Here is a 115,343-nt window from a genome sequence, read left to right on the forward strand (position 1 = left end):
GACGAGGAGCTCCAGCTGCTCACCGTCCACGGGGTGCTGCACCTGCTCGGCTACGACCACGAGGAGCCGGACGAGGAGCGCGAGATGTTCGGGCTCCAGAAGCGGATCCTGGACGACTGGCGGGCCGGTCGCGGACTGTCCGGGATCTCCCCGGCGCCGACCACCCACTGAGGGCCGGCCGTCTGTGAGTGGTGAAAGTACGAGCTTCCTGATCGGAGCTCTCCTGCTGGTGGTGGCCGGCTGGCTGGCCGCCTGCGCCGAGGCCGGCATCTCGCGGATCTCCCGGTTCCGCGCCGAGGAGGCCCACCGGGCCGGCCGGCGCGGCGCCGACCGGCTGCTGGCCCTGACCGCCGACTCCATCCGCTACCTCAACCTGGCCACCCTGATCCGGGTGGCCTGCGAGATGGCGGCCGCGGTCCTGGTCACCGTGGTCTGCGTCCGGACGTTCGACAAGACGTGGCAGGCCGTGCTGACCGCGTTCGGCGTGATGGTGCTGGTGTCCTTCGTGGCGGTCGGCGTCTCGCCCCGCACGATCGGCCGCCAGCACCCGCTGACCACCGCCACCGCCGCCTCATGGGTGCTGCTGCCGCTGGCCCGGATCCTCGGCCCGATCCCGCGGCTGCTGATCCTGATCGGCAACGCGCTCACCCCCGGCAAGGGGTACAAGGAGGGGCCGTTCGCCTCCGAGGCCGAGCTGCGGGCCCTGGTCGACCTCGCCGAGCAGGACGACCTGATCGAGGACGAGGAGCGCCGCATGGTGCACTCCGTCTTCGAGCTGGGCGACACCATCGTCCGCGAGGTGATGGTGCCGCGCACCGACCTGGTGATGATCGAGCGGCACAAGACCGTCCGCCAGGCGCTCACCCTGGCGCTGCGCTCCGGCTTCTCGCGGATGCCGGTGGTCGGCGACAACGAGGACGACGTGGTCGGCATCGTCTACCTCAAGGACCTGGTCCGGCGCACCCACATCAACCGGGACGCCGAGTCCGAGCCGGTCTCCGGCGTGCTGCGCCCGGCGGTGTTCGTCCCGGACTCCAAGCCCGCCGCGGACCTGCTCCGCGAGATGCAGCAGATGCGCTCGCACGTGGCGATCGTGATCGACGAGTACGGCGGCACCGCCGGCCTGGTCACCATCGAGGACATCCTGGAGGAGATCGTCGGCGAGATCACCGACGAGTACGACCGGGAGATCGCCCCGGTCGAGGACCTCGGCGACGGCTCGTACCGGATCACCGCCCGGCTGCTGGTCGAGGACCTCGGCGAGCTGTTCGGCCTGCAGCTGGCCGACGAGGACGTGGAGACCGTCGGCGGCCTGCTCGCCAAGCACCTCGGCCGGGTGCCGATCCCCGGGTCCTCCTGCGAGATACCGATCCCCGAGGACGCCGGCAGCACCCTCCTGGCGATCCGGCTGTCCGCCGAGAGCGCGGCCGGCCGGCGCAACCGGATCGGCACCGTGGTCGCCACCCCGGTGCGCGAGACCGAGGACGAGGAGCCGGCGGAGGACGCCGAGTAGCCCCCTCGACACGACCCGCACACCCGTCATCGGGACGAAGCGGCCCACAGGGACCCCTCCCGCGGGCCGCTTCGTCCTTGTGCGAAGCCCCGGTCCCGCGCGCTGCGCTTGCCTCGTCCCGGCGGGGTTCCGACGATGAAGTCATGGCACATCAACTGCGCGCCGAGTACGGCGCCGAGGGGCCGAGCGGCGGAGTCCGCCGCTGGCACGTCGTGCGGGACACCGACACCGCGCACGGCATGTGCGGTGCCGAGGTCGCCCCGGACGCCGAGACCCGGCCCGAGGAGGACTGGGGCACCGGTCTGAACTGCTGCCAGCAGTGCGGCTCGCTGTACCTGCACGAGGTCCCGTTCCTCAAGAAGGACTGGGCCACCGACGCGTGGAGGGCCCGATGAAACTGCAAGACGAACTCCCCGTCGACCACAAGCTCGGCCAGGTCTACCGCTTCGGCGCCGGGCTCGGCGGGATCTTCCTGGTGGTCTTCGGCATCCTCGGCCTGACCGGCTCCAGCCCGGGAACGTTCGACACCACGGGCAAGGAGGTCATCGGCCTCTCCAGCAACGGCGCGCTCAGCGTGCTCTCCCTGGTCGCCGGCGGCATCCTGATCATCGGCGCGATCATCGGCGGCAACATCGCGTCCAACATCAACATGATCATGGGACTGCTGTTCATCCTGGCCGGCTTCGTCGGTCTGATGGTGCTCGACAGCAGCGCCAACCGGCTGGCGTTCAAGATCCCGAACGTGCTGTTCAGCTTCATCTTCGGGTTCGTGGTCGTGACCTTCGGCATGTACGGCAGAGTCAGCAGCCACCTGCCCAAGGACAACCCGTACTGGAAGAAGCGGCACGCCAGGGAGACCATGCCGTCCGGACCGCCGACCTTCGTCAAGATCATGCGTCCGGGCCCGCCGAACCCGACCGGCCACTGACGGCCGCCGGCCGGCTGTCCATCCCGGCGACCGGCTGCTGAGACCGCTCCACCCCGTCGAGGCCGCGCCGCCTATGCTCGGGCCTCATGAGTGAGCTCACCGATCTGGACCCCGAGGACAAGAAGATCATCACGCTGGCCCGCTCCGCCCGCGCCCGCAACGGCGTGGCGGAGGGGGCCGCGGTGCGTGACGAGACCGGCCGCACGTATGTCGCCGGCACCGTCGCGCTGGAGTCGCTGCGCCTGAGCGCCCTGCAGACCGCGGTCGCGATGGCCGTGGCGAGCGGCGCCCGGAGCCTGGAGGCCGCCGCCGTGGTCAGCGACGCCGAGACGCCCGCCGACGCGGACCTGGCCGCCGTCCGCGACCTCGGTGGCGCCGGCACCCCCGTCCTGCTGGCCGGCCCGGACGGCACGCTGCGCCTGGCCGCCGAGGCGCGCTGACCGTCCCGCCCGTGGGCCCGCCCCGGGGCTGGGGTGGGCGGGCCCGGGCGGGGGCGCGAGGTGGACGGGTGGGGTTGCACTGGGGCGATAATCTGATTACCGAGTGTCGCTGGGGGAGGGGACATGGGGGTACTGGCATTCTTCGCCGGACTGCTGCTCACCGTGATGGGACTGGGTCGCTGGCACGAGACCGGCTCGCCGTGGTGGCTCGCCGGGTCGATCGCGCTGCTGATCCTGGTGCTGGTCGGAGGAATGACCGGAGGCAAGAAGGCCGGCTGACCCGGCGGGCTCCGGTGATCAGGGAGAATGGTGGCCATGAGTAGCCCTTCCTCCCCGTACCGCTCCGGGTTCGCGTGCTTCGTCGGCCGTCCCAACGCGGGCAAGTCGACCCTGACCAACGCCCTGGTCGGGACGAAGGTCGCGATCACCTCCGACCGCCCCCAGACCACCCGCCACACCGTGCGCGGCATTGTCCACCGGCCCGACGCCCAGCTCGTCCTGGTCGACACCCCCGGCCTGCACAAGCCCCGCACCCTGCTCGGCGAACGCCTCAACGACCTGGTCCGCAGCACCTGGGCGGAGGTCGACGTGATCGGCTTCTGCCTGCCCGCCGACCAGAAGCTCGGCCCCGGCGACCGCTTCATCGCCAAGGAACTCGCCGAGATCAAGAAGACCCCCAAGGTCGCCATCGTCACCAAGACCGACCTGGTCGACTCCAAGCGCCTCGCCGAACAGCTGATCGCCATCCACCAGCTCGGCCTCGAACTCGGCATCGAATGGGCCGAGATCATCCCCGTCTCCGCCGTCGGCGACAAGCAGGTCGACCTCGCCGCCGACCTCATCACCAAGCTGCTCCCCGAAGGCCAGCCGCTCTACCCCGACGGCGACCTCACCGACGAGCCCGAGCAGATCATGGTCGCCGAGCTGATCCGCGAGGCCGCCCTCGAAGGCGTCCGGGACGAGCTGCCGCACTCCCTCGCCGTGGTGGTCGAGGAGATGATCCCCCGCGAGGGCCGCCCCGCGGACCGCCCCCTGCTCGACATCCACGCCAACGTCTACATCGAGCGGCAGAGCCAGAAGGCCATCGTCATCGGCGCCAAGGGCTCCCGCCTCAAGCACGTCGGCACCACCGCCCGCAAGCACATCGAGGCCCTGCTCGGCACGCCCGTCTACCTCGACCTGCACGTCAAGGTGGCCAAGGACTGGCAGCGGGACCCGAAGCAGCTCCGCAAGCTGGGCTTCTGACTCATCAGGGGCTCGGGGAACTGCGAGGCCGGCCACGGGGGTGGCGCGCGTAGCGAGTGGCTGCGGCGCCGTACCTTCCGCCTCGCGCAGTTCCTCGCGCCCCTGATCGCTCGCTCTACCGCCAGGGAAGGGTCCGGCCGATGAAGTTGCACGTCCACGAGTGGGGCACCGGCGAGCGGGTCGCCCTGCTGGTGCACGGCCTCATGTCCGACCACCGTGCGTGGCGGCGGGTCGGGCCGGCGCTGGCGGAGCGCGGCTACCGGGTGATCGCGGTCGACCTGCGCGGTCACGGCCGCAGCCCGCGCGGTGAGGGTGCGACGCCGGCCGAGAAGTACAGTCCGGCGCTGTTCGCCGAGGACCTGGTGGACACCCTGCCCACCGGTGCCGAGCTGGCGATCGGCCACTCGCTCGGCGGGCTGGCCCTGCTTGACGCGGTCGAACGGCTGAAGCCGGCCCGCGCGGTCTACTCCGACCCGGCGTGGCGCTTCGCCAGGGCGGAGGGGGTCGACCCGCGGCTGTTCGTGGAGTTCAAACACGCCTCGGGCGGGCAGATCGCAGCGCTGAACCCGCGCTGGGAGCAGGTCGACGTGGAGGTCGAGCTGGCCACCCTGGCGGTCTGGGACTCCGACTCGGCGCTTGGCCTGTGGGCCCACCACGCCGACTCCGGCCTGCCGGCCGCGCCCGCCGTCCCCTCGCTGGTGCAACTGGCCGACCGGAGCTTCCTGGTCGACCCGCAGGACGCGGCCGTGCTGCGCGGGCGCGGCTTCGAGGTGCGGACCGTGCCGGGAGCCGGCCACACCGTCCAGCGTGACGACTTCGACGGCTTCATGGCGTCGCTGGAAGGCTGGATCTGAGCCCGGCCGAGCCGCCCGGAAGCCCCGCCGATGAGCTGACGGATCGTCAACTGCGTAGGTCCAGTGCGCGACTTGTGGAGAAATAGCGCACCGCCCGTTCATGCGTCCCGTGTCCGTCGTTCATGCCTCGGCATTCACGAATCCCCCCGGGGCCGAGACGGTCTCTTCCGGCCACCGAGCGCTCCGGAAGGGGAGGACCGGCATGGGACAGCCGAGATTCCTGATCGTCAGCAGACCCCCGCACTCCGATCCGACCCGCACCGGGACGGTGTGGCGCCTGCTCGGCGCCAACAACCGCCACCTCGGGCAGGGCGAGCAGGCGTTCGCCGACGTCGCCGCCTGCCTGGCCGCGATCGGCCGGATGCAGCGCGGCCTGGACCGCAGCCGGCAGGTGATCGCCGGCGTCGAGCACGGCCAGCTGTGGCGCTGGCGGCTGGAAATCGACGGTGAGTCGATCGCCAGTTCCACCCGCGCCTACCGGCGCCAGCGCGAATGCCAGTACAGCCTGGGCCTGTTCCTGGCCGGCGCCCGCAGTGCCGAGCCGGGGCCGCGTCCACCGGCGCTCGCCCCGCACCCCGTACCGTCCGGGTCGCCCGCCCGGGGCGGCCTGCTGCGCGGGAGCGGCGGGTGACCGCCACCGAGGTCCCGGTCCGGCCCGACGTCGAGCGGCCCGAGCCGCGCCGCGTGCTCACCACCGTCCCGGACGTGGCCGACCGGCTCTTCCTCGGCTGGGCCCGGCTCAGCGGCGGCTTCGTGCTGCTGGTGATGCTCGGCGTCGGCGGCTACCTCGGGGTCCGGGCCACCCGGGCGCTGTCCACCGCAGGCCTGTCCTTCCTGACCGTGGAGAACTGGAACCCGGACGGCGGCCGCGGCCAGTTCGGCATCGCCGCGGTGCTCACCGGCACCGTGCTGATCGGCACCGTCGCGGTCTGCCTGGCCCTGCCGCTGGCCCTCGGCAGCGCCCTGTTCATCAGCGAGTACGCGCCGCGCCGCTTCAAGCGGGCGCTGATCGGTGTGGTCGACCTGATGGCCGCGGTGCCCAGCGTGGTCTACGGGGTGTGGGGCTTCGTCCTGCTCCAGTACCAACTGACCGGCATCGCCCGCTGGCTGGCCACGTACCTGGGCTGGATCCCGCTGTTCGCGGTGACCGGCGACGTGCGCGTGGACGACCCGGTCACCCCGCCGCTGATCTACACCGCCTCCAGCCTGATGGCCGGCACCGTGGTCGCCTTCATGATCACGCCGATCATGTGCTCCATCATGCGCGAGGTCTTCGACCAGGCCCCGGCCGGCGAACGGGAGGGCGCGTACGCGCTCGGCTCCACCCGCTGGGGCATGATCCGCACCGTGGTGCTGCCGTTCGGCCGCGGCGGCATCATCGGCGGCACCATGCTCGGCCTCGGCCGCGCCCTCGGCGAGACGATCAGCGTCTACCTGATCCTCTCCATGCACTTCGAGATCCAGCCGCACATCCTGCAGACCGGCGGCAGCGCGGTCGCCCCGCTGATCGCCCTGCGCTACGGCGACTCCAGCGACTTCGCCGTCTCCGCGCTGATGGCCGCCGGCCTCACGCTCTTCCTGCTCACCCTGGTGGTCAACTTCGCGGCGGCCGCCGTGGTGGCCCGCAGCCGATCGGGGGCCGCCTCATGACCGCACCGACCCTGTCCACCACGGTGGTCACACCGCCCGAGCCGCCCGAGCCGCTCCAATCCCCGCTTCGGGAGGAGCGGCGCAGCACCGGCGGCCGCCGCGCCTCGGACCGCTGGGCGCTCGGGGCGAGCGCACTGGCCGCACTCGCCCTCACCGGCCTGCTCTTCCAGCGGATCGCCCCGTTCAGCGGCGCCGTCGGCTTCACGGTGTGCCTGTGGCTGTGCTGGCTCGGCCTGTACGCGCTGGTGCTGCGCGACGAGGGCGGGCTCGCCGTCCGCGACCGGCTGGCGTCCTTCACCGTGCACAGCATCGCCGGACTGCTGCTCGGCATCCTCGTCTGGATCGCGTGGTACGTCACCCAGAAGGGCTGGGACGCGCTCTGGTTCCATCCCAACTTCTTCAGCCAGGACCTCTCCGAAGCCGGCCCGTCCGACCCGCTCGACCGCGGCGGAGCCCTGCACGCCATGGTCGGCACGCTGACCCAGATCACCATCTCGCTGGCCATCACCATCCCGCTCGGCCTCAGCTGCGCGATCTTCCTGAACGAGGTGCCCGGCCGGTTCGCCCGCACCGTGCGCACCCTGGTCGAGGCGATGACCGCGCTGCCGTCCATCCTGGCCGGCCTGTTCGTCTACGCCGTCCTGGTGATCACCTTCGAGTTCCCCCGCTCCGGCTTCGCCGCGGCCGTGGCGCTCTCGGTGATGATGCTGCCGATCCTGATCCGGGCCTCGGACGTGGTGCTGCGCCTGGTCCCGGGCTCGCTCAAGGAGGCCTCGTACGCGCTCGGCGCCGGCCGCTGGCGGACCGTCTGGACGGTCACCCTGCCCAGCGCCCGCTCGGGCCTGGCCACCGCGGTGATCCTGGCCGCCGCGCGCGGCATCGGCGAGACCTCGCCGGTGCTGCTGTGTTCCGGCTACACCAAGAACCTCAACCTCGACCCCTTCTCCGGTGCCCAGGCCTCGCTGCCGCTGATGGCCTTCACCCTGATCAAGCTGCCCTCGGACCTGCACAAGGCGCGGGCCTTCGGCGCCGCGGCCGTGCTGCTCGTCCTGGTCGTGGTGCTCTTCGGGGTCGCCCGCCTGGTCGGTGGGCGCGGCCCGGGCGAACTCTCCGCCCGGCAGCAGCGGCGCCGGGCGCTGCGCTCGGTCGAGGACTTCCGGCGGATGCACCCCATTGTCGCCCAACCCCCCGGGAAGGAACCTGTGTTGAGGGGCGCCCTGGTCCGTACCACCACCCTGCTCGCCGCGCTCGCGGTGGCCGCGGGCTCGCTGCTGCTGGGCACCGCGCCGCGCGCCGCGGCCGAGGACTACCGCCGGATCAGCGGCGCCGGATCCACCTGGAGCTCCAACGCGATGGACTCCTGGGTCTCCAACGTCCGCCAGTACGGCATGACCATCGACTTCGACGCGCAGGGCTCCAGCTACGGCCGCAACCAGTTCAAGAACGGTGCCACCGACTTCGCGGTCACCGAGATCCCGTACGGCCTCAACGACGGCGGGCAGTTCGACGCGCCGCCGCCCTGGCCGTCGGCGTACCTGCCCATCGTGGCCGGCGGCACCTCGTTCATGTACAACCTGAAGATCAACGGCACCCGGGTCACCAACCTGCGGCTGTCGGGCGAGTCCATCGCCAAGATCTTCACCGGGAAGATCACCCGCTGGAACGACCCCGCCCTGCAGTCCGACAACCCCGGACTGAAGATGCCGGACATCCCGGTCCGCCCGGTGGTCCGCTCCGACGGCTCCGGCACCACCGCCCAGCTCACCACCTGGATGAGCAGGAAGCAGCAGGCGATCTGGGACGACTACTGCGTCCGCTCGCCGCGGCACGCCCCGTGCGGGATGACCTCGTTCTACCCGCTGCTGTCCGGCTCCACCTGGCAGTCGCTCGGCACCTCGGTCGCGGTCGCCAACGCGGTGGCCAACGACGCCAACGTCGGCGCGATCACCTACGTCGAGTACTCGTACGCGCTCAACAGCCGCTTCCCGGTGGCCAAGATGCTCAACTCCGCCGGGTACTACGTGGAGCCCAACGGCAAGAACGTGTCGGTGGCGCTCAAGCAGGTGCGGATCAACTCCGACCTCACCCAGCAGCTCGACGGCGTCTACGACAGCCCCGACAAGAGCGCCTACCCGCTCTCCAGCTACAGCTACATGGCGGTGCACACCTCGGAGGTCGGCACCTTCTCCAAGGAGAAGGGCCACACCCTCGCCGCCTTCGGCTACTACTTCCTGTGCGAGGGCCAGAAGCAGGCCGACGGCCTCGGCTACTCCCCGCTGACCCCCAACCTGGTGCAGTCCGCCTTCGAGCAACTGGCCAAGGTCCCCGGCAGCGAGGGCCGTGCATTCGACGCCGGACACTGCACCAACCCGACCTTCGGTCCGAACGGCAGCAACCCGTACGCCGACAGTGCCGACCCGCCGAAGGACTGCGACCGCAAGGGCACCGGCAGCCAGTGCGGCACCGGCACCGGCGGCGCCAAGCAGGAGACCCCGGTCACCGCGGGCGGCTCCGGCGGCGCGGGCGGAGCCGGATCGGGCGGCGGCGCGGGCGGCACCGGCGGTGGCGGCGGTGCGGGGGCCACCGGAGGTGCGGGCGGTGCCGGGACCGGCGGAACCGGGGGCACCGGGGCAGACGGCGGCGCCGGAGGCACTGCGGGCGGCGGCGACCCGGCGCTGACCGGCGGCGGCAGCGGCGGCACCGGTGGCGGCGGGCAGCAGTACAGCGGCGACGCCGTGCAACTCGCCGCCGGCGGCGGCAGCGGGCTGCGGTACGCGCTGATGGCGATCGCGGGCGCCCTGCTCGGCGCGCTGATCGTGCTGCCGCCGGTGATCGCCGGACGCTCCGCGCGGGCCGCGTACGCCGCCGGCGACAACGCCCAGGGCTGGCAGCCGCCGGTACCGGGGCAGCGCCCGCCGGGCCCCGCGGGGCCGGTGATGCCCTGGGGCGGGCCCGCGGTGCCTTGGGGTGGTCCGCCGGTGCCCTGGGGCGGGCCCGCGGTGCCGTGGGGCGGTGGGCCGGTTGCGGGTCCTGCGCCACAGGGTGGTCCGGTGCCCGGCACTGTGCCTGTGGCGGGCGGCGTGGCGGGCGAGTCCGTGGGCGAGTCCGTGGCCGAGGGGGAGCGGTGAGCGGCAGACGTACCGCGACGGGGCGGGCGCTGCGGACGGCCGGGGTGCTGGGGCTGCTGCTGGCGGCGCTGGCCGGGGCGTCACTGTCCGCCGATCCGGGCGGGCCCCCCGTACGGGTGGCGCAGGCGGCGACCGCGAGTCCGCAGATCCCGGTGGACCCGCTGCCCGGCGGGCCGTCGGCGATCGACCCGGCCCCCGGCGCGCCGGCGTCCGCCGGGGCCGCACCGACGGCCGGGCCCGGTACCGGCGCGGGTACCGGTGGCACCGTCGCGGGTGTCAGGGCGGCGGCGGCCGCCGGTGGCGGGGACGCGGTGACGGTCACCGGGCACGGCGAGTTCGCGGGTCTGGAGGTGACCGTCGGCCAGACCACCCACCTGGTCAACCAGGTGGTCGCGGTCACCTGGAGGGGCGCCCGGCCGACCGTGCCGAGCCCGATGGTGTTCGGCCGGAACTACCTGTCCCTGATGCAGTGCTGGGGCGACGGCGAGGGGCCGGACCGCACCCAGTGCCAGTACGGCGCGACCAAGGGCGACAGCCGGGGCGGCGCGTTCGTGCCCAGCCGGCAGCTCAACTACGGCCGCACGCTGGTCGATCCGGCCGAGCCGATCAAGCCGGCGCGGGAGAACCAGAACGTCTACGTGCCGTTCCGCCCGGTCACCGGCGAGCCGGACGAGACCCAGGGCAGCAGCCAGTACTACGACATCCAGTCCACCAACGAGGTGCCGTTCGCACCGACCCGGGCGGACGGCACCGGCCAGGCGTTCTTCGAGGTGCAGACCGGCATGGAGGCACCGGGACTGGGCTGCGGCCAGACGCCGAAGGACCAGCCGGGCCCGTTCACCGAGGGCCGCAGGTGCTGGCTGGTGATCGTGCCGCGCGGCTCCACCGAGGTGGACGGGCAGCCGCCGAGCGGCCAGTCCGCGCAGCTGCAGTCCTCGCCGCTGTCCACTACCAACTGGGCCAACCGCCTGGTGGTGCCGCTGCACTTCGAACCGGTCGGCCTGTCCTGCCCGATCGGCTCGATCGAACGTCCCACTGCGGGCACCGAGTTGGCGGCCGAGACGGTCTGGCGCTGGCAGCCGGTGCTGTGCGGCCGGGCCGGCGGGATCTTCAGCTACACCCAGGTCACCGACGACCTGGCCCGCAGCCGGCTGGTCCGCGGCGACCCGGGCCTGGTGTACGTGGGCGGCCCGCTGCCCAAGGACGAGCAGGCGGACGGCCGCACCCCGGTGTACGCGCCGCTGGCGATCTCCGGCCTCACCATCGCGTTCGACGTGGAGAGCCAGTCCTACTCGCTCACCCCGCCGGAGACCCGGCAGCAGGACGGGCAGCGGATCCCGGACATCTCGCTGACCCCGCGGCTGGTCGCCAAACTCCTCACCCAGAGCTACAAGTACGCGGTGAACCCCGGCGACCCCGACGTCCCGGCGGGCAACCCGCTGGACCTCACCTCCGACCCGGAGTTCCTCGACCTCAACCCGCGCTTCGCCACGCTCTACTTCCCCTCCCGCATCCCGGACCTGCTGCTGCCCTCCGGCGAGGGCGACGCCGCCCGGCTGCTGTGGCAGTGGATCCTGGCCGACCCGGACGCCAAGGCCTTCCTGCGCGGCGAGACCGGCACCAGGTGGCACGACACCGTCAACCCGCATTTCCGGCTCGACCAGGTGGAGCTGCCGCGGGCCAACTACCCGAAGCCGGACTCCTACTGCCAGGCGTTCCCGGACGATCCGACCGGCCGTCCCGACTGGTGCAACCTCGACGGCCACCCGTACGCCAACACCATGCGCGAGGCCGCCCGGGCCGCCGCCCGCGGCGACACGCTCGCCAAGTCGGTGTGGGACGCCACCACCATCCCCGGCTCGCTGAAGAAGGCCGCGCCGCAGGCCCAGGGCATGCGCGGGGTGCTCGCCCTGGTGACGACCGCGCAGGCGGCCCGGTACGGGCTGAACACCGCCAGACTGCGCAACTCCTCCGGCGCGTTCGTGGCACCCGACGACCAGGCCCTGCTGGCCGCGGCGGCGTCCGCGCCGGCCGGGCCGGTCGACGGCGTGAAGGTGGTCGACCCGGCCGCCGTCCCCGCCGCCGGCTACCCGCTGACCAGCATCACCTACGCCGCCACCGTGCCCTCGGCCCTCGACCGCGACAGCGGCAGGTCGTACGCCGAACTGCTGCGCTACGCCATGGGCGACGGCCAGCAGCCCGGGGTCGCGGCCGGCCGGCTGGCGGCCGGCTACGCGCCGCTGCCTCAGGCGCTGCGCACGCAGACCCTGGCCGCCGCCGACACCATCGAGCAGCGGGCCGGCCTCCCGGAGGCCACGGCCACGGCCACTGCGCAGACGGCGCATCCGGCCGGGCCCGGCTCCACCCCGGCCCCCGCGGCCGGCGGTGGACAGGGGTCAACCGGGGGCGCCTCGTCCGGCGGTGGCGCGGGTGGCGCCGGCGGCGGCGAGGAGCCGGCCGCACCGGCGCCCCAGCCGCCCGCCCACACCCCGACCACGCTCGCCCCCGCCCCGCCGGCCGCGCCGGTGGCCCGGACCGCCGGAACCGACGTCGGGGGCCTGCGCTACCTGCTGCTCGGCGCCCTGCTCGCCGGGATCCTGGCGGCCGCCGCCGGGGTCCTGGTCCCGCGCCTGCTGCGCGCCAGGCGGCACTGAGCCGAAGACCACTTCCTGTCCCGTCCCTCCTCACGCACCTGCGCCACCGGCCCGGGGCTCGGCTCCGTGCTGCCCGAAAACCGCACTCTCACAAGGGATTTCCACCCATGAAGCAGCTCAGCAAGCGCACCGTCGCCAAGTGCGTCACCGTGGTCAGCGGCCTCGGCCTGCTGGTGGCGGGCGCCGGCACCGCCCAGGCCGACCCGAGCGGCGCCCCGCAGTACCGGCAGCTGGCCGGTGTCGGCTCCGACACCACCCAGGGCGTGATGAACGCGATCGCCAACACCGTCACCCTGGGCGGCCAGAAGATCATCGGCTCGTACGACGCGGTCGGCACCACCACCGTCAACACCAAGGCCGCGGCCGCCTGCCAGGGCCTCACCCGCCCGAACGGCTCCGGCGCCGGCCGGACCGCCCTGCTGAACGAGCTGAACAAGGGCAACGGCTGCCTGGACTTCTCCCGCTCCTCCAGCCTCAACCTGGCGGCCGCCACCCCGGGCCTGACCTACGTGCCGTTCGCCGTCGACGGCGTCACCTACGCGGTCTCCGCCGGCAGTTCGCTGCCGCTGGACCTGTCCACCGCCGACCTGCACGCCATCTACAGCTGCGACCCCGGCTATGTCGGCACCGCGCCCAACTACTCCATCCACCCGCTGCTGCCGCAGGCCGGCTCCGGCACCCGCAGCTTCTGGGAGTCCACCGTCGGCATCACCGAGGCCGACGTGGCGGCGGGCAAGTACCCGTGCGTCGCGGACACCAAGGGCGGCAAGAAGATCGAGGAGCACGACGGCCGCGTGCTGGACACCACCTCGCTGGTGCCGTTCTCGATCGCCCAGTACATCGCGCAGAGCGCCAACACCATCGCCGACCTGCGCGGCACCGCGCAGCTCGGCAACATCAACGGCGTCCCCTCGCTGCTGCTCAACACCGGCGCCGCGGCCACCCGCGACGTCTACAACGTGATCCCGACCGGCAAGGTCGCCACCAGCCCGTGGAGCGATGCCTTCGTCGGCTCCAACTCGCTGGTCTGCCAGCAGTCCTCGGTCATCAAGCAGTACGGCTTCGGCACCAACCCGAACTGCGGCGACACCTCGCGCACCACCGGCTGATCACCTTCCACCCTTCTCGACGAAAGGCACGTCCCACCGTGAGCATCCGCATCCCGCGCACCGTCGCGCTCGGCGCCGCCACCCTGCTGGCCGCCGGCTCCGTCTCCTTCCTGGGCTCCGCCTCCGCGTACGCCGCCGACAGCCCGACCATCGGCACCGCCACCGTCAACCCGGCCACCGGTTCCGACACCGAGCTGATCAACCTGGTCACCTCGGCCACCTGCCCCGGCGGCACCAACCTCCAGGCGCTGGTCTTCGGCCAGGGCTTCCCGGCCACCGGCTACGGCGTCACCCCGAACGGCTCGCAGTCCATCTACCCGCCGGACGCCCAGGGCCGGATGAGCATCCCGCTCAGCGACACCATGGCGAGCTTCGCGCAGAAGAACGGCTTCACAGCGCTGAGCGGCAAGTACGAGTTCCACGTGCGCTGCCAGGCGAAGATCGGTGCCACCTACTTCGGCGACTTCGTCGGCGCGGTCTGGTTCACCAGCCCCACCTCCTACACCTCGACCGACCCGAACGCGCCGGTCGTCCAGGCGACCACCACCACCGTCACTCTCACCCCGAACGGCTCGGCCACCGAGGGCGCCGACGTCACCCTGAACGCCGCGGTCAGCCCGGCGGCCGCCGGCACCGTGCAGTTCCAGGACAACGGCGCCGCGCTCGGTGCCCCGGTCGCCGTCTCCGGCGGCCAGGCCGCGCTGACCGTCAACACCCTGGCCAAGGGCGCGCACACCATCACCGCCGTCTTCACCTCCACCGACAGCGGCTTCTCCGGCTCCACCTCGGCCCCGGTCGCGTACACCATCAGCCCCAAGGGCGCCGCGGCCACCACTACCGCGCTCGCCGTCACCCCGTCCGGCTCCGCCACCGCGGGCACCGCGGTCCAGCTGGCCGCGACCGTCTCCCCGGCGGCCGCCGGCACCGTGCAGTTCCTGGACAACGGCACCGTGGTCGGCGCCGTGCCGGTCACTGCGGGCTCCGCCCAGACCTCGCTCACCACCCTGGCCGAGGGCGACCACTCCTTCACCGCCGCCTTCACCCCGGCCGACGCCACCCAGTACGCGGCGTCCGCCTCGCAGGCCGTTCCGTTCACCGTCACCCCGGTGGTCACCCCGCCGAACCCGGGCGGCCCGACCCCGCCCGCCCCGGTCTCCGAGACCATCACCACCACGGTCGCCCCCGGCGCCCTGGTGATCAGCGTCGCGGGCGCCAACGTCACCCTGCCGCCGCTGACCCTGAACAACGACTCCACCCGGTTCGCCGCCACCGGCCCGATCCAGACCGTCACCGTCACCGACACCCGCGCCGGCGCCCCCGGCTGGTCGGTCAGCGGCCAGGTCGCCCCGTTCACCTCCGGCGGCAACAGCATCAACGCGCAGAACCTCGGCTGGGCGCCCAACCTGGTCTCCAAGGGCGACGGCCTCAAGGTCACCCTCGGCGGGGCGGTCAACCCGGCCAACGCCGTCGAGGCGAACGACGCCGGCGCGCTCGGTCTGAAGTCCGCCCGCACCCTGGCCACCGCGACCGGCCTCGGCACCGCCAAGCTCGGCGCCGACCTCACCCTGCTCGCGCCGACCTCCACCCAGGCCGGCACCTACCAGGGCGTGCTCACCCTGACCGCCATCTGACGGTCGGTCCGCCCCGGCGCGATCGCCGTGCACCTCGCCGCGATCCGCCGGGGCGGCCCCGGCCGCCGGTACCGCTGAACGTGTGTACCGCTCTACGCCCGCACCGCACCTCCGCTTCCCAGCGCTCCCGAGGATGACGCCGCCGATGCGCCGATGGCTCCTGGTACTCCTTCCTGCCCTGCTCCTGCTGCTGGGCTCCCGATCCGCGTACGGCGCACCCGCCTCGGCACTCACCGACGGGGCGCAGCCGCAGACTTTCGGCATCCAGCCCGCCACCGCCACCGACCCGGACGGACGCGGCACCTTCGGGTACTCCGCGACCCCCGGCGCGCTGGTCAAGGACCACGTCGCGGTCTGGAACTACAGCGAGCAGCCGATCACCCTGCGGCTGTACGCCGCGGACGCCTTCAACACCGACACCGGCGGCTACGACGTGCTGCCCGAGGGCAAGCCCTCCACCCAGGCCGGCTCCTGGCTGCGGACCTCCGTCGCCTCGCTCGAACTCCCGGCCCGCTCACGGCAGATCGTGCCCTTCACGCTCGCCGTCCCGGCCGACGCCGCGCCCGGCGACCACGCCGCCGGCATCGTCGCCTCGCTGCGCCGGGAGACCAAGGACGCCCAGGGCAACACCGTCACCGTGGACCAGCGGGTCGGTTCCCGGGTCAACATCCGGGTGGCCGGCGACCTGCGGCCCGAACTGACCGTGGTCGGCGCCACCGCCCTCTACCACCCGAGTGCCAACCCGTTCGCGACCGGCCGCACCACGGTCCGCTACACCGTCCGCAACACCGGGAACGTCCGGCTCGGCGGCAAGCAGGCCGTCCGGGTGACCAATGTGCTCGGCACCGTCGCCACCGGCGGCGCCCCCGCCGACCTGCAGGAACTGCTGCCCGGCAACTCCGTGGACTACCGGGTCGAGGTCTCCGGTGCCTACCCGACCCTGCTCGGCACCGCCGGCGTCACCATCGACCCGCTGCCGATCGGCGGCGACCGCGACCCCGGGCTCAGCAGCACCGTGCACAAGCAGCGGTTCGTCGCCGTCCCCTGGACCATGCTGCTCCTGCTGCTGGTCCTCGCCGGTCTCGCCGCCCTGTGGTGGTCGCGCCGCCGCACCCGCCGCCGCCTGCTCGCCCTGCCGCCCGTGCCGATCGGTGCCGTCACCGCCGGCGCCGCCCTGGCCGCCCTCCTGCTGCTCACCCAGCTCCCCTACGCGCCAACGGCGTTCGCCGACACCGGGTCGAACGGGACGCTCGCCTTCGACTACCCGACCGGGCACGACGACGATGCGATCGACCTGCTGACCTCCGGCCCCTGCCCCGACCCGGCGGCCGACTACCTCGGCGTCCGGATCACCGGCCGGGGCTTCCCCGCCGAAGGCGTCCCGCTCACCGGCACCACCGCCGTCTCCGCGTACCGGCCGGCCGGCAACGGCGGCTTCGTGGTGCCGCTCGCCAACACCCTGCGGGTGGTCGCCAACCGCAGCGGACTGGCCGCGCTGAGCGGCCCGTACACCATCACCGCCAGCTGCCGGGGCAAGGTCAACCCGGCTCCGCTGCGGGAGTTCAGCGGTGTGGTCACCTTCTCCTCGCCGAGCACCTGGACCGCTGCCTCGGTCGCGCCCGACGGGATGATCCACGCGGCCGGGTCCGACCCCGTACCGGTGGCCGCCCGTGCGCCGAAGCCCGCCGCGCAGCCGGCGTCGGCGGCGCGGTCCGGTCCGTCGCTCGGCTCCTGGTCGGCCATCGGCGCCGGGGTGGTGCTGCTCGGGTGGGTCGGCGTCCCGTACCTGCGGCGGCGGTTCGGGCGCAGCCCGGCCTCTGCGGGTGCTGCGGCGGAGGCCGGTCCGGCGGCTGGGGAGCCCGGGACGGCTCCCGCGGCCGAGCGGTCCGAGGTGGTGGGATGACCGTCACCGACCTGCCCCCGGTCGGCCCCGCCGCGCCGTCCACCCGCTCGCCGTGGGCTCCGCCGCCCGAGCCGCCCCGGCTGCCCGTCGTCGCCCGTCCGCGGCGCCGGGTGCTGCCGGACGGTCCCCAGCTGCTCGGTGCGGCGCTGGCGATCCTCGCCGCGCTGCTGATCGGCCTGGTACTGGAACTCGGCCCGCTCGGCTCGCTGAAGCACCTGCGCGACCACGAGACCGGCTACGCCGAGCTGCGCGAGAGCCTGGCCAAGGGCACCACCCCGATCGGCCAACTCGACCGCGACGGGAAGCCGGTGGAGCCCGGCACGCCGGTCGCCCTGCTGGAGGTGGAGCAGCTGGGCCTGCGCGAGGTGGTCCGGGAGGGCACCGGCGGGGGAGTCCTGCAGTCCGGGCCCGGCCACCGCCGGGACACCCCGATGCCGGGCCAGGCGGGCACCAGCGTGCTGCTCGGCCGGCAGGCCGGGTACGGCGGCCCGTTCGGCGAACTCGGCGATCTGCGGCCCGGCGAGACCTTCCGGGTCACCACCGGGCAGGGCCCCAGCGTCTTCCGGGTGCTGGACACCCGCCGGGTCGGCGACCCCGTCCCGCCCGCTGCGAGGAGCGGCGCCGGACGGCTGGTCCTGGTCACCGGAAGCGGCCCCGACTACGCACCCACCGGCACCCTGGTGGTCGACGCCGACCTGGTCACCGACGTCCGCCCGGCCAACCCCCGGCCGTTCGGCCCCGACGCGCTGCCGACGTCGGAGACCGCGATGGGCACCGACGAGGGCGCCTGGATCCCGCTGGTGCTGTGGGGTGAGGGGCTGGTGTTGGCCGCCGTGGGCCTGGCCCTCGCCTGGGCGCGCTGGGGCCGCCGCCCGACCTGGATCGTCGGGGTTCCGGTGGTCACCGCGCTGGCTCTGGCGGTCGCCGACCAGGTCGCCCGCCTGCTGCCCAACCTGATCTGAGCCCCTGCCCGCGAGGACCCCGAGGAGCACCCGAATGACCGGAACCACGTCCATGCCCGCCGCCGACCCGACCGCGGCGCTGCTTTCCCCGGCCGGTGCGCCCTCCCCGGCCGGCGCACTCGACGCCCGGTCGGTGTCGGCCTGGTTCGGCGAGCGCAAGGTCCTCGACCGGGTCTCCCTGGAGATGCCGGCCGGCCGGGTCACCGCCCTGATCGGCCCCTCCGGCTGCGGCAAGTCCACCTTCCTGCGGATCCTCAACCGGATGCACGAGCTGGTCCCGGCCGCCTCGCTGGCCGGCGAGGTGCTGCTGGACGGCGAGGACGTCTACGCCCCCGAGCGGCGGCTCACCGAGGCCCGCCGCGACATCGGCATGGTGTTCCAGAAGCCCAACCCCTTCCCGGCGATGTCGATCTACGACAACGTGGTGGCCGGTCTCAGACTGACCGGCATCCGCGCCTCCCGGGCCGAGAAGGACCGGCTGGTCGAGGAGTGCCTGACCAAGGCCGGCCTCTGGCGCGAGGTGGCGGACCGGCTGCGCCAGCCGGGCGGGGCGCTCTCCGGCGGCCAGCAGCAGCGGCTGTGCATCGCCCGCTCGCTCGCTGTGCGGCCCAAGGTGCTGCTGATGGACGAACCGTGCTCGGCCCTCGACCCCACCTCCACCCGGCGGATCGAGCAGACCATCCGCGAACTGGTCGACGAGGTCACCATCGTGATCGTCACCCACAACATGCAGCAGGCCCAGCGGGTGTCCGACCGCTGCGCGTTCTTCCTGGCCGAGCAGGGCACCCCCGGCGCCGTCGTCGAACACGGGCCCACCGAGGCGATGTTCACCGCGCCCGTGGACCAGCGCACGTCCGACTACGTCAACGGGCGGTTCGGGTAGTGGTTCCGTCATCGAAATGCAATGCAGAGGCAAAGAGATCCGTGCATATGATCTGCCTGTGAATCGCGAGGTCATCGACGGAATCCCTGTGCTCTGGGCGGACGCCCCCGGCCCCCTGGAGGCCACCCTGATCTTCGGGTGCGGCGCCCGGGACGAGACGATGCGCACGCTCGGCGTGACGCACCTGATCGAGCACCTCGCGATGAGCACCCTGCCCCGGCTGCACCACGACCACAACGCCTCGGTCGACCTGGCGCTCACCCAGTTCACCTGCTCCGGCCGCCCCGAGCAGGTCGTCGACTTCCTGGCGAAGGTCTGCGCGGCGCTCACCGCGCTGCCGCTGGAGCGGATCGACCAGGAGGCCGGCGTCCTCGCCGCCGAGGACGGCCGGGTCGCCGATCCGCAGACCGGCGAACTGCTCTCGCACCGCTACGGGGTGCAGGGCGTCGGCCTCGCCGCCTATCGCGGACCCGGACCGGACCGGATCCCCCTGGAGGCCGTCCGGGAGACCGTCGACCGCTTCTTCCATGCAGGCAACGCCGTTCTGGTCCTCACCGGCCCGCCGCCGGCCGGCCTGCGCCTGCCGCTGCCCGGCGGCGAGCGGCCCGACCGCTCCGCCGCCCAGCCGGTCCTGCACACCGGCCCGTCCTGGCGTCAGGAGGACGTGCCCGGCCCGGGCCTCGCCCTCCACGGCGACCTCGACGACTTCGCGCTGGCGCTCGCCACCAAGGTCCTCGGCCAGCGCCTGCGGGAGACCGTCCGCCACCAGCACGGCCTGTCCTACGACGTGGACGGCGGCGTGGTGTTCACCGGCCCCGGCCACGGCGAACGCACCATCTGCCTGGACGCCCGCGAGGGCCAGGAGCAGCGGGTCGCCGAACTCCTCTGGCAGGAGACCCTCCGGCTGGCCCGCGAAGGGATGACCGAGCAGGAGCTCGCCGAGGAGGTGGAGGCCGCCCGCGAGGCCTGGCAGGACCCGCGCGCGACCCCGTACGAACTCGGCGAGGCCGCGGCCGAACTGCTCTTCGACGGGCAGTACCAGGACGTCCCCGGGCGGCTGGCGGCGATGGAGAAGGTCGGCCCCGAGCCCGCCCGGCAGGCGCTCGCCGACGCCCTGCGCACCGCGCTGGTGGTGGTCCCGTGCGGCGTCGAACTCGACGTTCGGCTGCCGGACGGTGCGCCGCTGCCGGCCCACCGCTGCGCCGGGCAGACCGTCGAACTCCCGTCGGGTGGGCAGGTGTTCCGGCCCTCGCTGAAGGACCGCCTGCTCTCCTCCGAGGCCCGCAGGACCCGGCTGGTGGTCACCGAGGCCGGCCTGTGGCTCAAGGGCGTGGACGGCGTCCACCACGTGGCGTACGACGAGGTGGTCGCCGTGGAGATGCGCGGCGCCGGCCGGGTGGTGTTCGGCCGTTCCACCTGCTTCGTCCCGGTGGTGCCGGAGCTGTTCGCCGGGATCGGACCGGCGGTGCGGGCCATCGACGCCGCCGTCCCGGTGGAACTCCGCTACCCGGCCTCCGCCTTCCGCCCGGCCGGCTGAGCCGCGCCGTCCGCCGCTGCCGCTTCTGTCGCTCGTTCCCCCCGCACTGAGAGAACCGCCGTGTCCACCTACGCCGCCGTCACCGCCGTACCCGCCGAGCAGGTCCTGACCGCGCTGGGAAGCTCCAAGCTGGGCGGGTACCTCTACCGGGGCACCCCGGACGCGCCCGGCACGTCGGTGCTGTTCGACCCGCCGAAGCCGCGGTTCGGCCGGATCTCCCGCCGGCGCCTGGTCGCCCCGGCCTCGAACCTGGCCTTCGAGCTGCAGGCCCCGGTCTGGCTGATCGAGTCCACCGAGGGCGGCGCCGGCGCCACCGCGTGTTACGCCGACGGCGGCTGCGACGGCCTCGGTTGGGCGGCCGACTGGACCCCGCCCGCCGATCCCGCCGAACTCGCCGCCCACCTCGCGGACTGGAACGAGTACTGCGGCGCGATCGCCGGCAAGGCCGGACTGGCCGATCCCGCCGCGCTGGCCGCCATCCGCAACGACCCCGCGGCGGACGGCACCCGGACCGGCTCGGACGAGCTGCTCCGCCGGCTGTGCGCGCTGGTCGGCGCGCCGCCGGTGGTGGTCGGCCAGTCGCTGTTCCGCCAGGCCGGCCCGGCCGGGCGGGAGTTCACCCGCTTCGAGGCCCGGGGCCACTGAGCCGGCCGGGTCCCTCGCCCGGATGGTCGACCGGGGGCCGGTGCCGTCCGCTCCTCCCGGTCCGTCACGCCCCGTCGCGGAGCACCAGGCCGACCAGCTCGCGTTGGGAGTCGGTCAGTTTCGGGTCCGAGCAGTACACGGTGCGCCCGTCGACGGTGATCTCGTAGTGGAAGCCGTCGGGCACGCCGTAGGAGGGCGCGCGCAGCCCGCCGGCCACCGCCTCGCGGGCCAGCGCGTGGACGTGCGGAGCGTCGGGGCGCTCGGCGGTGTCCAGCTCCGCTCGCACCGCGCGGCCGGCGAAGCCGCCGGTCCGGGTCACCTGGATACGCATGGTTGTCAGTGTGCTACGCAGTGATGGGCTTTGCCGAGGCTTTTCACAGACTCCGCGCCCACCGGACAGCCGTCTCACTGGGTGGAATGGTGGCCGAGTTCACTTCGTGACCCGGGAAGGTCCGGTTACAGTGGACGACATCATGCGTTACGGGCTGCTTCTTCTTAGCTGCCGCGGCGAGGGCCTGTAGTCCCAGACAAGGCCGGCTCCCTCGCCGCGGGGAGTTGTCTTGCGCCCTTTCTCGATGCGGCGCATTCCGTCGGCCGGTCGGTGTCCTTCTCCCGACCACAGCCCGCAATCGACAGGGAAGCCGAGAGTCTCACCCATGACCGAGCAGTCGTCCGTCGCCCGCGCGTTCATCGACCGCCCCACCCCGATCACCGCCGCCTCCGTGCTGCAGAAGCCCTCGGGGATGCCCTTCCACCGCTACGTACCCTTCGGCACCGTCGACCTGCCGGACCGCACCTGGCCGTCCAAGGTCATCACCCAGGCCCCGCGCTGGCTGTCCACCGACCTGCGCGACGGCAACCAGGCGCTGATCGACCCGATGTCGCCGGCCCGCAAGCGCAAGATGTTCGACCTGCTGGTGCGCCTGGGCTACAAGGAGATCGAGGTCGGCTTCCCGTCCTCCGGCGCCACCGACTTCGCCTTCGTCCGCTCCCTGATCGAGGAGGGCGCGATCCCGGAGGACGTCACCATCTCGGTGCTGACCCAGGCCCGTGAGGACCTGATCGAGCGCACCGTGGAGTCGCTGAAGGGCGCCCCCCGGGCCACCGTCCACCTGTACAACGCCACGTCGCCGCTGTTCCGCCGGGTGGTCTTCAAGGGCAGCAAGGACGACATCAAGGCGATCGCCGTGGACGGCACCCGCCTGGTGATGGAGTACGCCGAGAAGATCCTGGGCGACGAGACGGTCTTCGGCTACGAGTACTCGCCGGAGATCTTCATCGACACCGAGCTGGACTTCGCGCTGGAGGTCTGCGAGGCCGTGATGGACGTCTGGCAGCCCGGCGAGGGCCGCGAGATCATTCTGAACCTGCCGACCACCGTCGAGCGCTCCACCCCGAACGTCTACGCCGACAAGATCGAGTGGATGTCGCGGAACCTGTCCCGCCGCGAGTTCGTCTGCCTGTCCACCCACCCGCACAACGACCGCGGTACCGGCGTGGCCTCGGCCGAGCTGGCCATGATGGCCGGCGCCGACCGCGTCGAGGGCTGCCTGTTCGGCCAGGGCGAGCGCACCGGCAACCTGGACCTGGTCAACGTCGGCATGAACCTGTTCTCGCAGGGCGTCGACCCGATGATCGACTTCTCCGACATCGACGAGATCCGCCGCACCGCCGAGTACTGCAACCAGATGCCGGTGCCCGAGCGCCACCCCTACGCCGGCGACCTGGTGTACACCTCCTTCTCCGGCTCGCACCAGGACGCGATCAAGAAGGGCTTCGACGCCCTGGAGGCCGACGCGGCCGCCGCCGGCGTCCCGGTCGGCGAGTACACCTGGGGCGTCCCCTACCTGCCGATCGACCCCAAGGACGTGGGCCGCACCTACGAGGCGGTCATCCGGGTCAACAGCCAGTCCGGCAAGGGCGGCATCGCGTACGTGCTGAAGCACGACCACAAGCTGGACCTGCCGCGCCGGATGCAGATCGAGTTCTCGAAGATCATCCAGGCCAAGACCGACGCCGAGGGCGGCGAGGTCACCCCGGCCGACATCTGGGCCGTCTTCCAGGACGAGTACCTGCCCACCCCGGAGAACCCGTGGGGCCGGATCGCCCTGAGCGGCTCGCGCAGCCTGACCACCGAGGACGGCCGCGACGCGCTGTCCACCGAGGCCGTGGTCGACGGGCAGCCGATCACCCTGACCGGCACCGGCAACGGCCCGGTCTCCGCCTTCGTCAACGCCCTGGCCTCGATCGGCGTGGACGTCCGCGTCCTGGACTACGCCGAGCACGCGCTGAGCGAGGGCGGCGACGCCCAGGCCGCCGCGTACGTCGAGTGTGCGGTCGACGGCAAGGTGCTGTGGGGCGTCGGCATCGACGGCAACACCGTGCTGGCCTCGCTGAAGGCACTGGTCAGCGCCGTCAACCGGGCGCAGCGCGGCTGACCCGTCAGCGGGTCGTACGGCGGACCGTACGACGGGGCCACCCGGGCGGGTGGCCCCGTCGCCGTTCCGGGCCCGGTCCGGGGCCTGCTCGGGTGCTGGTTCCGGCGCCGGCGAGGTCTGACCGAGGTCCGACAGTCGATGTGTCCCGCGTCACAAATTTTCGCATCAGCACCCGTTCGGGGTGCTGACACCCGTCGGCAACCGTGGCAACATCGACGCACCGGATTCGGGGTCGGTGGGACGGCCCCCGGCGTCCGGTCGCGTGACCTGCCCGTTGACGTGCAGGCCGCCTGCCATGTCTGGGGAGTGGCGCCGTGACAGGGTTGTGGGGTGTCCGTCCTCGGTGGCGGACTGACGTTCTCGGTGAATTCTTCTGCCCGGGCTGCGGCGGCGACCGCAACTACCGCCGGCAACACGGCCGGCGGTGGCTGCGGTTGTTCGGTACCCCGGTCCTGCCGCTCGGCCCCGTGATCGGCAGTGTGCAGTGCACCTCCTGCCAGGGCCGGTACGGCACCGACGCACTGGAGCAGCTCACCTCCGTCCGCCTCGCCGCGATGCTGCGGGACGCCCAGTACACGATCGCGCTCGCCGCGCTCGCCGCCGGCGGCACCGCCAGCCGGTCCGGCCGGGACGCCGCGTGCACGGTCATCCGGGAAGCGGGCTTCGACGACTGCGGAGAGGCCCAGGTGCTGGCCGCACTCGCGGCGCTCTCCGGCAGCAGCAGCGGCGAGCCGATGGACGTCGCCACCGAGGGCAGCGGCCTCGCCGTTGAACTCCACGCCGCCCTCGAACCCCTCGCGCCGCACCTTGCCCTCCACGGCCGGGCGCGGCTGCTCACCCAGGGCGCCTGGGTGGCCCTGGCCGACGGCCGGTACCTGCCGCAGGAGCGCGCCGCGCTCGGCGTGGTCGGCCGCTGCCTGAAGCTCTCCGAGGCCCAGGTGGACGCGCTGCTGGAGGCAGCCACCAGCGCGCGCCACTGACCCCCACAGGCCGGGCCCGACTCCCCCCTCCCGGGCCCGCCGTGACCCGCACCGACGGGCGCTCCCCCCACGAGCCCAGGGTGCGGGCTCACGGCTGCCCGCCCACGGCGGTCGCTGCGCCTCCTGCTCGGCTGCTCCGTCTCCTGCCTGGCTGCGGCGGCTGCTCCGCCCCCTGCTCGGTCGCCTGGGCTGTCGTACCCGTGGGCGACAATGGGGGCACCATGAGTCTCTTCCGCGACGACGGCATCGTGCTGCGCACCCAGAAGCTCGGCGAGGCCGACCGGATCATCACCCTGCTGACGCGTCAGCACGGCAAGGTCCGTGCGGTCGCCCGCGGCGTCCGCCGCACCAAGTCGAAGTTCGGCGCCCGGCTGGAGCCGTTCTCCCACGTCGACGTGCAGTTCTTCAGCCGGGGATCCGACCTGGTCGGCCGTACCCTGCCGCTCTGCACCCAGGTGGAGACCATCGCGCCGTACGGGGCGCCGATCGTCTCGGACTACAGCCGCTACACCGCCGGTACCGCGATGCTGGAGACCGCCGAGCGCTTCGCCGAGAACGAGGGCCAGCCGGCCGTCCAGCAGTACCTGCTGCTGGTCGGCGGTCTGCGGACGCTCGCCGCCGGCCTCCACCAGCCGCATCTGGTGCTCGATGCCTTCCTGCTCCGGTCGCTCGCCGTCAACGGGTACGGCGCGAGCTTCACCGACTGCGCCAAGTGCGGCCTGCCGGGACCCAACCGCTTCTTCTCGCTCCAGGCGGGCGGCGTGCTGTGCGGGGACTGCCGGGTGCCCGGAAGTGCCGTACCCTCCCCTGAGACACTGGTACTGCTCGGTGCGTTGCTGTCGGGGGACTGGCAGACGGCCGACGGCTGCGAGCCGCGGTACTGGCGCGAGGGCAGCGGGCTGGTGGCCGCCTATCTGCAGTGGCACCTGGAGCGGGGCATCCGCTCGATGAGATACGTGGAGAAGTGAGCATGGCAGCGCGACGGCTGTTCGGCAGCAAGCAGCGGGCGTACCGCACCCCCGAGCCCCACCCGAGCGGTGCCCGGCCGCCGAAGCTCCCCGGTGAGCTGGTGCCGAACCACGTCGCCGTCGTCATGGACGGCAACGGCCGCTGGGCCAAGGAGCGCGGCCTGCCCCGCACCGAGGGCCACAAGGTCGGCGAGACGGTCGTCCTCGACGTGCTGAAGGGCTGCCTGGAGATCGGGGTCAAGAACCTCTCGCTGTACGCGTTCTCCACCGAGAACTGGAAGCGGTCGCCCGAAGAGGTGAAGTTCCTGATGAACTTCAACAAGGACGTGATCCGCCGCCGCCGCGACGAGATGGACGCCCTCGGCATCCGTATCCGCTGGGTCGGCCGCATGCCCAAGCTGTGGAAGAGCGTGGTCCAGGAGCTCCAGGTCGCCCAGGAGCAGACCAAGAACAACGACGCCATGACGCTGTACTTCTGCGTCAACTACGGCGGCCGGGCCGAGATCGCGGACGCCGCCCAGGCCATCGCCCGCGAGGTGGCGGCGGGTCGACTCGACCCGTCCAAGGTCAACGAGAAGACCTTCGCCCGCTACCTGTACTACCCGGACATGCCGGACGTGGACCTCTTCCTCCGCCCCAGCGGCGAGCAGCGGACCTCCAACTACCTGCCGTGGCAGTCGGCGTACGCCGAGTTCGTGTTCCAGGACGTGCTGTGGCCGGACTTCGACCGTCGCGACCTGTGGCGCGCCTGCGAGCAGTACGCGCGGCGCGACCGGCGCTTCGGCGGCGCGATCCCCAACGAGGTGGCGCCCGAGGTGCCGTCGCAGCGCTGAGCCCGCAGCGTTCGGACGGCGGACGGCGGACAGCGGACGGCCCGGGTCGGATCGACCCGGGCCCCTCGCGTTCCTGCGGTACTTTCTCCGAGCGCTTGCTCAGCCCTGCTTCCGGGCGCACTCGCCGCAGGTGCCGAAGATCTCCAGGGTGTGCGCGATGTCGGTGAACCCGTGCTCGGCGGCGACCGCGTTGGCCCAGCGCTCGACGGCCGGACCCTCGACCTCCACCGTGGCGCCGCAGTGCCGGCAGACCAGGTGGTGGTGGTGACCGCTGCTGCAGCGCCGGTACACGGCCTCGCCGTCGGCCGTCCGGAGCACGTCCACCTCGCCGGCCTCCGCCAGCGACTGCAGGGTGCGGTAGACAGTGGTCAGGCCGACCGAGTCGCCCCGGTGCTTGAGCATGTCGTGCAGTTCCTGAGCGCTGCGAAAGTCCTCGATCTCGTCCAGAACCGCCGCGACGGCGGTGCGCTGCCGAGTCGACCGTGCGCGCGGCGACGGGCCTGCCGTGGTCACCGTGGGTCCTCCTGCTGCTCGAGTGCTGTCGCACATCATTGTGCCAGCCCCGGACTTGTCGAAGGATCCTCCGCGCGGGCCGCTCCACCGTCCGCGCCGGACGCCGTCGCTGTGGTCCGCTGCTCCGGCAGGGCCACGTCGCACACGGCGGGGCCGGTGTCGGCGGCGGCGCGGTGGCGCCGGCGTGCCAGCGGTGTCGCGGCGGCGCTGAGCAGGGCGAAGGCAGCGATGGCGAGCAGCACGATGCTCGGACCCGACGGCAGGTCGGCCTGGTACGAGCCGGCCACGCCGAGCACGGCGACGGTGACGCCCAGGGCGACGGCGGCGGCCTGGGTGGCGGCGAAGGAGCGGGTCAGCTGCTGTGCGGCGGCCACCGGGACCACCATCAGTGCGGAGACCAGCAACAGGCCGACCACCCGCATCGCCACCGTGACGGTGACGGCCGCCATCACGGCCAGCAGCAGGTTCAGCAGCCGGACGGGCAGACCGGTGACGCGGGCGAACTCCTCGTCCTGGCAGATCGCGAAGAGCTGGCGGCGCAGGCCCAGGGTGACCGCGATGACCACGGCGGCGAGCGCGGCGATCACCGTCAGGTCACCCGGGGAGACGGTGAGGATCGAGCCCCACAGGTAGCTCTCCAAGCTGCCGCTGCCAGCCTGGGCGCTCACGCTGACCAGCAGCTTTCCGCAGGCCATGCCGCCGTAGAAGAGCATGGCGAGGGCGATGTCGCCGCGCTGGTTGCCGCGCGAGCGGACCAGTTCCATGACGATCGCGCCGAGCACGCAGACCAGCACCGCCATCCACACCGGGCTGGTCTGGAAGAGGAAGCCGAGGCCGACACCGGTCAGCGCGACGTGGCCGATGCCGTCGCCCATCAGGGCCTGCCGGCGCTGCACCAGGTAGATGCCGACGGCGGGGGCGGTGACGCCCACCAGCACGGCGGCGATCAACGCCCGCTGCATGAAGTCGTACTGGAGCATCTCGATCATGCCAGCAGTCCCTGGGAGGTGCGGTGGTCGTCGGCGTGGGGGTGGACGTGGTCGTGGCCGGGCAGCGCGTGCTGGCCGACGCCCTTCGGCGGGGGACCGTCGTGGGCGACGCAGCCGTCCCGGAGCACCACCGCCCGGTCGATCAGCGGCTCCAGCGGGCCGAGTTCGTGCAGCACCAGCAGGACGGCGCAGCCGCGCTCGACCTCGCGGCGCAGGATGTCGGCCAGCACCTGCTGGCTGTCCACGTCCACGCCGGCCATCGGCTCGTCCATGATCAACAGGTCGGGTCGCGCCACCAGCGCCCGGGCGATCAGCACCCGCTGGTGCTGGCCGCCGGAGAGGTTCGCGACGCCGTCGCCGGCCCGCTCCAGCATGCCGACCGCGGCCAGCGCCCGGTCCACCGCCTCGCGGTCCCGGCGGCGGAACGGCAGCAGGCGGTGCTGGGTCAGCCGCCCGGTGGAGACGACCTCGCGCACGGTGGCCGGCACCCCGCTGGCGGCGGTGGTGCGCTGCGGCACGTACCCGATTCGCTGCCAGGCGCGGAACCGGCCGTACGGGGTGCCGAACAGCTCCAGGTCGCCGTCGTCAAGCGGGACGGAGCCGATGACGCTCTTGACGGTGGTCGACTTGCCCGAGCCGTTGGCGCCCAGGAGGGCGACCACCTCGCCGGGCCGGACGGTCAGGTCGATGCCGCGCAGCACCGGTCGGCCTCCCACGGAGGCGACGGCGTTGCGGAGACGGACCGCCTCCGGCGCGGCACCCTCACCCTGAGGGGGCCGCGCCTGGTCGGAGTCCGCTGCGGAGATGACAGCGCTCATGGTGTTTCGGGTTCCCGTCAGCCGGTGGTGCCAGGGGTGGTCTGGGCGGTGGGCGTCGCCTGCGCGGTGGTCTGCGCGGTGGGGGAGGCTTGCGTCGTGCCCGCGGTGGTCTGGGCGGTGGGGGAGGTCTGTGTCGTGCCCGCGGTGGTCTGGGCGGTGGGGGCGGACCGGGCGCCCAGGGCGGCCTGGAGGTTGGCCAGGTTCTGCTTCATGACCGAGAAGTAGTCGTCCTTGCCCGGGTTCTTCACGCCCTCCAGCGGGTCCAGGACGGCGGTCTTGAGGCCGAGGTCCTTGGCGACCGTGTCGGCGAGCTTCGGGCTGACCAGGGTCTCGAAGAAGATGGTGGTGACGCCGTTGTCCTTGGCGGCCTTCTGGATGGAGGCGAGACGGGCCGGAGTGGGCTCCGCCTCCGGGTCGACGCCGTTGATCGCGATCTGGGTCAGGCCGTAGTGGTCGGCGAGGTAGCCGAAGGCGGCGTGGCTGGTGACGAAGGTCTTCGTCCCGCTGTTCTGCAGGCCGTTCCGGAAGTCCTGGTCGAGCGCGGTGAGCCGGGTGACCAGGTCGTCGGTGTTCTTCTGGTAGTCGGCGGCGTGGGCCGGGTCGGCCTTGGCGAACTCCGCGCCCACGCTCTTGGCGACCGCCGCGTAGCGGCTCGGGTCGAGCCAGATGTGCGGGTCGCCGGTGGTGGCGTCGGCGTGCTCGTGGCCGGCCTCGTCGGTGGTGCCCTCGTCGAGGTGGTGGTCGACCAGCGGGGAGGCGGCGGTCGCGTCGATCACGTGCTTGCCGCCGGCCTGGGCGATCGCCTTGTCGACGGTGGGCTGCAGGCCCTTCAGGTAGATCACCGCGTCGGCCCGCTGGACGGAGGCGACCTGCTTGGCGGTGAGTTCGAGGTCGTGCGGCTCGACGCCGGCCGCGGTGAGATCGGTGACCTTGACGTGCTCGCCACCGATCTGGGTGGCGAGGAACTCCATGGGATAGAACGACGCCACCACGTCCAGCCTGCCGCTGCCGTCCTTGGCGCTGCTGTTGCCGCCGCAGGCGGTGAGCGTGAGCGCGCTGACGAGGACGGTGGCGGCCAGGGCTATGGAGGTGGTGGGGCGACGTCGGATCTTCATGACAACCATTCTCATCTTATGTGGAAATGATTGTCAACTTGCATGTGTGGGGAGTGCGGAATCGATTTGAACCCATGACCCGCATCCCCGGTAACCTGAGGTATTCGGGTGCGTGCAACCAGCCGCGCCCTGACCGTGCCGTCGTGTACCGAGTACCGACGTCGTACCGAAGAGAGCACTGTGGCCGCCGACAAGATCGACACGATTGTCAGCCTGAGCAAGCGCCGTGGCTTCGTCTACCCCTGCAGCGAGATCTACGGCGGCACCCGCGCCGCCTGGGACTACGGTCCGCTGGGTGTCGAGCTCAAGGAGAACATCAAGCGCCTGTGGTGGCGTGCGATGGTCACCGCTCGGGAGGACGTCGTCGGTCTCGACTCCTCGGTGATCCTCGCCCGCGAGGTCTGGGAGGCGTCGGGCCACGTCGCGACCTTCAGCGACCCGCTGACCGAGTGCCTCTCCTGCCACAAGCGCTTCCGCGCCGACCACCTCGAGGAAGCGTACGAGGCCAAGCACGGCAAGCTCCCGGTCAACGGCCTCGCCGACCTCAACTGCCCGAACTGCGGCAACAAGGGCGCCTTCACGGAGCCCAAGGAGTTCTCGGGCATGCTGAAGACGCACCTCGGCGCCTTCAACGAGGGCGACCCGGCCGGTGTGGCCTACCTCCGCCCGGAGACCGCGCAGGGCATCTTCACCAACTTCAAGGCCGTCCAGACCACCTCGCGCAAGAAGCCGCCGTTCGGCATCGCCCAGGTCGGCAAGAGCTTCCGCAACGAGATCACGCCGGGCAACTTCATCTTCCGGACCCGCGAGTTCGAGCAGATGGAGATGGAGTTCTTCGTCAAGCCGGGCGAGGACGAGCAGTGGCACGAGTACTGGCTCGAGCAGCGCTGGAACTGGTACCGCGACCTCGGCCTGCGCGAGGAGAACATGCGCTTCTTCGAGCACCCGAAGGAGAAGCTGTCCCACTACGCCAAGCGCACCGTGGACATCGAGTACCGCTTCAACTTCGGTGGCAGCGAGTTCTCCGAGCTCGAGGGCATCGCCAACCGGACCGACTACGACCTGTCGGTGCACAGCGAGCACTCCGGCCAGGACCTGAAGTACTTCGACCAGGAGTCCGGCGAGCGGTACTTCCCGTACGTCATCGAGCCGGCAGCCGGCCTCAACCGCGCCATGCTGGCTTTCCTGCTCGACGCTTACTTCGAGGACGAGGCCCCCAACGCCAAGGGCCAGATGGAGAAGCGCGTCGGCATGCGCCTCGACCCCCGGCTCGCCCCGGTCAAGGTCGCGGTGCTCCCGCTCTCGCGTAACGCCGACCTCTCCCCGAAGGCCCGTGGCCTCGCCGCCGACCTGCGCCAGGCGTGGAACGTCGAGTTCGACGACGCCGGCGCGATCGGCAAGCGCTACCGCCGACAGGACGAGATCGGCACGCCGTTCTGCGTCACCGTCGACTTCGACACCCTCGAGGACAACGCCGTGACCGTCCGCGAGCGGGACACCATGGCGCAGGAGCGCGTGTCGCTCGACCAGGTGAAGTCGTACCTGGCCGCGCGCCTGATCGGCTGCTGACGACGCCTGCTGCGATGCTCACCGGCTCCCCACCGCCCCGGCGGTGGGGAGCCGGTGGCGTTCGGTGGCGCAGGCGGCGTGGCGGCGCACAGTGCTGGTCATTGGCTCATTGGCGAGCGGGTGATCAAGGTGTTCGGGTCGGCCCGGGGTGCCGCCGGGGCCCGGGACCCGGGGGTACGGGCGCGCGCTGGTAGCGGGCCGGGTGGGAGGGCGTGGCGGCGGGGTAGGGGGGGCGGTGGGGATCCGGCGGGACGGATCAGCGGCGGCCGCGGGAGCGGGGTCGTGCCGGGGCTTCGGTCGGCAGGCCCAATGCGCGGAGGGCGGCGAAGGCGCTTCGGGCGCGGCTCTCGTCGATGCCGTCGACCGCGGCCAGCAGAGCTCCGTACAGGACTGCCTCCCCTCGGATGGCACTGGCGAACGCGCCGACGTCGACCGCGGAGCGCAGGCGGACCACCGCTCCGACCAGTTCGGCGCCCAGGCTCCGATCCAGCACCAGTGCTGTTGCCGCGAGTTCGCCGGTCTGCCGGCCTGCTGCCTGCCGGAGCAGGCTGCGGACGTCTTCCTGGCGGCCCGCCTCGCGCAGCCGGGTCGCCACGTCGGCCAGTTCCGTGGGCGGCGCGGACGCCCACTCCCACAGCAGGGTCTGCGCGTCCGCGGACTCTCCGGCACGCTCCAGCGCGGACAACAGGGTGGGCAGGGCGGCCGCCGGAACGTCCCACATCGCGTGAAACAGTTCCGCCGCCTCGTCGATCAGTCCGCTCTGACGGAGTTCGGCGAGCGTGCCGACCGCCTGCTCGGCGGGCCCGTACGCGGCCGAGCGGGCCAGATAGCCGGATGCTCCCGAAGGACCGTCGGTGCGCAGCAGCTCGATCAGCTGCGCCACCTCCACCGGCGAGAGCGTCACGGCCGCCTGCGCGACGATCGCCGCCGATTCCTGGGCTGCGCCGCGCCGGTGCAGCTCGCTGACGCGCTGGACCAGCGTGCGGAGCTCCCCGAATGTGCGCGTGTGCGGTGGCGGTGGTGGTGGCGGTGCCTGCGCTGCGGAAGGACCGCTTGCCTGTGTGCCGGTGTTGCCGTGCCCCGCACTGACCGGGTGTTTGGGCGTCGGGCTGTCCCGACCGGAGGGCGTCTCCTTGATCCAGCTGAAACGGGCGCCTCGCACGGGGGCTGCCGTCACCGCAGGTACGGTCGGCGCTGTGGTCTCCTCGTAGCTGGTGCCGAACCGCGCGCCGATCGGTCGCCGGCGCTGCTGCGGTGAGGCCGTACCTGCCGGGGTGCTCTCCGTGGCGGGAGGGTGTTGGCCAGTCCCCGTGCCCGTGCCCGTGCCCGTTGCGGACGCGAGGCGGTGGTGATCGGCCTCCGGGCCGGGTTGGCCGGCCGAGAGTCGCTCGGCCTGGAGCCTGTCCTCCATGGCCAGCAACCGGTCGCTCAGCTCCAGGCAGCGGGCGCCGAGTCCCTCTCGCAGGGTTTTGGCCTGGGCGAGTTGACTGAGTAAGTCCGGGTTGGACTGGGGGACGGAGTGACGGTATTCGCCACTCGGTCCGGGTGGTCGGGAGGGGCCGCGGCCCCCCTCGACCGTCAGCGACCCGCCCCTGATCGCCTCCGCCAGCCGCCGCTCCCGTTGCGTCGCGAACTGGCGTGCTCGCAGCAGTTGGTCCAATTCCGCTCGCAGTGATTGGACTTCGGCCGCCGTTGGCCCAAGCTCCTGAATCGTCATCGCGCCCCGCCCCGACCTCTGTGTCGGAGGCTTCCCGACCTGCCTCCGCCATCGACTGATGGACATCCTGTCGTCGCGAGACGGCGGGGACGTTACGGGAGTGAGTCCGGACCTTTTCGAGTTGTGCGCCGATTGTGCTGCTTCGCAAGGAAGTTCGAGTCGTTCGGGGTCGTGCTCGCGGCGGCGAATCCCGGTGCCTGCGCGAGCGTTCCGGTCCTCAGCCGGCTGCCGCGAGCCGAGCGCGAGCCTCCATCAGCGCGAAGCCCAGCAGATTGAGCCCTCGCCACTCCGCAGGGCGGGTCGCCCGATCGTTGTCGGCCGCCAGACCGATGCCCCATACCCGGTCGAGCGGGCTGGCCTCGACCAGAACCCGGTTCGCCGTGCCGAGCAGGTACTCGCGCAGTGCTTCGTCCTGGCCGAACTTGGCCACGTTGCCCCGCACGACCAGGTCGAGGCGCTCGGCGACCCATCGGGTCTCCTCGAAGCCGCGGACCAGACGACCGAGCTTCTTGGCCTCGGCGGGCGTCCTGGCGTTCAGGATGCGCGGGACGATCTCCTCGTCGCCGAAGAGCCGGGCCTTGCCGGCCATCATCCAGTGCTCCGCCGTCGCGTAGTCGACGCCGTCAACGGTGAACGGGGACGGCCACCACTGGCTGAGTGATCCTGCCCCGATCCTTCCGTCCCGCTCCGGCCGGTGACCCCAGAAGAGCAGGTACTTCGGCTGTGCTCCGTCCGCCACCAGAGCGGCGAGCTCCTCGCGCGTACGGACCTCGGTCGGTGTGGTGGGTCGGATCGTCGTCATACCGCCATGGTGTCATCAGGCACTGTCAGCGGGCTTCCAGATTTTTGCTCGTCTGCGCCGGTCGGGACCGGACCGGACTCGTCTGTCGGGACCCGACCGTCGGGGTGCCGGCCGGTCGGGCCGACCGCTTGCCGGGCTGGGGGCGCCCGGCCCCCAGCCGGACTCCGGCTCAGCTCAGCCGAGTTGTGGCGTACACCTCGATGGCGTCCCGCTGGTAGGTAGCCAGGCCGGGGGCGATCGCCTCGTACGCCGCGCGCCACTGCTCGTTGTCCACACAGGCGCGCCCGATCGCCCGGTGCTCCTCCGCGGAGACGGCGTGCATCTCCGCCAGCGCCCGGTACTGCGCGTCGATCTCGGCCTGCACCTCGTCGGCGTCGACGGGACGGCCGGCTGCCATGAGCTCCGCCAGCCGGATCATCTGGGCCGTTCGCTGGCGCTGGCCCGCCTCGACCTCGGCCTCGCTCATCGTGGCGACGCGCTGCTCGGTCGCCTCGGCCAGCTCCGGGAAGTCCCGCAGGCTGTCCTGGTACATCTCGGGTCGAATCCCCTCGAACAGGTTCTCCGGGCGGTTGATGCTGGTCATTGGGTTGCCGTCCTTCCTGGACTGTTCCAGTTCGGCGATCGTGCGGGAGACGGTCTCGGCGAGGCCCTGCAGCCGGTCCCGCTCGGCGAGCAGACGGCTGCGGTGCCCGCGCAGCGCGTCGAGTTCGTCGACCTGCTCGGCCAGGACCCGGCCGATCTCGGTGAGCCCCACACCGAGTTCACGCAGGACGAGGATCTGCTGCAACCGAAGCAGTTGCCGCTCCTCGTAGTAGCGGTACCCATTGCTGCCGATCCATGCCGGCGGCAGGAGGCCGACCTCGTCGTAGTGCCGCAGGGTCCGGGCCGTCACACCCGACATCCGGGCGACCTCCGCCGTGGGCCAAGCCATCGCCGTCTCCCTCACGATGCTCCACCGGGCCGGTGTTTCCGGCCCTGTTCTGGACGGTAGAGGCTGCCGCAGCGGCAGCTTCAACCCCGGTTCCATCGTGCCGTGATCGCCCTCGCGACCACGCCGACTAACCGACCGAGCGGGGGAGCCGCAGGCTGAGGTGGACGATGACCAGGGACCCCGCGGCCTGAAGGGCGAGCACCAGGGCAAGGGCGTGAGCCATCCCGAAGGTCGGGGTGAGCGAGATGAACAGGGTGCCGAGCGTGGCCACACCCAGTGCGAGGCTGGACTGCTGAGTGGTCGCCAGCACACCGCTGCCCACACCCGCCCGCTCCAGCGGCACCCCGGAGAGGACGACTCGGAAGAGCGGCATTCCCACCAGGCCCTGACCGATCCCGGCGAGCGCGACGCCGGGAAGCATCCGCAGGGCCGAGAAGCCTGTCCAGTCGGTCATCACGGTGGTGAACAGGGTCATCAGACCGATGCCCTGAACCACCGCGCCGACGGTGATCACCCGGCTGCCGAAGCGGCCGACCAAGCGAGGACCGGCCAGCGAGGCGGTGAAGTAGCCGACTGCCATCGGGACCAGGGCCCAGCCGGCCGCGATGGGGTCTTCGTGCAGCCCCTGCTGCAGCACCAGGGCGACGACGAACATGAAGCCGCCGAATCCGGTGAAGTAGGGCACGGCCACACCGAGGCCTCGCCGCATCTCCGGAATGCGCAGCAGCGACAGCGGCACGAGCGGGACCCGCCCGGCCCGCTCGGCGGACCGCTCGACGGCGAGGAAGGCCGCGGCGAGCAGCGGGAAGGCGGCCAGCAGCAGCCAGGTCCACAGCGGCCACCCGACGGCCCGCCCCTCCATAAGGGGGACGAAAAGGGCCAGCAGTGAAGCCGTCAGCAGCACTGTGCCGGGGATGTCGATGTCAGCTGCCTGAGGTGCCCGGCTCTCCGGCACGTAGCGCAGGGCCAGCACCGCCGTGAGCAGGGCGAACGGCACGTTCAGCAGGAAGACTGCCCGCCAGCCGGTGCCGAAGAGGTCGGCGGAGACCAGCAACCCGCCGAGCACCTGGCCGATCACCACCGAGATCCCGCCGACGGCGCCGTAGATACCGAGCGCTCGGGCGCGCTGCCGACCGGTGCTGGTGGCGGTGATGGTGGCCAGGACCTGCGGAAGCAGGAGCGCGGCCGATGCGCCCTGGGCGACCCGGGCGGCGACCAGGGTTCCTGCGGTGGGCGCGACACCGCAGACGAGGGAGGTGAGGGCGAAGGCGGCGGCTCCGGCGACGAAGAGCCGCCGGCGTCCGAAGGCGTCGCCCAGTCGTCCGCCGACGACGAGCAGAACGGCGAAGGCAATGCCGTATCCGGCCGCGATGAGCTCCAGGACGGCGGGGCCGGCGACCAGGTCGTGGTCGATGGTCGGCAGCGCGACGTTCACTATGAAGAAGTCAAGCATCGGGAGGAAGGCGCCGAGGAGGACGGTGACCAGGCCGGCCATGCCGAGGTCGGGCGTGGCGGGACGGGCCGGGGCGACGGTCTGCGGGTGCGCAAGTTGTTGGGTCACGGCTACTACGATCCAGGCTCCCTCAACCTGGTACCAGAGAGTGTTTATCCAGGTATAACGACTACCTGGCAATAGGCTCCGAGCTGGAGCATGCTGGGGTCATGGCCACCTCTGTCGATGCGACCGCCCCCTCCGCCGCACGCCGCCACGAACTTGCCGCGTTCCTGCGCAGCCGACGTGAGCGCATCTCGCCCGAACAGGTCGGACTGCCGGCCACCGGGCGCCGCCGCACTCCCGGTCTTCGACGGGAGGAGGTCGCGCATCTCGCCGCGGTCGGGGTCACCTGGTACACGTGGCTGGAGCAGGGACGCGACATCCAGGTGTCCACCCAGGTGCTGGACGCGGTCGCCCGAGCGCTGCTGCTCGACCGGATCGAGCGGGCGCACCTGTTCGTCCTGGCCGGAGCCGAGGATCCGTCACCGGTCAAGGAGTGCGCCACCGTCTCGGCCCCGGTGCGGATGTTGATGGAGCAGCTCGATCCCTTCCCCGCCGCGGTGATCAGCAGCCGGTACGACATCCTGGCGCACAATCGGGCGTACTCCTGGTTGGCCGGCGACCTTGACGCCGTACCGATCGAGGACCGCAACATGCTGCTGATGGTCTTCACGGACACTCCCTTCGCCCGGCATCTGGTGGATCTGGAGGCGGCGAGGGCCGGGGTGGTCGCGCGCTTCCGGGCGGCAATGGCGGACCATGCCGCGGAACCGAGCTGGAAGGCCCTGGTCGGGCGACTCAGGAAGCTTTCTCCCGCCTTCGCCGAGGCCTGGGAACGCCACGAGGTGGCGGCCATGGTCAACGGGCTGAAGCAGTTCGTGCTGCCCGGGACCGGGCTGCTGCAGTTCGAATACACCAACTTCTGGCTCGGTCCGCGCACCGGCACCCGAATGGTGGGGTACGTGCCGCAGGACGAGGCGACCCGTGAGGAGTTGGAGCGGCTCCGGGACGCGGCGGTGGCCGACTGAGCCGCTGGCCCGCCGAGGGACACCGGCCCGCTGAGCGCCAGCGACCAGCAGAGCAGGCCGAGCGGCAGCTCCGCCCCGACGGCCATGACCGTCGCAGCGGCCAGCTCCGTGCCCGGAGCCGCCGATGCCAGGTCGCACAGGGCATCGCCCACCAGCAGGGCGGCGGCGAGAGCCGCTGCCGCGCGGTGCCGACCGTATCCCTGGCGTAGCTGCAGCCCGGCGGTGATCAGCACCGCTGCCTCGACCACATCCAGCACTGCCCAGGCCCGGCCGTCCGGAAAGCTGGCCAGCAGAGCGGCCCAGGGCAGCAGCAGGAATCCGCAGGCAATCAGCAGACGGTGGGGGCCACCCAGCCGAGCGAGCACGGGCCGGAGGTGTTCCACCACGCCTGTCGAGCCTGCACGACCCGCCTCGCCTGTCCGTGCGGAGGCCCGGAGCGCTCGCATCTCTCGGACCGGCCACCGCATCACGGGTGTGCTCACGATGCCCGCCGGGATCGCCGCCGAGCCGAGCCACCGCACGGCGACGTGACCTGCACCCCGTGGAAAGTCCCGTCGACACAGGCGAACCAGAACCGCCCGTCGACCGGGACGACTCGGGCCGCACACCGCCGCCTCCGCACACCTCGTCGGAGGAACGTGACCGTCGGCGGCAGCCCGGACGCCGGCAGTCGCCCCCAGGCAAAAGCGGCCCGGCCGCCCTCGCCCACTCGACCGTGGTGACCACGCAATCGCCCCCCGGCCTGCCGGACTCCACGGAGTAAGCCACCCCTGGCGAGCGCACTCTCGGTCAGGACGTCCACCAGCTCACCCTGCTCGTACACCTCGATCGCACGTCGCCGCCCCCGCGGACGCCGGACCCGGACCAGCCACGGACCGACGGGCGCGAGGAGGTCGACCGACCCCGCTGCCGGATCCATCGGCCAGGAGCCGTGGCGCACCAGGCCGTCGGCTCCGTCGGCAGGGCCGACGCCGTCCGCCGGACTGCCCGACCGAGGGTCCGTCAGGCCACTGTCACCGCAGACCGTGTTTGCGTTCGTGTTCGTATTCGTGTTCGTCATGACGTCAAGACTGGTCAGCGGACGCGGCGATGTCGGTAACCCCAAGATCCGTCTTTGGGGTGTACCTAGCTACACCCCAAAGACGGATGCCGACGCCATGGCAGCCATGATCACGGGACCTCTACGCTGAGCGCCATGATCCAGTCGAACCTCCGCCAGGTCCTCGCACGGAGCGCCGAGCACGCTCCGTGGTCGGACGCTGCCCGACGGGATTCGGTGTTCATCGCGGCAGGCGTCCCGCTCGGCCTGCCCGTGCTGCTCGCGCTGCTCGAACCGAGGAGCTTCTGGCTCCTGGCCGTCCTCTCGGCAGGGTGCCTCGATCTGCTGACGACGGCCCAGCGCAGCCGGCTGCGCAGCCTGCGGGGAGTCGAGGTGCCGAGCCGCCTCCCCGCCGACGCCGGGTGGGCGGCCCGCCTCAGAGCCGGATTCACCTGGCGGCAGGCCGTCTACCACCTCCTCGTGGCCCCGGCCCAGTCACTGCTTGGCGGCGCGCTCCTGGGGCTCTGGGGTGCCGGGCTGGTGCTGGCGACCGTCTTCGGCTGGGCCTGGTTGATGCCACCCGGCAGCCCGCTGCGCTCCGGCTTCGGATGGTCGGTCACCAACGGCTGGATCACCGGTGCGGGTCTACTACTTCTCCTCTTCATGCCGTGGCTGACGGCCGGGTTCGCCGCACTGGAGCTGTGGGCCGCCCGGGCCCTCCTCGGTCCCAACCGGGCCGAGGTCCTGGAGCGCAGGGTGGAGGATCTTGCGGAGAGCCGCGCCGGCGTCGTCGATGCTGCCGACGCCGAGCGCCGCCGCATCGAACGCGACCTGCACGACGGCGCCCAGCAGCGCCTGGTGGCCCTCGCCATGAACCTCGGCCTGGCCCGGCGGACCTTGCGTGACATACCGCCCGAGGCCATGCAGGTCATCATCGAGGCGCACGAAGAGGCCCAGGCTGCCATCGACGAGCTCCGCGATCTGGTCCGCGGCCTGCACCCCGTCGTCCTGGAAGACCGCGGCCTGGACGCAGCCCTCTCCGGTATCGCCGCCCGCAGTCCGGTCCCGGTCCGTCTGAGCGTCGATCTGCCACGACGGATCTCCCCGACCGTGGAAGCAGTCGCCTACTTCACCGTCTCCGAAGCCCTGACCAACGCAGCCAAGCACGCCAAGGCGTCCCGGGTCGACCTCAGCCTCCGCCAGAGCGCCGACCGACTGCACATCACCATCACCGACGACGGCATCGGCGGCGCGGACACCGCCAGAGGCACCGGCCTGATAGGTCTGCGGCGACGCGCCGCATCCGTCGACGGCACCTTGTCCATCACCAGCCCCCGCGGGGGCCCGACCACCATCACCATGGAGCTGCCGTGCGAGCTGTGATCGCGGAGGACTCTGTCCTGCTGAGAGTGGGCCTGGTCAAGGTGCTCGAAGCCGTCGGCTACGAGGTCGCTGCCGCAGTGGGAGATGCCGATGCCCTCCTGACCGCCATCGAGGAGCACCGGCCGCAGGTGGCGGTGATCGACGTCCGGATGCCACCGGGCTTCACCGACGAGGGCGTCCGCGCAGCCCTGGTGATCCGCCGCCAGTGGCCGGAGGTCGCGGTGCTGATGCTCTCCCAGTTCGTCGAGGAGCGTTACGCGGCCGACCTCCTCTCCACCAACACGAGCGGTGTCGGCTACCTGCTCAAGCAACGGGTGGCCAACGTTGACGACTTCGTCGAGGCGCTCCAGCGAGTTGCGGACGGGGGCACGGCGCTCGACCCCGAAGTGGTCGCCCAGCTCCTGCTCCGCAAGGACATCGACCCCCTGCGTCGGCTGACCCCGCGCGAGCGGGACGTGCTGGGGCTGATGGCCGAGGGACGGTCGAACACTGCCATCGCCGAGTCGTTGGTGGTCAGTGACAGCGCAGTCGCCAAACACATCAACTCGATCTTCACCAAGCTCGACCTGCCACCCGCCGACGCCACCCACCGCCGAGTCCTCGCCGTCCTGCGCTATCTGGAGGTGGGGTAGTGGCAGCCGACGAGACCGTTCCCCCGCCCCGCAGCCACACCACCGACAACACGCCAGGCGGCGGGCAGCACCACGACGCGGCCGGCGGCGACCACCATGGCTCCGCCCGAGCGACCGCGCCAGGTCCGTTCCGCAGGTCCACGGCGGGTGGTCCCGACTCCACCGACGCAGCCGCCGAAGTCCGCGACGCCGGCCGCAACGGCTGGCGGACCCTCGGAGTCCTGGTCATCGTCTTCGCCGTCCTGTCCGGTGGTGCAGTCGCCTGGGCCCAGTTGAGCCAGCAGCAAGCCCGCGACGAGCGGACCTACCGCCGAGGAGCCCTCGCCACCGTTGAGGTCGACTCGGGCGCGGCGACGGTGTCCATTCGCGCGGGCAGAGCCGACCAGGTAGTGGTGGACCAGCGGGTCGGATGGTCGCTGCGCCGTCCTTCGGTCTCCCAGCGGCTCGAGAACGACACGCTCAAGATCTCGGTGAGGTGTCCCGCACCGACCGAGGTGATCGGTTGTGCGGTCATGCTCGACATCGAGGTTCCGGCAGATATGGCGGTCCACACCACGAACGGGTCCGGCCGGACCGAGATCCAGCGGCTCACCGGCGACTTCGAGGCTCGGACCGGTTCGGGTCAGCTGGATCTCCAGGGGTTGAGCGGGACGATCTGGGCGAAGGCAGGCTCCGGGCAGATCATCGGTAGTGAGCTGACAGCGGAGCGGACGACGGTGTTCAGCAACTCCGGTTCCCTCACCTTGGGCTACGCCAGGGCTCCCCGATCGGTCACCGCCCGGCTCGCCTCCGGACCACTGATCATCCACCTTCCCGACGATCGGACGACCTACCGCGTCGACCTCACCACCGCGAGTGGCCGGCGCGACGTGGACCCGTCGGTTCCCGGCGCCGACTCCGCCGACGTACTGGACATCGCCGCAGCCTCGGGAACCGTGACCATCGACCGAGGTGACGACGATGGAGGCTGACCGTCCGGGCTCGTACGTCATCGCCCCGTCGAGCCCGGCGCCCAGCCCGCCCACAGATCCTGTGGCCGTCCACTTCGATTCGCCGCCGACCACTCCTTGCTGTGCGGCCTGGGGCACAGCTGACCTCCTCGAAGCGACAGCCGCAGGCCACTGCGCCGCGTGAGGGAGAATGGAGAGTCCCGCACGCCCGCCTTGGGGCCCGCCCCGTTGAGGATCTGCCACGCATGACCGCCACGACCGACGCGCCCTACCCCTCGCCCGCCACCACCACGGCCGCGCCCACCGCCACCACGCCCGCGGCCACCAGCGCCACACCCCCAGCCCCCGCCGAGTTCGCCCCACTGAACATCGGCCCGATGGAGGTCTGGCCGCCCGTCGTCCTCGCGCCCATGGCCGGCATCACCAACGCCCCCTTCCGCACCCTGTGCCGGGAGCAGAGCGGCGGCCGCGGTCTGTACGTGTCGGAGATGATCACCACGCGTGCCCTGGTCGAGCGGAATGCCAAGACCATGCAGTTGATCAAGTTCGACGCGAGTGAGAAGCCGCGTTCGATCCAGCTGTACGGCGTGGACCCGGTGACGGTCGGCCGGGCGGCCCGGATGATCGCGGAGGAGGACCTCGCCGACCACATCGACCTGAACTTCGGCTGCCCGGTCCCCAAGGTGACGCGGAAGGGCGGCGGCTCGGCCCTGCCGTACAAGCGGAACCTGCTGCGCGAGATCCTCCGCGAGGCGGTGGCGAACGCGGGTGCGCTCCCGGTGACGATGAAGATGCGCAAGGGCATCGACGACGATCACCTCACTTTCCTTGACGCGGGCCGGATCGGCGCCGAGGAGGGTGTGGCGGCGATCGCGCTGCACGGTCGTACGGCGGCGCAGCACTACGGCGGTACGGCTGACTGGTCGGCGATCGCCCGGCTGCGGGAGGCGGTGCCGGCGGAGATCCCGGTGCTCGGCAACGGCGACATCTGGTCGGCGGACGACGCGGTGCGGATGATGCGCGAGACGGGTTGCGACGGTGTCGTGGTGGGCCGGGGCTGCCTTGGCCGTCCGTGGCTGTTCAAGGACCTGGTCTCGATCTTCGAGGGCGACGTCGACTACGCGCGGCCGACCTTCTCGTACGTGGCGCGGGCGATGGTCCGGCACGCCCAGCTGCTGGGCGAGTGGCTGGGTGACGAGGCGCGCGGCGTGATCGACTTCCGCAAGCACGTGGCCTGGTACACCAAGGGCTTCTCGGTCGGGTCGGAGCTTCGGGTGAAGCTGGCCGGTGCGTCCTCGCTGGCGGAGCTGGGGGAGACGCTGGCGCTGGTCGACCAGGAGCAGAGCTGGCCGCTCGGGGCGGACGGGCCGCGTGGCCGTACGAGCGGCAACAACCGGGTGGTCCTGCCCGAGGGCTGGTTGGACGATCCGTACGACTGCGCCCGACCGGCCGAAGGTGCCGAATCCGATACATCCGGCGGCTGAGTTGGCCGTAGAGGCAAAATAGCCCTCCCCGACCCCCTCGCCATCTCGGCCCAGCCCTCTTGTCCAATCAGGCCAAGAGGGCTCCTTTTCGGCAGATTTCCATCACTCAGCGCACCCGCCCCATCAGCAGAATGCGACGGATGGCGCAGTTGAGCTACGCCCGACAGTTGAGATGCGCTCGTGACGCTTGCCACATATCGTTGCGATTGACGGTTGGTCAGCGGGGTTCGCCAAGGTGTACAAGTCGGGATCGCTTCCCGAAGGGGCATCGAGGCGGATCGCCGCGGCTGGCTGCAGGAAATCAAGCCGGTGAAACACGGCGGTTCGTCCGCCACTACTCTCTGTCCGGTTCGCGTGATCTTCGCGTGGCCATGCGTTCACTTCTTGAAGACTCCCTAGCGTCAGCCGGACGATTTCGGCAACAGAGGTAAACGCTCTGACGGGCATTCGATCTGTCGGGTCAGCGCCCATTCCGAGGCTCGTACGTGACATTCGTTCCCCTACGCAGCCTTCGAAATGGGTATGTTCTCCGGCGTCAGGGCAACCGTGTGCGAGGAGACCGACCCGTGGCGGCGCAGCAGAAGTTTGTTTACTCCTTCACCGAAGGAAACAAGGACCTCAAGGATCTTCTTGGCGGAAAGGGTGCGAACCTCGCCGAGATGACCAACCTGGGTCTCCCCGTCCCTCCGGGGTTCACCATCACGACCGAGGCCTGCAAGGTCTTCCTGGAGACCGGCAGCGAGCCGTCCTCCCTCCACGAGGAAATCAGCGGCCACCTGGTCGCCCTCGAGAAGCAGATGGGTAAGAAGCTCGGCCAGGCCGACAACCCGCTGCTGGTCTCGGTCCGTTCTGGTGCCAAGTTCTCCATGCCCGGCATGATGGACACCGTCCTGAACATCGGCCTCTCCGACGCGTCGGTGACCGGGCTTGCCGCCCAGTCCGGCAACGAGCGCTTCGCGTGGGACTCCTACCGTCGCCTGGTCCAGATGTTCGGCAAGACCGTGCTGGGCGTCGACGGCGAGCTGTTCGAGGACGCCCTGGACGAGGCCAAGCACGCCAAGGGCACCACCAACGACCTCGACCTCACCGCCGAGGACCTCAAGGCCCTGGTCGACACCTTTAAGGCGATCGTGCGCCGCGAGACCGGCCGCGAGTTCCCGCAGGAGCCGCGCGAGCAGCTCGACCTCGCCATCTACGCGGTCTTCCACTCCTGGAACGGCGACCGGGCCCGCCTGTACCGCCGCCAGGAGCGCATCCCGAACGACCTGGGCACTGCGGTCAACGTCTGCACCATGGTGTTCGGCAACCTCGGCGAGGACTCGGGCACCGGTGTCGCCTTCACCCGCGACCCCTCCACCGGCACCCAGGGCGTCTACGGCGACTACCTGCAGAACGCGCAGGGCGAGGACGTCGTCGCCGGCATCCGCAACACCCTCCCGCTGGCCGACCTCGAGCAGCTGGACAAGAAGTCGTACGACCAGCTGATGTCGATCATGAACACGCTGGAGACGCACTACCGCGACCTCTGCGACATCGAGTTCACCATCGAGCGCGGCAAGCTCTGGATGCTGCAGACCCGCGTCGGCAAGCGCACCGCCGCTGCCGCCTTCCGGATCGCCGTCCAGCTGGTCGACCAGGGCCTGATCGACCTGGACGAGGCGCTGCACCGGGTCACCGGCGGCCAGCTCGCCCAGCTGATGTTCCCGCGCTTCGCGCCCACCTCCGAGACCAAGCCGGTCGCCTACGGCATCGCCGCCTCCCCGGGCGCCGCGGTCGGCAAGGTGGTCTTCGACTCCTACACCGCGGTCAAGTGGTCGCGCTCCGGCGAGCAGGTCATCCTGGTCCGCCGCGAGACCAACCCGGACGACCTCGAGGGCATGATCGCGGCCGAGGGCATCCTGACCTCGCGCGGCGGCAAGACCTCCCACGCGGCCGTGGTCGCCCGCGGCATGGGCAAGACCTGTGTCTGCGGCGCCGAGGAGCTGGAGGTGGACACCAAGAACCGCAAGTTCACCACCGCCGACGGCCAGGTCGTCCACGAGGGCGACGTGGTCTCCATCGACGGCGCCAACGGCAAGGTCTACCTGGGCGAGGTCCCGGTGCTGCCGTCCCCCGTGGTCGAGTACTTCGAGGGCACCCTGCACGCCGGCGCCGACGTCCAGGGCGGGCTGGTCCAGGCCGTGCACCGCCTGATGGCGCACGCCGACACCCGCCGCCGGATGGTCGTGCGCGCCAACGCCGACAACGCCGAGGACGCGAGCCGCGCCCGCCGGTACGGCGCCCAGGGCATCGGCCTGTGCCGCACCGAGCACATGTTCCTCGGTGAGGAGCGCCGCAAGGAGGTCGAGCACCTGATCCTCGCGGACAACGACAAGGACCGCGAGCAGGCCCTGTCCTCCCTGCTGCCGCTGCAGAAGGGCGACTTCCTGGAGCTGTTCCAGGCGATGGACGGCCTCCCGGTCACCGTCCGCCTGCTGGACCCGCCGCTGCACGAGTTCCTCCCCGACATCACCGAGCTGTCGGTGCGCGTCGCCCTCGCCGAGGCCCGCCGGGACCCGAACGAGAACGACCTGCGCCTGCTCCAGGCCGTGCACAAGCTGCACGAGCAGAACCCGATGCTGGGTCTGCGCGGCGTCCGCCTCGGCCTGGTCATCCCCGGCCTGTTCGGGATGCAGGTCCGGGCCATCGCGGAGGCCGCGGCCGAGCGCAAGCTGGCCGGCGGCGACCCGCGCCCCGAGGTGATGATCCCGCTGGTCGGCACCGTCCAGGAGCTGGAGCTGGTCCGCGACGAGTGCGAGCGCGTGCTCGCCGAGGTCTGCGCCTCCACCGGTGTCCAGCTGGACATCAAGCTCGGCACCATGATCGAGCTGCCGCGCGCCGCGGTGACCGCCGGTCAGATCGCCGAGGCCGCGGAGTTCTTCTCCTTCGGCACCAACGACCTGACCCAGACCGTCTGGGGCTTCTCCCGGGACGACGTGGAGGCCTCCTTCTTCACGGCCTACCTGGAGAAGGGCATCTTCGGCGTCAGCCCGTTCGAGACCATCGACCGCGACGGTGTCGGCGCGCTGGTCAAGCTGGCCGCCGAGGCCGGCCGGGCCACCCGCCCGGACCTCAAGCTCGGTGTCTGCGGCGAGCACGGCGGCGACCCGGACTCGGTCCACTTCTTCCACGAGGTGGGGCTGGACTACGTATCCTGCTCCCCCTTCCGGATCCCGGTGGCGCGCCTGGAGGCAGGCCGCGCCGCCATCGAGACGGCGGGCAGCGACTCGCGCTGACACGAAGCAGCGCGGTCCCATCGTTGCCCGCATCCCCTCCGCAGGGGAGGGGCGTGCGGCGGAGCTCGGCGCAGGAGAGCCGCCGTACGTAGCAGTCGGGGCGGGAACGGACAATGGCGTCCGTTCCCGCCCCGGCGGCGTTCCACCCCGTGATGCCCTGCCCCGCCCCGGCGGCGTTCCACCCGGTGGTGTCCGCCCCCCGGCGGCGTTCTGCGCCGCTCCGGGCGCCGAACCGGCATGCTGGGGGCCATGAGTAGCCGCCCCCGCCGCACCGACCGGGACCGCCCCCGTTCCCGCCGCACCGCCCGGACCGTCCTCGCGACGCTCGTCGCCGCCCTCACGGCCAGTGCCGCGCTGACCGGGTGTGGCAGCTCGGGCGGTTCCGCTGCAGCCGGCACCGCGGCCACCGCGAAGGGCACCACGCCGAATGCCACGGCGGGCCGGTCCGCCAGCGGGGCGCCCAAACCGTCCCCGCCCGCGAAGCCCTCGTCTCCGTCCGGCTGGGTGCCGACCAACACCGCGCTCGCGGATGTCTGCCGCAGCAAGCTCCCCGACCAGGCCCGGGACACCCTCACCCTGATCGCCAAGGGCGGCCCATATCCGTACCGCTCCGACGGCATCGTCTTCGAGAACCGGGAGAGCCGGCTTCCGCGCCAGTCCACCGGCTACTACCACGAGTACACCGTGGTCACCCCGGGCTCCGACGACCGGGGAACCCGACGGGTGGTCACCGGCAGCGCCGGCGAGCAGTACTGGACGGGCGACCACTACGCCAGCTTCCAGGAGATCGACTCCCGCTGCTGAACACCCCGGCCCCACCCGCGGCGGCACGACATCCTCGGTGGGGGCGGCGTCGGCAGGTCGACATGATCGCGTCCATGCCGATCTTCACCGGTGCGACCGCCAGGTCCCGGACGTCGAGGCGCTGCGCCGCCACCTCGGGCTCGACCGGTTCGACCTGCTGGCCCATTCGGCCGGTGCGGGCCTGGCCACCCACTACGCGGCGGCTCACCCCGAGCGGACGGGCCGGCTGGCCCTGATCGCCCCGAGCGCACAGGTCATCGGCATCCCGCGGAGGCCGACGCCGTCCACCACTCCGCGGGCGCCTACGACCCGCCGGCGACCCGCACCGTCCTGGCCACTCGCCGCCCCCGTGCTGGTCCTCGCGGCCGAGCTGAACGGGCAGCCCCTCGCCGCGAGTGGCGGCCGAACCGGCCGCGGCCTTCCCGGTCGGCAGCTGCCTGGTCCGGCCCGGTGCCGGGCACTTCCCGTGGCTCGACGATCCGGCCCGCTTTGTCCGGACAGTCGCGGAATTCCATGGCGGCTGACGTCGACGGCTGCGATGCTCGGGCGCAATGACCCCGACAAACCACCCCCTTCCGACCGAGCACACAACGACACGAGCGACCACTCGACCGACCACCGGGCCGACCACTCGACCGACCACCCGCCCCGCCATCTGACTGCGGCCCTCGACTCCCTCCGGGGACTCTCCGTCGCCGACGCGCTCGGCGCTCAGGTCTTCGTCCCCGTGAACCGCCGTCACCTGGCCGCCCGTCAGGCTCCGCCCGGGCCGTGGCCATGGACGGACGACACCGAGATGGCCTGCTCCGTCCACGCCGCGGTCGGCGAACGCGGCACCGTCGACACCTTCGACCTCACCCACGCCTTCGCCCGCCGGCACGACTTCGACCGCGGCTACGGACCGGCCGCCAACCGGCTGCTCCGGCTGATCCGCGAGGGCGGTGACGCGGTCCGACTGGCGTCCGAACTCTTCGACGGCCAGGGCTCGTACGGCAACGGCGCCGCGATGCGGGTCGCGCCGCTCGGCGCCGCGTACGCTGCCGACCCGGCGGCGGTCGTCGGGCCCGCCGCCGCGACCGCCGTGATCACCCACACCCACCCGCAGGCGGTGGACGGTGCGATCGCTGTGGCGGTGGCCGCGGCCTACGCCGTTCGGGCCCGTACCGAGGACCTGGGCGGCGGTCCGGCCGGATTCCTCGGCCTGGTCGGCGGGCTGACGCCGCGTGGGGTGGTCAGGGACGCCATCGTCGAGGCCGCCCGGCTGCTGGACGCGGGGGCGGACGCCGACAGCGTCGCCCGGCTGCTGGGCAACGGGAGCCGGGTCAGCGCCCTCGACACCGTCCCGTTCGCACTCTGGGCGGCGGCCCGGCACCTGGACGACTACCCGACCGCGATCTGGGAGACCGTGTCGGTCGGCGGGGACGTCGACACCACCGCTGCCATCGTCGGCGGCATCGTCTCCGCCCGGACCGGCACCGACGGCATCCCGGCCGCCTGGCTCGCCGCCCGCGAACCGTTGCCCGACTGGGCCGTCCCGGCGCCCGGCGGCGTCACCGGTCCGGCAGGTCGGCGGCCGATCGAACTGCCCCGCCCGCTCCCGGTGCCCGACGGACAGTGCTGGACGGACGCGGACTGGCAGCGGATCCGTACGGGCGGATCGCATCGCGACTGGGTCGCGCAGACCGCCGAGGGCGTGATCCACCTGCACCACAGCGGGACCGGCCACGAGCTGCTGGCGGTACGGGTACAGCCCACCCGCGGGGGTTGGCGGCCCGTCTCGGCCGCGTACGAGGCCCACCCGGGCCGTTTCGACGGCGACCCGGCCGCACTCGCCGGGCGACTCCTCGCCGACCTATAAAGCCGACCTATAAAGCCGACCTGTGAAGCCGGCCTCTGAACGCCGGCCTCGGCGCGCCGACCGCTGAACGCCGACCGCTGTACGCCGACCTCCCGGCATCCGCGAACGGCGAGCCCCCGTGGAGCACGCCGACCGCCGGCCGGTCCAGATGGCCGGCCGGCGGTGCGGCTCAGACGGTGATCAGTGAGCCGCCGTGTCTAAGACACTCCTTGTTGAGCGGCGCCGGGTCCGGCGCGCTGGGGGAGGTGGCGGCGGCGATCCGCAGCTCGATGATGTCGCGGACGGCCGGCCACTCCTCGTCCAGGATCGAGTAGAACGCGGTCGACCGGACGACCCCGTCCAGCCCGCGTGAGTGGGCCCGGCGGACGCCCTCGGAGGTGGCGCCGAGCCGCTCGATCGCGGCCCGCGAGCGGGTGTTGCGGGCGTCGGCGCGCAGCGAGATGCGCTGCACCCCCCACGCCTCGAAGGCGTGCCGCAGCATGAGCAGCTTGGCCTCGGTGTTGATGCCGGTGCCCTGCGCGCGCGGGGAGAGCCAGGTGTTGCCGATCTCGGCGGCGTCCGGCACGGCTTCCAGCGGGTCGCCGTGGGGCACGCCGGGAGTCGGCGGCCACACCAGCGGGCCCTGCCAGTAGTCGAGCTCCAGGAACCGGGTCGAGCCGACCACCCGGTTGTCGGCAACGCTCACCGTCGCGAAGGGCAGTGACCGGCCGGCCGCCTGATCGGCCAGGGCACGCGCGATGTAGTCCCGGGCGGCTTCCAAGCCGTGCGGGACGGGGGTGAAGGCGTAGGTCGTACGGTCCTCAGCGCCTGCCTCGGCCAGGGCCGGGGCGTGGTGCTCGGCGAGGGGCTCCAGCCGCACGGCGCGGCCGTAGAGGGTGACGGGTACGGGCACGGATCCTTCGGTCCTTCGACGGTCGTCGGGGCCCACGTGCCGGGGTTGCGGCGCGAGGGCTGTGGTCGTTCGCCCCGGTCTCGGACCGGCCGGCCGCACGGCTACGCCCGAGGCTGGGACGTGCGGTGGGTCGGCGGCCCGGAGGCGGGCAGCGCGGTGCCGGAACGGACACGGGTCGACGGACCGGTCCGGCGGGATGAGCGAGGGGACAGTGTGCGTCCGCGAGATGGCCGAGAGAGGAACGAGATCACGAAGGGAAGCAGGCGGCCAAGTGAAGGCAAGGTGCGCAGAGAGTGGCTGGCCGCACATCGGACCGGGACGTGGCCGACGCCGTGACAGACGGCGTCGCGACGACGCGTCGATGCGAGGCAGCGAGAGGACGATACCCGCAAGAAGGCAATGCGTCACTTCGCGGCGCGCCATCGGGGGCGCGCGGGGCTTCCGGGCACGCCGCGGATCGTTCGATTGCGGCCGGAATGGTCGGTTCCGATCCGGCTGACACGCCCCCGACCTGCGGCTTCCGGGGGAGGTGAGAGGATTCGAGGGACGGGGTGAAGACTCTGGCGGGGACGGGAATGTCGGCGGCCTCCGCCACGCTGGACTGAGCAGGTCCGCGGACAGGGCGGATCCGAGACGACGACGAGACGGGAACGGGGTTGGGTGCGCTGTGCGTGATCCCAAGGAGCTGTACGAGCTGGAGCGACAGGGCGTGACCGCGCTGGCGGCCGCGCGGGCCGCCGCCGAGTCCGACAGCGGTCCGGTGCTGCTCTACCACTTCGAGGGCTTCATGGACGCCGGCGAGGCCGGCGGCCAGGTGGTCACCCACCTGCTGGAGCACGGCTCGCCCCAGGTGGTGGCCCGGTTCGACCACGACCGTCTGGTGGACTACCGCGCCCGCCGCCCCGCGATGACCTTCGATCGGGAGAGCTGGACGGCCTACGACCCGCCGGAGATCCTGCTCCAGTTGGTGCACGACTCGGTCGGCGCGCCCTTCCTGGTGCTCACCGGTCCGGAGCCGGACACCGAGTGGGAGCTGTTCGCGGCGGCCGTCGCCGAGCTGGTCGAGCGCTTCGAGGTGCGGCTGGCGGTCGACTTCCACGGCATCCCGATGGGCGTGCCGCACACCCGTCCGGTCGGCCTGACCCCGCACGGCACCCGCCTCGACCTCGCTCCGGGCCACCCGAAGTGGTTCGACCAGGCCCAGGTGCCCGGCAGCGCCCAGGCGCTGCTGGAGTACCGGCTCGCCGAGGCCGGCCACGACGTGCTCGGGTTCGCCGTCCACGTGCCGCACTACATCGCCCGCTCCGCCTACCCGGCCGCGGCCGTCACCATCCTGGAGTCGGTCCAGTCGGCCACCGGGCTGGTGCTGCCCGGCACCGAGCTGCGCCGCAAGGTGGACGAGGTCTACGCGGACATCGAGGACCAGCTGGCCCAGGGCGACGGCGAGCTGCGGTCCGCGATCCAGGGCATGGAGGGCCAGTACGACGCGGTCTCCGGCGCGGTGAGCCGGGAGAGCCTGCTCGCTGAGACCGCCGACCTGCCCTCGGCGGACGAGCTGGGCCGGCGGTTCGAGGAGTTCCTCGCCGAGCACGAGCGCGACACCGAGTAGGTGCGGCGCACGGGGCTGCTGGCCGCGGCGGCGCTGATCTGCCTGGCCGGGTGCAGCGGGGGAAGCGGGGGAGGGGCGGCGCAGCGGCCTGCGTCCGCCGAGCAGCCGGGCGAACCGACCGCGTCGAGCACACCAGCCGGCCTGAGCGGCCCGTACGTGGCGCTCGGCGACTCGTACACCTCGGGGCTGCGGATCCCGCCGCAGGTGGGGACGGTGCCGGGGTGCGGCCGCTCGGGGGCGGACTACCCCTCCCTGGTGGCCGGACGGCTGCATGTGACGTCCTTCACGGATGTGAGTTGCAGCGGCGCCACGACCACCGACCTGGCCTCCCCGCAGCGGACCGGCGACGGCACCAACCCGCCGCAGCTGGACGCGCTGTCGGCGGACACCGGGCTGGTCACGGTCGGGATCGGCGGCAACGACGCGGGCTTCCTGGCCGTGGTCGGCCGCTGCGCGGTCGAGAACGTCCGGCACACCCTCGCCGGTGCCGGCGCGTCCACTGGCGGAGGCGGCGGCGGCCAGGCGCCGTGCCGCAGCTACTACACCGACGGCGCGGGCCGCGGCGAGGTGGGGCGCAAGGTCGACACGGCCGGTGAGCGGCTGGGTGCGGCGGTGGCCGAGATCCGGCGCCGCGCGCCGCAGGCCAGGGTGTACGTGGTGGGCTATCCAGCCCTGCTGCCGGCCGATCCGGCGAGCTGCGCGGCGACGCTGGGTGCCGGCATGGCCCCCGGTGACGTGGCGTTCCTGAGCGAGCAGGAGCAGCGGCTCAATTCGGTGCTCAGGCAGCGGGCGGAGGCCGCCGGGGCGGTGTTCGTCGACACCTACAGCGGCTCCCGCGGCCACGACATGTGTGCGGGCGCGGCCACCCGCTGGCTGGAGCCGCCGCAGCCGGCGGCCGGGCTGGCGGCGCTCCATCCGAACGAGCGGGGCGCGGCGGCGATGGCCGAGGCCGTCCTGGCCGCCGTCGCGCACTGACCCCTACCGACTTCCCGCCTACGACCCCGACGGCCCCGGCCGCGGTGTCAGGGCAGGCAACCGCAGCGGGGCCGTCGGGGAGTCGGGGTGTCGGGGTGTCGTGGAGCCGGCGGGGACCCGGGCCGGGCGTCAGACCTCGGCGAGCCGGACGGCGTACACCGGGATCCGCACCGACTCGTCGTCCAGGCACTCGCCGGTCTCCAGGTCGAAGCGGTGCTTGAGCAGCGGCGAGGCCACGTACACCCGGCCGTCCGCGGTGGAGCCGAGCAGGCCGCGGGAGAGCACGTACGCGCCGGTGAACGGGTCGCGGTTGGCGGTGGCGTGGATCCGGTCCCGGGCGTCCCGGAAGACGGCGGCCTGGCGGCCGTCGGGCAGCAGGACGGCGACGCCCCGGCCGGGCAGGAGGAGGTCCAGGTCGCAGACGGCGGTCCAGCCGCGGCCGGCGAGCAGTTCGATCCGGGTCTGTACGGCGACGGTGGTCATCGGGCGTCCTCCAGGATCGACGCGGTGGCGCGGGCAGCGACGCGGGCGTTGTCGGGGTCGTTGTCGGGGTCGAGGGCGGCCAGCAGCTCCTCCTCGGTGGCGAGCAGCACCAGGTCGGGCTTGATCTGGTCGCGCTCGGGGGTGAAGCGGATGCTGGGGTCGGGTACCCCGGGGGCGTTGACGAAGGAGACGAAGCGGGCCAGGCGCTCGGGGTCGGCGAGGGTGGCGGCCCACTCGTCCTGGTAGTCGTCGACGTGGTGGCTCATCAGTTCCTCCAGGTCGGCGGCGATGCCGAGCGAGTCGTGGACGACCACGTCCCGGACGTGGTCCAGGCCGCCCTCGATCCGCTCCAGCCAGGTGGAGGTGCGCTCCAGCCGGTCGGCGGTGCGGATGTAGAACATCAGGAAGCGGTCGATGAGCCTGATCAGCTGCTCGTCGTCCAGGTCCTGGGCGAGCAGGTCGGCGTGGCGGGGGGTGGCGCCGCCGTTGCCGCCGACGTACAGGTTCCAGCCGTTGGAGGTGGCGATCACCCCGAAGTCCTTGCCGCGGGCCTCCGCGCACTCGCGGGCGCAGCCGGAGACGGCGGACTTGAGCTTGTGCGGGGAGCGCAGGCCGCGGTAGCGCAGCTCCAGCAGGATCGCCATGCCGACCGAGTCCTGCACGCCGTACCGGCACCAGGTGGAGCCGACGCAGGACTTCACGGTGCGCAGCGACTTGCCGTACGCGTGGCCGGACTCGAAGCCCGCCGCGACCAGCCGGCTCCAGATCTGCGGGAGCTGGTCGACGCTGGCGCCGAAGAGGTCGATCCGCTGACCGCCGGTGATCTTCGTGTAGAGGCCGAAGTCGCGGGCCACCTCGCCGATCACGATCAGCTTGTCGGGGGTGATCTCGCCGCCCGGGATGCGCGGCACCACCGAGTAGGAGCCGTTCTTCTGCAGGTTGGCCAGGAAGTGGTCGTTGGTGTCCTGCAGGGCGGCCTGCTCGCCGTCCAGGATGTGGCCGGAGGCCTCCAGCTCGGGGGCGAGCGAGGCGATGATCGAGCCGACGGTCGGCTTGCAGACCTCGCAGCCCTCGGCGTCCTGGCCGACCCGGCCGTGCTTGGCCAGCAGCTCCCGGTGGGTCGCGATCCGCTTCACCCGGACGATCTCGTACAGCTCGGCCCGGGTGTAGGCGAAGCACGGGCACAGGCCCTTGTCGACCTCGACGCCGCTGGCCTCCAGCTCCTCGCTGACGATCGAGCCGAGCAGCTTCAGGCAGGAACCGCAGCCGCTGCCCGCCTTGGTGCAGGTCTTCACCTCGGGCACCGTGGTGCAGCTGTGCTCGGTGACGGCGGCCCGGACCTGCCCCTTGGTGACGTTGTGGCAGTTGCAGACGACCGCGTCGTCCGGCAGCGCCGAGCCGCCGAGCGAGACCGGCGCGGCCAGGCCGGCCGGCAGCACCAGGGACTCGGCCGGGACGGGCAGCGGCTTGCCGGTGCCGGCCAGCGGGCGCAGCGAGGCGTAGGCCTCGGCGTCGCCGACCAGGATGCCGCCGAGCAGCGCCCCCTCGGAGGTGACCACCAGCTTCTTGTAGACGCCCGCGCGGGAGTCGGAGTAGACCACGTCGAGGGCGCCCGGGGTGGTGGCGAAGGCGTCGCCGAAGCTGGCCACGTCCACGCCGAGCAGCTTGAGCTTGGTGGACAGGTCGGCGCCGGTGAACGGCTGGGCCGACTGCGCGGCCAGCTGCCGGGCCACCGTCTGGGCCATCTCGTAGCCGGGCGCGACCAGGCCGTACACCCGGCCGTCGACCGCCATGGCGCACTCGCCGATGGCGAACACGTTCGGGTCGGAGGTCAGGCAGAACTCGTCGACGGCGATGCCGCCGCGCTCGCCGACGGTCAGTCCGCAGTCGCGGGCCAGCTGGTCGCGGGGGCGGACGCCGGCCGAGAAGACCACCAGCTCGGTGTCGAGCCGCGACCCGTCGGTGAACTGCATGCCGACTGCGGTGCCGTCCTGCGAGACCTCCACCGCCTTGGTGCCGACGCCGGTGTGCACCACCACGCCCATCTCCTCGATGGTGCGGCGCAGCGCCTCCCCGCCGCCCTCGTCCACCTGCACCGGCATCAGCCGGGGGGCGAACTCGACCACGTGGGTCTCCAGGCCCAGGCCGCGCAGCGCGCCGGCCGCCTCCAGGCCGAGCAGGCCGCCGCCGACCACGGCGCCGACCCGGGCGCCGGCCGCGTACCGCTCGATCGCCTGCAGGTCCTCGATGGTGCGGTAGACGAAGCAGCCCTCGGCGTCCTTGCCGTCCACCGGCGGTACGAACGGGTACGAGCCGGTGGCCAGTACCAGGGTGTCGTACCCGATGGTGTGTCCGGCGGCGGTGGTGACGGTCTTCGCCGCCCGGTCGACGGCGACCGCGGGGGAGGACAGGTGCAGCTCGTAGCCGTGCTTGTCGGTGAAGCCCTCCTCGGCGAGCAGCAGGTCCTCGGGGCTCCTGCCAGAGAAGTACGAGGTCAGCGCGACCCGGTCGTACGCGGGCCGGGGCTCTTCGGCGAGGACGACGACCCGGTAGCGGTCGGCGGCCCCCGCGTCGGCCAGGGCCTCCAGGAAGCGGTGGCCGACCATGCCGTACCCGACCAGGAGCAGCGTGGGCTTGGGGGTGGTCATCGGGCTGGTGTTCATCGGGATGGCCCTCCGGTGGTCGAGCTCTGCGTGGTGAGCAGGTGGAGCGGATGCGCTGACAGGGCCTCGTCGCCCTCCCAGGTGCCGGCGATCGTGCCGACCGTGTCCAGGTCGCCGAGCAGGACGCCGCCGACCAGGCGGTCACCGCCCTGCTCGTCGCGGCGGACGATCACCTTGCGGTAGGTGCCGCGGCTGGCGTCGGCCAGCCGGACCACCCGGTCCGCGGGCCCGGCCGGGGCGGTCACCCCGAACGCCGCCAGGTCCAGCGGCGATCCGCCGTTGAGGGTGAGCCGGGTGAGCAGCCGGCTGCCGGGGTACGCGGCGTCCTCGCCGCCCAGCACCCGGGCCAGCACGTCGGCCTGGGCCAGCGCCGGGCCGGCCAGGCCGTACAGCACGCCGCGGTGCTCGGCGCAGTCGCCGACCGCGTGGATGTGCGGGTCGTCGGTGGTGAGCCGGTCGTCGACGACGACGCCCCGGCGCACCGTCAGTCCGGCCGCCTCGGCCAGGTTGGTCCGCGGGCGGACCCCGACGGCGACCACCAGCAGTTGGGCCTCCAGTCGGAAGCCGTCCGCCAGTTCGACGCCGGTCACCCGGCGCCCGCCGTCGGTCAGCACCGAGCGGACCCGGCACTCGGTGTGCACCTCGACCCCGAGCTCGGCCAGGTGCCCGGCGAGCAGCCGGGCGGCCTCCTCGTCGAGGTGGCGCTCCATCAGGTGCTCGCCCTGGTGGGCCAGCACCACGGACACCCCGCGGGCGGCCAGCGCCCGGGCCGCGCTCACCCCGAGCAGGCCGCCGCCGACCACCACCGCCTGCCGGACCTCCGGCAGGTAGGCGTCCACGTCGGCGCAGTCGGCCATGGTCCGGAAGGCGAAGACACCGTCCGGCAGCCGGTGGCGCTCCCGCCCGGTCAGCCGGTCGTCGAACAGGCCGCGCAGCGCCGGCAGCACCGGGTTCGACCCGGTCGCCAGCACCAGGTCGCCGTAGCCGACCGCGGAGCCGTCGTCGCACAGCACCCGCCGCTCGGCCCGGTCGATCCGCACCACCCGGGCGGTGCGCCGCTCGACCCGGTCCGGCAGCGCGGCCAGCGCCGCCACCTCCGCCGGGAAGCGGCCCGCCAGCACCTCCGCCAGCAGCACCCGGTTGTACGGCCGGTGCTCCTCCTCGCCGAGCAGCAGCACCTCCCGCCCGCGCCCGGCGGCCTGCTGGGCGACCCGGTGGCCGGCCATCCCGCCGCCCACCACCACTACCCGCGTCTCGGTCGCTGTCATGCCCCCGAGCATGGTCGGCGGGTGTTTCCCGCCAGGTGCCCCGCTGTTTCACCACCGGAACTTCGGCCTCAGCGCGCCCGCCGGGCGGCTGTGAGCGGCCCGGGCGCCTCAGTCCGCCGCCTCCACGCGGTCAGTCCGCCGCCTCCACGCGGACCGCGCACGCCTTGAACTCGGGCATCCGCGAGACCGGGTCGAGGGCCGGATTGGTGTGGCGGTTGGCATTGGCCTCGCCGGGCCAGTGGAAGGGCATGAAGACGGTGTCGGGGCGGATCGCGGCGGTCAGCCGGGCGGGGGTGACGGTCCGTCCGCGGCGGCTCACCACCGCGACCCGGTCCCCCTCCCGCACCCCGAGGCGCTCGGCGAGCACCGGGTGCAGCTCCACGAACGCGCCGGGCGCGGCCTGGTTCAGTGCTTCGACCCGGCGGGTCTGCGCGCCGGACTGGTACTGCGCCAGCACCCGTCCGGTGGTCAGCCGCAGCGGGTAGTCGGTGTCCGGCTCCTCGGCGGCCGGCCGGTGCTGGACGGCGGTGAACCTGGCCCGTCCGTCCGGGGTGGCGAAACGGTCCAGGAACAGCCGCGGGGTGCCCGGATGGTCCGGCTCCGGGCAGGGCCAGAACACCCCGTCCTCCGCCGCGATCCGCGGGTAGCTGATCCCCGCGTAGTCCGCCGCCCCGCCGGCCGACGCCCGGCGCAGCTCCTCGAACACCTCCTCCGGCTCGGTCGGGAAGCCCTCCGGACGGCCGAGGCGCTCGGCCAGAGCGCGCAGCACCTCCAGGTCGCTGCGCACGCCCTCCGGCGGGTCCACCGCCTTGCGCCGCAGGACGACCCGTCCCTCCAGGTTGGTCATCGTCCCGGTCTCCTCGGCCCACTGGGTCACCGGCAGCACCACGTCCGCCAGCTCCGCCGTCTCCGACAGCACCACGTCGCTGACCGCCAGGAAGTCCAGCGACCCCAGCCGCTCCGCGATCCGGGTCGAGCTCGGCGCCGAGACCACCGGGTTGGAACCCATCAGCAGCAGCGCCCGCACCTCGCCGCCGAGCGACTCCAGCAGCTCGTACGCGCTGCGCCCCGGGCCGGGCAGGGAGTCCGGGTCGACCCCCCAGACCGCGGCCACGTGGGCGCGCGCCGCCGGGTCGTCCAGCTTGCGGTAGCCGGGCAGCTGGTCCGCCTTCTGGCCGTGCTCCCGGCCGCCCTGGCCGTTGCCCTGGCCGGTGAGGCAGCCGTAACCCGCGTACGGGCGGCCCGCGTTGCCGGTGGCCAGGCACAGGTTGATCCAGGCGCTGACCGTGTCGGTGCCCTTCGCCTGCTGCTCCGGCCCGCGCGCGGTCAGCACCATCCCGGTCGGCGCCCCGCAGAACAGCCGCACCGCCTCGCGCAGCTGCGGCAGCGGCACGCCGGTCACCGCCTCCACGTGCTCCGGCCAGTGCGCCATCGCCGCGTCCCGCGTCTCGGGCCAGCCCGTGGTCCGCTGCGCGATGAACTCCTCGTCGGTGCGGCCGTCCGCGACCACCAGGTGCAGCATGCCGAGCGCGAGTGCCAGATCGGTGCCGGGACGCGGCGCCAGGTGCAGGTCGGCCAGTTCCGCCGTCCGGGTGCGCCGGGGGTCGACGACGATCAACCGGCCCCCGTTCTCCTTGAGTTCCCGCAGGTAGCGGACGAACGGCGGCATCGTCTCGGCCGGGTTGCCGCCGACCAGGATCACGCACCCCGCCCGCGGGATGTCCGCCACCGGGAACGGGAGCCCGCGGTCCACCCCGAACGCCCGGATGCCGCCGGCCGCTGCCGAGGACATGCAGAACCGGCCGTTGTAGTCGATCGCCGACGTCCCCAGCACCACCCGGGCGAACTTCCCCAGCGCGTACGCCTTCTCATTGGTCAGCCCGCCACCGCCGAACACCCCGACCGCGTCCCGCCCGTACCGCTCGGCGGTCCCGGCCAGCCCGGCCGCGATCCGGTCCAGCGCCTGCGGCCACGACGCCGGACGGAGCTCCCCGTCCACCCGCACCAGCGGCGACGTCAGCCGCGCGCCCGGCGCCAGCACCGCCGCCGCACTCGCGCCCTTCCCGCACAGCGCCCCCTGGTTCACCGGGAACGCCGGCCGCTCCACCACCGTCACCGGCACCGGACCGTCGGCGGGTCGCAGGCCCATCCCGCACTGCAGCGCACAGTAGGGACAGTGGGTCTCGGTGGCGTCGCTCATACCGCCACCCTGCAAGCACCCTGTTTCACCCCCTTGGCCCGCACGTTACGTCCCCCGCACACCCGCCTCACGGACCGGCGGCCGAGGTGTGAGTTCTCCTCCAGGGGCTCGGGGAACCGCGACGCCCACCCCGGGACGGGCTGCTCACCCCCCACCCACCCCACCCCGTGAGCCACGGGAAACCACCCGTGACGCCCGGGCAACCACCCCGAAACAGCCCCCCGCCACGCTGATCACATGACCGTGACCCCCCTCGACGCCCCGCCCCGAACGCCCCGCGAGGCCCGCGAGGCTCGCGCGGTCCACGAGGCCCGCCACCCGACGCTGGTGCTCGTCGCCCACGGCTCGCGCGACCCCGCCGCCGGGGCCGAGATCCGCCGCCTGCTCGCCGCCGTCCGCCGGGCCGCCCCCGAGCTGGACGTCCGCCTCGCCCACCTGGGCCTCAATGCCCCGCTGCTCCCCGACGTCCTGGACGCCCTCACCGGCCCCGCCGTCCTGGTCCCGCTGCTTCTCAGCCGCGGCTACCACGTCAAGGTGGACATCCCGGCCGCGCTCGCCGCCGCCCCCCACCTGGACGCGGTGCTCGCCCCGCCGCTCGGACCGGACCCGCTGCTCACCGAGGCCCTGTACGCCCGCCTCGCCGAAGCCGGGTGGTCCGGCCAGCCGGTGGTGCTCGCTGCCTCCGGCTCCCGGGACCCGCAGGCCGCCGCCGACACCGATGCCCAGGCCGTCCTGCTCGCCGCCCGCCTCGGCGTCCCCGTCCGCCCCGGCTACGTGGCCGCCGGTGGTCCAGGCGTCGCCGCCCAGGTCGCCGCCCTCGCCGCTGAGGGCCACCCCGAGGTCGCCGTGGCCGGCTACTTCACCGCACCGGGCGACTTCGCCCGCCTCGCGGCCGCCGCCGGCGCGGGTCTCGCGTCGTCGCCGCTCGGTGCCCACCCGCTGCTCGCCCGCCTGGTCCTCGACCGCTACCGGGCCCACGCCCGCCCCCGCGCCCTCCGCCGGGCCGCCTGACCCCGCCAGGCGGCCCGTCCGGTACCCCGCTGCCCCCCTGCGGCCGAGCCGCCGTCGGATCGCTGTCACACCGCTGTCACCGCGGCCGTACGAACGGGGGCCCCGGGCTCCCCGAGCGGTTCGGTCGGCAGGTCGCGTCGGCCGCGCAGCGGCGAGAACCAGAGGATCAGCGCCGCCAGCGGTACGCCCGCGCACAGCACCCACATCGCCGGCCGCACTCCCAGCCAGTCGCCCAGCAGCCCGCCGGCCAGCGCCCCGACCGGCACCGCGCCGAAGTTGAGCACCGCGCCGCTGGCCGACAGCCGCCCGAGCAGCTCCGGCGGGCAGTACCGCTGCTGGAAGGTCGACTTGATGACATTCCCGGCGACCACGCCGGCCGAGACCCCGAAGCCGCCGAGGACGTAGTACAGGAGCCCGGCGCCGCCGGAGGTCAGCGGGATGAGCACGGCGACGGCCGGCAGCGTCAGTTCGAAGCAGAGCATGGCCCGTGCGGTGCCCATCCGGGCGGCCACCCGGCGGGCCACCGCCGCGCCGGCGACCCCGCCGGTGGAGGCGACCGCGACCACCGCGCCGACCGCGCCCTCGGGCAGGCCGACCTCGCGGATCAGGAAGACCACCAGCAGGGTCTGGTAGCCGGTCAGCATCACGTTCGAGGCGGCGCCGAACAGGGTGAAGGTGCGGAACCAGGCGTTCCCGGCGACCAGGCGCAGCCCCTCGCCGATCTCGGTGCGCAGCGAGCGCCGCGGCCGGGCGGGGCGCTCGGGCTCGCGGTACCCGATCCGTCCGGTGCACCACAGGGAGAGGACGAAGGTGCAGGTGTTGGCGAGCAGGCCGTTGACCGGTCCGGTCAGCTGGGCGATCAGGCCGCCGGAGCCGAGGCCGACGATGCCGGCGGCGGAGGCGCTGCCGTGCAGCTTGGCGTTCCCCTCGGCCTGGTCGGCCGGGTCCAGCAGCCGTGGCAGGTAGGCGGTGTACGCGGTCTGGAAGAAGACGCCGGCCGTACCGGTGGCCAGGGCGACCGCCAGCAGCTGGGCCATGGTGAGGACGCCGGCGCGGGCGGCCAGCGGGACGGTGGCGAAGAGCAGCAGCGAGGCGGCGGTGGCGGTGAGCATGATCGGACGGCTGCGCAGCCGGTCCACCCACACGCCCGCGGGCAGGCCGACGAGCAGCCAGGGCAGCCAGCCGGCGGCGCCGAGCAGGCCGACCTGGACGGTGGAGGCGTGCAGGGCGGTGACGGCGATCAGGGGTAACGCCAGTCCGGTGACGGCGGAACCGAACTTGTTGGCGGTCTCGCCGGTCCACAGCAGCCGGAAGTCGCGGTGGCGGCGCAGCAGCGAGGCGGCGGGGGCGGTGCCGGTGCCGGTGCTCATGTCCGGTCGGGCGCTCATGCCGGGTCGGGTGCTCATGTCCGGTCGGGGTCCTTTCGGGGGAGGGCCTGGATCTGGACGACGACCGGACGGGCGGCCGGGTCGGGCTCGACGTCCGGGTCGGGGGTGTGGCGTTCCACGACGGCCGTCAGCTCCGCGTTGAGGGCGGTCAGCTGGGCGGGCGTCAGGCGCAGGTTGGTCCACGCGGTGGTGGTGCCGACGCCCCGCCACTCCTCGGGCCACTCGGCGGCCATCGAGTCGGCGACCCGCTGGAACTGGGTGCGCAGCAGCTCGCCGAGGTAGACCGAGAGCGCCTCCCGGGAGCCGGGGTCGCGGTCGAAGTCGGTGGTGCTGAGCACGTTGGCCGCGCCGGCCGCCCGCCACCAGCGCTCGCGCCGGGTGCCGCGGTCCGGCTCCTCGGTGATGAAGCCGTGTTCGGCGAGGTGGCGCAGGTGCCAGCTGATGGTGCCGGTCGACTCGCCGAGGCGGTCGGAGAGCCGGGCGGAGGTGGCGGGGCCGCGCTCGCGCAGCTCGTCCAGGATCCGCATCCGCAGCGGGTGGGCGAGGCCGCGCAGGCTCTTGGCGTCGATCCGGCGGCGGGGCTCGGGGCGGGGCTCGGGACGGGGTTCTTCGGGGCGGTGCTCGGTCATGGCCCCACCCTAGAGTGCAGAGGACTCTCTGCATAGGAATCTCTGCAGAGAACTCTCTGCATCATGGAAAATCCACCCGCCCGCGAAGCGTCCGTGGGAGAGTCGCCGCGTGACCCGACTGGCCGACGCCCTGCGCTTCCTCACCGAGCTGATCGCCTGGATCGCCACCCCCTGGGCGCTGGCCGCGCACTCCGTGCCGCTGGCCGTCCTCTCCGTCCTGGTGCTGATCGGCCTGCCCACCGTCTTCGCCACCCCGGGCGACAAGAAGCAGGTGATCGTCCCCGTCCCGGGCGTCGCCACCATCGGTCTGGTCCTGCTCCAGCTGGCCGCGGCCGTCCTGGCCGCCTGGGCCGTCTGGCCGGCCTGGGCCGCCCTCGCCACCACCGTGCTCGCCGCCGCCTGCCTGATCACCGAGCAGCCCCGCTGGCGCCGCCTGGCCGCCACCCGGAGTTAGCGCGGCGCACGGTGCAATGTCGGCCACCGGGCGTACGGTGAGTGACATATGAACGCCACCGGCCCGCACGCCACCACCCCGCACGCCACCACCCCGCACGCCACCACCCCGCACGCCACCGCCCCGTACGCCGCCTTCCCGTACGACCCGCAGGCCGAGGCCCGCTGGGTGCCCGAGCCGGACAAGCGGCCCGGCCGCACCGCGTTCCAGCGCGACCGCGCCCGGGTGCTGCACTCCGCCGCGCTGCGCCGGCTGGCCGGCACCACGCAGGTGGTCGCCCCGATGCGCAGCGACTTCCCGCGGACCCGGCTCACCCACTCCCTGGAGTGCGCCCAGGTCGGCCGCGAACTCGGCGCCGCGCTCGGCTGCGACCCGGACCTGGTGGAGACCGGCTGCCTGGCCCACGACATCGGCCACCCGCCGTTCGGCCACACCGGCGAGGAGGCCCTCGACCAGGCGGCCCAGGCGTGCGGCGGCTTCGAGGGCAACGCCCAGTCGCTGCGCATCCTGACCCGGCTGGAGCCCAAGCGCTTCGCCCCGCTGGACGAGGAGCCCGTCCGGCTCGCCCCCTGGCCGGGCCGCAGCGTCGGCCTCAACCTGAGCCGCGCCGCGCTGGACGCCGCCACCAAGTACCCGTGGGCGCGCGGCGAGCACCCCACCGACCCCGGCTCCACCAAGTACGGCGTGTACGGCGACGACCTGCCGGTCTTCCGCTGGCTGCGCACCGGCGCGCCGGACGGCCGCAAGTGCTTCGAGGCCACCGTCATGGACTGGTCGGACGACGTCGCCTACTCCACCCACGACGTCGAGGACGGCCTGCAGGCCGGCCACATCGACCCGGCCGCGCTGCGCTCCGCCGAGGAGCGCGCCGAACTCTTCAAGGTCGCCGAGCGGTACGCCCCCGACGCCTCCGCCGAGGAGTTCTCCCAGGCGCTCGACGGGCTCCAGGCCCAGGAGTGGTGGCCGCGCGGCTACGACGGCACGGCCCGGGCCCGGGCCGGCCTCAAGGACCTCACCAGCCAGCTGATCGGCCGGTTCTGCCTGGCCGCCGAGCAGGCCACCCGGGCCCGCTACGGCCCCGGCCGGCTCAGCCGGTACGCCGCCGAGCTGGTCGTCCCGCGCGGGGTCCGGCTGGAGTGCGCGGTGCTCAAGGCGGTCGCCGTCCGGTACGTGATGCAGCGCGACGAGCAGGCCCAGCTGCGCTCCCGCCAGCGGATCGTGATCGCCGAGCTGGCCGAGGTGCTGCTGCGCGACGCCCCGTACGGACTGGACCCGGTCTTCGCCGCGCTCTACGAGGAGGCGGAGGACGACCGGGCCGCGCTGCGCAGCGTGATCGACCAGATCGCCACCCTGACCGACGCCTCGGCGCTGGCGCTGCACGCCCGGCTCGTCGGCGGGGTCGCGTAGGATTCCCAAGGTGGCTGGTCGGATCCGGGATGAAGACGTGCAGGCGGTGCGCCAGGCGCTGCCCATCGACGCGGTGGTCGGCGACTACGTCCAGCTGGCGAACGGCGGCGGTGCGCAGCTGAAGGGCGTCTGCCCGTTCCACGACGAGAAGTCGGCCTCTTTCTACGTTCACCCGGGCAAGGGCGTCTACCACTGCTTCGGCTGCGGCGAGAGCGGCGACACGATCTCCTTCCTGATGAAGATCGAGCACTGCTCCTTCGCCGAGGCGGTCGAGCGGATGGCCGCCCAGGCCGGCATCACCCTGCGCTACGAGGAGGGCGGCTACAGCCCCCGCCACCAGCAGGGCGAGCGGACCCGGCTGGTCGAGGCGCACAAGGTGGCCGCCGCCTGGTTCCAGGAGCAGCTCGGCTCGCCGGAGGCGGAGATCGGCCGCCGCTTCCTGGCCGAGCGCGGCTTCGACGAGGCCGCGGCCGCGCACTTCGGCGTCGGCTACGCGCCGGTGGGCTGGGAGCACCTGGTCCGCTACCTGCGCGGCAAGGGCTTCAGCGACAAGGAGATCTCGGTCGGCGGCCTGGCCTCCCAGGGCCAGCGCGGCGGCCTGATCGACCGCTTCCGCGGCCGGCTGGTCTGGCCGATCCGGGACAGCGCCGGCGACGTGGTCGGCTTCGGTGCCCGCCGGCTGCGCGAGGACGACAACGGCCCCAAGTACCTCAACACCCCCGAGACGCCGATCTACAAGAAGTCCAACGTCCTCTACGGCATCGACCTGGCCCGCAAGGAGATCGCCAAGTCCGGCCGGGCGGTGGTGGTCGAGGGGTACACCGATGTGATGGCCTGCCACCTGGCCGGGGTCACCACGGCGGTGGCGACCTGCGGTACCGCCTTCGGCGAGGACCACATCAAGATCATCCGTCGGCTGCTGATGGACACCTCCACCTACCGTGGTGAGACGGTCTTCACCTTCGACGGCGACGCCGCCGGTCAGAAGGCCGCCCTGCGCGCCTTCGAGGACGACCAGAAGTTCGCCGCCCGCACCTCCATCGCGATCACCCCGGGCGGCATGGACCCGTGCGAGCTGCGCCTGGCCAAGGGCGACGACGCGGTCCGCGAGCTGATCGAGAACCCGGTCCCGCTGTTCGAGTTCGCCCTCCGCTCGGCGGTCGACCGGCACCGGGTGGACACCGCCGAGGGCCGCGCCGCCGCCCTGGAGGAGGCCGCCCAGATCATCGTCAAGATCAAGGACCGCTCGATCCAGCACGAGTACGCCGTCCAGCTGGCCGGCATGCTGGGCATCCTGGACGAGCAGTTCGTGGTCCGCCGGATCTCCCAACTGGCCCGCTGGCAGCGCGAGAACGAGAAGAACGGCGCCCAGCGCCCCGGCCTGCGGCGGCCCGAGACCGCCCCGGTCCCGGCCCAGCCCGCGGCCCGGCCCGCCTTCCGGCTCAACCCGCGCGACCCCGCCCAGTTCGTCGAGCGCGAGCTGCTGAAGCTCGCCCTCCAGCACCCCGAGCTGGTCAGCCCGGCCTTCGACCAGTACGGCGAGGACGAGTTCCCCACCCCGCCCTACCAGGCCGTCCGCCGGGCCATCGGCCGGGCCGGCGGCACCGCGTACGGCGCCGCCCTGCCCGACTTCACCGGCACCGTCCGCGAGGTCTGTCCGGACGATCAGGTCCGCGGTCTGGTCACCGAGTTGACGGTGGAGCCGATCCGCACCCGGCGCCGCGCGGACGAGATCTACGCCGGAGAGTTCCTGGTCAAGCTCCGTCTGCAGGCCGTCGACCGCCGCATCGAGGAGGCCCGGACCTACCTCCACCGGCTCGGCGCCCGGGCCACCGAGGAGCAGCGGGTCGCCGTCCAGGGCGAGCTGTACGCACTCCAGCAGTACAAGGAGATGCTCAAGAGCCGCGGGGCGGCCGCGCTGTAGCCTCCGGGCCCGATGTGGCGTAACCCACACGGGTGGGTATCCCAGTCGGTGTGGCGCGGCGGCCCCCAACGTCGCGCGCGGCCCCTGGAGGGATGCCCGTGGAGCTAGCCGCTGTACGCCAACCCCAGGCCGTCGGCGCCGAGGACGGCCCTGCCCGCGTGCCGGACCGACCGGTCGACGGCGTCGACCCGGCCACCGGCTTCGAGCCGGAACCGGACCTCGGCCCCGACCTCGATCCGGACCTCGATCCGGGTCCCGACCTCGCGTCAGGCCCCTTGCCCGACCTCGATGCTGACGCTGCCTCCGATCCCGCCGCCGACGCCGAGCCCGGGGTGCCCGCCGCGAGATCCGGGCCCCGCCGGTCCGGGGCGGCCCTGGACGAGGGCACCGGCCCCGCCGCCGACCTGCTGCGCCAGTACCTGCGGGAGATCGGCCGGGTCCGCCTGCTCACCGCCGCGGAGGAGGTCGAACTCGCCCGCCAGATCGAAGCCGGACTGTTCGCCGAGGCCGCCCTCGACCACGCCGACGAACTCGGCGGGCGCCTCACCGACGACCTCGACCACCTGGTGGTCCTCGGCCGGATCGCCAAACGGCGGCTGATCGAGGCCAACCTCCGCCTGGTGGTCTCGGTGGCCAAGCGCTATGTCGGCCGCGGCCTGACCCTGCTCGACCTGATCCAGGAGGGCAACCTCGGCCTGATCCGCGCCGTCGAGAAGTTCGACTACACCCGCGGCTACAAGTTCTCCACCTACGCCACCTGGTGGATCCGGCAGGCGATGAGCCGGGCGCTGGCCGACCAGGCCCGCACCATCCGGGTCCCGGTCCACGTGGTCGAGCTGATCAACCGGGTTCTGCGGGTGCAGCGCTCGCTGCTCCAGGAACGCGGGTACGAGCCGACCGCCGCCGAGGTCGGCGAGGTGCTCCAGCTACTGCCGGAGCGGGTCCGGGAGATCCTCCGGCTGGCCCAGGAGCCGGTGTCGCTGCACACCCCGGTCGGCGAGGAGGAGGACGTGGCGCTCGGCGACCTGATCGAGGACGCCGACGCCGCCTCACCGGCCGAGACCGCCGCCTTCCTGCTGCTGCGCGAACACCTGGACGCCGTGCTGGCCACCCTGGGCGAGCGGGAGCGGCAGGTGGTCCAGCTGCGCTACGGGCTCGACGACGGCCGTCCGCGCACCCTGGAGGAGATCGGGCACCTCTTCGGCGTCACCCGGGAGCGGATCCGCCAGATCGAGGCCAAGACGCTGGCCAAGCTGCGCGGACACGCCTTCGCCGACCAGCTGCGCGGCTACCTGGACTGAGCGGCCGCCGCGATCCGCGCGGGGCTGCCGCGGCCGGCGTCAGCCCTTGGTCTCCGGGTGCATCTGCTCGCGGACCGCGGCGAACTGCTGGCGCACCGCGTTGCCCACCGCCAGGTCGTGCTCCTGGTCCGGCGCCAGCACCGTGGTGTCGGGCAGCTCCCAGCGCGGCGGCTCGGGGGTGCCCGCCAGCGACCAGGCGGCCTGCCGGGCGGCGCCGCGGGCCGCGTGGTCGCCGGCCGGCGGGATCACCACCGGCTTGCCGAACAGCAGCGGCGCGATCTCCCGGACGGCCGGCAGCCGGCCCGCCGCGCCGAGCAGGAACACCCGCTCCACCGCGACCCCGTGCGAGCGCAGCACGTCGAGCGCGTCGGCGACGTTGCAGAGCATCCCCTCGACGGCGGCCCGGGCCAGGTGCTGCGGGGCCATCGACTCGGCCCGCATACCGGTCAGGGTGCCCGCCGCGTGCGGCAGCTTCGGGGTCCGCTCGCCGTCCAGGTACGGCAGCAGCACCATGCCGTACGAGCCCGGCGAGGACTGCAGGGCGAGCGTGCTCAGGCCCTCCAGGTCGGTGCCCAGCATCGCGGCGGTGGAGCGCAGCACCTGCGCCGCGTTCAGGGTGGCCACCATCGGCAGGTGGCGGCCGGTCGCGTCGGCGAAGGAGGAGACCAGGCCGGTCGGGTCGACCACCGCGCGGTCGTGCACCGCGAAGATCGTCCCGTTGCCGCCGATCGACACCACCGCGTCGCCCACGTTCAGGCCGAGGCCCAGCGAGGCGGCCATGTTCTCGCCGGTGCCGGCCGAGATCAGCAGGCCCTCGGGGGTGTGCCCGGCCGGCTCGGCGGGGCCCAGCACGTCCGGCACCCGCAGCTCGTGGCCGACCGCCAGTTTGATCAGGTCCTGCCGGTACTCGCCGGTCACCGGAGACCAGTAGCCGGTGCCGGAGGCGTCGCCGCGGTCGGTGGTGCGCCGCTTGGGGCTGCCCAGCAGTTGCGAGACCAGCCAGTCGTGGGGGAGCAGCACCTCGGCGATCCGCTTGGCCGAGGCCGGCTCGAACTCGGCCAGCCAGCGCAGCTTGGCGATGGTGTACGTCGGGCCGGGGACGGCGCCGATCGCCTCCACCCACGGCTGCGGCCCGCCGAGCGCGTCCAGCAGGGCGGCGGCCGCGCCGGCCGAGCGCGGGTCGTTCCACAGCAGCGCGGGGCGGACCAGCACCCCGCCCGCGTCCAGGCCGATCAGTCCGTGCTGCTGAGCGGACACGCCGATGGCCGTGACGCCCTCCAGCAGACCCCCGGTGGCGGCGTCGCCGAGCGAGTGCAGCCAGATCTGCGGGTCGATCTCGGTGGTCCTCGCGTCCTCGCCCTCGGGCAGCGGATGGGGCGCCCGGCCCTGCCGCAGAACGGCGCCGGTCTCGGCGTCGCACGCGACGATCCGGGTGCGAGTGGTGGAGCTGTCGATGCCCGCGACGATGGCCATGGCGAGATCATGCCTCAGCCGGTGGCGGCCATGGGCCCGGCCGCCGCAAGTGTTGCCCAGTCGGTACTGGAACCAACCCGGCCGGACCCAGGGTCGCCGCCGCTCGGCCTCACGGGCGCAGCGTGCCCCAGTCGTCGTTCTCGGCCGCCCGGTGGGTGAAGTACGGGACCCGGTCGGTCACCGCGTTCGGCAGCCGGTCGCCGACCCTGTCGGCCACCGCCCCGGCCGCCCGCCCGGCGACCGCGCCGGCCTGCTGCCGGGCCTTGCCGGCGGCGTCCTGGACCTTCGGGTTCTCCTTGAGCTGCCGGGCCGCGGCGGCGATCTGCTCGTACCGCTGCCGGCCGGCCCGGGCGCCCAGGACGTAGCCGATCCCGACGCCCACGATCAACGTCACCTTCCACATGCTCGGGTTCCACCCTTCCTAGCGCCTGCGCGCGCTCCTCGTGGCGTCGCGCGACTCCGTGCCGACTTGCCCTACCCGCCCCGCCGGGCCGTGAACCGCCCCGCGGGTGGCGGGCCGGGGCCGGGCGGCGCCCGGCCGGGTCGCCGTGCACCAGCATCCTCGCAGCGCCGCCCCGGCGCGCGCGGGGCGCGCCGAGCGGAGGCCACCGCGGGTGACCGCGCGAAAGCGATTGGCGGACCACCCCCCTGAGTGCGCTAATGTATGTCCCGCAGCGAGCGCCGAGCGGTCGGGGAAGCCCCCGGGAGCGAGGCGGTCGGGCGGATGATCAATCCTCCATAGCTCAATTGGCAGAGCAGCCGACTGTTAATCGGCAGGTTATTGGTTCGAGTCCAATTGGAGGAGCTCAATCCCCCATAGCTCAATTGGCAGAGCAGCCGACTGTTAATCGGCAGGTTATTGGTTCGAGTCCAATTGGGGGAGCTTCACCGGAACGTGCGGTGAGCTGCATAGAGCGAAGGCCCTTCGGCGCGACCGAGGGGCCTTCGTGTTTTCCGCCCCGGTTTTCCGCCCCGGATCCTTTCCCGATTCCTCTCCCAGGGTCACGACGTGGCCTCGCGGTAAACGGCGGCGACGCGGTCGTCGAAGGTGATGCTGTACGAGGTGTCGGGCGTCAGACCGCCCTCCTCGTGGCCGCCGATGACGCCGACCAGCCGGTCGCCGCCGGTGACCCAGGGGCTGCCGCTGGTGCCGTCGGTGTAGCCCGCGCAGTCGAAGCGCTCCTGGGTGGGGCTGAGCGAGGTGGTGCGGGCCAGGCAGGAGACCGGTTCGGCGCTCTCGTTCGGGTAGCCGGTCACGGTCACCTCGAGTCCGAAGCCGAGCCCGGTCGCGAGCCGGTTGGCGCCCACCGCGTCCTCGATCCGCCGCCCGCCGACCTCGCCGACGGTGAGGAACGCCACGTCGTAGTCCGGGTCCTCATCGTCCGCCCACCGCGGGTCCACGACGACCGAGGTGACCGGCCAACTCCCGTACGGTGCCTGCCGGTCGCGGTAGCCGGGGGCGAACACCAGGCCGTCCTCCGTCCCGCGCTCCGCGGTGTGCACGCAGTGCGCCGCGGTGACCAGCAGGTTGTGCCCCGGGCTGGCGACCACGCTGGCGGTGCACATCCGGGGCCCGTCCAGCCGCCCCTTGAACAGCGCGCCGACCCGCTTGCCCGCCGCGTCCGCGGGTGCGGGGCCGGCGGTCGGCCGGGCGGCCTGCTCCGGGTGCCCGCCGGTCACCGCGCAGCCTGCGGTCAGCACGACGGTCGCGACGGCCACCACGACGGCCGGGGCGGGCGCGGAGCGCCACTGGCGGGGGAGGGCGGCGGGGCGGCGCCGGGGCCGGGCCATGGAGTGGTCTCGCTTCCGTATCCACAGGTGCCGCCGCTGTGGCGGACGGGCAGCACGATACCGGGACGGGCCGTCAGGACCCTGTGGTGGCCTGCTGGTAGAGCGCCTGCACCTGGTCGCCGAAATAGCTGGAGTAGGACGTATCGGGGGTGTCCCCGCCCTCCTGGTAGCCACCGATCACCCCGACCACCGTGCCGGTGTGCGTCGCCGGGTCCAGGTCGGTGACCCAGGGGCTGCCGCTGGTGCCGCCGGTGTAGTCGGGGCAGTCGATCCGCAACTGGGTGGGGCTCTGCTCGGTCGTGTTGTTGGCGCAGGTGATCGGGGCGTCCCCGCTGCTCGGGTAGCCGGTCACCTTGACCGGCAGCTGGTAGCCGCGGTCGGTGCCCAGCTTGTTGGCGCCGAGCACCTGCTGCACCTGCTGCCCGTTGAGCGGCTGGACGGTGGCGAAGGCCACGTCCATGTCCTGGTTGCCGCTGCTCTCCCAGCTCGGATCGACGGTGACCGTCCCGAGCTGCCACACCCCGTTGGGGGTGTCGCCGTCGCGGTAGCCCGGCACGAAGACCAGGTCGCCGCGGGTCCGGGCGCCCGCGCCCGGGTCGGCCAGGCAGTGCGCGGCGGTGACGATCAGGTTCCGTCCCGGGCTGTCCACCACGCTCGCGGTGCAGAAGTGGTCGCCGTCCGCGCCGGACGTGAACACCGCGCCGACCAGGCTGTTCAGCGGGGTCGCCTTCGCGGTGCGGGTGGTGCCGCCGTGCCGGGCCACCGCGGCCTTCAGCCGGTCCTTGGTCCATCCGTGCGCGGACGCCCCGCCGGAGGTGCCGTTCCCGGTGGTACTCGCGCCGGACGCCCCGCCCGGGGTGCTCCCGGACGTCCCGCCCGACGAACCGCACCCCGCCACCGAGCCCGCCAGCGCCACCGCCAGGACCGCGTACCCGACCCGCCTCACACCGCCACCGCCCTCGCCCGGACCGACTCGATCAAGCTTCGCCGGGCCGGTCGGGCGCCGCCACCGGGGCAGCCGGGGGGCGTACCCGGATGCGCCCCCGGCGCGCACCGGGGCTGATCGACCGGCTATGCTGCCGGAGGCGGCCCTGAGGGGCCGTCTGCTGCTGCCGGGGCCGACTCGTCGACCCGGCGGATGCCGAGTCCGGGGGGCGGTAGCTCAGCCGGTTAGAGCAGGGGACTCATAATCCCTTGGTCGTGGGTTCGAGTCCCACCCGCCCCACCTCGGCCGATCCCCACGCGTAGGCTAGCGCCACCCCGTGCCGGAAGCGCGCAGCGCCACGGCGGAGTCCCCGGGGAATCCTCCGAGCGGCCCGCCGGGAACCCGCTCGACGAAGGCGCGTTCGTGTGCCAATCTGTGCCGCGACACGCCGTACCGGGGGGAACAACACACCATGCGCCTGCGCCAGTCCGCCGCGCTCATTGCAGCTGCAGCCACCTCTGTGCTGGGCTTGCCGGTCGCGGCTCATGCGGCTGCTGCCGGGGGCACGCTGTACGTCGACAACTCCTCCGCCTCGTGCGCGGACGCCGGCGGTGGCGCGGCGGACCGGCCCTACTGCACGATCTCCGCCGCCGCGGCGGCGGTGCAGCCGGGGCAGACCGTCCTGGTGAAGGACGGCGGGGCGCACTACCGGGAGTCGGTACGGGTCACCCGGTCGGGGACGCGGGAGCTGCCGATCACCTTCCTCGGACTGACGGCGCCGACGGGCGGCAAGTCGGCGGTGGCGCCCGACGCGGAGGTCAGTGCCTTCGAGCTGACGGGTGTGCACGACGTGGTGGTGCGGAACTTCGCCACCGCCCGGTACGCACCGCCCGGCACTGCGCCGCTCGTGAGCGTCACCGATTCGTCGCGGATCACGCTGGACCGGTTCTGGTTCGGCACGGGCGCGCCCGGGGTGCCCGCCGTGCGGATCTCGGGCGCCGGTGACCACGTGACGGTCGGACGGAGCTACTTCTCGACCGGCTCCGGCGGAGTGAGCGTGGCGGCCGGGGCCCGGTCCTCGCTGATCACCGGCAACGACTTCAACCACGCCGCGACCGCCTCGGTCACCGCCACCGACGCGCCGGACACCGCGATCACGTACAACACCATCGGCTTCTCGTGCGGCGAGAGCGTGCGGATCGACGGGGCCTCGCCGGGCGCCGTCGTGGAGAACAACGTGATCACCGCGCAGCACGCGGGCGCCATCCACCCCCCGGGGAGCGGGCCGGCCGACGCGGTGTGCACCACGGCGGCCAACGGGCGCGGGGAGACGGAGATCTCGGTCTCCGCGGGGTCCACCTCCGGGTCGAAGGTGGACTTCAACACGGTGCACCCGTGGCCGGACGCCTCGGCCTACACCTGGGGCGGCGCCTCGTACCCGACCGCCGCCGCCTTCGCCGCCGCGCAGCCCGGCCAGGCCACGCACGACGTCGACCTCGACGCCACCTTCGACCTCACCCTCGACAGCTTCTCGTACGAGCGGCTGACGGACGCCGACCGCTCGGCCGTCGACTCGGCTGACCCGGCAGCGCCGGGGCTGGACACCGACCTGGTGGGGATGGGTCCGCTGGACGACCCCGACGTCCCGAACACCGCGCCCGGCGGGGCGCTTCGGGACCGCGGCGCCTACGAACTGACCGGCCAGCGCAAGGTCACCCTGGCGGTGACCGGCAATCGCGCCTCGCAAGGTCCCGCGCCGTTCGAAGTGACCGCCACTGCCACGGTGGTCAACACGTGGGGCACTCCCCAGACCGACTACACCTTCGACTTCGGTGACGGCACCGCCCCGGTGCACTCAACTTCACCGACCGTCGGCCACGTCTACCAGCAGCCGGGGATGTACTACGCGACGGTGACAGCGACCGACGCACACGGGGTCCAAGTCTCCGCCGAGTCGCAGGGGACGTACGTCACGGAGCCCGGTGACCTCACCCTCAGCTTCGGGGTCCAGACGGACCTGGACCTGAACGCGACCGTCATCGCCGATGCCCGCTCGCCGTGGCGCATCTACTCGTACGAGTACGACTACGGCGACGGCAACGCCCGCACCTCGGCCTTCACCCACCACTACGCGGCCCCGGGGTCGTACACCGTCACCGTCACGGCCACCGACGAGGGTGGACGGACCGTGAGCAGCTCGCGGCAGGTCGAGATGAAGCTGCGCGACCCGCTGACCGAGCTGCAGCCCGGCGAGCGGGTCCAGCTGGTCTCCTCGGTCGGGCCGCAGGTGGTCGACGCGGGTGCCAACTACACCAGCCGGTACTGGTCGAAGCCCCGGAGCCTGCCGCTGAACCAGGCGGTCGGCGTCAACGACTGGGTGAAGTCGGTTGCCACGGCTGTCGGCTCCGACCAGATCCAGCGGACGTTCACACTGATCAACGGACGGATCTTCGGCCTGGACCGGAATGTCGGGCCGAGCACCGGCTCGGTCGGGCAGGGCGAACTGACGTGGCCTTACTGGTACGAGGTGACCGCTGCGACGCAGGCCGGTCCGCTGTCCGGGGTGACCCGGATCGCCGTCGCCACCATAGGGTCCAGCACCCACGTCGTGGCACTCGCCGGCGGCCGGGTGTACGAGGCGTCCGGCAGCCCGTCCCACGGCTGGTCCCGGTGGGGCGACATCACGGCGGCGGTCGGCTTCCCGGGCGGGGTCACCGCCATCGCGGCCGGCACCACCGGCAACACGCTGCACGTGGCGATGGAGGGCGCCGACTGGCACATCCGGGTGGCCGACGGGGACTACGACCGCGGCCGCTGGAGCGGCGCCGACATGAGCGCCGCGTACGGTGGCCCGCTCGGCGCCGACCAACTGGCCGCCGCGACCACTCCCGGCTCGCGCTTCCACGTGGTGGCGCTGAGGGGCGGTCGGATCTACGAGATCACCGGCGACTACGCGGCCGGTTACTGGACCGGGTGGGGCGACATCTCCGCCGCGACCGGCCGGGCCGACTTCAGCCGGATCGCTGCCGGCGCCACCGGGAACAGCCTTCGGCTGTTCGCCATCGCGAGCAACGGCAACGTCCTGAACGCCACCGGCGACTACACCGCGGGGCGCTGGTCGGACTTCGCGGCGGTGAACGTGCTCAACGCCACCCCCGCCACCGGTCCGGGCATCGCCGACGAGATCGGTGCCGTCGGCTTCTGAGCACACGAATCCTGCTTCGATCCATGAGTCCGGGCGCCGGAGCGCGCCCGAACCTGATTCCACCCCTTGGGAGAACACCAGTGCGCCTGCGCCAGTCGGCCGTCCTCGTGGTTGCGGCCGCGACCGGCCTCGTGACCGTTCCCGCCGTCTCGGCAGCGGGCGCGGCGCCGACCGAGCTCTATGTCAATGGCGGGGTAGACGCCTGCTCGGACGGCGGCAGCGGCACCGCCGCCCAGCCGTTCTGCACGGTCTCGGCCGCCGCTGCGGTCGTCCAGCCCGGACAGACCGTACATGTCGCGGGGGGTCTGGCCACGTATCGCGAGGCGGTGCACCTCACCCGCTCCGGTACGGCGGAGCAGCCGATCACCTTCGTCGGCAGCACCGCCCCTCTGGGCGACTTCAGGCAGGCGGCGCAGCTCTACCCGGCGGAGGGCAGCGACTTCACGCTGGACGGCGTCCACGACGTGGTGATCCGCGGGTTCGAGCTGGACGCCCCGGGCAACAACCCCGGTATCCCGGCCGTCACGGTGAAGAACAGCCAGCGGGTCTCCGTGGACGGCAACGACTTCCCCGACAACGGCGGGGTCACGGTCAGTGGCAGCGGCGACCGGGTGACGGTCAGTCGGAACACGTTCCGCGGCTCGGGCGGGGTCGCGCTCGGCGCAGGCACCCAGCACGCGCTGGTCACCGCCAACGTGTTCGACGGCACCAGGTCCACCGCCGTCGCGGCCGTGGACGCCCCGAACACGGCGGTCACCAACAACACCATCGCGTCCTCCTGCGGGGAGAGCGTGAAGATCGACGGCACCTCGCCCAACGCGGTGATCGAGAACAACCTGATCACCGCCGGGTTCGCCCCGGCGTCCGGCGACCCGTGCGCCACGCCGGGCCCGGCCCGCGGCGAGACCGAGATCTCGGTGTCCGCGGCGTCCACCGCCGGCACCACGGTGGACTACAACTCGGTCCACCCGTGGTCCGACGCCAACGCCTACACCTGGGGCGGGACGTCCTACCCGACCGTCGCCGCGTTCCGGGCCACCGGGCAGGGCGCGCACGACATCGACACCGACTTCACCTGCGCCAACGGGAACTGCGGCACCGACGCCCGGTACGCCCGGTCGCCGCTGAACTACCCGGCGCTGGCGGACTCCGCCGACCCCGCCGCGCCCGGCGTGGGCACCGACCTGCGCGGCTACACCTACGCCGACAACCCGAACGCGGCCGACACCCTGGGCGGCGTCCGCGACCGGGGCGCCTACGAGGCCACCGGCCTGGGGAGCGTCACCCTGGCGGTGACCACCACGGACGCCCCCGGCCTCAAGGGCAGCACCCCGTTCACGGTGACCGCCACCGCCACCGTGCAGAGCGCCTGGCCGCTCCAGCAGCTCGACTACGCGTTCGACTTCGGCGACGGCGCCGCCCCGGTGCACTCCACCTCGCCGACGGTCAGCCACACCTACCAGAGCGCCGGCACCTTCTACCCCGGCGTCGTCGTCACCGACCGGCACGGAGCCAAGGTCGGTGCGAGCGCCGACCAGGTCCGGGTCGCCACCACCCAGCTCGCGGCCGACCCCGTGGTGACCCTCGACGACACGCTGTACGCGACGATCCAGCCGAACGCCAGCACCCCCTGGTCGTTCACCTCCGAGGAGATCGACTTCGGCGACGGCACCGCCAAGCAGTCCCAGACCTACCCCCTGGGCGTCTACTACCACCAGTACATGGTGTCCGGGGACTACCAGCTGACCGTCACCGACCGCGACGACAGCGGCAAGGTCCTGGTCACCAAGCGCACCGTGCACGCGGTGAGCGCCCGGGACACGGCAGCCCTGCAGCCGGGGAAGCGGGTGCAGTTGCTCACCAGGACCGGCAAGGACTGGCTGGGCGACGCCGGGGCGAACTACGACAAGGGCGTGTGGGGCCGGTTCATGCCGGTGCCCGGCGCCGGGTTCTCCGCCAAGAACGTCACCGCGATGGCCTCGGCGACCACCGCGGACCAGTACCTGCGGGCCTTCGCGCTGGTCGACGGCAGGATCTACAGCGCCGACCGCAACCTGGGCCCGGCGGCCGGCGGGGTGACGCAGGGCCAGTGGCTGCCCTGGAGCGAGGTGACCGGTGCGAACGGCGCGGGCAGCCTGAGCGGCATCACCCAGATCGCGGCCGCCTCCACCGGCAACCGGATCCACGTGCTGGCCGTCGCGAACGGCCGGGTGTACGAGGCGTCCGGCGACCGGGCGGCCGGCACCTGGTCGACCTGGGGCGACATCACCGGTGCGCTCGGCTTCCCGGCCAACAATGTCAGCGTCTCCGCCGCGTTCATCGGCAACGTGCTGCACGTCGCGATGCTCGGCTCGGACGGGCACATCCGGATCGGCGACGGCGACTACAACCGCGGCCGGTGGAGCGGCGGCGACATGACCGCCGTGATCGGCTACGCCTGGCCGACCCAGTACGTCAAGCCGACCCAGGTCGGGGTGGCGGCCACGCCGGACGGCAAGCTGCACGTCTTCGCCGTGGTGTGGGATCGGCTGATGGAGGCGGGCGGCGACTACGTCGCCGGGCGCTGGAGCAACTGGGCCGACGTCAGCGCCGCCACCGGCCTGAACTCGTACGGTGTCCGGCAGGTCGCGGTCGCCGGGAACGGGAGCACCCTGCGGGTGTTCACCCTGGACGCCAACGGCAACATCCTCGAGACGGACGCCGACTACGCCGCCGGGCGCTGGTCGAGGGTCGCTGCGGTGAGCGACCCGGGGGCGGCCGGCGGCGGCTCCGTGAACTCCCTGATCTCGGCCGCCGGCCTCTGACCGGCGCCCGAAGGCCCCCCGCGCAGCCGCGCCGGGGGCCTTCGGCGTCTCCGGCCGGGACGGCCGTACCGGAGTGACGCTCGACACGGAGTAACTTTCGGCACCCCGTGACGCGTGTAGTACCAGCGAGACCCTGATCCGTCGCGCAGCCCGGGAGAGACGAAGATGACCGATGAACTCGACTTCGACGAGTTCGCGGCCACCAGGGCCAAGCGGCTCTTCCAGGCGGCGTACCTGATGTGCGGTGACTGGCACCAGGCCCAGGACCTCGTGCAGACCACGCTGTCGAAGCTGTACCCGGTCTGGGGGCGGCTCAGACGCAAGAACGAGATCAACGGGCTGGACGCGTACGCCCGCAAGGTCCTGCTGCGCACCTACCTGGACCACCGGCGGCTGCGGCGCTCCAGCGAGATCGCCGTCGCGGAGGTGACCGACCACCCGGCGCCCGGCGCCGAGGAGAGCCGGCGCCTGGAGACGCGGATGACCCTGCTCGAGGCGCTGCGCCAACTGCCGCCGCGCAGCCGGGCGGTGGTGGTGATGCGCTACCTCGACGACTGCAGCGTGGAGGCCGTCGCCGAGGCGGTCGGGATCAGCCAGGCGTCCGTCAAGACCATCAGCTTCCGCGGACTGGCCAAGCTCCGCGAGATCCTCGGCCCGGAGCGGACGCTCCTCCTCCAGGACTGACTCCGCCCACCGATCCGATGAGGGAACCCCAGATGAACCACGACTTCGATCTCAGCGCCCTGCTGGAGGAGAGCGTCCAGGGTCTCACCGTCCCGGTGGCCGTGATCGTCGCCGAGAGCAACCGGCTGGGCCGCCGCCGACGCCTGCAGCGCCGCCTGCGGCTCGGCGCGACCGCCGCCGTGCTCGCGGGGGCGGCGGTGGCCGGGACGGTGCTCGGCGTGCCGTACCTCCGGAACGCGGCGACTCCGGCGTCGCCGGCGGCGGCCCCGCCGAGCGCGTCGTCCAGCCCGGTGCAGATCGAGCTGCCGACCGCGCGGCTGACGCCCGAGGCGATGCTCAAGCTGCTCGGTGACGAGCTGCCCACCAGCACGAGGTTCGAGCGGTTCGAGCGGACGAGCCGGGAGGCCGACGCCGACCACACGGTCGGGGTCAAGGTCTGGTACGACGACGGCTACGGCCCGCAGACCATGGTCGTCGTCATGGAGCGCGGGAGCGGGCGGGCGGGGGGCTGTCCGGCGGTGCTCAAGTGGCCGTACACGGTCTGCACGGACCGCATGCTCGACGACGGGAGTGAGGAGAGCGTCGAGACGGGGGAGACTCCGCAGACCGTCACCACCGTCTCGATCCGCCGTCCGAGCGGGGACTTCCTGGCGATCTCCAACTACAACGGGGTGATGCGGTCGGTCGGGCTGGACCACGACCGGAACGTGCCGCCGCTGGACACCAACGTCCTCCGGGCGATCGCCGAGGCCCCGGGTTGGCAGTTGGAGGTCACGCAGTCCCTGGTCGACGCCGGCGCGAAGATCGCCCAGTCGGTGCCGGAGGGGAACGTCATCGTCGACTGAACCGGGCCGGTCAGCGGGCGGGTCAGCGGCGGTCGGCGCGCTCAGCGGCGGTCGGGCGGGAGGAGGGCGGCCAGGCCGTCGAGGATGCGCTGGAGGCCGAACTCGAAGCGGGCCTCCATGTCGGGGTCGGTGAGGTCGTCGGCGAGCGCGACCAGGTTGGGGTAGGTGTCCCGGGGGAGGGCGCGGAACCGGTCGGCGACGGCGTCGACCACCTCGCGGCGGCTGCTGCCGGCGGCCTCGGCGGCGGCGATCGGGGACTGCTCCTGGAGGACGAAGCCCTGGACGTACGCGGCCAGCAGATAGGCCGCCATCGCGGCGTCGGCGTCGGAGAAGCCGGCCTCGCGCAGGCGGTCGAGCTGGTCCTCCATCAGGGCGATCAGGTGGGGTCCCGGGGCGAGTCGGCCGGCGACGACCTTGGCGGCGTCCCGCTTGTCGAGCAGCAGCCGCCGGTGGAGCAGGCAGTACTCGCGGAACTGGGTGCGCCAGTGGCCGGTCCGGGGCGGTGCCACGGCGTCGGCCATCAGCGCGTCGTTGAGCAGGTCGAGCAGCTCTTCCTTGTTGCGGACGTGCCAGTAGAGGGAGGCGGCCTTCACGCCGACCTCGGCGGCGACCTTGCGCATGGACAGGCCGGCGAGGCCGTCCCGTTCCAGCACCCGCAGGGCCGCCTGGGCCAGGGCTTCCCTGGTCAGGCCGGGTGACGCGGCGCCATCGGCGGTCATGGGCGGTGGACTCCTCGGGGTGCGGGGCCGGCCGGCTCCGGCTGAATACCGCTTGCAATCTAACACCGTTAGGGGGATCCTGGGCTCGCCATTGCCCCTAACGGTGTTAGGGGCTCACGATCGGAGGGGTCCCCATGACGGGGTCGAGTGGGCGGCACAAGCGGCTCGCACTGGGGACGCTCTGCGTCACCATGTTCATGGCCATGCTGGACAACGTCATCGTCAACATCGCCATGCCGCGGATCGGACGGGACCTCTCCACCGGCATCAGCGGCCTGCAGTGGGTGGCCGAGGGCTACAGCCTGGTGTACGCGGCACTGCTGCTGACCGGCGGAGCGCTCGGCGACCGGTACGGCCGCACCCGGGTCTTCCGGCTCGGCCTCGCCCTGTTCACCGCCGGCTCCGCCGCCGCCGCGCTCGCCGACACGGTCGGCCTGCTGGTCGGCGCCCGGATGCTCCAGGGCGTCGGCGCGGCCCTGCTCACCCCGGGCAGCCTGGCCATCCTGCGGCACGTCTTCACCGACGAGCGCGAGCGCGCCCGCGCGATCGGCCTGTGGTCCGGCGTCTCGGCGCTCGGCCTGTCGATCGGACCGGTGATCGGCGGACCGATGGTCGACGCCTTCGGCTGGGCCAGCGTGTTCTGGATCAACGTCCCGGTCGGAGTGGTCGGCCTGGTCCTGGCGAGCCGGGTCCTGCCCGACCTCGCCCCGCGCGCCCGCCGGATCGACCTGGCCGGCCTGGCGCTGTCCGCCGCCGGACTCGGGGCGCTGGTCTACGGACTGATCGAGGGCCCCTCCCGGGGCTGGACCGACGCCCGCATCCTCGGCTGCGGCGCCGCCGCGGCGCTCCTGCTCACCGCCTTCGTCCTGCTCGAACTCCGCCTCGCCGAACCGATGCTGGAGCTCCGCCTGTTCCGCGACCGGGTGCTCTGCGGGGCGCTGCTGAGCGGCACGATGGTCAGCTTCGGCATGTTCGGCGCCCTGTTCTTCCTGCCGTTGATGCTGCAGGGCGTCCTCGCCTGGGCGCCCACCGACGCCGGGTACGCGGGCCTGCCGATGACCGCGATGATCGTCCTCGCCGCCCCGCTCTCCGGCCGGCTGACCGGCCGGTACGGGCCGCGGCTGCCGGTCGTGCTGGGCATCGCGCTCTGCGCGGCCGGCCTCGGCGGACTCTCGCTGTACGGCGGGCACGCGCACTACGTCCAGTACCTGTGGACGCTGTGCACCATGGGCCTCGGCATGGGGCTGACCTTCACCCCGGTCTCCATCGCCGTCCTCCAGCGGGTCTCCGCGGAACTGACCGGCATGGCCTCGGCCACCGTCAACACCGTGCGCGAACTCGGCGGCGTCCTCGGCATCGCCGTGCTCGGCGCGGTCCTCGCCAACCGGCTGACCAGCGCCCTCACCACCCGCTTCGACCGCCTCGGCATCCCGGCCGACCGGGCCGGCCACGCCGCCGACGCCTTCGTCGGCCACACCGGTGGCGGCGGGTCGGGGCCGGCGCTGCCTCCGCCGGTCCAGGCCGCCGTGGACGGGGCGTTCGTCGACGGGCTGCACCTCGCCCTGCGCTGCGGCTCGCTGGCGCTCGCCGTCACCGCTGTCCTGGTCGCCCTGCTGCTCGGCCGGGCCGGCCGCCCCGGCGACCCCACCCCGCAGCCCGCGGACCTCGCGGCGGAGCCGGCCGCCGCCTGACGGTGTCTCCGGGCGGCGAACCGCCGCCCGGAGGGGCGGTGTTCGAGCCCTGGTCGGACATTGCGGTACCAAGCGGAAACCGATTCGACTCCGGACGGTTCGTGGTGGGAGGCTTGGCCGATTTTCGATCATCGCTTCCACCGAGAGTTGAGTATCGTGCGCCTGCGCCAGTCCGCCGCGCTCACCGTTGCCGCGGTCACCAGCCTCCTCGCCCTCCCCGCTGCCGCGCCGTCGGCCGCGGCCGACACCACCACGCTGTACGTCAACAACAGGTCGGCGACGTGCACCGACATCGGCGCGGGGACGGAGGCCCAGCCGTACTGCACCATCTCGGCCGCCGCGAACGCGGTGCTGCCCGGACAGACCGTCCGGGTGGCCTCGGCCGGCAAGACCTACCGGGAGTCGGTGCACCTCACCCACTCGGGGACCCCGGAACAGCCGATCACCTTCGTCGGGGTGGCGCTTCCGCCCTATCCGCTGCCGTACCAGTTCCCCACGGTCATACCGGCGGTGGCGAGCGACAGCGCGCTGACGCTGGCGGGCGTGCACGATGTGGTGGTGCGCGGCTTCTCGTTCAACAACCCGCTCACCGCGGAGGCCGGCGCCGTTGTGACGGTCACCGACTCGGCCCGGGTCACTGTGGACCGCAGTTCGATCGGCAAGCCGACGGCGGGCATCGCGATCACCGGTGCGAGCGACCACGTGACGGTGAGTCGGGATCTGTTCTCGTCCTCGGGCGGCGTGACCGTCGGGGCGGGCGTGCACGACTCGCTGATCACCGCGAACGACTTCAACCGGACCAAGAGCGCCGCCGTGACCGTGACGGACGCCCCGGGGATCGCGGTCACCAACAACACGATCGCCTTCTCCTGCCGGGAGAGCGTGAAGATCGACGGTGCCTCGGCGGGCGCGCTGGTCGAGAACAACGTCATCACGGCCGACCACCCCGGCCAGTCCGGCACCTGCACCACCGCCGCCGACCGCGGGGAGACGGAGATCTCGGTCTCCACCGCGTCGACGGCGGGCTCGAAGGTGGATTACAACACCGTCCACCCGTGGGCCGACGCCTCGGCCTACACCTGGGCCGGCACCACCTACCCGACGGCCACCGCGTTCCACACCGCGACCGGACAGGCCGCGCACGACGCCGACCTCGACCTCGCGTTCACCACCCCGTTCTGGTTCGGAGGCAACGGCCTCCCGGCGTCGGCGGCCGCCGCGATCGACTCGGCCGACCCGACCGCACCCGGCGTGGACACCGACCGGATCGGGGTCAAGCCCGGGGACGACCCCGCAGTCGCCAACACCGCCCCGGGCGGCGGCGTCCGCGACCGCGGCGCGTACGAGCTCACCGGACAGGACTCGGTGGCCGTGGCCACGGCCGGAGCCGACGTCACCAGCGCGCAGGGGCCCGCACCCTTCACCGCCAAGCTCACGGCCGCGGCGGTCAACGACTGGGGGGTGGCCCAGGCCGACTACTTCTTCGACTTCGGCGACGGTAGCGAGCCGGTGCACTCACCCACGCCGACCGTCACCCACGTGTACGCGACGCCCGGTACCTACCAGGTGAACGTGCTCGCGACCGACGCACAGGGCGGCCGGGTCTACGGCCAGTCCGCCGGCCGCGTCGTGGTCAACCAGCCGGGTGAGCTGACCACCGACCTCACCGTCGGAGTGGACAGCGGGCTGATCCTGACGGTGGACCCGGCCGCCCGGTCCCCCTGGGTGATCGCGAAGGAGGACATCGACTTCGGCGACGGTACGCACCGGGCCTTCTCGGGCGCCGGCGCCACCTCGCACCAGTACAACGCGCCGGGCACCTACATCGTGACCGTCACCGTCACGGACGAGAGCGGGCGCACGGTCGTGAGCACGAAGACCGTCGAGGCCACCAACGCCTCCTACACGGCCGCACTGCAGCCCGGCGAGCGGGTCCAACTGCTCGGTGGGACGGCCGGCGGGCTGGAGTACAGCGGGGCCAACTACACCGGCAAGGTGTGGGCGCCGTTCCTCCCCGTTCCGCAGGGGGGCGCGTCGTTCGAGCCGAAGGACGTGATGTCGATGGCCTCCGCGACCACGGCTGATCAGTACCTGCGGGCGTTCGTGCTGGTGAACGGGAAGATCTACAGCGCGGAGCGGAACCTGGGTCCGGCGTCGGGTGGGGTGGCGCAGGGTCAGTGGCTGCCGTGGAAGGAGGTCTCGGGCACGGGGAGCCTCGCGGGGATCAGCCAGATCTCGGCGGCGTCGATCGGCAACAGCACCCACCTGGTGGCAGTGGCAGGCGGCCGGGTGTACGAGGCGTCCTCGGACCGGGCGACCGGGATGTGGAGCGCCTGGGGCGATGTCACCGCCGCGACCGGGATCCCGGCGGGGGTGACGAGCGTGGCGGCCGGTACGACCGGCAACGCGCTGCACATCGCGATCCTGGGCTCGGACGGTCACCTGCGGGTGGCGGACGGCGACTACACCAAGGGCCGCTGGAGCTACGGCGACGTGACCGCCGCCTACGGATCGCCGGCCTGGATGACCGCGGTCGCCGCGGCCCCGACGCCCGGCTCGCGGTTCCACGTGGTGGTGCTGGCGGGCGGCCGCGTCCACGAGACGACGGGTGACTACGCGCAGGGCTACTGGACCGGCTGGGGCGACATCTCCGCCGCCAGCGGCCTGAGCGGCATCAACGGGGTGGCGGCCGCGTCCACCGGCAACAGCCTCCGCCTGTTCACCCTCGACCGGTTCGGCATCGTCAGCAACATCAACGGTGACTACACCGCGGGCCAGTGGTCCGCGGCGGCCCAGGTACCCGGCAGCCCGGTGTTCGGACCGCAGTCTGTCATCGCTGCCGCCGGTCTCTGACCGACCCGGCCTTCATCTCACAGGGGGATCCCATCATGCGCCTGCGCCAGTCCGCCGCCCTCGTGGCGGCAGCGGCGACCACCGTCCTCGCCTTCCCCGCCGCCTCGTTCGCGGCGGGGGCCGAGGCGGCCACCACGCTGTACGTGAACGGCAGTTCGTCGGCCTGCTCGGACAGCGGCAGCGGGACGGCGGACCGGCCGTTCTGCCACATCTCGCCGGCGGCCGCCGCCGTGCTGCCCGGGCAGACGGTCCAGGTGGCGGCCACGGACGCCGGCTACCAGGAGAGCGTGCACATCACCCGGTCCGGCACCGCGGACCGGCCGATCACCTTCCTCGGCGTGCCGGTCGGCGAGCGGTCCGCGGACGGCCCGCCGTACATCTTCACCCCGGACGGGAGCCCGGCCGACTTCGTAATCACCGGTGTGCACGACGTGGTGATCCGGGGCTTCTCCAACGCCTACCACGTGCACCCGGCGCCGACGGTCACGGTCGCCGACTCCTCGCGGATCACCCTCGACCGCAACGCCTGGTACGACCAGGGCTCCGACGGTGTCCGCATCACCGGTGCCAGCGACCATGTGACGGTCAGCCGGAACCTGTTCGCGCGGACGGGCGGGATCAGCGTCGGGGCGGGGGTACACGACTCGCTGATCACCGGGAACGACTTCAACCGGACCAAGACCGCCGCCGTCACGGCCACCGACGCCCCCGGGCTCGCGGTGACCGGCAACACCATGGCCTTCTCCTGCATGGAGAGCGTGAGGATCGACGGCACGTCGCCCGGCGCGCTGATCGAGAACAACGTGATCACCGCCGACCACACCGGTGAGACCGGCCTGTACGCCAAGTGCTCCGCCACCTCCGCCGACCGCGGGGAGACGGAGATCTCGCTCTCCGCCCCCTCGACCACCGGCTCCAAGGTGGACTACAACACCGTCCACCCGTTTGCCGACGCCTCCGCCTACACCTGGGGCGGCACGGCGTACCGGAGCGCCGCCGCGTTCAACGCGGCGACCGGTCAGGCCGGGCACGACGTCGACCTCGACCTCGGCTTCGCCCCGTTCCAGAACTGGCCGTACGACCGGCTCACCGAGGCGGCCGCCGCAGCTGTCGACTCGGCGGACCCGACGGCGCCCGGCGCCGACACCGACCTGTTCGGCGTCCGGCCCGGCGACGACCCCAAGGTCGCCAACACCGCCCCGGGCGGGAGTGTCCGCGACCGGGGCGCCTACGAGCTGACCGGTCTGCGGTCCGTCTCGGTCGCGGTGGCCGGTGCAGACGTGCCGTCGGCGCAGGGGCCGGCGCCGTTCACCGTCAGGGCCACCGCGACCGCCGTCGACGACTGGGGCGTGGCCCAGGCCGACTACGCGTTCGACTTCGGTGACGGCAGCGGCACCGTCCACTCGACCGACCTCGCGGTCACCCACACCTACGCCACGCCCGGCACGTACGGGGTACAGGTGGTCGTCACCGACCCGCAGGGCGCCGTCGCCGCCACCACGACGGCGCAGCGCGTCGAGGTCAAGCAGCCCGGCGACCTCACCGTCGCCCCGGGCACCCAGGTCGGCAACTTCCTCACCGCCCTGGTCACGCCCACCGTCACCTCCCCGTACGTGGTCACCGGGATCGCGGTCGACTTCGGTGACGGCTTCAGCAGCAGCTCCCCGGTGGACGGCGTCTACAAGCACCAGTACAGCGCCCCGGGCAGCTACACCGTGACGGTCACCGCCACGGACGAGGGCGGCCGCACGACGGTCGGCAAGCAGACCCTGCAGGTCGACAACGCGGCGTATCTGGCGGCGTTGCAGCCGGGTCTGCGGGTGCAGGTGCTCGGTCAGACCTCGGACGGTCAGCTGCTGAACTCCGGTGCCAACTACTCGAACGGGACGTGGGCGCCGTTCCTGCCGGTCCGGGCGGGTGGCGTGTCGTTCGCGCCGAAGGACGTGTCGTCGATGGCGGCCGCGACCACGGCCGACCAGTACCTGCGCGCGTTCGCCCTGGTGAACGGGAAGATCTACAACGCGGACCGCAACCTCGGCCCGGCGTCCGGAGGTGTCGCGCAGGGTCAGTGGCTGCCGTGGAAGGAGGTCTCCGGCATGGGGAGCCTCTCCGGGATCACCCAGATCTCGGCGGCCTCGATCGGGAACAGCACGCACCTGGTGGCGGTGGCGAACGGCCGGGTCTATGAGTCCTCCGCCGACCGGACGAGCGGCACGTGGAGCGCCTGGGGCGATGTCACCGGTGTGACGGGGATTCCGGTCGGGGTGAAGAGCATTGCCGCGGGTACGACCGGCAATGCGCTGCACATCGCGATCCTGGGCTCGGACGGTCACCTGCGGGTGGCCGACGGCGACTACAACCGCGGTCGCTGGAGCTATGGCGATGTGACGGCGGCGTACGGTTCGCCGGCGGGCATGACCCAGGTCGCGGCCGCGTCGACCCCGGGCTCCCGCTTCCACGTGGTGGTGCTGGCGAACGGCCGGATCCACGAGACGACGGGCGACTACGCGCAGGGCTACTGGACCGGCTGGGGCGACATCTCCGCGGCCAGCGGGCTGAGCGGTCTCCAGCAGATCACCGCCGCCTCGACCGGCAACACCATTCGGATCTTCGGCAACGACGGCACCGGTTACCTCCGGTCCATCGACGGCGACTACACCGCCGGCCGCTGGTCCAGCTTCAGCACCGTCAACACCCCGATGGCGGCGGGCTCCACCGCGCCGCTGACCTCGGTCGTCGCCGCCGGTCTCTGATCCGTCGGCGGGGGCGGGGCTGCGGAGAAGTCGCAGCCCCGCCCCGGCGAAACGATCTTTCGGACATTGCCGGACCATCCGGGAAACCGGGTCGACGGTGCGGTTGTTCGACTGCCAAGCTGTGCCGGTTTCACCGCGGTTCCGCCTCGCTACCGTGTCGTCCTTCCTGGAGAACATCACCGTGCGCCTGCGCCAGTCCGCCGCGCTCACCGCAGCTGCGGCCACCGCCGTTCTCACCTTCCCCGCGGTCGCGACGGCGGAGACGGCCGACACCATCTACGTCGACAACACCGCCGTCAACTGCGCGGAGAACGGCAGCGGTACGGCCGCCCAGCCGTTCTGCTCGATCTCCGCCGCCGCCAACGCGGTGCTGCCCGGTCAGACCGTCCGGATCGCACCGGGCACCACGTACCGGGAGACGGTGACCTTCACCCGCTCCGGTACGCCGGACAAGCCGATCACCTTCCTCGGTCTGACGCCGGGCACGGGCACCTTCGTCCGGTCGGTCGTGAACACCAAGGGCACCTTCGTGCTGTCCAACGTGCACGACGTGGTGCTGCGGGGCTTCCAGCTGTACGGCTGGGCGGGCGCCACGCCGCCGGTGGTGTCGGTCGCGGATTCGTCCCGGGTCACCCTCGACCGGATCCGGTACGGCCTCACCGGGCCGACTGCCGTCCGGATCTCCGGGAGCAGCGACCATGTGACGGTGAGCCGGAACCTCTTCCCCCGCACGGGTGGCGTCAGCGTCGGTGCGGGAGTGCACGACTCGTTGATCACCGGCAACGACTTCAACCAGACCCTGTCCGCCGCCATCACGGCGACGGACGCCCCGGGGCTCGCGGTGACCGGCAACACCATCGCCTATTCCTGCATGGAGAGCGTGAAGGTCGACGGCGTCTCGCCCGGCGCACTGGTCGAGAACAACGTGATCACCGCCCAGCGCGGGAACCAGTCGCCGTCCTCGGCGTGCGCCACCACCGCCGCCAACCGCGGCGAGACGGAGATCTCCCTCTCGGCGGCCTCGACGGTCGGCTCGAAGGTGGACTACAACACGGTCCACCCGTGGGCGGACGCTTCGGCGTACACCTGGGGCAGCGCCTCGTACCCGAACGCGGCGGCCTTCAACGCGGCCACCGGACAGGCCGGGCACGACGCCGACCTCGACCTGCACCCCGGCGACGCCTACTACGGGGACGACCACCTGACCGCCGCGGCCACCGCGGCGATCGACTCGGCGGACCCGACCGCGCCCGGCGTCGACACCGATGTGCTCGGGATCAAGCCGGGTGACGACCCGAACGTGCCCAACACCGTGGCGGGCGGCATCCGGGACCGGGGTGCGTACGAGCTCACCGGCCAGCGGTCCGCCGTCGTCACGGCGACCAGTGACCTGTCGTCGCTGCAGGGCCCGGCGCCGTACACGGTCAAGGTCACCGCCAATGTCGTCAACGACTTCGGTACGGCGCAGGTCGGCTACCGGTTCGATTTTGGGGACGGCAGCGGCCTGGTCGACTCCACCGAGCCGACCGTCACCCACGTCTTCACGAAGCCCGGCACGTACTACCCGTCGGTGACCGCCACCGATGCGCAGGGGGCGCAGGTCGCCTCCAGCGGCAGCCAGGGGATCGTGGTCAAGGAGCCCGGCGACCTCACCGCCGACCTCGCGATCCAGGTCAACAACGACTTCCTCCAGATCGTGGCCACGCCCACCGTGTCCTCGCCGTACATGATCACCAAGCAGGACGTCGACTTCGGGGACGGCGCCCACGTGTCGTACCCGGCGGGCACCATCGCCAGCCACCAGTACAGCGTCCCCGGCACGTACCCCGTCACGCTCACCGCGGTCGACGAGGGCGGCCGCACCGTCGTGATCAAGAAGAATGTCGAGGTGGCCAACCCCAACTACCTGGCGGCGTTGCAGCCGGGCCAGCGGGTGCAACTGCTCGGCCAGTCCACCGACGGCGAGCTGCTGAACTCCGGTGCCAACTACACGAGCAAGGTGTGGGCGCCGTTCCTGCCGGTGCGGTCGGGTGGGGTGTCGTTCGCGGCGAAGGACGTGTCGTCGGTGGCGACCGCGACCACGGCGGATCAGTACCTGCGGGCGTTCGTGCTGGTGAACGGGAAGATCTACAACGCGGACCGGAACCTGGGTCCGGCGTCGGGTGGGGTGGCGCAGGGTCAGTGGCTGCCGTGGAAGGAGGTCTCCGGGATGGGGAGCCTCTCGGGGATCTCCCAGATCTCGGCGGCGTCGATCGGCAACAGCACGCACCTGGTCGCGGTGGCGAACGGTCGGGTCTACGAGTCCTCCGCCGACCGGACGAGCGGTACGTGGAGCGCCTGGGGCGACGTCACCGGTGTCACCGGGATTCCGGTCGGAGTGAAGAGCATCGCCGCCGGGACGACCGGCAACGCGCTGCACATCGCGATCCTGGGCTCGGACGGTCACCTGCGGGTGGCCGACGGCGACTACAACCGCGGTCGCTGGAGCTATGGCGATGTGACGGCGGCGTACGGTTCGCCGGCGGGCATGACGCAGGTCGCGGCCGCGTCGACCCCGGGTTCGCGGTTCCACGTGGTGGTGCTGGCGAACGGTCGGATCCACGAGACGACCGGTGACTACGCGCAGGGTTACTGGACCGGCTGGGGCGACATCTCCGCCGTCTCCGGGTTCGGGGGCCAGTACATGTACGGGCCCGTCGATCAGATCGCCGCCGCGTCCACCGGGAACACCATCCGGGTCTTCGGCCGTACCGAGTACGGTTCCGTGCTCGGCGTCAGCGGTGACTACACCGCAGGCCAGTGGAGCGGTACCTCCGTGGTGACCGAGATGATCGGCGGCCAGGTCCTGTTGCTCGCCGCAGCCGGTCTCTGACCCCTTCACCCGCCCCGGGCGAGCCGCGGAATCACCGCGGTCCCGCCCGGGGCGGTCGATCATTCGGACATTGCCGGACCATCCGGGAAACCGATTCGACGGCACGGTTGTTCGGGTGCCAAGCTGTGCCGGTTCATCGCCGTTCCGGCCCGCTGACCGGCGAACGACACTGGGGGTCCTTCACCGTGCGCCTGCGCCAGTCCGCCGCGCTCACCGCAGCTGCGGCCACCGCCGTTCTCGCTCTCCCCGCCGTCGCGACGGCGGAGCCGGCGGACACGATCTACGTCGACAACACCTCGACCGCCTGCGCGGACAACGGCAGCGGGACGGCGGCGCAGCCGTTCTGCTCCATCACGGCGGCAGCCAATGCGGTGCTGCCCGGTCAGACCGTCCGGGTCGCGCCGGGAACGTCGTACCGGGAGACGGTGACTGTCACCCGCTCCGGTACGCCGGACAAGCCGATCACCTTCCTCGGCCTCCCGTTGGGGAACGGGAGCGTGGTGCGTCCCGTGGGGACGGCCAAGAGCGCCTTCGTGCTGGCGAACGTCCACGACGTGGTGCTGGAGGGCTTCCGGGTCAGCAGTTCCAGCAGCTTCACCGGCGCTCCCGCGGTCACGGTGACGGACTCGTCGAGGGTTACCCTCGACCGGCTCATGTACACCAGCTCCGGCCCGGCCGCGGTCCGGATCGCCGGCGCCGGCGACCACGTCACGGTGAGCCGTTCCACCTTCTCCTTCACGGGCGGTGTGAGCATCGGCGCCGGGGTGCACGACTCGCTGATCACCACCAACGACTTCAACCGGACCACGACCGCCGCCATCACGGCCACGGACGCCCCGGGCCTCGCGGTGACGTACAACACCGTCGTCCTCCCGTGCGCGGAGGGCGTGAAGGTCGACGGTGCCTCGCCGGGCGCGCTGGTCGAGAACAACGTGATCAGCGCCGAGCACCGGGGCGATTCCAGCACGTCCTGCGTCAACTCGCCCGGGCGCCCGGTTCCGATGATCTCGCTCTCCGCAGCCTCGACCACCGGGTCGAAGGCGGACTACAACATCGCCCACCCCATCCCGCAGGGCCCGACCTACGCGTGGGCGGACGCCGTCTACCCGACCGCCGACGCGTTCACCCGGGCCACCGGGCAGGCCGCCCACGATGTCGATCTCGACCTCGCCCTCGGCAACGGCATCAGCACGCCGGACCGGCTGCCGAGCACCACGGCCGCGAACCCCGTCGTCGACTCGGCCGACCCGAGTGCGCCCGGGGTCGGCACCGATCTGCTCGGCGTCAAGCCGGCCGACGACCCGACCGCCCCCAACACCGCGCCCGGCGGCGGGGTCCGGGACCGCGGTGCGTACGAGCGGTTGTCCCAGAGCGCGGTGACCCTCGCCGCGACCGGCACGCAGGTGCCCAGCCCCCAGGGGCCGGTGCCGTTCACCGTCCAGGTCACCGCGAAGGCCGAGAACAACTGGGGCCTGGCCCAGACCGACTACACCTTCGACTTCGGCGACGGCACCGACCCGGTGCACTCGGCCACGCCGACCGCCACGCACGTCTACACCAAGGCCGGTATCTACTGGCCGACCGTCATCACGACCGATGCCCAGGGCGGCACGGCCTACGGAACCGCTGCCCAGCGGGTCGAGGTCCGGGATCCCGCCGACCTCACCGCCGACCTCTCCGTCCAGGACCAGGGCCGGCTGACGGCCCTCGTGACCCCCGCCGCCACCTCGCCGTACGCGGTCACCAAGTACGACATCGACTTCGGCGACGGCACCCGGGTTTCCTCCCCCGCGGGCAAGGGCGCCTCCCACCAGTACAGCGCCCCGGGCACCTACACGGTCACGGTCACCGCGACCGACGAGGGCGGCCGGACCGCCGTCGCCAAGAAGGCCGTCGAGCTGACCGACACCGCGTACGTGGCGTCGCTGCAGCCGGGCCAGCGGGTCCAGCTGCTGGCGCGGAGCGGGAGCAACCAGCTGCTGAACACCGGCGCGAACTACACGAACAAGGTGTGGGCGCCGTTCCTCCCCGTTCCGCAGGGCGGTGTGTCGTTCGCACCCAAGGACGTGTCCGCGATGGCCACCGCCACCACCGCCGACCAGTACCTGCGGGCGTTCGTGCTGGTGAACGGGAAGATCTACAACGCGGACCGGAACCTGGGTCCGGCGTCGGGCGGGGTGGCGCAGGGTCAGTGGCTGCCGTGGAAGGAGGTCGCGGGCACCGGGACGCTCGCGGGGATCACGCAGATCTCGGCGGCCTCGATCGGCAACAGCACGCACCTGGTGGCGGTGGCAGGCGGCCGGGTGTACGAGGCGTCCTCGGACCGGGCGACCGGGGTGTGGAGCGCCTGGGGCGATGTCACCGGTGTCACCGGGATCCCGGTCGGGGTGACCAGCGTGGCGGCCGGGACGACCGGGAACTCGCTGCACATCGCGATCCTGGGCTCGGACGGGCACCTGCGGGTGGCCGACGGTGACTACAACCGGGGCCGTTGGAGCTACGGCGACGTGACCGCCGCCTACGGTTGGCCGGCCGGGATGACGCAGGTCGCTGCGGCCTCGACGCCGGGCTCCCGCTTCCACGTGGTGGTGCTCGGGATCAACGGCCACGTCTACGAGACGACCGGTGACTACGCCGCCGGTTACTGGACCGGCTGGGGCGACATCTCCGACGCCATCGGGAGCGGGGCCTTCCAGCAGGTCGCCGCCGCCTCGACCGGCAACACCATCAGAATCTTCGGCCGCGCCTCCTCCGGCGCCGTCCTCACCGCCAGCGGCGACTACACCGCAGGCCAGTGGAGCGCCACCAGCACGGTGACCGACGCCGCCGCGGCCGGCGCCACCGACCGGATCGACTCGATCGCGGCCGCCGGGCTCTGACATCGACTTCGGTGGCGGGTTCCGGGGGGTTCCCGCCACCGCCCACTTCCACCCAGGAGAGTTCTCACCGTGCGTCTGCGCCAGTCCGCCGCGCTCATCGCGGCCGCCACCACCGTCCTCGCCTTCCCCGCCGCCGCGCATGCGTCGACGGTGGGCACCACCCTCTACGTCGACAAGGCGTCCAAGGCCTGCTCGGACGCCGGGACCGGAACCGCGGACCGGCCGTTCTGCTCCATCTCCGCCGCCGCGAACATCGTGCTCCCGGGCCAGACGGTCAAGGTGGCGGGTGGCGACTCCGTCTACCAGGAGAGCGTGCACCTGACCCACTCCGGTACGGCCGACCAGCCGATCACCTTCCTCGGCTCGACGCTGAGGAACCCCGACCTGCAGCCGATGCTGCACGCGCCGGACGGGAGCAACGGTGACTTCGACCTCGCCGGCGTCCACGACATCGTGATCCGCGGGTTCGCCAGCGAGGCCCGCGCCGGGTCGGCGACGCCGGGAGCCGCGGTGGCGAACTCCTCCCGGATCACCCTCGACGGGAACCTGTACGACGGCCCGAGCGGGCCGGGCGGCGTTCGGATCACCGGCACCAGCGACCACGTGACGGTGAGCCGGAACCTCTTCGTGTTCTCGGCGGGTGTGACGGTCGGCGCCGGGGTGCACGACTCGCTGATCACCGGGAACGACTTCAACGCGACCAAGTCCGCGGCGGTGAGCATCACGGACGCGCCCAGGATCGCGGTGACCGGCAACACCGTCGCCTTCTCCTGCGGCGAGAGCGTGAAGATCGACGGCGCCTCCGCGGGCGCGCTGGTCGAGAACAACGTGATCACCGCCCAGCACGACGGCAGCACCGGGAACTCGGGGTGCGAGACCACCTCCACCAACCGGGGCGAGACGGAGATCGCCGTCTCCGCCGACTCTGAGGCCGGCTCGAAGGTCGACTACAACACCGTCCACCCGTGGAAGGACGCCTCGGCCTACACCTGGGGTGGCACCTCGTACCCGACCGCCGCTGCGTTCAACGCGGCGACCGGTCAGGCCGGACACGACGTCGACCTCGATGCGGCCCTCGGCGCCGAGTCCTGGCCGTTCGACAAGCTGCCGGAGTCGGCGGCTGCGGCGATCGACTCGGCGGACCCGACGGCGCCCGGCGTGGACACCGACCTGGTGGGCGTCAAGCCGGGTGACGACCCGAAGGTCGCCAACGCGGCCGGCGGCATCCGGGACCGCGGCGCGTACGAGCTGACCGGCCAGCGGTCCGTCTCGGTCGCGGTGGCCGGTGCCGACGTGCCGTCGGCGCAGGGGCCGGCGCCGTTCACCGTCAAGGTGACCGCCAAGCCCGTGAACGACTGGGGCGTGGCGCAGGCCGACTACACCTTCAGCTTCAGCGACGGTGCCGTCGTCCACTCGGCCGACCCGACCGTCACCCATGTCTTCACCCAGCCCGGATCGCAGTGGGTGAGCGTTGCCGCGACCGATGCGCAGGGCGCGACGGTGTACTCCGACAGCGCGAAGGTCGATGTCCGCCAGCCGGCCGACCTCGCCGCGGACTTCATCTCCTCGGTCGACGCGTACCTGGGCGTCCAGGTGTCGCCGACCCAGTCGTCGCCGTACGTGATCACCAAGCAGGACGTCGACTTCGGTGACGGCGTGCACTCGACCGAGCCGGTGGGCCAGGTGCACAAGCACCAGTACAGCGCCCCGGGCGCCTACACGGTCACCATGACCACGACGGACGAGACCGGTCACTCGGTCGTCACCACGAAGACGGTGCAGGTCGACAGCGCGGCGTATCTGGCGGCGTTGCAGCCGGGTCTGCGGGTGCAGGTGCTCGGTCAGACCTCGGACGGTCAGCTGTTGAACTCCGGTGCCAACTATTCGAACGGGACGTGGGCGCCGTTCCTGCCGGTCCGGGCGGGTGGGGTGTCGTTCGCGCCGAAGGACGTGGCGTCGATGGCGGCCGCGACCACGGCCGACCAGTACCTGCGGGCGTTCGCGCTGGTGAACGGGAAGATCTACAACGCGGACCGCAACCTCGGCCCGGCGTCGGGTGGGGTGGCGCAGGGTCAGTGGCTGCCGTGGAAGGAGGTTTCCGGGATGGGGAGCCTCTCGGGGATCTCCCAGATCTCGGCGGCGTCGATCGGGAACAGCACGCACCTGGTGGCGGTGGCGAACGGCCGGGTCTATGAGTCCTCCGCGGACCGGACGAGCGGTACGTGGAGCGCGTGGGGCGACGTCACGGGTGTCACCGGGATTCCGGTCGGGGTGAAGAGCATCGCGGCGGGTACGACCGGCAATGCGCTGCATATCGCGATTCTGGGCTCGGACGGTCACCTGCGGGTGGCGGACGGCGACTACAACCGCGGTCGCTGGAGCTACGGCGATGTGACGGCGGCGTACGGTTCGCCGGCGGGCATGACGCAGGTCGCGGCAGCCTCCACGCCGGGTTCGCGGTTCCACGTGGTGGTGCTGGCGGGCGGTCGGATCCACGAGACGACGGGTGACTACGCGCAGGGCTACTGGACCGGGTGGGGCGACATCTCCGCGGCCAGCGGGCTGAGCGGTCTCCAGCAGATCACCGCCGCCTCGACGGGCAACACCATTCGGATCTTCGGCAACGACGGCACCGGGTACGTCCGGTCCATCGACGGCGACTACACCGCCGGCCGCTGGTCCAGCTTCACCACCGTCAACACCCGGTCGGCCGCGGGTGACACGGCGCCGATCACCACGATCATCGCCGCCGGCCTCTGACCGACAGCACGTCCCCGGCACGCGCCGCAGGCCCCGCGATTCACTCGCGGGGCCTGCGGCGTTCCCGGTCGGTACGGGGTGGGTCAGTACTGGGTGGTGACGGTGACCCCGGAGAAGCCCTGCTGGGCGTAGAGGCTGAAGTACACCCAGCCGGCGGGCGGGTTGTCGACGGTCAGGGTCTCGCCGTTGCCGCTCGTGGTGGACCTGGCCTGGTACGAGCCGGTGGTGGCCCAGCCGGTGCCGTTGTAGTAGAGGTCGGCGTTGCCGGTGCCGCCGCTGGTGGTGACGGTGAGCCGGCTGACCCCGGCCGGCAGGTACAGGAAGTTGTAGGAGTAGTTGCCGGTGGTGGCGGCGACGTCGTCGCGGCGGCAGTCGCGGTCGTACTGCCGGGTGTCCTGGTTGGTGCAGAGCGGGGCCTGCACCGGCGGCAGGGAGCCGCAGTCGCCGGCGCCGCAGGCGGTCAGGAAGGCGGCGAACCCGGCGTCGTACGAGGTGCCGAGGGAGGTGATGACGGCGCGCCCGCCGGCCCAGTCGCCGACCCGGTAGTGGGCGAGCATGGCGGCGACGTCCTGCGGGTGCGACTGGAGCATGTAGCGGACGGCCAGGTAGCCCCAGTTGTAGATGCGGGTCTGGTCGGCGTTGTCGTAGGTGGTGTCGAAGAGGGTGGACAGCGTGTAGGTGTGCTGGGCGGCCTGGGCGATGGCGTCGTCGTAGCGGACGTCGCGGTAGGTGTAGGAGACGTACTCGGCGAGGCCCTCGATCCACCAGACGTTGGGGACGGTCTGCCCGGCGTCGAAGTCGCCGTACATGTCGAACCGGCCGTCGAGGTAGTGGGTGTACTCGTGGTTGAGGTTCCAGATCTGGAACGCGGGGCGCAGCCACTCGGCCTCGTGGGCGATGAAGCGGGCCTGGTTGCCGGCCTTGTTCGGGTCGCCCTCCAGGTACATGCCGCCGTTGTCGACCGAGATGTCGTACATCGACCAGGCGTAGAGCCGGTAGTCGTACGAGGAGTCGAAGACGACGACCTCGAGGGCGGTGTTGAGGTCGCCGGCGACCGGGCCGCCGTCCTTCACCAGGCGGTGGAAGAGGGTGTCCTCGTTGGCCAGGCTGGTGCAGGTGTCGGCCAGTTCGGTGCCGGTCATGGCCTGGGCGCGGATGCGCAGGGTGGGGCTGCAGGTGTGGTCGACGGTCAGGACCAGCGGGACCAGCCGGGTGGGCAGGTCGCACAGGCCGTAGTAGGCGCAGTTGCCGGTGTCCTTGTTGGCGGTGAACCAGGCGAGGTTCATGGTGAGCGGGCCGGTCGGGCCGACCAGCGGGAAGCGGTTGACCAGGTCCTTGACCAGCGGGCGGGCCTGGGCCTGGAGTTCGGGGTGGCTCAGCAGCGAGCCGACGTCGATGCCGAGCGAGGTGGCGAGGTCGCCGCCGGTGAGCATCGCGGCGTTGCGGGTGACGAAGGAGGCCATCGCGCCGGCGAAGGACGGGTCGGCCTGCAATGTGGCGACGAAGGCGGGGGTGTCGAGGCCGTTCTCGATCACGAGTTGGGTGTTGGCGACGGCCTGCCACATCGAGCCGGTCCAGGCGGTGGTCCAGCGGTTGAGCAGGTCGGCGACCGGGCCGGTGTAGCGGGCGTTCTCCTGGGCGCTGTCGATCAGGGTGACGGCCTCGGCGAGGGTCTGGCCGTTGGCCTCGGTGACGTCCCGGGTGTGCGGGGCGGCCCAGAAGCCGTCCAGCGCGCCGCGGATCGAGGTCTGCAGGGCGGTGCCGTACGGACCGACCAGGTCCTGGTTGTACCACTGGACGTAGTAGCCGGCCCGCAGGAAGAGCACCAGCTGGTGGGTCGAGCCGGCGTCGGTGCCGTCGTAGTGTGCCGAGGCGTCGCGCAGGGCGTCGGCGACGGTGACCATCTGCGGCTCGCGGAAGGTGTCCCGGGCGGCGCTCCCGGTGAGCTGGTAGAGCTGGTCGACGCAGTCGGTGGAGGCGGCGGCGACGGCCTGGACCAGGGCGGTGCCGGTGCGGCTGCCGAAGGAGGCGGGGTCGCAGGCGGCGGCCTGGGCGGCGGCCTCGGCGGTGGAGCCGAGCCGCTTGGCCGGCTTGGCGGCGGTCGGCCGGGTGGTGTTCTGCGGGGCGGTGTTCTGCGGGGCGGACCTGGTGCGCGGGACGGCCTGGCCGGGGGTGGGCCGGGCGTCCGCGGGCTGGTCCGGGGACTTGGGCAGGGGCACCGCGTGCCGGGTGGTGGGCGTGGTCGGCGCCTTGGGGGAGGGCTTGGCGGGTGCGGGGGCGGCGACGGCCGTGCTCTGCGGGGCGAAGAACCCGAGGGTGAGCACGAGCGCGAAGGCGAGCGCGAGGAGACGGCCCAAGTGGGCCGTGGGTATCCGGAAGTGACGCACGGTGGGGGGCTCCGGGCGGGTCGTGGCCGCGGGTGGGGGTGCGGCCGTCTAATGTGTGACATGTAAAATGGCACAGGTGGGGCCGGAGGGGAAGAGGGTTGACGTAAGAGCCCCCTGGCGGGAGCTCAGGGCAGGGTGAGGATGCGGGGGCCGTCCTCGGTGACGGCGATGGTGTGCTCGAAGTGGGCGGCCCGGCTGCCGTCGGCCGTGCGCAGGGTCCATCCGTCGGGATCGGTGACATAGGCGTCGCGTCCCCCGGCCATGAGCATGGGTTCGATGGCGAGGGCGAGGCCGTGGCGCAGGGGGTAACCGCGGCCGGGCCGTCCGCGGTTGGGGACGTGTGGGTCCTCGTGCATCCGGCGGCCGATGCCGTGGCCGCCGAAGTCGGACGGCATGCCGCAGGCGGCCCTGCGGGCGACGGCGCCGATGGCGTGGGAGATGTCGCCGATCCGGCGGCCGACGGTGGCCGCGGCGATGCCGGCCTCCAGGGCCTGCCGGGTGGCGGTGATGAGTGCGAGGTCGGCGGGGCGGGGGGCGCCGACGGTGAAGCTGATCGCGGCGTCGCCGGTCCAGCCGTCGAGTTCGGCCCCGCAGTCGACGGAGACCAGGTCGCCGTCGCGCAGCCGGGAGTCGTCGGGGATGCCGTGCGAGACGGCGTCGTTGACGGACACGCAGATCGCGGCGGGGAAGGGCGTGGGCGCGAAGGAGGGGCGGTAGCCGAGGAACGGGGAGCGTGCCCCGGCCTCGGCGAGGACGCTGCGCGCGGCGTCGTCGAGCTCGCGCAGGCGGACTCCCGCGGCCGCCGCCGCGCGGGCGGCCGCGAGGGCGCGCGCCACCACGCGTCCGGCCTCCCGCATCGCCTCCAGTGCCGTGTCGGACTTGATCTCCACCATGGATGCGGCTCCCCTGTCGCGTGATGCCGCCCAATACTTATACCGGTATTAGTATCACGGGTATGGTGCGAGTTCCTTTGACCCCGGAAGAGCGGCAGCGCGGTGAGCGCTTCGGGATCCTGCTCCGGCAGGCCCGCGGCGACCGCAGCATGGTCGAGGTGGCGGCGGCCGCCGGGGTGTCCGCCGAGACCCTCCGCAAGATCGAGACCGGCCGTGCCCCGACCCCGGCCTTCTTCACCGTGGCGGCCCTGGCCCATGCCCTCGGCCTCTCGCTCGACGAGCTGGCCGCCGCCTGCGCGGAAGGTGCGGACGGCGCGGACGGTGCGGAGCACAGCGGGGGCGGCGAGCAGGCGATGTCGGCGTGACGGTCCCTGCGGAGCCCCGGGCGTCCACCGCCCGGGGCGGGCGGACGCTCGCCCCCGCCGCCCTGCCCACCCCGCTCACCCCGGTCGCGGATCCGCTGCTGGCCGCCGCCGGGGTCGAACTGCGGCTGAAGCGGGACGACCTGGCGCACCCGACCGTCCCCGGCAACAAGTGGCGCAAGCTGGCGCCCAACCTGGAGCGGGCGGTGGCCGAGGGCTGCCGAGGGCTGCTGACCTACGGCGGGGCGTACTCCACCCACCTCCGCGCCACGGCCGCCGCCGCGCGGGCGCTCGGCCTGGCGTCGGTCGGCGTGGTCCGCGGCGAGGAGCTGGCCGCCGCGCCGCGCAACTGGTCGCTGCGGGCGGCCGAGGCGGCGGGGATGGTGCTGGAGTTCGTGCCGCGCGCGGCCTACCGCGCACTGGCCTCGGGCGCGGGCGAGGACCGCCCGGGCTACCTGGTGCTGCCGGAGGGCGGCTCCAATGCGCTCGCGGTGCGCGGCGCCGCCGAGATCGCGGCCGAGCTGCCCGACCTCGGCGGACGCGACCTGGTCTGCTGCCCGGTCGGCACCGGCGGCACCCTGGCCGGGATCGCGGCCGGTCTGCCGCCGGGCGCGCGGGCGCTCGGGGTGGCGGTGCTCAAGGGGGCCGGCGGCTATCTGGAGGGCGAGGTGGCCGCGCTCCACCGGGCCGCGTACGGGCGGGAGTTCGGCAACTGGCAGATCCACCACGGGCACCACTGCGGCGGGTACGGGCGGGTCCCGGCCGGGCTGGAGGAGTTCGCCGCCGCCTTCGAGCGACGCCACGGCGTACCGGTGGAACGCCGGTACGTGGCCAAGACGCTGCAGGCGGTGTACGACCTCGCCGCGGCGGGGCAGCTGCCGCCGGGGACGCGGGCGACCGTGGTGGTCACCGGCGTCCCCGATCCGGTCGGGCCGGGATGAGCCCGGCTCGCGGCGAGCGGGCCGGTCAGCCGAAGCTGAGGTCGGAGCAGAGGTCGCTGTCGGCCGGGCGGGTGTTCTCGCTGATGCCGGTGGGGATCGATGACGGCAGGGCGGTGGAGCCGGGAGTGGCACCGGTGCCGTCGGTGGGATCGGCGGTGTCGGCCGGGGCGCGGTCCTGGCCCAGGGTGAGGACCAGGCCGTCGGCGCTCGCCTCCGGCTGGAGCTCCGCGCCGGGGTAGAGCTGGGCGAGCTGCTCGGCGGCGGTCTGCCGGCCGGGGCCGTACTCGATCAGGGTGGTCCGCCGGGGGGTGGTGTTGGGGCCGACGGTGATGTCGGTGTACCCCTTGGCCCGCAGGGTCGAGCCGACCTTCCCGGCCAGGCCGGGGGACTTGGCGGCGTTGTGCACGGTGATCGGCACGTCCAGGGCGGCCGGGGCCGAGGTGGCGGCGGACGGCGAGCCGGTGGACGGCGAGGCGGTGGACGATGTCGAGGACGACGGGGAGCCCGGGGCGCCGGTCTGGCCGGCGGTGGTCTGGCCGTCCAGGGTGCGGTCCTGCCGGAGCAGGTTCCACAGGGTGTTGGCGTCCGGCTGGACCAGGGCGACCCGCTCGCCCTGGTAGCGCCAGGGCACGGTGACGAACTTGATGTCGCCGAGCTTGATGTCCTGGAGCGACTGGGCGAAGTCGGCGAGCTTCATCGCGGAGCCGAGTTCGGGGTCGACGGTGAGCGACTTGGTGGCGGCGTCCGCGAGCGGGAATATCGTCGTCGGGTTGAAGCCCTCGCCCTGCACCTTGCGGATCAGGGAGGAGAGGAAGGCCTGCTGCCGCTTCATCCGGCCGATGTCCGAGCCGTCGCCGAAGCCGTGCCGGGCCCGGACGTAGTCCAGGGCCTGCTGCCCCTGCAGGGTCTGGCGGCCCTTGGTGAGGTGGATGCCGAACGAGTCGACGTCGTTGGGGACGCAGACGTCGACGCCGTGCACCGCGTCGGTCATCGCGGCGAAGCCCTTGAAGTCGACCACGATGGTGTGGTCCACCCGCAGCCCGGTCATCGCCTCGACGGTGTTCTGGGTGCAGGCGGGGTTGCCCTGCTTGTACTCGCCGATGGTGAAGGCGGAGTTGAACATCTGGTTGGTCTTGGTGGTCGTCCACCGCCCGTCCGGGAGCCGGCAGGCGGGGATGGTGACCAGGGTGTCGCGGGGTATGGACACACCGACGGCGTGCTTGTGGTCGGCGTAGACGTGCAGCAGGATCGCGGTGTCGGAGTGACCGACGCCCTCGTCGCCGCCGCCGAGGCTGCTGTTGCCGTCCTCACGGGTGTCCGAACCGAGCAGCAGGACGTTGACGGCCCGGCCGCCGCCCGAGACGGTGGGGGCCGCCGGCGGCCGGCTGGTGGCGATGCCGTCGGCGGAGAAGGTGGTGATGTTGTGGTCGAGGCGCTGGTAGAACCAGGCGCCGACACCCGCGGTGGCCAGCACCAGGACGGCGGCGGTGGCGCCCGCCCCCCGGGCGAGTCGGGAGCGCCGGGCCGTGGCGGCACCCTCGGCTGGGCGGGACTTGGCGTCGGTCATCGGTGAGTGCTCTCTCTACGGCCGCGCGAGGGGCGGCCTGCGGGCGGGCATACGTCACACCCGCCGCACTGCGAGTGGGACCCTCTCACCACATAGACGGTGCGGCGGCCCGATCGGTTACACGCAAACCATTCTCGCGGACGGCTGTGACAGAGCTGTCGCCGGGCCCGCGGACGGTGCCTCAGGACGCGGGGGGCTGGGCGCCCTCGAGCATGCGGCGCAGCAGGTCGCGCAGCTGGGCGCGCTCCTCGTCGTCGAGAGCGGCGAGCGGCTCGCGGGCGAAGTTGAGCGACTCGCGCAGTTCCTCGGACGCGCTCATGCCGGAGCCGGTGGCGGCGACCAGCTTGACCCGGCGGTCGTGCGGGTCGGCGTCGCGGGTGACGAACCCGCGGGTCTCCAGGCGGTCGACGATGCCGGTGATGTTGGACGGCTCGCACGCCAGGGTCTGGGCGATGTGCCGCATCGGCATCGGGCCGCGCCGGAGCAGGCCGAGCACCTTGGCCTGGGCGCCGGTGAGCGAGCGGGCGGCGGCGGCCTCCTCGTACTCGCGGTGGAAGAGCGCGACCAGGCTCGCCATGAGGTCCACGACCTCGCGGGTGATCGCGTCGGCGGGCGTCGGCTGGGTCTCCATGGCTTCGATTCTACCTGAACATTTGACAACCTGAACCTTTCACTCGCAGGATTGCTTGAGAAGGTCAACGTTTTAGGTCGAGGAGCAATACCCATGGCAGAGCAGAGCGTGCCCACCACCGGCCGCGAGTGGCACCTGGCCGCCCGCCCCCAGGGCTGGCCGACCCCCGCCGACTTCGCCCTCGTCGAGGCGCCCGTCCGGCAGCCCGGCGCCGGCCAGATCCTGGTGCGCAACGCCTACCTCTCGGTCGACCCGTACATGCGCGGCCGGATGAACGACGTGAAGTCCTACGTCCCGCCGTTCGCCCTCGGCGAGGCCATGGACGGCGGCGCGGTCGGCTACGTGGTCGCCTCGCAGGCCGAGGGCTTCGAGGTCGGCGACGCCGTCCTGCACGGCCTCGGCTGGCGCGAGTACGCCACCCTCGACGCCGCCCGCGCGGTCAAGGTCGACCCGCAGCTCGCGCCGCTCTCCGCCTACCTGGGTGTGCTCGGCATGACCGGCCTCACCGCCTACGCCGGCCTGCTGGCCGTCGGCTCGCTCCAGGAGGGCGACACCGTCTTCGTCTCCGGCGCGGCCGGCGCCGTCGGCTCGCTGGTCGGCCAGATCGCCCGGCTCAAGGGCGCCAAGCGGGTGATCGGCTCGGCCGGCTCCGCCGCCAAGGCCGCCAAGCTGGTCGACGAGTACGGCTTCGACGCCGCCTTCAACTACAAGGACGGCGCCGTCCGCGACCTGCTCGCCGAGGCCGCCCCCGACGGCATCGACGTCTACTTCGACAACGTCGGCGGCGACCACCTGGAGGCCGCCATCGGCGCCCTCAACCTCCGCGGCCGGGCCGTGCTGTGCGGCGCCATCGCCCAGTACAACGACATCACCCCGCCGGCCGGACCGCACAACCTGGCCCTCGCCATCGGCAAGCGGCTCCGCCTGGAGGGCATGCTCGTCGGCGACCACTACGGACTGCAGCCGCAGTTCCTCGCCGACATGGCGGGCTGGCTGGGCAGCGGCGAGCTGCGCTCCGCCGAGACCGTGGTCGAGGGCTTCGAGCACTCGGTCGACGCCTTCATCGGCATGCTGCGCGGCGACAACACCGGCAAGATGGTCGTCAAGCTCTGAGAAGGCAGTCCTGACGGCACGTCACCCACCGCCCCCGACCGGGTCCGATCCCGGCGGGGGTGGTGTGTGTACGGGCGCTCCCGGAGGGCCGCTCGTGGCATCCGACGTGGTGTCACACCCCGTCCTGCCAGCGGTATTGGCGTCGGATAGGTCCGTTCGGGGGAGAGATCCCGGCCGAGGGTAGACCTCCCGGAGGATCCGGCTACGATGGGGTGAAAGCTTGTCCGTTTTGCTCAATTTGATGACCTAATGTCGAATAAGTTGAGCTTCACGGGGTAGCCAGTGGTCACAACCTACCGGCGACGTGCACGAGGCAGCTGGGGAAGGCGACCCTCGTCCACAGCCTGGAGGTCCCGGTGACGACACGTGGTGTCCTGTACATCCACTCCGCGCCCCGCGCGTTGTGCCCGCACGTCGAGTGGGCGGTCGCGGGGGTTCTCGGCGTGCGGGTCAGCCTCGACTGGATCCGCCAGCCCGCCGCGCCCGGCCACTGGCGCGCCGAGCTCTCCTGGCAGGGCGAGCCCGGCACCGCCTCGCGCCTCGCCTCCGCCCTGCGCGGCTGGCAACTGATGCGGTACGAGGTCACCAGCGAGCCCTGCGCCACCGCAGAGGGCGAGCGCTACAGTTCCACGCCCGGCCTCGGCATCTTCCACGCCGTCACCGGCATCCACGGCGACATCCTCATCCCCGAGGACCGGCTGCGGGCCGTCGTGCTACGGGCTCGCAACGAGGGCACCGACCTGGAGGCCGAGATCGCCCGGCTGCTCGGCAAGCCGTGGGACGACGAGCTGGAGCCTTTCCGCTACGCGGGCGAGGGTGCGCCGGTGCGGTGGCTCCACCAGGTCGTCTGAGACCTTTTCCCACGGGGCTCGAGAACCACAGACAGGGGCTCGGGGAACTGCGAGGCCCGCCCCGGGGTCGGCGCACCTCGCTGGTGTCGCCCACCCCGGGGTCGGCCTCGCGGTTCCCCGAGCCCCTGATGTGGTTGCTCGCGGTTTTCCGAGCCCCTGAAGCGTCAGACCGTACGGAAGGCCAGGACCACGTTGTGGCCGCCGAAGCCGAACGAGTTGTTCAGCGCGGCGATGCGGCCCTCGGGCAGCGTGCGGGGCTCACCGGTGACGATGTCGGCGTCGATGTCGTCGTCGAGGTCGTCCACGTTGATGGTCGGCGGGGCGAGGCGGTTGTACAGCGCGAGGACGGTGGCGACCGTCTCGATGCCTCCGGCGCCGCCGAGCAGGTGGCCGGTCATCGACTTGGTGGCGGAGATCGCGACGTGGTCCAGGTGCTCGCCGAGCTCCTTGCGCAGCGCCTTGACCTCGGCGGTGTCGCCCTGCGGGGTCGAGGTGGCGTGCGCGTTGACGTGCACGACCTCGGCCTTGTCCAGCTCGTTGTGGGCGAACAGGTCGGCGATGGCGCGGGCCACGCCGGCGCCGGTCGGCTCCGGCTGGGCGATGTGGTGGGCGTCGGAGGACAGGCCCTGGCCGACGGCCTCGCAGTACACGCGGGCGCCGCGGGCGGCGGCGTGCTCGGCGGACTCCAGCACGACCACGCCGGCGCCCTCGCCCAGCACGAAGCCGTCGCGGTTCTTGTCGTACGGGCGCGAGGCGTGCTGCGGCGCGTCGTTGTTCTTGGACATCGCCATCATGTTGGAGAAGGCGACGATCGGCAGCGGGTGGATCGCCGCCTCGGTGCCGCCGGCGACGACCACGTCGGCGCGGCCGGAGCGGATCATCTCGATCGCGTAGCCGATCGCCTCGGCGCCGGAGGCGCAGGCGGAGACGGGGGTGTGCACGCCGGCGCGCGCGCCGACCTCCAGGCCGACGTTGGCGGCCGGGGAGTTGGGCATCAGCATCGGCACGGTGTGCGGGGAGACCTTGCGGACGCCCTGCTCCTTGAGCACGTCGTACTGGTCGAGCAGGGTGGTGACGCCGCCGATGCCGGAGGCGATCACGGCGCCCAGGCGGGTCGGGTCGAGCTTGGAGGAGTCGTCGGTGGCCGGCGTCTCGTAGCCGGCGTCGGCCCAGGCCTCGCGGGCGGCGATCAGCGCGAACTGCGCCGAGCGGTCCAGCTTGCGGGCCAGCGGGCGGGGCAGGATCTCGCCCGGCTCGACGGCGGTGCGCGCGGCGATCCGGACCGGCAGGTCGGTCGCCCATTCCTCGGTCAGCGCTGCCACCCCGGAACGGCCCTCGATCAGGCCCTGCCAGAACGAGGCGGCGTCGCCGCCCAGCGGCGTGAAGGCGCCGATACCCGTGACGACCACGGTGCGGTTTTCAGCGGTCACTGGTTTCTTCTTCTCTCACGTGTTGCAGGGGGTGGCGGGGGCGCCGAGGACGGCGGGGTGGTGAGGGGCCCGGTCGGGACGCCGCGGGCGTCCCGACCGGGTGAGACCTTCGGGTCAGGCGTTCTCGATGATGTAGTTCACCGCGTCGCCGACGGTCTTGAGGTTCTTGACCTCGTCGTCCGGGATCTTCACGCCGAAGCGCTCCTCGGCGGCCACGACGACCTCGACCATGGAGAGCGAGTCGACGTCCAGGTCATCGGTGAACGACTTGTCGAGCTCGACGTCCTCGGTCGGGATGCCGGCGATCTCGTTGACAATCTCGGCGAGACCTTCGAGAACCTCGGTCTGGGTAGCCATATCGGCTGCTCCTCTTCGGTGTTGACAGCGAACGGTCCGGCGGACCGCCGCAGGTTTTCCAGGTGGGGCTTTGATGCCTAGGGGAGAGTAACGACTGCGGCCGCGTAGACCAGACCCGCCCCGAACCCGATGATCAGTGCCAGGTCGCCGCTCTTCGCCTCACCGCGCTCCAGCATGCGCTCCATGGCGAGCGGGATGGAGGCGGCGGAGGTGTTGCCGGTCTCGGCGATGTCGCGGGCGACGGGCACCGACGCGGGAAGCTTGAGTGCCTTGATCATGGCGTCGGTGATGCGCATGTTGGCCTGGTGCGGGATGAACGCGCCGAGCTGGTCGGCGCTGATTCCGGCGGCGTCCAGCGCCTGCTGGGCGACCTTGGCCATGTCCCACACGGCCCAGCGGAAGACGGTCTGACCCTCCATCCGCAGCGCGGGCCACTTGACCTCCTCGCCCTGGCCGTTGACCGCGCCCTCCTTGGCGAAGGCGGTGTCCCAGGCCTCGGTCTGCGAGATGACGTCCGCCTGCGAGCCGTCCGCGCCCCAGATCACCTTGCCGATGCCGGGGGTGTCGGACGGGCCGACGATCGCGGCGCCGGCGCCGTCGCCGAAGATGAAGGCGGTCGACCGGTCGGTGGTGTCGGTCAGGTCGCTGAGCCGCTCCACGCCGATCACCAGCACGTACTCGGCGCTGCCGCCGCGCACCATGCCGTCGGCCAGGCCCAGGCCGTAGCCGAAGCCGGCGCAGGCGGCGGAGATGTCGAAGGCCGGGGCGGTGCCGCAGCCGAGCCGCTGTGCGATCTCGGTGGCGATCGCCGGGGTCTGCTTGAGGTGCGAGACGGTCGCCACGATGACGCCGCCGATCTGCTCGGGGGCGATGCCGGCCATCGCGATGGCCTTGCCGGCGGCCTGCACCGACATCTCGGCGACGCTCTCCTCCGGGCCGGCCCAGCGGCGCTCGGCGATGCCGGAGCGGGTGCGGATCCACTCGTCGGAGGAGTCGATCCAGGTCAGCACCTCGGCGTTGGGGATGACCCGGGTCGGGCGGTAGCCGCCGACACCGTGGATGCGCGAGTACTGGGCGCCGGTCGCCGGCTTGATCTGAGGCGTGCTCATGCGTCGGTCTCCTGACCGCCGTGCTCGGCCACCAGCTCGCGGGCCTTGTCGAGATCGGCGGGAGTCTTGAGGGCAAGCGTCGCGACACCCTTGACGTTGCGCTTGACCAGGTTGGTGAGGGTACCGGCGGGGGACAGCTCGATCACGGCCGTCGCGCCCAGCTGCTGCAGCGTCTCCATGCACAGGTCCCAGCGGACCGGGTTGGACACCTGGGAGACCAGGCGGGCGAGCACCTCGGCGCCGTTGCCGACCGCCTCGCCGTCCTTGTTGGAGACGTACGCGACCAGCGGGTCGGCCGCGGTCAGGGTCGGCGCCAGCTTCTCCAGCCGCTCCTGGCCCGGGGCCATGTGCGCGGTGTGGAAGGCGCCGGCCACCTTCAGCGGGATCAGCCGGGCACCGGCCGGCGGGTCCGCCTTGAGCGCCGCCAGCTGCTCCAGCGTGCCGGCGGCGACCAGCTGGCCGCCGCCGTTGTTGTTGGCCGCGGTCACGCCGTGCTCCGCCAGCTTGGCGGCCACCTCCTCCGGGTCGCCGCCGAGCAGGGCGGTCATCCCGGTCGCGGTGGCGGCGGCGGCCTCGGCCATGCCGAGGCTCCGCTCGCGCACGAAGGTCAGCGCGTCGTCGGTGCTCAGCACACCGGCCAGCGCGGCGGCGGTGATCTCGCCGACGCTGTGGCCGGCGACCGCGCCGACGAGCTGCGGCAGGGTGCCGTCCGCGAACAGCGCACCGGCGGTGACCAGGCCCGCGGCGACCAGCAGCGGCTGGGCGACGGCGGTGTCCTTGATCTCCTCCTCGGACGCCTCGGTGCCGGCGTGGACCAGGTCGAGGCCGGCCACGGCCGACCACTGCCGCAGCCGGTCGGCGACGCCGTCCAGCTCGAGCCAGGGGTTGAGGAAGCCGGGGGTCTGAGCACCCTGTCCAGGGGCGACGATTACGAGCACGGTTCAACCCTCTCTCGCCGGACGCCCGGGGGCGGGTAGGCGACGATGACGAAGAAAAGCACGTCGGCTTGTGGGTTCCCTACAGTGGCCTCAGGCCGGTTCGGTGCCCGCACCGAGTCGGCCCAGGGCAAGGGCGATGCGCAGGGTGAATGCCGAACGTACGTCGGACGGAGCATAACCGGTGACGTCAGTCACACGACGCAGCCGGTAGCGCACGGTGTTCGGGTGAACGAAGAGCATCCGGGCGGCGCCCTCGAGCGAGGACGCCTGTTCCAGATAGACACTCAGCGTCTCCAGGAGTGCCGAGCCGGCCTCCTCCAGTGGTGTGTAGATCTCCTCCACCAGCTGGCGCCGGGCCACCTCGTCCCCGGCCAGCGCCCGTTCGGGCAGCAGATCGTCCGCCAGTACCGGCCGCGGCGCGTCCGGCCACGCGGAGCACGCCTTCAGACCCTGCGCCGCCGCGTGCGCCGAGCGCGTCGCCGACAGCAGGTCGCCCACCGCAGGGCCGACCACCACCGGACCCGGCGCGAACTGGCCGATCAGCGCCCGCGCGGCGGGCACCGGCTCCTTGTCGCCGCCGACCACCACCACCAGGCGCCGGCCCAGCACCCCGGTCAGCACGTGCAGCTTGGCGTACCGCGCCGCCCGGCGGATCGCCTCCACCACCAGCTCGCTGTCGCCGTCCGGCGCGCTGCCCATCACCACCCGCACCTGGGCCGGCTGGCCCCAGCCGAGCGCGGCCGCCCGGGAGAGCACTCCCTCGTCCGCGTCACCCGACAGCAGCGAGTTGACGACCAGCGCCTCCAGCCGGGCGTCCCACGCGCCGCGCGCCTCCGCCGCCTGCGCGTACACCTGCGCGGTGGCGAACGCGATCTCCCGCGCGTACACCAGCACCGACTCGCGCATCCCCGCCTCGTCGCCGGGGGCGGCCACCTCCTCGATGGCCTCCTCCATCACCTCGATGGTGGTGCGGATCAGCTCCACCGTCTGGCGCAGCGTGATGGCCCGGGTCAGCTCGCGCGGCGCCGTACCGAACACGTCGGTGGAGATCGCCTGCGGGGCCTCCGGGTGGCGGTACCACTCGGTGAACGCCGCGATACCCGCCTGGGCGACCAGGCCGATCCAGGAGCGGTGCTCCGGCGGCATCCGTCGGTACCACGCCAGCTGGTCGTCCATCCGGGCGATGGCGGCGGTCGCCAGCTTGCCCGAGGACTTCTCCAGGCGCTTGAGGGTGGCGGCACGCAGCTCGGCCCGCTCGGCGGCGAGCCGGCGCTCCTCCGCGGTCATCCGACCGCGCCCGGGGCTGGCCGACGCCGACGCCCGGGTCGGCGCCTTGGGCGGAGCGGCCTTCGCGGCGGTCGCCTTCACCGGAGCTGCCTTCCTGGGGACGGGCTTCCGGTCGGTACCGGCTTTGTCGGGTTTCGCTGAAGGGGCTGGCACAGCACTAGCCTGCCTCACGCGGAGCAGTGCTCGTGCACACCCCGCCCGATGCACCCGGTGGCTCCGGTCACACCGGCTACGGTGTCACCCGTGACCGAACAGCGTGAACGAGGCCGCGCCGATCTGCGGCGGGCAGCCGAGCGGTACCTCTCCCGGCCCGCCGAGGGGATCGAGACCCGGCACGCCTTCTCGTTCTCCGGGCACTACGACCCGAAGAACATCCACTTCGGCCCGCTGCTCGCCTGCAACGAGGAGACGCTCGCCACCGGCGCCGGGTTCGAGGAGCACAAGCACCGCGACACCGAGATCCTCACCTGGGTGGTGGAGGGCGCCCTCGCCCACCGCGACAGCCGCGGCCACGCCGGCGTCGTCCGCCCCGGCATGGTGCAGCACCTGTCGGCCGGCTCCGGCGTCACCCACACCGAACGCAACGTCGGCGGGGCCGACGGCCCGGTGCGGTTCGTCCAGATGTGGCTGCGGCCGGACGAGTTCGACGCCGAGCCGGTGTACGGGCTGCGCCGGATCGAACCCGGCGCCGGCGGGCTGACCCTGCTCGCCTCCGGGATGGCACGGGACGAGGGGACGGACGCGCTGCGGCTGCGGCGCGGTGACGCCGCGTTGTGGCTGGTGCGGGCCGGCGCGTGGCAGCCGCTGCCCGAACTCCCCGCCGCCCCCTACCGCTACGCCCACCTGACGACCGGTTCCGTCGGCTACCGCACCGTCCCCGGCCCGCAGGGCGGCGGACGCTCGATGGACCCCGGCGACAGCATCCGCATCACGGGGGACGCCTTCGCGGACCCGGTGGCGGGGGAGTCGGGGGCGGAACTGCTCATCTGGGAGCTGCACTCCGCTCACTAGCCAGGGGCTCGGGGCTCTGCTGATGAGCGGCTCCGCCGCGGGGCGAGGCCGACCCCGCGGTTGGCGCACTTTGCTGGTATCGCCGACCCCGGGGCGGGCCTCGCAGTTCCCCGAGCCCCTGAAGACACGAGCCCCTAACGGGTCTCGGAGAGAATTGCGTCGCTGAGCTGCGGCCACACCTCCGCCGCCCACGGACCGAAGTCGCGGTCGGTGAGGGCGATGCAGGCGATGCCGGCCACCGGGTCGACCCACAGGAAGGTGCCGGACTGCCCGAAGTGGCCGAACGTGGCAGGGGAGTTGGCGGTGCCGGTCCAGTGCGGGGCCTTCTCGCCGCGGATCTCGAAGCCGAGCCCCCAGTCGTTGGGCCGGCGGTGGCCGAAGCCGGGCAGGACGCCGCTGGTCCCGGGGAAGGCGACCTCGCGGGTGGCGGCGGCCACGGTGGACGGGTCGAGCAGCTTGGGCGCCTGCAGCTCGGCGGCGAACAGGGCCAGGTCGGCCACGGTGGAGAGGCCGCCCGCACCGGCGGGGGAGCGGTGCGCGGTGTTGATCAGGGTGGACCGCATGCCGAGCGGCTCGAACACCGCCTCCGCCGCGTACCGGCCGAACTCGATGCCGGACGCCTCGGCGAGAGCGGCGGCGAGCACGTCGAAGCCGGCGTTGGAGTAGAGCCGCCGGTTGCCGGGGGCGGCCATCACCTTGTGCTCGTCGAAGGCGAGGCCCGAGGTGTGCGCCAGCAGGTGCCGGACGGTGGAGCCCTCCGGGCCGGCCGGGTCGTCCAGGTCGAAGACGCCCTCCTCGACCGCGACCAGGGTGGCGTATGCGGTGAGCAGCTTGGTCACCGACGCCAGCGGGAACAGGTGCTGCTGCGGTCCGTGCTCGCCCAGCACCGCGCCGTCCGCGCGCACCACGGCCGCCGCCGCGTTCGGCACCGGCCAGTCCTCGATCATGCTCAAGCTCTGCATGGGCCGAACTCTAGACGACCTGGCGCCGGGGCCCGCGTGCCACTCTTGCTTTGAGTGCGCTCTAACTCAGTAGCGTCGTAGTCGTCGCCGAGACCGGGGGTCAGAACCGTGGCATCGCTCGCAACCATCCAGACCGACCTGCGCAGTTGCGCGGAGGCGTACAACACGGCCGCCGGCGACGCGGACCGCACCGCGCGGCACACCATCAGCGAGGTCTCCGCCGCCAGCGGGCTGACCCCGCACACGTTGCGCTGGTACGAGCGGATCGGTCTGCTCGACCCGATCGACCGCTCGCACGCGGGGCAGCGCCGCTACAGCGACGCCGACCTGACCCGGCTGGCGTTCCTCGGCCGGCTGCGGCTGACCGGCATGCCGGTGGCGGACATGCTCCGCTACGTGGAGCTGGCCCGGGCCGGTGACGGGACCAGGGCGGCCCGGCGCGACATCCTCGTCGCCCACCGCGAGGAGGTCCGGGAGCGGCTCGCCGATCTCCACGCGACCCTCGCCGTCCTCGACTACAAGATCGACATCTACACCGATCGCGCCGATCAGGCCGAGAACGCCGATCAAGCCGATCGCACCGATCACGCCGAGCGCGCCGATCACGGCGCCCCGTACGGCGGATCCCACGAAACGACCGACAGGAAGAGCGCATGAGCATCCTCCCCACCTCCGCCCTCGGCACCGACGGCCCGCTCGTCGGCATCCAGGGCCTCGGCTGCATGGGCATGAGCGAGTTCTACGGCCCGACCGACACCGACGAGGCGCTCGCCACCCTGGACGCCGCCCTGGCGGCGGGCGTCACCCTGTTCGACACCGCCGACATCTACGGCTCCGGCCACAACGAGGAGCTGATCGGCCCGTTCGTCCGCGCCAACCGCGACCGGGTGGTCCTCGCCACCAAGTTCGCCATCGAGCGCAAGGCCGACGACCCGGCGTACCGAGCGGTGCGCAACGACCCGGCGTACATCCGCTCCGCCGTGGACGCCTCGCTGCGCCGGCTCGGCGTGGACGTCATCGACCTCTACTACATGCACCGGCGCGACCCGGCCGTGCCGCTGGCCGAATCGGTCGGCGCGATGGCCGAGCTGGTGCAGGCCGGCAAGGTGCGGCACCTGGGCCTCTCCGAGGTGACCGGGGACGAGCTGCGCGAGGCGTACGCGGTGCACCCGATCGCCGCCCTGCAGTCCGAGTGGTCGCTCTTCTCCCGGGACGTGGAGCGGACGGCGGTGCCGGCCGCCGCCGAGCTCGGGGTCGCGTTCGTGCCGTACTCGCCGCTCGGCCGGGGCTTCCTGACCGGTTCGTTCACCGCCGCCGAGCAGCTCTCCGCGGACGACTACCGGCGCTCGCACCCGCAGTTCTCCGGCGCGAACGCGGCCGGGAACGCGGCGCTGATCGCCCCCGTCCAGAAGATCGCCGCCGACCGCGGGGTGACGGCGGCTCAGGTGGCGCTCGCCTGGGTGCACCAGCGGGCCGAGGTGCACGGGCTGACCGTGGTGCCGATCCCGGGCACCCGCAAGCGGTCGCGCCTCGCGGAGAACGTCGCGGCGGCGACCCTGACCCTGACGGCGGCGGAGCTCGCCGAGCTGGAGCCGATCGCCGGACGGGTGACGGGGACGCGCTACGCGGACATGGCGTTCACCTCGGCGGGCCGGGAGTAGGCCGGAAGGGGCTCGGGGCTCTGCGAGGCCCGAGCCCCTGACGGGTCAGGCCTTCCGGCCGAGCCAGGTCGCCAGCTCGGTGGTCGGGTCGGCGTCCGCCGGTGCGGGCCGGACCGGACCGAACGGGACCGGGCCGCCGCGCGGGGCGTCCGGCATCACCCGGTGGGCGGTGGCGAGGGCGGCCCGGCCCAGCTCCTCGTCGAGGACGCCGGTCGGGTCGACCGCCCGGGTGAGGTCCCAGGTGTGGGTGACGGTCTCCATCACCCAGGCGTCGAGCGCGTCCCGGCCGGGCATGACGGCGCCGGGCCCGTGCACCGGCGCGGCCAGCAGCGCGTCGTCGGCCCAGGCCCGGACCATTCGCTCGCGGGCCCGTACCAGCGCGTCGGCCCAGTCGCCGTCCGCGATCGGACCGGTCGCGCCGGCGACGTCCACCCACCGTCCGCCCTCGCCGAGGTAGGCGAGCTGGTGGACGCCGCCCACGGTGTGGCCGAGCAGGGCCCGCAGGTCGTACGCGGGACAGGGGGTCGGCCGCTCCAGCATCTCCGGGGTGATCCGCGCGACGAGCTTCTCCAGCTGGTCGAGGGCCCGGAGGTACTGCGCCCGGGGGTCGGTGGTGGTGTCCATGGTGCGCTCCTGCTCCGTGGGGCCCGAGGGGTCGGGCCGACACGGGGCATTCTCCGCAGAAAGGACATCCGGGGCGGGGATGCGGGCGGCGATTCGCCCGTTCGGCCCCGCCCCGGTGGACGGGGTGGTCAGACTGTCCGACCGAGCCAGGCGGCGAGGCGGGTGGTCGGGTCGGCGCCGGCCGGGGCGGGCTGGACCCTGCCGAACGGGACGTCGCCGCCGCGCTCGTCGGCGGGCAGCACCTGCTCGGCGATCGCCAGGGCGGTGAGCGCCAGCTCGTCGTCCAGTGCGGCGCCCGGGTCGACCACCCGGGCGATGTCCCAGGTGTGGGTGACGGCCTCCATCACATAGCCGCCGAGCGCGAACCGGCCCGGCATGACGCCCCACGGCACGTGGGCGAGCCGGTCGAGGGTGGCGTCGTCGGCCCAGGCGGCGGCCGCCCGGTCGCGGGCCCGGCCGAGCGCGGCCGCCCACGCGTGGTCCTCGATCTCCCCGGCGGCGGCCGGCACGTCCAGGGCGAGGCCGCCCTCGCCGACGTACGCGATCCGGTGCACGCCGCCCACCGTGTGGCTGAGCAGGGCCCGCAGGTCGAACTCGCTGCACGGGGTGGGGAGGTCGAGGCGGTCCGGGGTGACCTGGGAGACGATCTTCTCCAGCTGGTCGAGGGCGCGCAGGTAGTGCGGGCGGGGGTCGACGGCGGCGGCGTTCACGGTGGGCTCCTTCTCAGGGGGCTCGCTGGCTGACGAGGAGCACTCTGCCGGGGATACCTGACATCAACTGTCAGGATTTACGCTGATCCGGTGAGAGCCGACCGCCTGCTGTCGATCCTGCTGCTGCTCCAGACCCGGGGCCGGGTGCCCGCCGGGGAGCTCGCCGAGCGCCTGGAGGTCTCGGTGCGCACCGTCTACCGGGACGTGGAGGCGCTGTCGGCCGCAGGCGTGCCGGTCTTCGCCGAGCGCGGCCGCCACGGCGGGATCGCCCTGCTGCCCGGCTACCGCACCGACGTCACCGGACTCACCGCCGACGAGGCGCGCGCCCTGTTCGTGCTGGCGTCCGCCGGGACGCACGACGCGCTCGGCCTGGGCGGGGCGATCGGCTCGGCGCTGCGCAAGGTGATGGCGGCGCTGCCCGCCCCGCACCGGCCGGCGGCCGAGCGCACCAGCGAACGGATCCTGGTCGACCCGGCCCGCTGGACCAAGGGCCCGGTCGCCGGACCGGCCGACCTCGGCGAGCTGCAGCGGGCGGTCTTCGCCGACCGGCGGCTGCGGCTGGTCTACCGGCACAGCGGCGACAGCGCGCCGAGCGCGTACACCGTCGACCCGTACGGCCTGGTCAACAAGGCGGGGGTTTGGTACCTGGTGGCGGACCTGGACGGCGAGCCGCGGCTGTTCCGGGCCGACCGGGTGGCGGGCGCCGAGACGGCCGAGGAGGAGGTGCGCCGCCGCGACGGGGTGGGGCTGGCCGAGGCGTGGGGCGTCCTGCGCGCCCAGGTGGAGCGGGTGCGCGACGACGTCCGGGTCACCGCACGGGTACGCCGGGAACAGCTGGCGCGGCTGCTGCGGATCCACGGCGCGTCACTGCTGGGACCGCCGGTCGACGAGGGCGGCCCGTGGGTCGGCGTGGAGTTCGGGTTCGCCGACGTGCGGGCGGCGCGGGCGCTGCTGGCGTTCGGCGGCGAGGTCGAGGTGCTCGACCCGCCGGAGGCCAGGGCGATCCTGGCCGAGGTGGCCGCCGAGGTCCTCCGGCGCTACGGACGCTAGGTGCTACGGACGCTAGGTGCTACGGACCCTAGGGTCGGACCAGCCCGTCCCAGCTCCAGCGCGGGGTCGGCCCGGGATCGCCGAGGTCGGTGCCGACCGGGTCGGCGGAGACGTCGCGGGCGATCCGGGTGCCCCAGTCGAAGTACTCGATCACGCGGGTGCGCAGCCGCTCGTCGGCGGGCAGCTCCTTCGCCACGGCGTCGCCCATCAGCTCCATCCACCGCACCCGCTGCTCCTCGGTGATGGCCAGGCCGAGGTGGCTGCGCAGCAGGCGCTGGTGGCCGCCGAGCTCGCCGGT

General features: G+C 72.7%; 91 protein-coding genes, 3 tRNA genes and 1 pseudogene (2 of these 95 only partly in view). 61 read left to right on the forward strand and 34 right to left on the reverse strand.

Annotated elements, in window-relative coordinates; all coding sequences use genetic code 11:
• The 19 genes from ybeY to FHR36_RS18015 form a co-directional block, all read left to right on the forward strand.
• On the forward strand, positions 1–171 hold the end of the coding sequence (gene ybeY, locus FHR36_RS17925; protein WP_253798365.1) for an rRNA maturation RNase YbeY. The gene continues 324 nt to the left of window position 1, outside the view; 171 of the gene's 495 nt are visible here — the last part of the coding sequence; the start codon falls outside the window, past its left edge; the stop codon is at positions 169–171.
• Positions 172–184: 13 nt separating this feature from the next.
• Positions 185–1,513 (forward strand): hemolysin family protein, encoded by a 1,329-nt coding sequence (locus tag FHR36_RS17930; protein ID WP_253798368.1) that lies wholly within the window; start codon positions 185–187, stop codon positions 1,511–1,513.
• 143 nt (positions 1,514–1,656) lie between these two features.
• On the forward strand, positions 1,657–1,908 hold the full coding sequence (locus FHR36_RS17935; protein WP_253798371.1) for a hypothetical protein: 252 nt from the start codon (positions 1,657–1,659) through the stop codon (positions 1,906–1,908).
• Positions 1,905–2,441: a DUF4383 domain-containing protein gene (locus tag FHR36_RS17940; protein ID WP_253798374.1), complete on the forward strand. Its 537-nt coding sequence runs from the start codon at positions 1,905–1,907 to the stop codon at positions 2,439–2,441. Before FHR36_RS17935 ends, FHR36_RS17940 begins: the two co-directional genes overlap by 4 nt.
• An 86-nt stretch (positions 2,442–2,527) precedes the next feature.
• The gene (locus FHR36_RS17945) at positions 2,528–2,881 is read left to right on the forward strand and encodes a cytidine deaminase-like protein (protein WP_253798376.1); all 354 of its coding nucleotides are present in this window, start codon (positions 2,528–2,530) and stop codon (positions 2,879–2,881) included.
• Positions 2,882–3,004: 123 nt separating this feature from the next.
• Positions 3,005–3,160, forward strand: a complete 156-nt coding sequence (locus FHR36_RS17950; RefSeq protein ID WP_253798378.1) for a hypothetical protein — start codon at positions 3,005–3,007, stop codon at positions 3,158–3,160.
• Positions 3,161–3,196: 36 nt separating this feature from the next.
• Positions 3,197–4,126 carry a GTPase Era gene (gene era, locus FHR36_RS17955; protein WP_253798380.1) on the forward strand — a complete coding sequence of 310 codons (930 nt, stop codon included), beginning with the start codon at positions 3,197–3,199 and terminating at the stop codon, positions 4,124–4,126.
• 140 nt (positions 4,127–4,266) lie between these two features.
• On the forward strand, positions 4,267–4,980 hold the full coding sequence (locus tag FHR36_RS17960; protein WP_253798381.1) for an alpha/beta fold hydrolase: 714 nt from the start codon (positions 4,267–4,269) through the stop codon (positions 4,978–4,980).
• A gap of 202 nt (positions 4,981–5,182) precedes the next feature.
• Entirely contained in the window at positions 5,183–5,611 is a 429-nt protein-coding gene (locus FHR36_RS17965) for a hypothetical protein (protein WP_253798384.1), read from the forward strand.
• Positions 5,608–6,630 (forward strand): phosphate ABC transporter permease subunit PstC, encoded by a 1,023-nt coding sequence (pstC, locus tag FHR36_RS17970; protein WP_253798386.1) that lies wholly within the window; start codon positions 5,608–5,610, stop codon positions 6,628–6,630. Before FHR36_RS17965 ends, pstC begins: the two co-directional genes overlap by 4 nt.
• On the forward strand, positions 6,627–9,758 hold the full coding sequence (gene pstA, locus FHR36_RS17975) for a phosphate ABC transporter permease PstA (RefSeq protein ID WP_253798388.1): 3,132 nt from the start codon (positions 6,627–6,629) through the stop codon (positions 9,756–9,758). Before pstC ends, pstA begins: the two co-directional genes overlap by 4 nt.
• A complete protein-coding gene (locus FHR36_RS17980; RefSeq protein WP_253798390.1) occupies positions 9,755–12,412 on the forward strand; it encodes a hypothetical protein in 2,658 nt (885 codons plus the stop codon). Before pstA ends, FHR36_RS17980 begins: the two co-directional genes overlap by 4 nt.
• A 107-nt stretch (positions 12,413–12,519) precedes the next feature.
• Positions 12,520–13,521, forward strand: coding sequence for a substrate-binding domain-containing protein (locus FHR36_RS17985; protein ID WP_253798393.1), 1,002 nt, complete (start codon positions 12,520–12,522; stop codon positions 13,519–13,521).
• Positions 13,522–13,559: 38 nt separating this feature from the next.
• A complete protein-coding gene (locus FHR36_RS17990; RefSeq protein WP_253798394.1) occupies positions 13,560–15,152 on the forward strand; it encodes an Ig-like domain repeat protein in 1,593 nt (530 codons plus the stop codon).
• Positions 15,153–15,297: 145 nt separating this feature from the next.
• On the forward strand, positions 15,298–17,055 hold the full coding sequence (locus FHR36_RS17995; protein ID WP_253798395.1) for a DUF916 domain-containing protein: 1,758 nt from the start codon (positions 15,298–15,300) through the stop codon (positions 17,053–17,055).
• Complete coding sequence (locus FHR36_RS18000) at positions 17,052–18,017, forward strand: sortase (protein ID WP_253798396.1); 966 nt, start codon at positions 17,052–17,054, stop codon at positions 18,015–18,017. Before FHR36_RS17995 ends, FHR36_RS18000 begins: the two co-directional genes overlap by 4 nt.
• 52 nt (positions 18,018–18,069) lie before the next feature.
• Positions 18,070–18,900 carry a phosphate ABC transporter ATP-binding protein PstB gene (gene pstB / locus FHR36_RS18005; RefSeq protein WP_407660843.1) on the forward strand — a complete coding sequence of 277 codons (831 nt, stop codon included), beginning with the start codon at positions 18,070–18,072 and terminating at the stop codon, positions 18,898–18,900.
• 58 nt (positions 18,901–18,958) lie between these two features.
• Entirely contained in the window at positions 18,959–20,437 is a 1,479-nt protein-coding gene (locus tag FHR36_RS18010) for an insulinase family protein (protein WP_253798398.1), read from the forward strand.
• Positions 20,438–20,497: 60 nt separating this feature from the next.
• Positions 20,498–21,082, forward strand: a complete 585-nt coding sequence (locus tag FHR36_RS18015) for a hypothetical protein (RefSeq protein WP_253798401.1) — start codon at positions 20,498–20,500, stop codon at positions 21,080–21,082.
• A gap of 64 nt (positions 21,083–21,146) precedes the next feature.
• Here FHR36_RS18015 and FHR36_RS18020 read toward each other — a convergent pair whose 3' ends face one another.
• Complete coding sequence (locus FHR36_RS18020; RefSeq protein WP_253798404.1) at positions 21,147–21,413, reverse strand: protealysin inhibitor emfourin; 267 nt, start codon at positions 21,411–21,413, stop codon at positions 21,147–21,149.
• 325 nt (positions 21,414–21,738) lie between these two features.
• On the opposite strand from FHR36_RS18020, the gene leuA reads away from it, so the two are divergent.
• The 4 genes from leuA (at position 21,739) to FHR36_RS18040 (ending at position 26,301) form a co-directional block, all read left to right on the forward strand.
• Complete coding sequence (gene leuA / locus FHR36_RS18025) at positions 21,739–23,520, forward strand: 2-isopropylmalate synthase (protein WP_253798407.1); 1,782 nt, start codon at positions 21,739–21,741, stop codon at positions 23,518–23,520.
• Between the two features lie 434 nt (positions 23,521–23,954).
• Positions 23,955–24,500, forward strand: coding sequence for a TerB family tellurite resistance protein (locus tag FHR36_RS18030; protein WP_308199454.1), 546 nt, complete (start codon positions 23,955–23,957; stop codon positions 24,498–24,500).
• A gap of 221 nt (positions 24,501–24,721) precedes the next feature.
• Positions 24,722–25,468, forward strand: coding sequence for a DNA repair protein RecO (recO, locus tag FHR36_RS18035; RefSeq protein ID WP_253798413.1), 747 nt, complete (start codon positions 24,722–24,724; stop codon positions 25,466–25,468).
• Positions 25,469–25,470: 2 nt separating this feature from the next.
• On the forward strand, positions 25,471–26,301 hold the full coding sequence (locus tag FHR36_RS18040; RefSeq protein WP_253798416.1) for an isoprenyl transferase: 831 nt from the start codon (positions 25,471–25,473) through the stop codon (positions 26,299–26,301).
• A gap of 99 nt (positions 26,302–26,400) precedes the next feature.
• On the opposite strand, the gene FHR36_RS18045 is transcribed toward FHR36_RS18040, so the two are convergent.
• From FHR36_RS18045 to FHR36_RS18060, 4 genes are read right to left on the reverse strand one after another with little or no spacing between them, the layout of a single operon-like run.
• A complete protein-coding gene (locus FHR36_RS18045; RefSeq protein WP_253798420.1) occupies positions 26,401–26,814 on the reverse strand; it encodes a Fur family transcriptional regulator in 414 nt (137 codons plus the stop codon).
• A 35-nt stretch (positions 26,815–26,849) separates the two neighbouring features.
• The gene (locus FHR36_RS18050; RefSeq protein ID WP_253799399.1) at positions 26,850–27,800 is read right to left on the reverse strand and encodes a metal ABC transporter permease; all 951 of its coding nucleotides are present in this window, start codon (positions 27,798–27,800) and stop codon (positions 26,850–26,852) included.
• Positions 27,800–28,621 carry a metal ABC transporter ATP-binding protein gene (locus tag FHR36_RS18055; protein ID WP_253798422.1) on the reverse strand — a complete coding sequence of 274 codons (822 nt, stop codon included), beginning with the start codon at positions 28,619–28,621 and terminating at the stop codon, positions 27,800–27,802. The genes FHR36_RS18050 and FHR36_RS18055 overlap by 1 nt, the downstream gene beginning before the upstream one ends.
• A gap of 17 nt (positions 28,622–28,638) precedes the next feature.
• A complete protein-coding gene (locus tag FHR36_RS18060) occupies positions 28,639–29,736 on the reverse strand; it encodes a metal ABC transporter substrate-binding protein (RefSeq protein ID WP_308199456.1) in 1,098 nt (365 codons plus the stop codon).
• Positions 29,737–29,916: 180 nt separating this feature from the next.
• On the opposite strand from FHR36_RS18060, the gene FHR36_RS18065 reads away from it, so the two are divergent.
• Positions 29,917–31,305 carry a glycine--tRNA ligase gene (locus FHR36_RS18065; protein ID WP_253798425.1) on the forward strand — a complete coding sequence of 463 codons (1,389 nt, stop codon included), beginning with the start codon at positions 29,917–29,919 and terminating at the stop codon, positions 31,303–31,305.
• A gap of 256 nt (positions 31,306–31,561) precedes the next feature.
• Here FHR36_RS18065 and FHR36_RS18070 read toward each other — a convergent pair whose 3' ends face one another.
• The 4 genes from FHR36_RS18070 to FHR36_RS18085 form a co-directional block, all read right to left on the reverse strand.
• Entirely contained in the window at positions 31,562–33,022 is a 1,461-nt protein-coding gene (locus tag FHR36_RS18070; protein ID WP_253798428.1) for a hypothetical protein, read from the reverse strand.
• A 217-nt stretch (positions 33,023–33,239) separates the two neighbouring features.
• Entirely contained in the window at positions 33,240–33,824 is a 585-nt protein-coding gene (locus FHR36_RS18075; RefSeq protein ID WP_253798431.1) for a riboflavin biosynthesis intermediates N-glycosidase, read from the reverse strand.
• Positions 33,825–33,993: 169 nt separating this feature from the next.
• Entirely contained in the window at positions 33,994–34,755 is a 762-nt protein-coding gene (locus tag FHR36_RS18080; protein ID WP_253798434.1) for a MerR family transcriptional regulator, read from the reverse strand.
• A gap of 127 nt (positions 34,756–34,882) precedes the next feature.
• Positions 34,883–36,250, reverse strand: coding sequence for an MFS transporter (locus tag FHR36_RS18085; RefSeq protein ID WP_407660844.1), 1,368 nt, complete (start codon positions 36,248–36,250; stop codon positions 34,883–34,885).
• 167 nt (positions 36,251–36,417) lie between these two features.
• On the opposite strand from FHR36_RS18085, the gene FHR36_RS18090 reads away from it, so the two are divergent.
• The 9 genes and pseudogenes from FHR36_RS18090 (at position 36,418) to FHR36_RS40315 (ending at position 48,703) form a co-directional block, all read left to right on the forward strand.
• Positions 36,418–37,278 carry a helix-turn-helix transcriptional regulator gene (locus FHR36_RS18090; RefSeq protein ID WP_253798439.1) on the forward strand — a complete coding sequence of 287 codons (861 nt, stop codon included), beginning with the start codon at positions 36,418–36,420 and terminating at the stop codon, positions 37,276–37,278.
• A 1,195-nt stretch (positions 37,279–38,473) separates the two neighbouring features.
• Entirely contained in the window at positions 38,474–39,700 is a 1,227-nt protein-coding gene (locus FHR36_RS18095) for a sensor histidine kinase (RefSeq protein ID WP_253798442.1), read from the forward strand.
• Positions 39,688–40,332 carry a response regulator gene (locus tag FHR36_RS18100; RefSeq protein ID WP_253798445.1) on the forward strand — a complete coding sequence of 215 codons (645 nt, stop codon included), beginning with the start codon at positions 39,688–39,690 and terminating at the stop codon, positions 40,330–40,332. The genes FHR36_RS18095 and FHR36_RS18100 overlap by 13 nt, the downstream gene beginning before the upstream one ends.
• On the forward strand, positions 40,332–41,303 hold the full coding sequence (locus FHR36_RS39935; protein WP_253798448.1) for a DUF4097 family beta strand repeat-containing protein: 972 nt from the start codon (positions 40,332–40,334) through the stop codon (positions 41,301–41,303). The genes FHR36_RS18100 and FHR36_RS39935 overlap by 1 nt, the downstream gene beginning before the upstream one ends.
• Positions 41,304–41,659: 356 nt before the next feature.
• Positions 41,660–42,766: a tRNA dihydrouridine synthase DusB gene (gene dusB, locus FHR36_RS18110; protein ID WP_253799402.1), complete on the forward strand. Its 1,107-nt coding sequence runs from the start codon at positions 41,660–41,662 to the stop codon at positions 42,764–42,766.
• A gap of 548 nt (positions 42,767–43,314) precedes the next feature.
• Positions 43,315–46,041, forward strand: a complete 2,727-nt coding sequence (ppdK, locus tag FHR36_RS18115) for a pyruvate, phosphate dikinase (RefSeq protein ID WP_253798451.1) — start codon at positions 43,315–43,317, stop codon at positions 46,039–46,041.
• A 249-nt stretch (positions 46,042–46,290) separates the two neighbouring features.
• A complete protein-coding gene (locus FHR36_RS18120; RefSeq protein ID WP_308199461.1) occupies positions 46,291–46,845 on the forward strand; it encodes a ribonuclease in 555 nt (184 codons plus the stop codon).
• A gap of 37 nt (positions 46,846–46,882) precedes the next feature.
• Positions 46,883–47,068, forward strand: a pseudogene (locus tag FHR36_RS40310) (alpha/beta fold hydrolase); the annotation flags it as partial.
• Between the two features lie 504 nt (positions 47,069–47,572).
• Positions 47,573–48,703 (forward strand): ADP-ribosylglycohydrolase family protein, encoded by a 1,131-nt coding sequence (locus FHR36_RS40315; RefSeq protein WP_407660845.1) that lies wholly within the window; start codon positions 47,573–47,575, stop codon positions 48,701–48,703.
• Positions 48,704–48,872: 169 nt separating this feature from the next.
• Here the strand turns inward: FHR36_RS40315 and FHR36_RS18135 are convergent, their stop codons facing one another.
• Positions 48,873–49,595, reverse strand: a complete 723-nt coding sequence (locus tag FHR36_RS18135; RefSeq protein ID WP_253798453.1) for a GNAT family N-acetyltransferase — start codon at positions 49,593–49,595, stop codon at positions 48,873–48,875.
• Positions 49,596–50,262: 667 nt separating this feature from the next.
• On the opposite strand from FHR36_RS18135, the gene FHR36_RS18140 reads away from it, so the two are divergent.
• Together FHR36_RS18140 and FHR36_RS18145 are read left to right on the forward strand one after the other, a co-directional pair.
• Positions 50,263–51,204, forward strand: coding sequence for a PAC2 family protein (locus tag FHR36_RS18140; RefSeq protein WP_253798456.1), 942 nt, complete (start codon positions 50,263–50,265; stop codon positions 51,202–51,204).
• Entirely contained in the window at positions 51,205–52,179 is a 975-nt protein-coding gene (locus FHR36_RS18145) for an SGNH/GDSL hydrolase family protein (RefSeq protein WP_253798459.1), read from the forward strand.
• 129 nt (positions 52,180–52,308) lie between these two features.
• Here the strand turns inward: FHR36_RS18145 and nirD are convergent, their stop codons facing one another.
• The 4 genes from nirD to FHR36_RS18165 all read right to left on the reverse strand — a co-directional run bounded on the left by nirD (position 52,309) and on the right by FHR36_RS18165 (position 58,793).
• Complete coding sequence (gene nirD / locus FHR36_RS18150) at positions 52,309–52,662, reverse strand: nitrite reductase small subunit NirD (RefSeq protein ID WP_253798462.1); 354 nt, start codon at positions 52,660–52,662, stop codon at positions 52,309–52,311.
• Positions 52,659–55,325 (reverse strand): nitrite reductase large subunit NirB, encoded by a 2,667-nt coding sequence (gene nirB / locus FHR36_RS18155; RefSeq protein WP_301330278.1) that lies wholly within the window; start codon positions 55,323–55,325, stop codon positions 52,659–52,661. The genes nirD and nirB overlap by 4 nt, the downstream gene beginning before the upstream one ends.
• A complete protein-coding gene (locus FHR36_RS18160; protein ID WP_253798464.1) occupies positions 55,322–56,593 on the reverse strand; it encodes an NAD(P)/FAD-dependent oxidoreductase in 1,272 nt (423 codons plus the stop codon). Before FHR36_RS18160 ends, nirB begins: the two co-directional genes overlap by 4 nt.
• Positions 56,594–56,723: 130 nt before the next feature.
• On the reverse strand, positions 56,724–58,793 hold the full coding sequence (locus FHR36_RS18165; protein ID WP_253798466.1) for a molybdopterin oxidoreductase family protein: 2,070 nt from the start codon (positions 58,791–58,793) through the stop codon (positions 56,724–56,726).
• 237 nt (positions 58,794–59,030) lie between these two features.
• Between FHR36_RS18165 and FHR36_RS18170 the strand changes: the two genes are divergently transcribed.
• The gene (locus FHR36_RS18170; RefSeq protein ID WP_253798469.1) at positions 59,031–59,804 is read left to right on the forward strand and encodes a sirohydrochlorin chelatase; all 774 of its coding nucleotides are present in this window, start codon (positions 59,031–59,033) and stop codon (positions 59,802–59,804) included.
• Positions 59,805–59,869: 65 nt separating this feature from the next.
• Here the strand turns inward: FHR36_RS18170 and FHR36_RS18175 are convergent, their stop codons facing one another.
• Both FHR36_RS18175 and FHR36_RS18180 read right to left on the reverse strand, forming a co-directional pair.
• Positions 59,870–61,174 (reverse strand): MFS transporter, encoded by a 1,305-nt coding sequence (locus FHR36_RS18175; RefSeq protein ID WP_253799407.1) that lies wholly within the window; start codon positions 61,172–61,174, stop codon positions 59,870–59,872.
• Positions 61,175–61,206: 32 nt separating this feature from the next.
• The gene (locus tag FHR36_RS18180; RefSeq protein WP_253798472.1) at positions 61,207–61,821 is read right to left on the reverse strand and encodes a winged helix-turn-helix domain-containing protein; all 615 of its coding nucleotides are present in this window, start codon (positions 61,819–61,821) and stop codon (positions 61,207–61,209) included.
• A gap of 109 nt (positions 61,822–61,930) precedes the next feature.
• Here FHR36_RS18180 and FHR36_RS18185 point away from each other — a divergent pair, with 109 nt between their 5' ends.
• From FHR36_RS18185 to FHR36_RS18200, 4 genes are all read left to right on the forward strand, one after another.
• Positions 61,931–62,275, forward strand: a complete 345-nt coding sequence (locus FHR36_RS18185; protein ID WP_253798474.1) for a hypothetical protein — start codon at positions 61,931–61,933, stop codon at positions 62,273–62,275.
• A gap of 48 nt (positions 62,276–62,323) precedes the next feature.
• A complete protein-coding gene (locus FHR36_RS18190) occupies positions 62,324–63,682 on the forward strand; it encodes a deoxyguanosinetriphosphate triphosphohydrolase (protein ID WP_253798475.1) in 1,359 nt (452 codons plus the stop codon).
• Positions 63,683–63,692: 10 nt separating this feature from the next.
• The gene (dnaG, locus tag FHR36_RS18195) at positions 63,693–65,606 is read left to right on the forward strand and encodes a DNA primase (protein ID WP_253798476.1); all 1,914 of its coding nucleotides are present in this window, start codon (positions 63,693–63,695) and stop codon (positions 65,604–65,606) included.
• 92 nt (positions 65,607–65,698) lie between these two features.
• Positions 65,699–66,907, forward strand: coding sequence for an RNA polymerase sigma factor (locus tag FHR36_RS18200; RefSeq protein WP_253798477.1), 1,209 nt, complete (start codon positions 65,699–65,701; stop codon positions 66,905–66,907).
• Positions 66,908–66,946: 39 nt separating this feature from the next.
• On the opposite strand, the gene FHR36_RS18205 is transcribed toward FHR36_RS18200, so the two are convergent.
• Positions 66,947–68,380, reverse strand: coding sequence for an FGGY family carbohydrate kinase (locus tag FHR36_RS18205; RefSeq protein ID WP_253798478.1), 1,434 nt, complete (start codon positions 68,378–68,380; stop codon positions 66,947–66,949).
• A gap of 109 nt (positions 68,381–68,489) precedes the next feature.
• Entirely contained in the window at positions 68,490–68,783 is a 294-nt protein-coding gene (locus tag FHR36_RS18210; RefSeq protein ID WP_253798479.1) for a hypothetical protein, read from the reverse strand.
• Between the two features lie 329 nt (positions 68,784–69,112).
• Here FHR36_RS18210 and FHR36_RS18215 point away from each other — a divergent pair.
• A tRNA-Asn gene (locus FHR36_RS18215) sits at positions 69,113–69,185 on the forward strand.
• Between the two features lie 5 nt (positions 69,186–69,190).
• Positions 69,191–69,263, forward strand: a tRNA-Asn gene (locus FHR36_RS18220).
• Positions 69,264–69,382: 119 nt separating this feature from the next.
• On the opposite strand, the gene FHR36_RS18225 is transcribed toward FHR36_RS18220, so the two are convergent.
• Both FHR36_RS18225 and FHR36_RS18230 read right to left on the reverse strand, forming a co-directional pair.
• On the reverse strand, positions 69,383–70,171 hold the full coding sequence (locus FHR36_RS18225; protein WP_253798480.1) for a trypsin-like serine peptidase: 789 nt from the start codon (positions 70,169–70,171) through the stop codon (positions 69,383–69,385).
• A 73-nt stretch (positions 70,172–70,244) separates the two neighbouring features.
• Positions 70,245–71,117 carry a trypsin-like serine peptidase gene (locus tag FHR36_RS18230; RefSeq protein ID WP_253798482.1) on the reverse strand — a complete coding sequence of 291 codons (873 nt, stop codon included), beginning with the start codon at positions 71,115–71,117 and terminating at the stop codon, positions 70,245–70,247.
• Positions 71,118–71,322: 205 nt separating this feature from the next.
• On the opposite strand from FHR36_RS18230, the gene FHR36_RS18235 reads away from it, so the two are divergent.
• From FHR36_RS18235 to FHR36_RS18255, 5 genes are all read left to right on the forward strand, one after another.
• Positions 71,323–71,396: transfer RNA gene (locus FHR36_RS18235), tRNA-Ile, on the forward strand.
• Between the two features lie 172 nt (positions 71,397–71,568).
• Positions 71,569–74,301: a PKD domain-containing protein gene (locus tag FHR36_RS18240; RefSeq protein ID WP_253798485.1), complete on the forward strand. Its 2,733-nt coding sequence runs from the start codon at positions 71,569–71,571 to the stop codon at positions 74,299–74,301.
• A gap of 80 nt (positions 74,302–74,381) precedes the next feature.
• Positions 74,382–77,105, forward strand: a complete 2,724-nt coding sequence (locus FHR36_RS18245) for a right-handed parallel beta-helix repeat-containing protein (RefSeq protein ID WP_253798488.1) — start codon at positions 74,382–74,384, stop codon at positions 77,103–77,105.
• A gap of 165 nt (positions 77,106–77,270) precedes the next feature.
• Positions 77,271–77,789: a SigE family RNA polymerase sigma factor gene (locus FHR36_RS18250; RefSeq protein ID WP_253798489.1), complete on the forward strand. Its 519-nt coding sequence runs from the start codon at positions 77,271–77,273 to the stop codon at positions 77,787–77,789.
• Between the two features lie 32 nt (positions 77,790–77,821).
• Positions 77,822–78,634, forward strand: coding sequence for a hypothetical protein (locus FHR36_RS18255; protein ID WP_253798491.1), 813 nt, complete (start codon positions 77,822–77,824; stop codon positions 78,632–78,634).
• 41 nt (positions 78,635–78,675) lie between these two features.
• Here FHR36_RS18255 and FHR36_RS18260 read toward each other — a convergent pair whose 3' ends face one another.
• Positions 78,676–79,353 carry a TetR/AcrR family transcriptional regulator C-terminal domain-containing protein gene (locus FHR36_RS18260; RefSeq protein WP_253798494.1) on the reverse strand — a complete coding sequence of 226 codons (678 nt, stop codon included), beginning with the start codon at positions 79,351–79,353 and terminating at the stop codon, positions 78,676–78,678.
• Positions 79,354–79,487: 134 nt separating this feature from the next.
• Between FHR36_RS18260 and FHR36_RS18265 the strand changes: the two genes are divergently transcribed.
• The 6 genes from FHR36_RS18265 (at position 79,488) to FHR36_RS18290 (ending at position 95,161) form a co-directional block, all read left to right on the forward strand.
• Positions 79,488–81,044 carry an MFS transporter gene (locus FHR36_RS18265; RefSeq protein WP_253798496.1) on the forward strand — a complete coding sequence of 519 codons (1,557 nt, stop codon included), beginning with the start codon at positions 79,488–79,490 and terminating at the stop codon, positions 81,042–81,044.
• A 156-nt stretch (positions 81,045–81,200) separates the two neighbouring features.
• The gene (locus FHR36_RS18270; protein ID WP_253799409.1) at positions 81,201–83,897 is read left to right on the forward strand and encodes a PKD domain-containing protein; all 2,697 of its coding nucleotides are present in this window, start codon (positions 81,201–81,203) and stop codon (positions 83,895–83,897) included.
• A gap of 35 nt (positions 83,898–83,932) precedes the next feature.
• Positions 83,933–86,650, forward strand: coding sequence for a PKD domain-containing protein (locus FHR36_RS18275; RefSeq protein ID WP_253798498.1), 2,718 nt, complete (start codon positions 83,933–83,935; stop codon positions 86,648–86,650).
• A 154-nt stretch (positions 86,651–86,804) separates the two neighbouring features.
• Entirely contained in the window at positions 86,805–89,522 is a 2,718-nt protein-coding gene (locus FHR36_RS18280) for a PKD domain-containing protein (protein ID WP_253798500.1), read from the forward strand.
• 185 nt (positions 89,523–89,707) lie between these two features.
• Entirely contained in the window at positions 89,708–92,401 is a 2,694-nt protein-coding gene (locus FHR36_RS18285) for a PKD domain-containing protein (RefSeq protein WP_253798503.1), read from the forward strand.
• A 69-nt stretch (positions 92,402–92,470) separates the two neighbouring features.
• A complete protein-coding gene (locus FHR36_RS18290) occupies positions 92,471–95,161 on the forward strand; it encodes a PKD domain-containing protein (protein WP_253798506.1) in 2,691 nt (896 codons plus the stop codon).
• Between the two features lie 83 nt (positions 95,162–95,244).
• Here FHR36_RS18290 and FHR36_RS18295 read toward each other — a convergent pair whose 3' ends face one another.
• Positions 95,245–97,518 carry a M9 family metallopeptidase gene (locus FHR36_RS18295; RefSeq protein ID WP_253798509.1) on the reverse strand — a complete coding sequence of 758 codons (2,274 nt, stop codon included), beginning with the start codon at positions 97,516–97,518 and terminating at the stop codon, positions 95,245–95,247.
• 155 nt (positions 97,519–97,673) lie between these two features.
• Positions 97,674–98,441, reverse strand: a complete 768-nt coding sequence (gene map / locus FHR36_RS18300) for a type I methionyl aminopeptidase (protein WP_253798512.1) — start codon at positions 98,439–98,441, stop codon at positions 97,674–97,676.
• A gap of 62 nt (positions 98,442–98,503) precedes the next feature.
• Here map and FHR36_RS18305 point away from each other — a divergent pair, with 62 nt between their 5' ends.
• The gene (locus tag FHR36_RS18305) at positions 98,504–98,806 is read left to right on the forward strand and encodes a helix-turn-helix domain-containing protein (RefSeq protein ID WP_253798515.1); all 303 of its coding nucleotides are present in this window, start codon (positions 98,504–98,506) and stop codon (positions 98,804–98,806) included.
• Positions 98,803–99,744 carry a 1-aminocyclopropane-1-carboxylate deaminase/D-cysteine desulfhydrase gene (locus FHR36_RS18310; protein ID WP_253798517.1) on the forward strand — a complete coding sequence of 314 codons (942 nt, stop codon included), beginning with the start codon at positions 98,803–98,805 and terminating at the stop codon, positions 99,742–99,744. The genes FHR36_RS18305 and FHR36_RS18310 overlap by 4 nt, the downstream gene beginning before the upstream one ends.
• 25 nt (positions 99,745–99,769) lie before the next feature.
• Here the strand turns inward: FHR36_RS18310 and FHR36_RS39375 are convergent, their stop codons facing one another.
• Complete coding sequence (locus FHR36_RS39375) at positions 99,770–101,311, reverse strand: LCP family protein (protein ID WP_301330280.1); 1,542 nt, start codon at positions 101,309–101,311, stop codon at positions 99,770–99,772.
• 181 nt (positions 101,312–101,492) lie between these two features.
• The gene (locus FHR36_RS18325; RefSeq protein WP_253798519.1) at positions 101,493–101,942 is read right to left on the reverse strand and encodes a MarR family winged helix-turn-helix transcriptional regulator; all 450 of its coding nucleotides are present in this window, start codon (positions 101,940–101,942) and stop codon (positions 101,493–101,495) included.
• Positions 101,943–102,035: 93 nt separating this feature from the next.
• On the opposite strand from FHR36_RS18325, the gene FHR36_RS18330 reads away from it, so the two are divergent.
• A complete protein-coding gene (locus FHR36_RS18330) occupies positions 102,036–103,055 on the forward strand; it encodes an NADP-dependent oxidoreductase (protein WP_253798521.1) in 1,020 nt (339 codons plus the stop codon).
• Positions 103,056–103,411: 356 nt separating this feature from the next.
• Positions 103,412–103,906: a DUF3145 domain-containing protein gene (locus FHR36_RS18335; RefSeq protein WP_253798522.1), complete on the forward strand. Its 495-nt coding sequence runs from the start codon at positions 103,412–103,414 to the stop codon at positions 103,904–103,906.
• Positions 103,907–104,070: 164 nt separating this feature from the next.
• Here the strand turns inward: FHR36_RS18335 and fabF are convergent, their stop codons facing one another.
• The 5 genes from fabF to FHR36_RS18360 form a co-directional block, all read right to left on the reverse strand.
• Entirely contained in the window at positions 104,071–105,336 is a 1,266-nt protein-coding gene (fabF, locus tag FHR36_RS18340) for a beta-ketoacyl-ACP synthase II (RefSeq protein WP_253798524.1), read from the reverse strand.
• Positions 105,337–105,450: 114 nt separating this feature from the next.
• Positions 105,451–105,693 carry an acyl carrier protein gene (locus FHR36_RS18345; RefSeq protein WP_253798526.1) on the reverse strand — a complete coding sequence of 81 codons (243 nt, stop codon included), beginning with the start codon at positions 105,691–105,693 and terminating at the stop codon, positions 105,451–105,453.
• 77 nt (positions 105,694–105,770) lie between these two features.
• A complete protein-coding gene (locus FHR36_RS18350; RefSeq protein WP_253798529.1) occupies positions 105,771–106,802 on the reverse strand; it encodes a beta-ketoacyl-ACP synthase III in 1,032 nt (343 codons plus the stop codon).
• Entirely contained in the window at positions 106,799–107,740 is a 942-nt protein-coding gene (locus FHR36_RS18355) for an ACP S-malonyltransferase (protein WP_253798531.1), read from the reverse strand. The genes FHR36_RS18350 and FHR36_RS18355 overlap by 4 nt, the downstream gene beginning before the upstream one ends.
• Before the next feature lie 90 nt (positions 107,741–107,830).
• Positions 107,831–109,027: a PucR family transcriptional regulator gene (locus FHR36_RS18360; protein ID WP_253799412.1), complete on the reverse strand. Its 1,197-nt coding sequence runs from the start codon at positions 109,025–109,027 to the stop codon at positions 107,831–107,833.
• Positions 109,028–109,270: 243 nt separating this feature from the next.
• Between FHR36_RS18360 and FHR36_RS18365 the strand changes: the two genes are divergently transcribed.
• Positions 109,271–110,038, forward strand: a complete 768-nt coding sequence (locus FHR36_RS18365) for a pirin family protein (protein ID WP_253798534.1) — start codon at positions 109,271–109,273, stop codon at positions 110,036–110,038.
• Between the two features lie 134 nt (positions 110,039–110,172).
• Here the strand turns inward: FHR36_RS18365 and FHR36_RS18370 are convergent, their stop codons facing one another.
• Positions 110,173–111,000, reverse strand: coding sequence for a serine hydrolase domain-containing protein (locus tag FHR36_RS18370; RefSeq protein ID WP_253798537.1), 828 nt, complete (start codon positions 110,998–111,000; stop codon positions 110,173–110,175).
• 138 nt (positions 111,001–111,138) lie between these two features.
• On the opposite strand from FHR36_RS18370, the gene FHR36_RS18375 reads away from it, so the two are divergent.
• Positions 111,139–111,657: a MerR family transcriptional regulator gene (locus FHR36_RS18375; protein WP_253799414.1), complete on the forward strand. Its 519-nt coding sequence runs from the start codon at positions 111,139–111,141 to the stop codon at positions 111,655–111,657.
• Positions 111,654–112,661 carry an aldo/keto reductase gene (locus FHR36_RS18380; RefSeq protein WP_253798541.1) on the forward strand — a complete coding sequence of 336 codons (1,008 nt, stop codon included), beginning with the start codon at positions 111,654–111,656 and terminating at the stop codon, positions 112,659–112,661. The genes FHR36_RS18375 and FHR36_RS18380 overlap by 4 nt, the downstream gene beginning before the upstream one ends.
• A 45-nt stretch (positions 112,662–112,706) precedes the next feature.
• Here the strand turns inward: FHR36_RS18380 and FHR36_RS18385 are convergent, their stop codons facing one another.
• Together FHR36_RS18385 and FHR36_RS18390 are read right to left on the reverse strand one after the other, a co-directional pair.
• Positions 112,707–113,285 carry a TIGR03086 family metal-binding protein gene (locus tag FHR36_RS18385; RefSeq protein ID WP_253798543.1) on the reverse strand — a complete coding sequence of 193 codons (579 nt, stop codon included), beginning with the start codon at positions 113,283–113,285 and terminating at the stop codon, positions 112,707–112,709.
• 128 nt (positions 113,286–113,413) lie between these two features.
• Entirely contained in the window at positions 113,414–113,995 is a 582-nt protein-coding gene (locus FHR36_RS18390; protein ID WP_253798546.1) for a TIGR03086 family metal-binding protein, read from the reverse strand.
• A gap of 90 nt (positions 113,996–114,085) precedes the next feature.
• On the opposite strand from FHR36_RS18390, the gene FHR36_RS18395 reads away from it, so the two are divergent.
• A complete protein-coding gene (locus tag FHR36_RS18395) occupies positions 114,086–115,045 on the forward strand; it encodes a helix-turn-helix transcriptional regulator (RefSeq protein WP_253798549.1) in 960 nt (319 codons plus the stop codon).
• A gap of 28 nt (positions 115,046–115,073) precedes the next feature.
• Here the strand turns inward: FHR36_RS18395 and FHR36_RS18400 are convergent, their stop codons facing one another.
• On the reverse strand, positions 115,074–115,343 hold the 3' portion of the coding sequence (locus tag FHR36_RS18400) for a group II truncated hemoglobin (protein WP_253798552.1). The gene runs 186 nt beyond the window's last position; the window shows 270 of its 456 coding nt (coding positions 187–456); its start codon lies off the right edge, out of view; the stop codon is at positions 115,074–115,076.

This window comes from Kitasatospora cinereorecta (assembly GCF_024172095.1).
GTDB lineage: Bacteria > Actinomycetota > Actinomycetes > Streptomycetales > Streptomycetaceae > Kitasatospora > Kitasatospora cinereorecta.

Excerpts from the sequence above, each read along its gene's own strand:
- FHR36_RS17935 (WP_253798371.1), top strand. The coding sequence starts at position 1,657 with ATGGCACATCAACTGCGCGCCGAGTACGGCGCCGAGGGGCCGAGCGGC.
- FHR36_RS17940 (WP_253798374.1), top strand. The coding sequence starts at position 1,905 with ATGAAACTGCAAGACGAACTCCCCGTCGACCACAAGCTCGGCCAGGTC.
- FHR36_RS17945 (WP_253798376.1), top strand. The coding sequence starts at position 2,528 with ATGAGTGAGCTCACCGATCTGGACCCCGAGGACAAGAAGATCATCACG.
- FHR36_RS17950 (WP_253798378.1), top strand. The coding sequence starts at position 3,005 with ATGGGGGTACTGGCATTCTTCGCCGGACTGCTGCTCACCGTGATGGGA.
- era (WP_253798380.1), top strand. The coding sequence starts at position 3,197 with ATGAGTAGCCCTTCCTCCCCGTACCGCTCCGGGTTCGCGTGCTTCGTC.
- FHR36_RS17960 (WP_253798381.1), top strand. The coding sequence starts at position 4,267 with ATGAAGTTGCACGTCCACGAGTGGGGCACCGGCGAGCGGGTCGCCCTG.
- FHR36_RS17965 (WP_253798384.1), top strand. The coding sequence starts at position 5,183 with ATGGGACAGCCGAGATTCCTGATCGTCAGCAGACCCCCGCACTCCGAT.
- pstA (WP_253798388.1), top strand. The coding sequence starts at position 6,627 with ATGACCGCACCGACCCTGTCCACCACGGTGGTCACACCGCCCGAGCCG.
- FHR36_RS17985 (WP_253798393.1), top strand. The coding sequence starts at position 12,520 with ATGAAGCAGCTCAGCAAGCGCACCGTCGCCAAGTGCGTCACCGTGGTC.
- FHR36_RS17995 (WP_253798395.1), top strand. The coding sequence starts at position 15,298 with ATGCGCCGATGGCTCCTGGTACTCCTTCCTGCCCTGCTCCTGCTGCTG.
- FHR36_RS18000 (WP_253798396.1), top strand. The coding sequence starts at position 17,052 with ATGACCGTCACCGACCTGCCCCCGGTCGGCCCCGCCGCGCCGTCCACC.
- pstB (WP_407660843.1), top strand. The coding sequence starts at position 18,070 with ATGCCCGCCGCCGACCCGACCGCGGCGCTGCTTTCCCCGGCCGGTGCG.
- FHR36_RS18020 (WP_253798404.1), bottom strand. The coding sequence starts at position 21,413 with ATGCGTATCCAGGTGACCCGGACCGGCGGCTTCGCCGGCCGCGCGGTG.
- leuA (WP_253798407.1), top strand. The coding sequence starts at position 21,739 with ATGACCGAGCAGTCGTCCGTCGCCCGCGCGTTCATCGACCGCCCCACC.
- recO (WP_253798413.1), top strand. The coding sequence starts at position 24,722 with ATGAGTCTCTTCCGCGACGACGGCATCGTGCTGCGCACCCAGAAGCTC.
- FHR36_RS18040 (WP_253798416.1), top strand. The coding sequence starts at position 25,471 with ATGGCAGCGCGACGGCTGTTCGGCAGCAAGCAGCGGGCGTACCGCACC.
- FHR36_RS18055 (WP_253798422.1), bottom strand. The coding sequence starts at position 28,621 with ATGAGCGCTGTCATCTCCGCAGCGGACTCCGACCAGGCGCGGCCCCCT.
- FHR36_RS18060 (WP_308199456.1), bottom strand. The coding sequence starts at position 29,736 with ATGAAGATCCGACGTCGCCCCACCACCTCCATAGCCCTGGCCGCCACC.
- FHR36_RS18070 (WP_253798428.1), bottom strand. The coding sequence starts at position 33,022 with ATGACGATTCAGGAGCTTGGGCCAACGGCGGCCGAAGTCCAATCACTG.
- FHR36_RS18075 (WP_253798431.1), bottom strand. The coding sequence starts at position 33,824 with ATGACGACGATCCGACCCACCACACCGACCGAGGTCCGTACGCGCGAG.
- FHR36_RS18080 (WP_253798434.1), bottom strand. The coding sequence starts at position 34,755 with ATGGCTTGGCCCACGGCGGAGGTCGCCCGGATGTCGGGTGTGACGGCC.
- FHR36_RS18085 (WP_407660844.1), bottom strand. The coding sequence starts at position 36,250 with ATGGCCGGCCTGGTCACCGTCCTCCTCGGCGCCTTCCTCCCGATGCTT.
- FHR36_RS18090 (WP_253798439.1), top strand. The coding sequence starts at position 36,418 with ATGGCCACCTCTGTCGATGCGACCGCCCCCTCCGCCGCACGCCGCCAC.
- FHR36_RS18095 (WP_253798442.1), top strand. The coding sequence starts at position 38,474 with ATGATCCAGTCGAACCTCCGCCAGGTCCTCGCACGGAGCGCCGAGCAC.
- dusB (WP_253799402.1), top strand. The coding sequence starts at position 41,660 with ATGGAGGTCTGGCCGCCCGTCGTCCTCGCGCCCATGGCCGGCATCACC.
- FHR36_RS18120 (WP_308199461.1), top strand. The coding sequence starts at position 46,291 with ATGAGTAGCCGCCCCCGCCGCACCGACCGGGACCGCCCCCGTTCCCGC.
- nirD (WP_253798462.1), bottom strand. The coding sequence starts at position 52,662 with ATGACCACCGTCGCCGTACAGACCCGGATCGAACTGCTCGCCGGCCGC.
- nirB (WP_301330278.1), bottom strand. The coding sequence starts at position 55,325 with ATGAACACCAGCCCGATGACCACCCCCAAGCCCACGCTGCTCCTGGTC.
- FHR36_RS18160 (WP_253798464.1), bottom strand. The coding sequence starts at position 56,593 with ATGACAGCGACCGAGACGCGGGTAGTGGTGGTGGGCGGCGGGATGGCC.
- FHR36_RS18165 (WP_253798466.1), bottom strand. The coding sequence starts at position 58,793 with ATGAGCGACGCCACCGAGACCCACTGTCCCTACTGTGCGCTGCAGTGC.
- FHR36_RS18170 (WP_253798469.1), top strand. The coding sequence starts at position 59,031 with ATGACCGTGACCCCCCTCGACGCCCCGCCCCGAACGCCCCGCGAGGCC.
- FHR36_RS18175 (WP_253799407.1), bottom strand. The coding sequence starts at position 61,174 with ATGAGCACCGGCACCGGCACCGCCCCCGCCGCCTCGCTGCTGCGCCGC.
- FHR36_RS18180 (WP_253798472.1), bottom strand. The coding sequence starts at position 61,821 with ATGACCGAGCACCGCCCCGAAGAACCCCGTCCCGAGCCCCGCCCCGAG.
- FHR36_RS18190 (WP_253798475.1), top strand. The coding sequence starts at position 62,324 with ATGAACGCCACCGGCCCGCACGCCACCACCCCGCACGCCACCACCCCG.
- FHR36_RS18200 (WP_253798477.1), top strand. The coding sequence starts at position 65,699 with ATGCCCGTGGAGCTAGCCGCTGTACGCCAACCCCAGGCCGTCGGCGCC.
- FHR36_RS18205 (WP_253798478.1), bottom strand. The coding sequence starts at position 68,380 with ATGGCCATCGTCGCGGGCATCGACAGCTCCACCACTCGCACCCGGATC.
- FHR36_RS18210 (WP_253798479.1), bottom strand. The coding sequence starts at position 68,783 with ATGTGGAAGGTGACGTTGATCGTGGGCGTCGGGATCGGCTACGTCCTG.
- FHR36_RS18225 (WP_253798480.1), bottom strand. The coding sequence starts at position 70,171 with ATGGCCCGGCCCCGGCGCCGCCCCGCCGCCCTCCCCCGCCAGTGGCGC.
- FHR36_RS18240 (WP_253798485.1), top strand. The coding sequence starts at position 71,569 with ATGCGCCTGCGCCAGTCCGCCGCGCTCATTGCAGCTGCAGCCACCTCT.
- FHR36_RS18250 (WP_253798489.1), top strand. The coding sequence starts at position 77,271 with ATGACCGATGAACTCGACTTCGACGAGTTCGCGGCCACCAGGGCCAAG.
- FHR36_RS18255 (WP_253798491.1), top strand. The coding sequence starts at position 77,822 with ATGAACCACGACTTCGATCTCAGCGCCCTGCTGGAGGAGAGCGTCCAG.
- FHR36_RS18260 (WP_253798494.1), bottom strand. The coding sequence starts at position 79,353 with ATGACCGCCGATGGCGCCGCGTCACCCGGCCTGACCAGGGAAGCCCTG.
- FHR36_RS18265 (WP_253798496.1), top strand. The coding sequence starts at position 79,488 with ATGACGGGGTCGAGTGGGCGGCACAAGCGGCTCGCACTGGGGACGCTC.
- FHR36_RS18275 (WP_253798498.1), top strand. The coding sequence starts at position 83,933 with ATGCGCCTGCGCCAGTCCGCCGCCCTCGTGGCGGCAGCGGCGACCACC.
- map (WP_253798512.1), bottom strand. The coding sequence starts at position 98,441 with ATGGTGGAGATCAAGTCCGACACGGCACTGGAGGCGATGCGGGAGGCC.
- FHR36_RS18305 (WP_253798515.1), top strand. The coding sequence starts at position 98,504 with ATGGTGCGAGTTCCTTTGACCCCGGAAGAGCGGCAGCGCGGTGAGCGC.
- FHR36_RS39375 (WP_301330280.1), bottom strand. The coding sequence starts at position 101,311 with ATGACCGACGCCAAGTCCCGCCCAGCCGAGGGTGCCGCCACGGCCCGG.
- FHR36_RS18325 (WP_253798519.1), bottom strand. The coding sequence starts at position 101,942 with ATGGAGACCCAGCCGACGCCCGCCGACGCGATCACCCGCGAGGTCGTG.
- FHR36_RS18330 (WP_253798521.1), top strand. The coding sequence starts at position 102,036 with ATGGCAGAGCAGAGCGTGCCCACCACCGGCCGCGAGTGGCACCTGGCC.
- FHR36_RS18345 (WP_253798526.1), bottom strand. The coding sequence starts at position 105,693 with ATGGCTACCCAGACCGAGGTTCTCGAAGGTCTCGCCGAGATTGTCAAC.
- FHR36_RS18350 (WP_253798529.1), bottom strand. The coding sequence starts at position 106,802 with ATGAGCACGCCTCAGATCAAGCCGGCGACCGGCGCCCAGTACTCGCGC.
- FHR36_RS18360 (WP_253799412.1), bottom strand. The coding sequence starts at position 109,027 with ATGACCGCGGAGGAGCGCCGGCTCGCCGCCGAGCGGGCCGAGCTGCGT.
- FHR36_RS18370 (WP_253798537.1), bottom strand. The coding sequence starts at position 111,000 with ATGCAGAGCTTGAGCATGATCGAGGACTGGCCGGTGCCGAACGCGGCG.
- FHR36_RS18380 (WP_253798541.1), top strand. The coding sequence starts at position 111,654 with ATGAGCATCCTCCCCACCTCCGCCCTCGGCACCGACGGCCCGCTCGTC.
- FHR36_RS18385 (WP_253798543.1), bottom strand. The coding sequence starts at position 113,285 with ATGGACACCACCACCGACCCCCGGGCGCAGTACCTCCGGGCCCTCGAC.